Here is a 111,504-nt window from a genome sequence, read left to right as displayed (position 1 = left end):
TCGGCGCAGCGCATGGCCGCCTGGGGCGACGTCGCCCGCCGCATCGCGCATGAGATCAAGAACCCGCTGACGCCGATCCAGCTCTCCGCCGAGCGGCTGAAGCGGCGTTATCTGAAGCAGATCAAGGAAGACCCCGAGACCTTCTCGATGTGCACCGACACGATCGTCCGGCAGGTCGGCGACATCGGGCGCATGGTCGACGAGTTCTCGTCCTTCGCCCGCATGCCGCGGCCGACGGTGAAGGAGGAGGATGCGAAGGAGATGTGCCAGCAGGCGCTTTTCCTGCAACGAAACGGCAATCCCGGGATTCGCTACACGGCGAACCTGCCTGGCCATCCGGTGCCGCTGAATTGTGATCGCCGCCAGGTGTCGCAGGTGCTGACGAACATCCTCAAGAACTCGGCCGAGGCGATCGAGGGCAGGGATGAGAACCCGGACACGCCTTTGCCACAGGGCGAGATCACGCTGAGCCTTCAGGAGGATGGCGCCGGCGTGAAAGTCGTGATCGAGGACAATGGCAAGGGATTGCCGAAGGAGGGGCGCGAGCGCCTGACCGAGCCCTACATGACGACGCGCAGCAAGGGCACGGGCCTGGGACTGGCGATCGTGAAGAAGATCATGGAGGACCATGGCGGGTTCCTGTCGCTGGAGGATCGCGAGGGTGGCGGTGCCCGCATCAGTCTGGTATTCCGGCGAGACGCGAAGGAAATCGCGTCGGCTCGACCTCACGCGACGGCCGCACAATGATCCGCCGTTCCATGCGGGCTGCTTGAAGTGACATGGCCCACGATATTCTGATCGTCGACGACGAACGCGATATCTGCACGTTGATCGCCGGCATTCTCGAGGACGAGGGCCACACCGCGCGGCGTGCCCACAACAGCACCGAAGCGATCGAAGCCGTTCGCCAGCGCCGCCCGGCCCTGGTGATTCTCGACGTCTGGCTGCAGGGCAGCGAGCTCGACGGCTTGCAGATCCTGGAAGTCATCCGCCGCGAGGATCCGCCGATCCCGGTCGTGATGATCAGCGGCCATGGCACGATCGACACGGCCGTGTCGGCGATCAAGAGCGGCGCCTATGATTTTGTCGAGAAGCCCTTCAAGGCCGATCGCCTGCTCCTGGTCGTCGATCGCGCCATCGAGGCGGACAGGCTGAAGCGCGAGAACGTGGCGCTCCGCCGGCGCGCCGGCGGCGAGGTGACCTTCGTCGGCTCCTCCAGCGACGCCGGCAACGTGCGGGCGCAGATCGAGAAGGTGGCGCCGACCGGCAGCCGCGTCCTCATCACCGGCGCCTCCGGCTCTGGCAAGGAGACGGTCGCGCGGCTGATCCACCAGGGGTCGAAGCGCGCCGATGGACCATTCGTCGTCGTCAACTGCTCGACCCTGCCGGCCGAGCGGCTGGAGATCGAACTGTTCGGCACCGACGGTGATACCGAGGCCGAGGCATTGCGGGTGTCAGGCGCCTTCGAAATGGCCCATGGCGGCACGCTGGTGCTCAAGGAAGTGGCGGACCTTCCGCTGGCGCTGCAGGGCCGGCTGGCCCGGGTGCTGCACGAACAGTCCTATGCCCGCGATGGCGGCAAAACCAAGGTCGAGATCGACGTGCGTGTCCTGGCGACGACGGCGCGCGACCTCCAGGAAGAGATCGCCGCCGGCCGGTTCCGCGAGGACCTGTTCCACCGCCTGAACGTCGTCGGCCTGCGCGTGCCGCCGCTCAGCGAGCGCCGCGAAGACATTCCCGAGCTCGCGCTCGACCTGCTGAAGCGCGTCGCCGACGCCACCGGCCTGCCGGCGCGCTCGATCGGCGAGGACACGCAGGCGGCGCTTCAGGGCCACGACTGGCCGGGCAACGTGCGCCAGCTGCGCAACGTCATCGAGCGGCTTCTGATCCTGGCGCCGCCGGGCGGCGCGCCGATCCGCGCGGACGTCCTGCCCAACGACGTGAGCGAGGATGCGCCGTCGGTGCTGCGCTGGGAGAAGGGCGGGGAGATCATGCAGCTGCCCCTTCGCGACGCGCGCGAAGTCTTCGAGCGCGAATACCTGCTCGCGCAGGTGACGCGCTTCGGCGGCAACATTTCACGGACGGCGACCTTCGTCGGCATGGAGCGCTCGGCCTTGCACCGCAAGCTGAAGTCGCTCGGCCTGCACGGCGGGTCGCTCGAGGGTACCGGCGCCGAGCCGCCGGTCTGAGGAGGAGAGGGCGTCATGGCGCGTTATGCCTATGTCAACGGTCGGTACGTCGATCATCGCGAAGCGAGCGTCCATATCGAGGATCGCGGATACCAGCTGGCCGACGGCGTCTACGAGGTCGTGGGCGTACGCGACGGCAAGCTGATCGACGAGAAGCCGCACATTGACCGGCTCGACCGCTCGCTGAAGGAACTGCGGATCGGCTGGCCGGTGTCGCGCAACACCATGGGCTTCATCCTGCGCGAGCTGATGCGGAAGAACCGCCTGCGCGATGGCCTAGTCTACATCCAGGTGACGCGCGGCGTCGCCCGGCGCGATCACGGCTTTCCGACCACGCCGGTGAAGCCCGCCCTGGTGATGACGACCAAGGCCACCAAGCACATCGTGGCCGATGCCGGCCCCGGCGTCGCCGTGAAGAGCATGCCCGACATCCGCTGGGAGCGCTGCGACATCAAGACGGTCGCGCTGCTGCCGAACGTGCTGGCCAAGCAGGCGGCGCGCGAGGCCGGCGCCTACGAGGCCTGGCTGCTCGACGAGAAGGGCTGCGTCACCGAGGGCGCGTCGACCAATGCCTGGATCGTGACCGACGATGGCGAACTGGTGACGCGCCAGACCGACAACGGCATCCTGTCCGGCATCACGCGGCAGACGCTGAAGTCGATCTGCAATTCGCTGCAGCTGAAGTTCGTCGAGCGACCCTTCACCCTGGATGAGGCCAAGAAGGCGAAGGAAGCCTTCATCACCAGCGCCACCTCCTTCGTGACGCCGGTGGTCAAGATCGACGGCGACAAGGTCGGCGACGGCAAGGTCGGCGCCACAGCGAGACGTCTGCGTGAGGAGTATGTCCGCTTCTCGGAGGCGGGCGAGGCGGTTACGTGAGCCTGCCCGAGGGCCTGAAACCGCCCCGCGCCGTCCTGTTCGACTGGGACAACACGCTGGTCAACACCTGGCCGACCATCGTCGAATGCTACCGTGACACCTTCACGGCGCTGGGCTTGGTGCCCTGGACGGCCGCGGAGGTCCAGGACCGTGCCCACGGCTCCCTGCGCGAAGTCTTCCCGACCCTGTTCGGCGAACGTGCGGCCGAGGCGGAGCGGGTGTTCTACGAGACCTTCTTTCGCATCCACCTCGAACGGCTCGAGCCGCTGGCGGGGGCGGACACCTTGCTGGCGCATTGCCACGCCAAGGGCCTGTATGTGGCGATCGTCAGCAACAAGGTGGGCGACAATCTCCGCGCCGAGGTCGCCCATCTCGGCTGGAATCGGTGGATCGCCCGTTCGGTCGGGGCGCGCGACGCCGCCCGCGACAAACCAGCGCCGGACCCCATCTACCTGGCGCTCGACGGCACGGGAATTGCCCCGGACGACAGCGTGTGGATGGTGGGTGACACCCCTGCCGACCTCAAGAGTGCACACGCGGCGGGGTGTCTTCCCGTTCTCGTGGGGGGCGCGGACGAGTTGTCCGGCTCCCTGCTGGAGCATCCGCCGAGACTGCGAGCGCGCAATTGTCATCAGCTGGTGGCATTGCTTTGAGACCAACCTCCCCTATATACGAGGCGAATCGGTAGCGGGGAGAGACCCCGTACCCCCAACCGGCCACCCCCTCGGGCAGCCGGCCGCCCACCAAGAGGCCAACAATATGAGCGAAAAGGCACAGAACGTTCAGGACGTCTTCCTGAACCACCTTCGGAAGAACAAGACTCCGGTCACGATCTTCCTCGTGAACGGCGTCAAGCTGCAGGGCATCGTCACGTGGTTCGACAATTTCTCGGTGCTGCTGCGCCGCGACGGGCATTCGCAGCTTGTCTACAAGCATGCGATCTCGACGATTATGCCGGTCACTCCGGTGCAGCTGTTCGACGGGGACAAAGCCGACGCAGGCTGATTTGATCGACGAATTCGAGCAGGACGACTTCGAAAAGCGCACCCGCAAGCCGCTGGACACCGTGCGGCCCGCCACGGTGGCCGCGGTCCTGTGTCCGTTCGAGCAGCGTCTGCGAGGACGCAGCGAGCGCGACAGCCAAGCCAAGCTCGAAGAGGCGGTGGGGCTTGCCCGTGCGATCGATCTCGACGTGCGGGTGGCACAGGTAGCGCCGTTGCGGCAAGTGACCCCTGCGACCCTCGTGGGCAAGGGTGTCGTTGCGCGCATGGCCGCCGCGGTCGAGGAACTGGGCATCGGCCTGGTCGTGGTCGACGACAAGCTTACGCCGGTCCAGCAGCGCAACCTTGAAAAAGCCTGGCAGACCAAAGTCATCGACCGTACCGGTCTGATCCTAGAAATCTTTGGCGCGCGCGCTCGCACGCATGAGGGACGGCTGCAGGTCGAACTGGCGGCGCTCGACTACCAGCGCGGCCGCCTGGTGCGGTCCTGGACCCATCTCGAGCGGCAGCGCGGCGGCTTCGGCTTCCTGGGCGGTCCAGGCGAATCGCAGATCGAGATCGACCGGCGCCTGATCGGCGAGCGGATAGTCAGGATCAAGCGCGATCTCGAAAGCGTGCGCAAGACGCGCGCCGTCAATCGCGCCGGCCGCAAGAAGGCTCGGCTGCCGACCGTGGCGCTTGTGGGTTACACCAACGCCGGCAAGTCGACGCTGTTCAACCGCATGTCGGGTGCCGAGGTGATGGCCAAGGACCTGCTGTTCGCCACGCTCGACCCGACCATGCGGTCGATCAAGCTGCCCAACGGCAAGTCGTGCGTCCTCTCCGACACGGTCGGCTTCGTTTCGGATCTGCCGACGCACCTGGTCGCTGCCTTCCGCGCGACCCTCGAAGAGGTGATCGAGGCCGACCTGATCGTGCATGTGCGCGACATCTCCCATCCCGATACCGAGCAGCAGCGCGCCGACGTGGAAGAGGTGCTGCGTGAACTCGGCGCGCTGGACGAGGCGGGCGGCCGTCCGTTCATCGAGGCCCTGAACAAGGTCGATGCGCTGCCCGAAGAGATGCGCTCGACCCTCGAGACCCGTACGGCCACCGGTGCCGAGAGGTCGCGGCAATACTCCGTGTCAGCGCTGACGGGAGAGGGGGTTGACCGGCTCCTGAATGCCATCGCCGACCTGCTGGGTGCGGCCGGCGAGGCGCGCGAGGTTTCCGTGCCCTTGGCCGACGGCGCGACCATCGCCTGGCTATACCGGCACGGCGAGGTTCGCAGCCGCCGGGACGAGGGGGACACCGCCTGGCTGACGGTGGCGCTGGATCCTGCCGCGACCGCCCAGTTCGAGCGCCGCCAGCAAGCGCGCTGATACCTCTGCGTTGACACTCCGCGGGCGCCCTTCCTATAAGCGCCCAACATTCTCAGGACGAGGGAAACACCATGGCTTTCAAGCCTTTGCACGATCGAATTCTGCTGAAGCCGGTGGCCGCCGAGACCCGCACCAAGGGCGGACTGATCATCCCCGACACCGCCCAGGAAAAACCCATGCAGGGCAAGGTCGTCGCGGTCGGCAAGGGCCGCCGCCTCGAGGACGGCCGCTTGCAGGAGCTCGGCGTCAAGGTCGGCGATACGGTTCTCTACGGCAAGTGGTCCGGCACCGAGGTCAAGCTCGGCGGCGAGGATCATGTGATCCTGAAGGAAGAGGACCTCTTCGGCGTCGTCGGCTGAGGTCGATGCTCGGTTCCGGCGACTCGGCACGGGTCGTCGAACTCATGCGCGAGACGGCGGCAGCCGAGCTGCTGCCCCGTTTCCGCAATCTTGCCAAAGACGAGGTCCGTCAGAAGCGGCCGGGTGATATCGTCACCGTGGCCGACGTGGCGTCGGAACAGCGGCTGGCCAGCGGGCTGGCGAAGATCCTGCCCGGTGTGCCGGTCGTGGGCGAGGAGGCTGTCGAGAAGGATCCCGGCCTGCTCGATCTCGTCGCCCGGCCGGGCGAGGCCTGCTGGATCGTCGATCCCCTCGACGGCACGGCGAACTTCGCTGCCGGCCGCGATCGTTTCGCGATGATCATCTGTCTGGTGCAGGATGCCGCTGCGGTCGCCGGCTGGATCCTCGATGTGCCGAACGACCGCCTGGCCGTAGCCGAGCGCGGGGCGGGGGTGCGCTTCGATGGCGATCTGGTTCGCGGCAAGCCGGCGGCGGCACTGCTCAACGGCTTCGTAGGCTACAAGATTGCCAAGTCCTTCGATGAGCAACTGAGCCCGGAGCAGCGCGGCCGTCTCGGCACCATCACCACGCTGCGCTGCGCCGGCGCCGAGTATCTGGAGATCCTCGCGGGCCGTGCGAATTTCAGCCTCTACCGCACGACCAAACCCTGGGATCATGCCGCCGGCACGCTGATGATGCGGGAAGCGGGCGGCGGCGCCGTGCAGTTCGGCGCGGCGCCCTACATGCCGGCCCAGCCGCTGAACGCTGGCCTGATCACAGCCTCGACCGAAGAGGCCTTGAGCGAGGCGAAGGCACTGCTCGAAACGTCGCGCATGCCGCTGCTGACACCGAAGCCGTAGCCCTCAGACCTGCCCCTTGGCCTCCTGCCAGAGGGCTTCCATCTCCTCGAGGTTGGCGTCGGAGGGCTTGCGGCCACTCTCGGCAAGGCGGCGCTCGATGTGGCGGAAGCGCTTCTCGAACTTGTCGTTGGTGGCCCGCAGCGCCACCTCCGGGTCGACCTTGCAGTGGCGGGCGAGGTTGGTGACCGCGAACAGGACATCGCCTAGTTCGTCCGCGACCTTGGCCTGCTCGACCTTTCCGGCCTCCAGCTCCGCCCGCAGTTCCTTCAGCTCCTCCTCGATCTTGTCGATGACTGGCCCGAGCGTGGCCCAGTCGAAGCCGACCCGGGCCGCCCGCTTCTGGATCTTCTCGGCTCGCATCAGGGCGGGAAGGGCGCGCGCCACCCCGTCGAGAGCACCAGTCGCGCCCTCGGTGGTGCCCTTTGCAGCCCGTTCGGCCGCCTTGCGCGCCTCCCAGGACACGGTCTGGGCCTCAGCCGTGCGGACATCCATGTCGCCGAAGACGTGCGGGTGGCGGTCGACCATCTTGTCGGCGATGGCGGCCGCGACGTCGTCGAAGGCGAAGGCCTTGGCTTCGCTGGCGATCTGGCTGTGATAGACGACCTGAAGCAGCAGGTCGCCAAGCTCTTCCTTCAGCGCCGGCATGTCGTCGCGCTCGATCGCGTCGGCGACCTCGTAGGCTTCTTCGATCGTGTACGGCGCGATGGTCCGGAAAGTCTGGTCGATGTCCCAGGGGCAACCATGCTGGCGGTCGCGGAGCCAGGCCATGACGGCCAGTAGCCGCGGGAGCGGTTCCTTGGGCAGGGATTCCGGGGTGGGCTTGCCTGAAGTCATGGCGTCGAACTCATTCCCGATTATCGTATAATATATATTATGACAAATATGGATATCATATCAGTATCATATGATTACCAGTCGATATGCATGTTTTGCGTTATAAGAGCCAGGAGCTGCAGGCCGCGACTGGCCTCGCTTGCCGGCATGCCGAGCGTGACCAGGACCGCGACCTTCGGGTTCCTGGGATCCGGAATGATCAGGTCGAAGACGGTCCGCGGCCCGCTATTGTCGGACGGTCCCTTCGGCACGTTCTCGTAGACGATCACGAAGCTCCCGTCCCGGAGCTTGCGGGCCTGGGCCTGCACGCCTGGGCGGCGGGCCTTCATGGAGCCGGCCTTGGTGGCGGCATAGTGCTCGGCATCCCGGACGCCCTCGTAGGCGAAGTCGACGCGCCAGACGATCAGGCGGATGCGTTTGTCGCTCGTGTAGGCGACGCCCCGCTCCCCATCCTCGCTGGCCTGCCAGCCCATGGGCAGCAGCACTTCGACCTTCACCGAATCGAAGCGCAGCCGCACCGCCTGGCTGGCCGGGTCGATGCCGAGGACGCGGGTGAATTTCTGTGTGGTACCGCCGCCGATGCTCTGTTCGCCGCGGGTATAGCTCGCGCCGTTGTCGGGCACGCCGAAGTCTCGAAATGTGAGCCCGCCGGGGTCGAGCCGATTGTTCGTCTGGGCGTGGAGTGCCGCCACCGGGGCCATGAGAACGACCGCCCCGACGGCCGAGAGGAACATCCGGCGTCCGGACTCCTTTCGTTTACGCTCGTGCGTTAGATTAGCATTATCGCATATCCATCTGGAATATAACAATTATTCACCCTAGACGTCGATTTGCAGACCGTCGTGGCAAGGCGTAACGTGAGCCGGTGTCGTCCGGTCGACTTCGGCATAGTCCATATCGACATGCAGGTTCGTCAAGAACGCGCGCCGCGGCCTGAGCCGTTCGATCCATTCCAGGGCGCGATCGAGATGGGCATGAGTCGGATGCGGCCGGTAACGCATCGCATCGACGATCAGCACCTCGACGCCTTCGAGCGCCACAAGCGATTCCTCGGGCAGCATGACGACGTCGTTGGCGTAGCCGACCGCGCCGAAACGGAAGCCCAGCGACGGGATCGTTCCGTGGTCTTGCAGGAAGGGAACGACCGGAAGGCCCGCGGCGTGGAAGGGGCCGGAGATCACCGTGTGGCGGTAGATCGGATTGTAGAAGCCGTTCCCCTCGGCCTGGAAGCAGTAGCCGAAACGCCGGCTGAGCACGCCATAGGTCCGCTCGTCCGACCACGATTCGATCTGGCCGTGGCGCAGCGCGAAGGGTCGCAGATCGTCGATCCCATGGCACTGGTCGGCATGGTCGTGGGTCCAGATCACGGCGTCGATCCGCTCGACCTCGGCGGCGAGAAGCTGACTGCGCACGTCGGGCGAGGTGTCGATCAGCAGGGTCTTGCCTTGGTCCTGCACCAGGATGGAGCAGCGGGTGCGGCGGTTGCGCGGGTCCGACGGATTGGCCGCCCCCCACTCGCCCTTCCCGCCCGGCCCGCCGACGCGGGGAACCCCGGCCGATGTCCCGCAGCCCAGGATCGTCACGCGCACCGGGAACGCTCCGCCTTGGTGAACAGCCGGAAGAAATTGTCGGTCGTCGTGGCCTCCAGCTCCGCCAGGCTAACGCCCTTGAGTTCCGCCACCTTGGCCGCCGTATGGGCGACGAACGCGGGCTCGTTGGTCTTGCCGCGCTTCGGCACCGGCGCCAGGTAGGGCGCGTCGGTCTCGACCAGAAGCCGGTCGAGCGGCACGTCGCGCACGATGACGCGCAGTTCCTCGGCCGCCTTGAAGGTCACGATGCCCGAGATCGAGATGTAGAAGCCGAGCGCCAGCGCGCGTTCGGCCACGGCGCGGCCCGAGCTGAAGCAATGGATCAGGCCGGGGAAGGCGCCCTGCCCGTATTCGTCCTCCAGGATGTCGCCGGTTTCTGTGTCGGCGTTGCGCGTATGGACGATCAGCGGCAGCCCCGTCTGGCGCGATGCGGCGATATGGGCGCGGAAGCTCTCGGCCTGCTCTTCGCGCGGGCTGTGCTCGTAGTAGAAATCGAGCCCCGTCTCGCCGATGCCGACGACCTTGGGATGCCGCGTCGCCTCGATCAGCCGGTCGGGGGTGCGTTGCCCCTCCTCCTTCGCCTCGTGCGGATGAACGCCCACCGAGCACCAGACATTGTCGTGGCGCTCGGCGATCGCCCTCACCCGCTCGAACTGGTCGAGCCGCGTGCCGATCGTCAGCATGCCGGCGACGCCCGCCGTCCGGGCGCGCGCCAGCACGCCCGACTCGTCGGTTGTCAGCTCCGGGAAGTCGAGATGGCAGTGGCTGTCGATCAGCATGTCAGCCGGCGGCCTTCGGCTGCTTCGGGGCCTTGGACTGCTTCGGTGGCTTGGCCGGCGCCGCGGCAAGGGCCGGCTCGACGAAGCGCGGGAACACGCCCTGCGGCGGCGGCAGCGCCGTGCCAGGGATCAGCTCCTCGTCGAAGGCGGCATAGACGCGCTTCTCGGGCGCGACCGCGAGCTGGTCGAGGATCTTCGCCGTCGACTGGGGCATGAATGGCTGCACCAGCAGGGTGACCCGCCGGATCGTCTCGGCCAGGACCCACAGGACCGTGTCGCGCCGCACCGGATCGGTCTTGGCCAGCGCCCACGGTGCCTGCGCATCGACATAGCGGTTGGCGTCGGCAATCACTTCCCAGATGGCGGTCAGCGCCTTGTGGAAGGCCTGCTCGTCGAGCTCGGCCCGCACGATGGGCAGCAGGCCGCGCGCACGCTCGAGCAGCACGGCGTCGGCCTCGATCAACTCACCCTTCGGCGGAACCTTCTCGCCGCAATTCTTGGCGACGATCGACAGGACGCGCTGGCAGAGATTGCCGTAGGCGTTGGCGAGGTCGGCATTCATGCGGCCGATCAGGGCGCGGCGCTGGAAGTCGCCGTCATTGCCGAAGGGCACTTCGCGCAGCAGGAAGTAGCGCACCTGGTCGAGCCCGAAGGTATTCACCAGCTCCACCGGGTCGATCACATTGCCCAGCGACTTCGAGATCTTCTGGCCCTCGTTGGTCCACCAGCCGTGCGCGAAGACACGCTGCGGCGGCGGCAGGCTCGCGGCCATCAGGAAGGCCGGCCAGAACACGCAATGGAAGCGGATGATGTCCTTGCCGACCATGTGCAGGTCGGCTGGCCAGTACTTCCACAGCGGGTTGGTCTGGTCGGGGTAGCCGCACTCGGTGATGTAGTTGGTGAGGGCGTCCAGCCACACGTACATGATGTGCTTCTCGTCGCCCGGCACGGGAATGCCCCACGAGAAGCTGGTGCGCGACACCGAGAGATCCTGCAGGCCGCCCTTCACGAAGCTCAACACCTCGTTGCGCCGGCTGTCGGGGCCAATGAACGAGGGGTTCTTCTCGTAGAACTCGATCAGCCGGTCGGCCCAGGCCGAAAGCCTGAAGAAGTAGGACGGCTCCTCGACCCACTGGACCTCGGCGCCAGTCGAGGTGGCGCGGCGCTTGTTGTCCGGTCCGACCTCGGTTTCGCCCTCGACGAAGTAGGTTTCGTCGCGCACCGAGTACCAGCCGGCGTACTTGCCGAGATAGATGTCGCCCGCCGCGACCAGCTTCTCCCACAGGGCCTGGCAGGCCGCGTAATGGCGCGGCTCGGTCGTGCGGATGAAGTTGTCGGGGCTGTAGTTCATCACGCCGATCAGGTCGCGGAACGACTGGCTCACCTTGTCCGTGAAGGCCTGCGGCGGCAGGCCGGCGGCCGCCGCCGCCGTCTCGATCTTCTGGCCGTGCTCGTCGGTGCCGGTCAGGAAGTGAACGTCGTAGCCATCGAGCCGCTTGAAGCGCGCCAGCACATCGCAGGCGAGCGTCGTGTAGGCGTGCCCGATATGGGGGACGTCGTTGACGTAGTAGATCGGCGTGGTGACGTAATAGGTGCTTTTGCCCGACATGATGACTGAACTCCGAACGGCCGCCCCTTCCGGGGCACGAGACTCAAGCGCGTTCAGTCCCGCATTCGTTCGCAGGGCAGCGAGTCTCCGATGTCGGACCGAGGCAACATGGGCGGTCTTTTCCCATGCCTCCCGCCCTGGATCAAGGCACCGCTCAGCGCGTCGCGGACTGGAGCGCGAGGAAGCTGCCCATGACGGTTTGCTTGCGGTCGAGATTGACGGCGTCGGCCCGTGAAAAGAGCATCGCGACATGCTCCGAGGCCGCCATCCAGCGATCCAGGCTGGCGGCCGCCAGCAGCCTTCCCCGCAGCCCGCTCTCCATCGGCACGACAGGTGCAGCTTCCGTGGCGAGTGCCGCCTGCCGCATCAGCCCTTTCAGCCAGCCGTCGAACAGATAGTTGAGCGCGCGCCAATCGGCATTCGCCTCCTCGCCGCGTTTGGCGAAGCGTTCCGCAAAACCGTGCAGCCGTGGCATGTCGAGGTCGGGAAGGGTCGCCAGCACCTCGACCATCTCGCGATAGAGGTCGAGGCTGCCGGCGCCCGCCAGTTCCAGGGCGCGACCGATGCTGCCTTCGGCGAGACGGGCAAGCGCCCTTCTCTCCTCGTCTTTGGTCTCCGGCGCATAGTCGCCCAGCAGCCTTACGACCGTATCCTCGTCGAGCGGCTGCAGCGGCAGGCGCCGGCAGCGTGAGCGGATGGTCGGCAGCAGGCGGCCCGGCGCATGCGACACGATCAGCAGCACCGCGTTGGGCGGCGGCTCCTCAAGGATCTTCAGCACGGCGTTGGCGCTGTTGCGGTTCATCTCGTCGGCGGAGTCGACGATGGCGACGCGCCATTTTCCCATCGCCGGCGTCATGTGCATGAACTCGCCCAGTCCGCGCACGTCGTCGACCGCGATCTCGGCGCGGATACGGCCGGTGTCGTGGTTTAGCGCGCGGCGGAGGTGGAAGAGATCGGGATGCGAGCGTGCATCGATCAGGTGGCGGCCCGGCGCGTCGGCCGATACGTCGAGCGACTCCGGTCCCCCGCCAAACAATCCACCCTGGTCGTGGCCCGCCAGCAGGAAGCGCGCGAAGCGCCAGGCCAGGGTCGCCTTACCGATGCCTCGCGGGCCCGCCAGCAGCCAGGCATGGTGGAGCCGGCCGCTCTGCTGCGCCGCCAGCATCGTCTGCTCGGCCTGCTCATGGCCGATCAGCCGGTCGTTGCGCCAGGGCGGCGGCCAGCCATAGGGCCATTCGAGCTTCTCCAACTCGGCCGGATCGGACGGCGTCTTGCCCCGGGCCACGGCTCAGGCTCCCAAGTGCCTTGTCACCGCGTCGGCGATCGCCTTCGCAATCTCGTCGATACCGGCGGTGGCATTGATCACGATGCAGCGCGTGGGATCGGCTTCGGCGATGTCAAGGAAACCAGCACGCACGCGCTCGTGGAAGTCGTGCGGTAGAGATTCGTAGCGCGTTTCCGTGCCCCGCCGCGCCGCGGCCCGCTTCAGGCCGATCTCGACCGGCAGGTCGAGGATGAGGGTGAGGTTGGGTCGGAAATCACCCACGGCGATATCGTAGAGCGTGCCCAGCATGGCGCGGTCGGCGCCGTGGCCATAACCCTGATAGGCCATGGTGGAATCGGCGAATCGGTCGGAGACGACCCAGGTGCCGCTCCCGACGGCGGGCAGCACCGTGCTGCGCAGGTGCTCGCGGCGGGCCGCGAAGTGTAACAGCGCCTCGGTAACTCCGTCCCAGCGCTCTGCGGGCCCCTCGACCAGGAGCTTGCGCACCATCTCGGCGCCCGGCGCGCCGCCCGGTTCGCGGGTGGCGATACATCTATGCCCCCGCGCTTCGATCCATTCCTTGAGGCGGGCGACCTGTGTCGACTTGCCCGCCCCTTCTCCGCCCTCCAGCGTGATGAAAAGGCCTCTCGCGCCTTCCGTCACGACAGCCAGCCGAACATGTAATGCTGCACCATCGTGGCAATCCTGCCGAACACGCCCATGCGCGGCACGTCGGCACCCGCTTCCAGCGGATACTCCATCGTCCGGTTGTCGGGCAGTGTGACGACGGCGGTTCCGACTTTCGTGCCCTTGATGATGGGCGCGGCGATCGGCCCATCGAAGCGCGCGACGACGCGCGGCGTCACCGCCTGGCCCGCGGGCATCGTGAGCTGCACGGTCTTCGGGATGACCAGCGGCACCTTGTCCTGTGCGCCGAGCCATACCGGCGCCTCGACCAGCGTGTCGCCGGCGCGGAACACCGTGATGTTGGTCGACTCGCGGAACCCCCATTCCATCAGCCGTGCCGTCTCCTGCGCGCGCTCCGCCATCGACGTGAGCCCGTTGACGACCAGGATGAGGCGGCGTCCGTCGCGCACGGCCGAAGTGGTCTGGCCGTACCCGCCCTCTTCCGTATGGCCCGTCTTGAGTCCGTCGGTGCCCGGCGTGATCTTCAGCAGCCGATTGCGATTCTCCTGCCGGATGTTGTTGTAGGTCCAGTTCGTCTCGGAATAGTACTTGTAGTACTGTGGGTAGTTGTCGATCGTGTGCCAGGCGAGCAAGGCGAGATCGCGCCCGGTCGTGTACTGGCCCTCGGCCGGCCAGCCCGACGCATTCTTGAACACCGTCTTGGTCATGCCGATTTCTTTTGCGCGCTTGTTCATGCGCTCGGCGAAGGCCTCCTCGCTGCCGGCGAGTCCCTCGGCGATGACGACGCATGCATCGTTGCCCGACAGAATGATCATGCCCTTGATCAGGTCCTCGACCGTGGCCTCGCTGCCGAGCTCGAGGAACATGCGCGAGCCGCCCATGTTGCGGGCCTTCTCACTGACCCGGAAGCGCGTGTCGAGCTTCAGCCGGCCTGCAGCCAGCTCGTCGAAGACGATGTAGATCGTCATCATCTTCGCCATCGACGAAGGCGGCATGGGCGTCTCGGCGTCCTTGAAGAGGAGCACCGTCGAGGTCTGCGGATCGACCATGAAGGCGTGGCGCGCCAGCGTGCCGATGCCGACCTGCGAGGGCGGCAGCGATTCGACCTTGGGTGCGGCGGGTTCCTTGGGCGCCGGCTTGGCCGCCGTCGCGGCGGGGGCCCGCGGCTTGGCCGGCGGCTTCTGCTGGGTCGCCGGCTTCTTCGGCGGGTCCTGCTGGGCGTAGGCAACGATCGAGAGGCCGGCGATGCCGGCCGCGGCGAGAAGCGTCGCGAAGACGCGCATCGGGTTATTCAGAGACCACACGGGCATCCCCATAGCCTGAACGCTTGAGCCGGTCGGCGACAATGCCGGCGGCATCGGGAGTGGTATAGGGCCCCAGCCGCACGCGATAAACATCGCGTCCATTGGCCGAGACTTGGGACACTTCCGGATTGCCGTAGCTCCGCACCGCATTGCGCTGGCGCTCGGCATTTTCATGGGTCGAGAAGGCACCGACCTGCACGAAGAAGCCGCTGAGCTGTGACGACGGCGCGGCCGTGCTGGTCGTCGCCGCAAGCGAAGCGATGGTCGGCGGGACGTCGCCGGACGCGGATCTCGGCGCGCCGAACGGAATGTTGCGCGGCGGCGTCGTATACACGGTCTGCGCTGGTGCCGGCGCCGGTGCGGGCGGCGGCGTGTACGAGGCCTGCATGACCGGCGGCGGCGGGGCGGCCACGGGCACCGGCGCCGGGGGCTGTACCGGCGCGGTCGGAGCGGCGCGGCTGCCGCTCGCGAGCTGGGCCACGGCCTGCTGCTGTTCCGCGGGGCCGCCGCCGCTCAGGGCGACGTCCTTCACGGCGAGGCTCTCGGCCTCAAGCTGGTCGATACGGACCCGTGCGGTGCCCTTCCCGACCATGTCGATTTCCTCCGCCGCGGTGCGCGACAGGTCTATGACCCGGCTGCGGGCAAAAGGTCCGCGGTCGTTCACCCGCACCACCGTGCTGCGCCCGTTCTCAAGATTGGTGACCCGCACGATGGCCGGCATTTGCAGGGTGCGATGGGCCGCGGTCCGATCGGCCTGGTCGTAACGCTCACCGTTGGCCGTCGATTTGCCGTGGAAGCCCGGCCCGTACCATGAAGCGGTACCGGTCTCCGTAAGGTTGAAGGTTTCCCGTGGCGTATAGGTCACGCCGTCGATCTTGTAGGGCTGGCCCACCTTGTACGTTCCGCGCTGGGCCACGCTGCTGCCGGGAGTTCCCCCTCCCTTGCTCGACGAACCGCAGGCCGCAAGGCTGGCGGCCAGGGCCGCCATGCCGCAAAGGCGAAGTGTGCCGGAGAGGGGAAATGTCAATTTTACCAACACTAGCGGCATGATGTTAACACTATACATCATGTTGGGCCGCTAGAGGAACGCCTCCGCGGGCATGCTCAGGCAGCAATCCGGTCCGACAGCAGGCCGACTGCAAGAGCAAAGAAATCCGACTGGTTCCAGCGCAGGATCACCTTGAAGTTCTCCGTCGTCTGGTAGGCTGGGCCGCCTGCTCCCGCCGGCCGCACGATGCGGCCACCGCCCCCAGCCTGCGCGCCGGCGGAGACCTCGTTGCCCCAGCGCACGCCCGGCCGCCAGCCGACCTTGCGCAGGTAGTTCACGATCGAGGCGAAGACGTCGAGCTTGTTGGTCCAGATGTCCTTCCGGCCGTCGCCATCGCCGTCCGCGGCATAGGCAAGGAAGCTGGTCGGGATGAACTGGCACTGCCCCATCGCGCCGGCCCATGAGCCCTTCATGGCATGCAGTCCGACATGGCCCTGCGACAGGATCTTGAGCGCGGCGATGAGCTGCTCGCGGAAGAACTTGGCGCGGAAGTTGTTGTGGACCAGCGTCGCCAGCGCCTCGACCACCTCGAAGTCGCCGAGCCGCGTGCCGTAGTTGCTCTCGATGCCCCACAACGCCACCGCGACCTGGGGTGGCAGCCCGGCCGGGCCCGCAAACCGCTCGATCGCGGCGCGGTTCTCGGCCAGCAGCGCGCGGCCGCGCTTGATGCGCTCCTCGGAGACGACCAGCCCCTGGTAGCGCTCCCACGTCATCTTGAATTCGGGCTGGTTCCGCGCCTGCTCCATCACTTTCGGCACTTCACGGATATCGGCCAAGGCAGCGTCGAGCGTCGCGCGATCGACGCCGGCCCGCAGCGCTTCCTGTCGTATGCCGTCCAGCCATGCCGCCGGAAATCTCGCGCCAGATTCCTGGGCGAGGACCGAAAAAGGCGCGACGGCGGCGCCGGCACAGAGCAGTCTGCGAGTGATCATGAGCGTCCCTGGTTATTGGGGCCCTCTAACGGGCGCCAATACCATGTGCCGGTCAATCTTGCAGACACTATGGCGGCTCACTTGCGGCGATGAAGAACCATCCCGCCGTGATGCAACGTATCGATGTCCACGAAGATGCCGTCGGCCATGAAGCCGGTGTCGTCCCAGTATTCGATCCGGGTTCCGCTGACTTCGTATCGCCCGCGATAGGCGCTCTCGCGGATGCCGCGCGCTTCGTCATAGCGATTGCCGGGCAACAGGTTGTGCCGGATGTATCCGTCGGCCGTCACCCACAGGCCGACATAGGGATGGGTCGTCATTTCGGCATGGCCTCCGGTCGCGAGGATGAAGGGGCTGCTGGTGGCGAGCGCCAAGGTCAGGAGGCGTATGGCCCTCATTGCGGCTGCCTTTCATCTCGGCGCTCGGCAAAGAGCTCGGCAAGGGCCTGCGAGGCCGCGACGGGGCCGAGCGTTGCATTCAAGGTCATGGCTCAGCTCCTCATGCGGCCGCTACAGGACGAACGACGATCTCGTTCACGTCGACATCGGCGGGTTGCTCGATGGCGAAGCGGACAGCCCGGGCGATCGCGTCCGGCTTGAGGGCAATCGTGCGATAGATCTTCATCGCTTCGGCGGCGACCGGATCGGTGATGGTGCTGGCCAGCTCGCTTTCGACGACGCCGGGATGGATGCAGGTGACGCGGATCTTGTCGTTCTCCATCCGCAGCCCGTCCGAGATCGCGCGCACCGCATACTTGGTCGCGCAATAGACGGCGGCAGCCGGGAAAACCTGCAGCGCGCCGATCGAGGCGATGTTGACCACGTGTCCCGAGCCGCGCGCTGTCATTTCCGGCAGCACGGCGGCAATGCCGTAGAGCACGCCCTTGATGTTCACGTCGACCATGCGCTCCCACTCCTCGACCTTCATCGCGGCCATGGCGGAGAGCGGCATGAGGCCGGCGTTGTTGACGATGACATCCACCCTCCCCCAGGCCGCACGCGCGGCATTGGCGAAAGCGTCGACGCTCTTTCGGTCGGTGACGTCGAGCGGGCAGACGCGCGCCGTCCCGCCGGCCGCCGTCAACTCGGCGGCGAGTGCCTCCAGATGGCCGACGCGCCGCGCGCCCAGCATCACCTTGGCCCCCGCAGCCGCGAGTTCCCGGACGATGCCGGCGCCAATGCCGCTTGAGGCGCCGGTGACGAGAGCGACTTTATCGAGAGACATGATCGGGTCCTTTTCGTTTGCGAGCGGTGTGCTCGCTCGGAACATGGGCCCAGGCCGTTGTCGTGATAAGACGACAATCCCTTATCGGTCTGGAAAGAATTGCTAACCAATGGATCTCGATCTCAACGCGCTATCCATTTTCGCGCTCGTGGCTGAGGAGCGCAGTTTCAGGGCGGCGGCAGACCGGCTGGGCGTGACCCGCTCGGCCGTCAGCCAGACGATCCAGCGCCTCGAGGCCAGCCTCGGAATCGCTCTGGTCCTGCGCACAACCCGAAGCGTCAGCCTGACCGAGGCCGGCGAGCGGCTGCACGCCGAGATCGCCCCGGCGGTGGCCGAGATGCGCGCCGCCCTCGAGAAGACCGCCGCGCTGCAGGGCCGGCCGCGTGGCCGCTTGCGGCTCGCCGTTTCCTCGATTGCCGAGCGCTTCCTGGCCGGACCGCTTCTGGCGGGTTTCGCTGAAGCCAATCCAGAGGTCGATCTCGACATCACGGTCACCGACCACGCAGTCGACATCGTGGCCGAAGGCTATGACGCCGGCGTTCGCCTGGGGGAAGTGATCGAGCAGGACATGATCGCCGTGCCGGTGGCGGGCGACGAGCGACAACTGGCGGTGTGCGCCCCCTCCTACCGCCGGCGCTTCGGCGTGCCGAACCACCCGGCCGAGCTTCCGTCTCATACCTGCATCGGTTGGCGCCCCTCGCCCAAGGCCGCGCCCTATCGCTGGGAGTTTGCCGAGGGCGACAAGGAGTTCAGTGTCGCCGTCGCCCCCCGGTTTGCCACCAACGACATGGCGTTGATGATCAAGCTCGCGGTCGCCGGCGCCGGCATCACCTTCGGCATGGAGGAGAGCTTTCGCGCGCCGTTCGCGCGCGGAGAACTCGAGCCGATCCTCGAGGATTACTGCCCCAGCTTCGCCGGCTTCTACCTCTACTACCCAAGCCGCCGGAACGTCGCCCCGAAGCTGCGCGTTCTGGTCGACTATGTGCAGCGGCGGAGGTGATTCCCGCCCCCTGACACAAGACCCTCGGCTCCCTATATTCACAGACTTCCGACAGGTGTGATCAGGAGCAGGAAATGCAGACGTACAAGAAGACTCCCGAGGCCGTCGCAAACCTTTCTCCGGAGCAGTTCTACGTGACGCAGCAGAGTGGCACCGAGCGCCCCGGCACCGGCGCCCTGCTCCACAACAAGGAGCCCGGCATCTATGTCGACATCGTCTCGGGCGAGCCTCTTTTCGCCTCGTCCGACAAGTACGAATCGGGATGCGGCTGGCCGAGCTTCACCAAGCCGATCGAGCCGGCGAACGTCGCCGAACTGCAGGACGGCTCGCACGGCATGATGCGCATCGAGGTGCGGTCGAAGCATGGCGACAGCCATCTCGGTCATGTGTTCCCGGACGGCCCGCGCGACCGCGGCGGCCTGCGCTACTGCATCAATTCGGCCTCGCTCCGCTTCGTGCATCGCAAGGACATGGAGGCGGCAGGCTATGGCGCCTATCTAGACCAGGTGGAGGACGTGAAATGAGCCAGGAACGCGCAGTTCTTGCCGGTGGCTGCTTCTGGGGCATGCAGGACCTGATCCGTCGCATGCCCGGTGTCGTGTCGACACGGGTCGGCTACACCGGCGGTCATGTCTCGAATGCGACCTATCGCAACCATGACGGCCATGCCGAGGCGATCGAGATCATCTTCGATCCGGCGAAGTTGAGCTTCCGCACCCTGCTGGAGTTCTTCTTCCAGATCCACGATCCCTCGACGATGAACCGCCAGGGCAACGACCGCGGCACCTCCTACCGCTCGGCGATCTTCTACACGAGCGACGAGCAGCGCCGCGTCGCCGAGGACACGATCGCCGACGTCGACGCCTCCGGCCTGTGGCCCGGCAAGGTCGTCACCGAGGTCACACCCGTCTCCGACTTCTGGGAAGCCGAGCCCGAGCACCAGGATTACCTGGAGCGCATCCCCAACGGCTATACCTGCCACTTCGTGCGGCCCGGCTGGAAGCTGCCGGTCCGCGCAAAGGCCGGTCAGGCCGCCTGAGCCCTCACCTCTCGGGCGTCGTCCTGCCCTGTGGCAGCGGCGACATCGCCTCGAAGACGCCGTCGCGGCGGACCAGCACATGGAACAGCGCCGCCGCGACATGGAGCAGGATCAGCGCAAAGAAGGCGAAGGCCAGCCAGCGGTGCGCGGCCCACAGCAGCGTGTGCAGCGAGTCGGACTGCGGCAGGATCGGCGGCAGCCGGATGCCGCCGAACAGCACCACAGGATAGGCGGCCGCCGACAACATCGCCCAGCCCAGCAGCGGCATGACGATCATCAACCCATAGAGCGCCCAGTGCGAGAGGACGGCGCCGAGCCGCATCAGGGGCGGCAGGTCGGCCGGCAGAGGCGGTGCGCCGAGGGTCACGCGCAGGGCGAGGCGCACGAGCACGAGGGCGAAGAGCGCAACGCCCAGGGTCTTGTGCGTGGCGACCAGGGGGACATAGGTCGGCGCAACGGTGGAGAGCATGCCCACGCCGATGAACAGCATCCCCACGATGCCGGCAGCCATTGCCCAGTGCAGCAGGCGCTGAGCGCCGGAGAAGCGAACATGGGTCATGGTGCGGCTCATGGCTTGGCACTCCCGGCGACCGGCGTGCGGGGATAGTCCTTCGCCTCGGAGGTCCGCAGGTCGTAGGACCGGGCATAGACCGATGAGCGCGCGGCGGGGAACGGATCGTCGGACACGCTGACGCCGCGGGGCAGGGTCGTGGGGTCGAAGTTGATGTCGCGGCACGGACCGTCGGGCTCGGCGATGACCTTGTTCACCACGAGCGTGCCGACTTCGACCGTGCGCCGTCCCTGCGGCCAGGCCTTGGTGGGATCGGCGGTGTTGTCACCGGGTTCCGCGACGGTCACGACCATGGTCCAGCGCTGCGGCGCGCCGGCGACCCTCTGTGCGATCTCCTGCTCGAGATAGTTCGCCCCCTTCTTGGCGAGTTCCTCGGGCGTGATCGGCACCGGCGTCGCTGCCGGCCGCAGCGACCAGCGAACAGCGCGGGTCGTTCCGGTCGCGTCGGTGAACAGGAAGGAGTTGAGGCTGTTGAACGGATCCTCCGCATAGCTCGAGGTCCAGGGTGCGCTCCCGGCCCAGCCGGCGAAAGCCATGAACTCCGGATGGCGGCCGATGAACGCCTTCATGGCCTCCGGCCCCTTGGGCGCCGACTCGAGCAGGTCGTAGAACGCCTGCGGCGTCGAGACCGCGAAGATCGGCGCGTCGATCATGGCGCTGCGCCAGACATCGCCGTCGGGCGTCGTGATCTGCAGTCCCATGCCGCGGACGCGCACGGTCGCATCCGCGGCGTTGGGACTGGGCGTCGCAAGATTGAATCGGCCGAGCACCGGCCAGGCGCCGGCCGTGAAGACCTTCGCCTTCGATAGCGCCACACCGTTGCCGTTAGACTGGAACTCGCCGGTGAAGCAGATGCCCTTGGCATGGTTGCGCCGATGCCCAAGCGCCGGACCGCCGGGCGGCGCCAGCGCTGCCACGAGCCGGGCGGGCGTGAGACGCTCCGGCGATAGCCACCCCGCCGTATAGGCGAACGCGGCCGCACTCCCCGCCACGACCAGGGCGATGACGGCCAGCGGTACGAGAGGGCTGCGAGAGGACGATCGAGACATGGAGAACACCTTTCGGTCGTGGGAGTGGAGTATGGCCGGCGCAACCTGCGCCGCCCTCTCAAGAGCGCGTGAACCTCAGGCACCCGCGATGCGCGCCTCGACGAGATCGACCTCGCGCACGAGCTTGCGTGCCGCCTCGTCGGACAGGTGGCCGCTGCGCGTGAGCTGGAGCAGACGCTCGCGTTCCGCCCGCATGCCGATCAGCTCCAGCTCCCGCTCGAGGACCTCGATGCGACGCGCTAGGTCTCCCTCGGCCCCCGACCGAGAGAGCGCGTCGATGCGCTGGCGATAGGGTGCCATGGCGCGCGTCGCCGCTTCCGCGCCCAGATCCGCGTCGTCGGGGCGGGTCGCTAATCGACCTTGGGCACGGGCGATGGCCGCCAGCGCCGCCTCGCCGGCAGCGACTCGAGCCGCGTCCTCCGCCGCCTCCTCGCCCGGCTCGGCCGCGAAGCCGAGGCGACGCAGCAGGCCCGGCAGGATGAGTGTCGCCGCGACCAGTGAAGCGATGATGACTCCTGCCGCAAGAAACACCGCCAGGTCGCGCGCCGGGAACGAGCTGCCGTCGGCCAGCATGAATGGCAGGGAGAGTACGCCCGCCAGGGTGACGGTGCCGCGGACACCTGCGACCGTGAGCGCCGCGACCAGCCGCCAGCTCGCTTGCCGGCAGAGTGCCACGCGGACCAGCACCCACACCCAGGCGAAGCGCAACGCAGCCACACCGAAAGTGATCGCGGCGACGTAGAAGAGCAGCCAGAAAACCTCGGCATGGCCTGCCTCATGCACCACCTCGGCGGCGCCGCTGGCGATCCGGGGCAATTGCTCGCCCAACAGGATGAAGATGACGCCGCTGGCCCCGAACTGGATGGTCTCCCACACGGCGCTGCGCCGCACGCGGGTCTCCGCAAGCGCCCCACCGCCCTGTTCGACGTGGCTCATGGTGATGCCGGCGGCGACGGCGGCGAGGATCCCCGAGGCGCCTGCCATGTCAGCGAGGAAATAGGCTCCGAAAGGGATCAGCAGGCTGATCAGGATCTGGGCGCCGACATCCTCGCCGTAGCGGCGCGACACCCAGTTCTTCGCCTGCGCCGCCACGATGGTCACCGCGAATCCGGCCGCCAGCCCGCCGACCGCCACCCACACGAAGCTGCCGACGGCGTCGGTCAAAGAGAAGGTGCCGGTCAGCGCGGCGACCACTGCAAAGCGCAGACAAACCAGACCCGACGCATCGTTGAGCAACGCCTCCCCTTCGAGCAGTTGCATCAACCGCTTCGGCACGGGCACACGCGCGGCGATGGCCTTCACCGCGACCGGATCGGTCGGCGAGATCACCGCTGCGAGCGCGAAGGCCACGGCGAGCGGCATGGCGGGAATCATCAAGTGGATCAGCAGCCCCAGCCCGAGCACGGTGAAAACGACGAGACCGAGCGCAAGCGCCAGGATCATTCCCTTGTCCCGCAACAGGCTGGCTTTGGGCAGCCGCCAGCCGTCGAAGAACAGCAGCGGCGGCAGGAACAGCACGAAGAAGACCTGCGGATCCAGCCTGACGCCGAGATTGGCGACCGCGGCGACGAACACGCCGAGCGCGATCTGGACGAGCGGCACGGGCACCGGCAGCGGGAGCATGCGGGCGCAGGCGCCGCTCACCACCACGGCCGACAACAGGATCAGGACGATCTCGAGCGGTGCCATTGGCTCGCCTCCCTCAGGCAGCGCCCGCCGCCGCGCGGACCAGCCGCACGGGGATGCCCTTGTAGGAGGGCGTGAAGCTCATGGGGTCGTGGGCATCCAGCGCCACCAGCGGATTGGTCTCCGGATAATAGGCCGCGCAGCTCCCCTCGGGGAACGCACAGGCCACGAGCTGGTAGCCGCGCACGCGCCGTTCGATGCCGTCGCCGTTCACGGCGACGATGTCGACGCGATCGCCGGGCTCGAACCCGAGCCTTTCGATTTCGGTCGCGCCGAGGAAGACGACGTCGCGCTGGCCATAGACGCCACGATAGCGGTCCGACATCGAATAGAGCGTCGTATTGTATTGGTCATGGCTGCGCACGCTGGTCAGCCACAGCACGTCATTGTCCTTCTGCACCGGGTCTTCCTGGATGCCGTCGTAGATCAGGAAGTTCGCCTTGCCGGATGCGGTGTTCCAGATCCGCTCGCGGGCCGTCGGCACGAGATGGAAGCCGCCCGGCACGCGGATGCGCGCGTTGTAGTCCTTGAAGATCGGGAACACGTCCTCGATCGCGTCGCGAATTAGGTCGTAGTCGCCGACCAGCTCCTCCCACGGCACGACCGACCGGGTGCCGAGCGTCGCCCGGGCGATACCGGCCACGATGGCGGGCTCGCTCTTCAGATGGTCCGAGGCGGGCGCGTTCAGGCCGAGCGAGGCGTGCACCATCGACATCGAATCCTCGACGGTGATGGACTGCGGCCCGGTCGCCTGGACGTCGAGCTCGGTGCGCCCGAGGCAGGGCAGGATCAGCGCCTCGCGGCCGCGCACCAGGTGACTGCGGTTGAGCTTGGTCGAGACATGGACGCTGAGATCGAGCCGGCGGAAGGCGTCGCGCGTCACCTGCCAGTCGGGCATGGCGGCCACGATATTGCCGCCCATGCCGAAGAAGACCCGCACCTCGCCGCGCGCCATCGCCTGCAGCGCCGTGACGACGTTGTGGCCGGGCGCCGATGGCGGCGTGAAGCCGAACCGCTCGCCAAGACGCGCGAGGAAATCGGCCGCCGGGATCTCGGTGATGCCCACCGTGCGGTCGCCCTGCACGTTCGAATGGCCACGCACCGGGCAGAGACCCGCCCCTTCCCGGCCCATGTTGCCTCGGAGCAGGCAGAGGTTGGCCAGCTGCTGCACCGCCTGCGCACCGTGGCGATGCTGCGTGATGCCCATGCCATAGACGACGATGGCGCGCCCGGCCTTCATGTAGGCTCGGGCCGCCTCCTCGATCTCCGAACGGACAAGGCCGGACTGCCGCTCGAGCGACGCCCAGTCCGCCGCCTTCAGGTCGGCGATCAGCGCGTCGATGCCCAGCGTGTGCTCGTGGATGAAATCCCAGTCGAGTACGGCGGCACTGCCTGCGCCCCGTGCGCTTTCGTCGGCCTCGACCAGGACCTTCATCAGGCCCTTGATTGCCGCGACGTCGCCGCCGACCCGCACCTGGTAGAGGCGCGAACTGATCGGTGTCGAGCCGAGCGTCACCATCTCGACCGGATCCTGCGGCGCCTGGAAGCGTTCGAGGGCGCGCTCGCGGAACGGGTTGAACGACATGATGGTCGCGCCGCGCCGCGAGGCGTTGCGCAGGCTGGTCATCATGCGCGGGCTGTTGGTGCCGGGATTCTGGCCGAAGATGAAGATGCACTCGGTCTTGTCGAAATCCTCCAGCAGGACAGTCCCCTTGCCGACACCGATCGAGAGCGGCAGGCCGACGCTGGTCGCCTCGTGACACATGTTCGAGCAGTCGGGGAAATTGTTGGTGCCGAATTCGCGCACGAACAGCTGGTAGAGGAAGGCCGCCTCGTTGGAGGTGCGACCCGAGGTGTAGAACTCGGCCATGTTCGGATCGGGCAACGCCGCCAGGTGCCGGCCGACCGTCGCGAAGGCTTCGTCCCAGCTCACCGGCACATAGCGGCCGCTCGCCGCGTCGTAGGCCATGGGGTGCGTCAGCCGGCCGGCCATCTCGAGCTGGTAGTCGCTCCAGCCCTCGAGCTCCGAAACGGTGTGCTCCGCGAAGAACTCCGGCGTGCAGCGCTCCGCGGTCGATTCCCAGGCGACCGCCTTGCCACCATTCTCGCAGAACTCGAACGAGGAGGTGTGCTTGGGATCGGGCCAGGCGCAGCCCGGGCAGTCGAAGCCCATCGGCTGGTTCATGCGCAGGAGCGTCTTCGATCCCTTGATCGTGATGCCCTGCTCGACGAGATGCTGGCCCAGCGCCTTCAGGGCGCCCCATCCGCCGGCGGGCTGCTTGTAGGGGCGAATGCGCCTGGTCTCGGCCATGGTCCTGCTCCCGATCGGATGTCGTGATCCGATCTTCGCGGAAAAAGCCGCCGCCGACTGCCTATACGAAGGTTTGCCCGCATCAGACGTCCATCTGAATTGGCGGTTTTGCCTCGGTCTCTATCCTCTCGTTCAGCCCCGCAAATGGTGCGTGGCCCGCGATAGGAGACCACGTCATGTCGCCCAGCCCTGGCACCCTGATTCCGCTACGCCGTCCGACGGAGAGCACTCCCGCGCCGGCCCCGGCCGAGGCGCCGCCTCAGGAGAAACTGCTTCGCGACGAGCCGGCCACCGCAGACGAGGCACCTTCGAAGAAGACGCCGCGCGGAGGCTTCACGGGGCGCCGCATGCTGCTCGGCGGCGTCGGCCTCCTGGCCCTGGTCGGCGCGGTCTCGGCGGCCGGGCTCTATTTTGACTACAGCGCTCACTTCGCGACGACCGACGATGCCTTCATCGCGGCGCGACAGTTCGCGGTCGCGCCCAAGGTCCCGGGCTACCTGACGTCGGTCCCGGTCACCGACAACCAGCATGTTGGCACGGGCGACGTGATCGCCCGCATCGACCAGCGCGACTACCGGGTAGCGCTCGCCCAGGCCGAGGCCGCCATCGCCGCCGCGCAGGCGAACATCGCCAACATCGCTGCCCAGATCGAAGTCCAGAAGGCGCAGATCGCCGCCAGCGAGACCCAGGTGAAGCTGAGCGAGGCGCGGCTGGTCTATGCGCAACAACAGGCCGAACGCTACAGCACGCTCACGAAGGAAGGCTGGTCGAGCCATCAGACCGGCGAACTGGCTCTGTCCGAGCTCTACCAGCAGCAAGCGACGGTCTCGAACGCGCAGGCCAACGTTACGGTGGCACACCGCCAGCTGGACGCGCTCGAGGCGCAACGCAACTCGGCATTGGCGAATCTGCAGGAGGTGCAGGCAAAGCACGACCAGGCGGCGCTCAACCTGTCCTACACGACGGTGACGGCGGCGCAGCCGGGGCGGATCGTCCAGCTCGGTGCCGCGGTCGGCGAGTTCGCGCAGGCCGGCACGGCACTCTCCATGTTCGTCCCCGACGAGATCTGGGTCGTTGCCAACTTCAAGGAGACGCAGCTCGACGCGATGCGTCCGGGTCAGCCGGTGAGCTTCCGGATCGACGCCTATCCCGGCCGCGAGATCCACGGCCACGTCGCCAGCGTGCAGCCGGGATCCGGCACCGCCTTTTCGCTGCTGCCCGCCGAAAACGCGACGGGCAACTACGTGAAGATCGTGCAGCGCGTGCCGGTGAAGGTCGTCATCGATCATGCGCCGACCGACGTCGCGCTGGGACCGGGCATGTCCGTGGTCCCCACGGTGCGGACCGACCCGGCGCCGTCCCTCTACGAGCGGCTGCGGAGCTGGCTGTGAGCGCCGCCGACACGGTCAGGGTATCGAACCCCTGGCTGATCGCCGTGGTGGTGGCGATCGCCACCTTCATGGAAGTTCTCGACACCACGATCGCGAACGTGGCCCTGCCCTACATCGCGGGCGGCCTCGGCGTCAGCGAGGATGAAGCGTCCTGGGTGGTGACCACCTACCTGGTCTCAAATGCCATCAGCCTGACGGCCAGCAGCTTCCTGGTCCGCCGGATCGGCCGGCGGCGGTTCTTCATCGCCTGCCTCGCCCTGTTCACCGTCAGCTCGGTGCTGTGCGCCTTCGCCTGGAACCTGCAGGCATTGCTGCTGTTCCGCGTCCTGCAGGGCATTGCCGGCGGCGGCATGGTGCCGGTCTCGCAGTCGATCCTCGTCGATACATTTCCCCCGGCCAAGCGCGGGCAGGCCTTCGCCCTGTTCGGCGTCGCCGTCGTGGTGGCGCCCGTGGTCGGGCCGACGCTCGGCGGATGGCTTTCCGACAACGCCTCCTGGCACTGGTGCTTCCTGATCAACGGGCCGGTGGGCCTGCTGACGATCGTGTCGATCGCCCTGCTGCTGCGCGAGACGCGGGCCCAGGTCGAGGAACGGCAGAGGCTGCGGCGGACCGACGGCGGCTTCGATCTGGTGGGCTTCGCGCTTGTCGCCACGTTCCTCGGCGCGCTCGAGATCGTGTGCGATCGCGGTCTGGAGGACGACTGGTTCGGCTCTGGCTTCATCGTCACCGTGGCTTCCGTCTGCGCACTGGCCTTCGTCCTCATGATCCCGTGGGAGATGACCCGTCGCAATCCGGCGATCGACATCCGGTTGGTGGCAACCCGGCAATTCGGCGCCTGCTTCCTCGTGATGCTGGCGACCGGCGCCATCCTGCTCGCGACAACTCAGTTCCTGCCGCAGCTCGTGCAGCAGGATCTCGGCTACACCGCCACCTGGGCCGGCCTCGTCCTGTCACCCGGGGGCCTCGTCACCATGGCGATGATGTTCATCACCGGGCGCCTGCTGACGAAGATCCAGCCCAAGTACCTGATCGTCGCCGGCGCCTCGATCATCGCGCTCTCGATGTACAATCTGACCGCGATCTACGGCGATGTCGGCTTCTGGTACCTCGCCCACTCGCGCATGCTGCTGGGCGTCGGCCTGCCGCTGATCTTCCTGTCGATCACAGCCGCCTCCTATGAAGGCATCGCGGCGGACAAGGTCGACCAGGCGTCCGCGCTGGTCAACGTCGCCCGCAACATCGGCGGCTCGCTCGGCATCGCTCTCTCGTCCAACGTGCTGGCCCACCGCGAACAGTTCCACCAGAGCCGGCTGGTCGAGCAGTCGGTGCCGTCGAGCGCCGCCTACCAGGAAACGGTGCGCCAGATGGTCGACTACTTCACCAGCCATGGCAGCTCGGCGCTGCAGGCCCAGAAGCAGGCCATCGCCTGGATCGGGCAGCAGGTCGCGACGCAGGCCTCGTTCCTGGCCTTCATCGACGTCTTCTGGACGCTCATGGCGATCTCGCTCTCCGCCGCGGCGCTCGCGCTCACCCTGCGCAAGGTCAAGCTCGGCGGCCACGCCCCGGCGGCCCACTGAGGCAATCATGCGCAAACTGCTCAAGGTCGATCTCGCCCTCGCTTTCGTCATCGTCTGCATCGCGATGACGCTGACTGTCGTCGTGGCCGTCGCCACGTCGGGAGAAACCCACCAGGTGCATCAGACCCACCCGCTTCCAGCCACCAAGGAGTAGAGCCAATGACCACCGTCCAGGATCGCAGAACCGCCGCCCTGCAGACGCGCAGCACCTTCTCCGAAAACGCCGTCAAGGACCTGGCGACGTCGCTCACCGCACTGCTGGCCGACTGTTTCACCCTCTACTTGAAGACCAAGAACTTCCACTGGCACATGTCCGGCCCGCACTTCCGCGACCATCACCTGATGCTCGACGAACAGGCCGACCAGATCTTCGCCATGACCGATCCGATCGCCGAGCGCGCGCGAAAGATCGGCGGCACGACGCTGCGCTCGATCGGCCAGATCGCGCGGCAGCAGCGGCTGCTCGACAACGATGCCGACTTCGTCCCGCCGGGCACGATGCTGGCCGAGCTGCGCGACGACAATCGCCAGCTCACGTCCATCCTGCGCGAGGTCCATGCGCTGTGCGACGAGCATGGCGATGTCGCGACGGCGAGCCTGGTCGAGGTCTGGATCGACGAGACCGAGCGCCGGACCTGGTTCCTGTTCGAGAGCGCCCGCGCGCACGGATAGTCGGGAGGCCCATCGTCCCGAGACCGGCGCATCGCGAAGGGCGGGACGATGGGGCCTTACCGGGTCAGGCGCAGGGCGCGCTCGACGCACTCGATCATGCGGCTGGCATCGAACGGCTTGGTGAGGAAGCCGGCCGCACCCAGCTCCTCCGCCTGTTGGCGCACATAGTCGCGCGGAAACGCGGTGATCAGGATGACCGGCAGCCGCGTGTCCGACGCCACGATGCGCTTCTGCAGTTCGAGGCCGCCCATGCCGGGCATCTGGACGTCGGTCACGACGCAGGAAAAGGCCTCGCTCGCCGGGTGCTCGAGAAAGTCTTCGGCCGAGCAGAAGGCCCGCACGTCGTAACCGGCCGATCTCAGCAGGTTTCGCAGCGCCTCGCGCACCGACTCGTCGTCGTCGACGACGGCGATGCGGAGGGGCGACACGGAGTTCGAAGTGTCAGGTGTGGACGGCATGGCGACGCCACCTTGCGGCAGGCGCGGTGGCGCCGGTAGCCATACGTACGTTTATGAAATTGCAGAAGGCGTGCTAGCCCCGGCTGGCGTGGAGCGACAGTTGCTCGGCCATTCGCACCAGATCGGCGAGTGTGCCGGCTCCCATCTTGCGCATGGCCTGGGCACGGTAGAGCTTCACGGTGATCTCGCTCAAGCCCAACTCGCCGGCGACCTGCTTGTTCATGAGGCCGCGGGTTACGAGGGTCATCACTTCACGCTCGCGCGGCGACAGGCCTTCGAAGCGCGCGCGGACGTCCCTTCCCGCCTCTGCCGTGGCTCGGCGCTGCCGGTCCGCCTCTATCGCCGAGGAGACGGCATCGAGCATGTCCTGGTCGCGGAACGGCTTGGTTAGGAAGTCGACGGCGCCGGCCTTCATGGCGCGCACCGACATCGGTACGTCGCCATGGCCTGTCATGAAGACGATCGGCAGCTCGATGCCCATGCGGGTGAGCTGTCCCTGGAATTCGAGGCCGCTCACGCCCGGCAGGCGGACGTCGAGGACCAGGCAGCCGGGTGCGTCGACCGGAGCCGCCTTCAGGAATTCGGCGGCCGAGCCGAAGAGCCGTGCCTGCAGGCCGACGGAGCGGAAGAGATTGTCGAGCGCCAGACGCAGCTCCTCGTCGTCGTCGACGATGAAAACCACGGGCGTCAACTCTGCGGGCTCAGCCCCGACCGCGGATTGCCGGCGGTTCATGCCGCCCTCCCGCCGACCGGCAGGCAGACGCGAAACGAAGCCCCTCCTTCCGGCCTGTTGGCCGCTTCGATACGGCCGCCATGAGCCTCGACGATCGAGCGCGAGATCGACAGGCCCATGCCCATCCCGTCGCTGCGGGTCGTGAAGAAGGCGTCGAACAGATGGGCAAGGTCGGCTTCTGCAATCCCCGCGCCGGTATCCTCGACTGTCAACACGATGGCATCTCCCAGACTCTCGCTCACTGCGCGTTGCACTCTAACAGAAATCGTGCACCGTTCGGGGGGCACGGCGCCCAGAGCCTGGATGGCGTTCAACAGGAGATTGAGCAGGACCTGCTGGATCTGCACCCGATCGCCGTCAACCGGCGGCAGGCCCGCCGGAAGGTCGGCGGACAACCGGACACCCTGGACGCGCAGCTCCCGTTCGACGAGCTGGACGGTCTCGTCGGCCACCGCCGCGACGTCGAGAAGCGCGTGGGCGGGCGCCGACTTGGCTGACAAGCCCCGCAGGCGCCGGACGACGTCGCTGGCGCGGTGCGCATTCCGCAGCATCGCCTCGATGGACTTCTTCGTCTCGCCCAGGTCCGGCGTGTCACGCCCCAGCCAGCGCAGACCGGCTTCGCCGTTGGCGACGATGGCGGCGAGCGGCTGGTTGACCTCGTGGGCAATCGACGCGGTGAGTTCGCCCATCGTGGCGATACGCGAGAGGTGAGCCAGTTCGCTGCGCGTCCGGTCGAGCCGGTCCTCCGCCGCGCGCTGGGCGGTGATGTCGGTGTTGGTTTCGAGTACGGCGGCAGGCCGGCCATGCGAATCGCGCTGCAGCGCCCAGCGCGAACTGACCGTGACCTGCCTGCCGTCGCGGCAGGTATGGCCGATCTCGCCCTCCCAGCGGCCCTCGCGCTCCAGCTCCTCGAGGATCGCCGGATAGGGCACAGGAAAGGTCTTACTCAGCAGCGCCGCGGCCGGCTGGCCGACAGCCTCGTCGCTGCGCCAGCCATAGAGATCCTCCGCCGCGCGATTCCAGTATCGGATCACGTCGTCGCGGTCGCGCACGAACACCGTGTCGTGCGTAAGGTCGAGTAGATCGGCCTGGTCGCGCAGGGCCGCCACGGCCAGCTGGTTGCGCGCCGCCAGTAGTGCGGTGATGGCGATGGCCGAGAGGCTGACGAAGCAGCGCAGGATAGCTCCGGTATCCGACGTCAGATCGTGGGTCAGAACGAAGCTGGTAATCGTCAGGACGGCGCAGCCCGCGGCAATCGTCAAGATGCCGGTATAGCCGGCAAAATCGACCGCCAGCAGGACGACGGCGACATAGAGCACGGCCACGGCGATATCGAGCGGCGTCAGCGTGTCGACGATGAAGATCGCGACGGCGACGATGGCCGTGAGCACCGGCACGAGGATCTTCGTTCGGGCCGGCGCCGAAACGTAAGGGGACATTCGGGAAGGCCTCCGGAGCGTTGACGCGCATCGTAGCGCCAGCTGCCTCGTCAAACCACCGGGCGAAGAACGCCTCGGTTCCTAGCGTCTTTCCGATGCGGGAAGATCAAACACCCACCTCATCCTGAAGAGCCGCGCCTGCGCGGCGTCTCGAAGGATGGGCAGCAAACGCGGTGCTCGTGCCCATGCTTCGAGACGGCTGCTCCGCAGCCTCCTCAGCATGAGGTTTGGTGGGTTGATTCCAGCTTATTCGGAAAGACCCTAGTCGACCCTGAGGTTGAGGTCCCTGACCATGGCCTGCCACACTAGGAACTGGTCCTTCTGGTACTGTACCGCCTGCTGCCGCGTCGACGGCGTCGGCACGATGCCGTTCTGCAGCAGCTTGGCTCTCACCGATTCCGTTTCCAGGATCTTCACGAGCTCGCGGTTCAGCCGGTCGAGGATCTCGTCCGGCGTCCCTGCCGGCGCCACGGCGCACCACCAGCCGCTCATGTCGGGCGGCGTGGCGAGCCCTTGTTCCGAGAAGGTCGCCACGTCGGGCAGAAGCGAATTGCGCTGGGCGGTCGTCATGCCGACCGCCCGCACCCTGCCGCCCCGGATCATGCCGAGCGAGGCCGGAATATCGGCGACCATGAGCTGCACGTGTCCGCTGACCAAATCAGCGAGGCCCGGGGGCACCGACTTGTAGGGCACATGCGTCACGTCGAGCTGGTAGGCATTCTTGATGTAGCCACCATAGGCGATGCCACCGGTATTGCCGCTCGCGTAGTTGAACTTCCCGGGATTGGCCTTGAGCAGCTCGATCAGCTCGGGCGCCTTCGTGGCCTTGACGTCGTTGTTGACCAGCCAGACGTAGGAAACCGACGCCACCATGGAGATGTAGCTCAGGTCCTTGGCCGGATCGTAGCGGACGCCGCTGGTCAGGCCGGCGGGGCTAGCGACGAGGCCGGAATTGGTCAGCAGCCCGATCGTGTATCCGTCCGGTGGGGAACTCACCACGAGCTCCGTGCCGAGCGTCGTGTTGTTGCCCGGCTTGTTCTCGATGACGATCGGCTGGCCGAGCGCCTGGCCGAGCGGCTCGCCGATGATGCGGGCGAGGATGTCGCTGCCCGAGCCGGCGCCGAAGGGGACGATTAGGCGGATCGGCTTGTTCGGATAGGGTTGTGCCATCGCGGGCGCGGCAAGCACGACGCCGACGGCGGTCGCGAACGCGGTAAGCCGGCGAACCAACTTCATGAGCTTCCTCCCTTGCTTCGCAGCATTTTCTTGTTCGTGGAGTTTCGTGACGACGCTTCCTGCTCCTTTCGGTCGATGACGGATGTCGGATGGTTCAGAACCTGAAGCCGAGGTCGCGGGCGATCAGGTTCTTCTGGATCTCGCTGGTGCCTTCGCCGATCACATAGACCAGCGCATCGCGGTGGATGCGGCCCACCGGATACTCGCGCATGATCCCGGCGCCGCCGTGGACGCGGATCGCCTGCTCGCTCACGGAAACCGCGGTCTCGCTGGCGACCAGTTTCACCCGCGCGGCGGTCGCCGAGTCCAGCGTGCCCTGGTCGACCCTCCAGGCGCCGTAGTAGACGAGCCACCGCGCCGCCTCGATCTGCGCCGACATCTCCGCGAGCTTGTGGCCGATCGCCTGGTAGTCGCCGATCCGCTTGTTGGCGACCAGCCGGTCCCGCGCGTAGGCCGTGGCCGCATCGAAGGCAGCGCGCGCCATGCCCAAGGCGTTGGCCGCGACTCCGACTCTGTTCTCGCTAAGCGAGTCGAGGATCACCGGATAGTTGCCCAGCTGGGCGCCTAGAACGCAGCCGTCCGGCACGAAAACATCATCCATGTGGATCAGCCCAGTCTCGGAGGCGCGGATACCTTCCTTCCTGAGCTTGTCGATCTTCATACCGGCGGCCGGCAGCTCGACGATGAACAGGCTGATCGCGCCGCCGGTCAGCTCGGGCGCGGTCCGCGCCGCGACCAGCAGGAAATCCGCGATCGGCGCATTGGTGATGTAGAGCTTGCTGCCCCTCAGTTTCCAGCCGCCGTCGGCGCGCTCGGCGCGGGTCTTGAGGGCACGGATGTTCGAGCCGCCGTCGGGCTCGCTCAAGGCGAAGCCCGCGATCTTCCGCCCCTGCACGGCGGGCCGGAAGAAGCGCCGGCGCTGCTCTTCCGTGCCGGCCTTCCAGATCGGCCAGATGCCGAGATGGCTATGGGCCGACCAGCTCGAGGCGAATCCCTGGCTCATATAGCTCAGCTCCTCGCGCACGATGCAGTCGCTCACCTTGTCGAGGCCGCTGCCGCCGTCGGCTTCGGGATAGCGCACGCCCAGCAGGCCGAGTTCGCCCCAGCGCGCGAAGACTTCGCGCGGCAGCACTTCGTTCTCCTCCGCCGCCGCCACCAGCTTCTGATGCTCGGTCTGGCACAGGCGCCTGACGGTCTCGCGCACCGCCTCATGCTGTTCGGAAAAGGAGAAATCCATGATCGACGGCTTTTCTTCGTTGTTCGTGATTCTTTCGCCGAATGAACACTGCCAATGAAGGAAATACGGGTCAAACGATTGCTGGCAGCTCCAGGCGGAACTTCACAAACTGCTTGAAGTCCCACAGCCGCGCCGTTCATATCCGCGGCCCGACGTGGCGACGGTCTCCCACGCTAACGACCGATGAGGTTTTTCTTGGTGGTCTCCATCCAGGCGCGCATTGCCGAAGAACTCGGGGTCAAGGAGCAGCAGGTCCAGGCTGCGGTCGAGCTGCTCGACGGCGGAGCCACCGTCCCCTTCATCGCGCGCTACCGCAAGGAGGTCACCGGATCGCTTGACGATGCGCAGCTTCGCACACTCGAGGAGCGACTGGGCTATCTGCGCGAGCTGGAGGCCCGGCGGAAGGTCATCCTCGACTCCGTCCGCGACCAGGGAAAACTCGACGCGAAACTCGAAGCCGCGATCCTGGCCGCCGACAGCAAGAGCCGGCTCGAGGACATCTACCTCCCCTACAAGCCCAAGCGCCGCACCAAGGCGGAGATCGCCAAGGAAGCGGGGCTGGAGGCGCTCGCCGACTTGCTGCTCAAGGATCCGACCGTCGAGCCCGCGGTCCGCGCCGAGCCTTTCGTTTCGGCGGACAAGAACGTCGCCACGGCGGCGGCGGCGCTCGAAGGCGCGCGCGCCATCCTGGTGGAACGCTTCGCCGAGAATGCCGACCTGATCGGCGCGCTGCGCGAGGAGTTCTGGACGAACGGACGCCTCGTTTCCAAGGTGCGTGAGGGCAAGCAGGAAGCCGGCGCCAAGTTCAGCGACTATTTCGATTTCTCCGAGGCCCTCGCCAAGATGCCGTCGCATCGCGTGCTGGCGCTGTGCCGCGGCGAGCGCGAGGAGATCCTCGGCTTGACGGTCGAACCGGACGATCCCGCGACGCGCCCTCCCGCGTCGCAGGCAATCCCCAGCGCCTACGAGCTGCGCATCATGCGGGCCTACGGCATCTCCGACCAGGGACGCCCAGGCGACAAATGGCTGGCCGAGACGGTGCGCTGGGCGTGGCGCACCAAGATCACCATCATGCTGTCGATCGACCTCCGGCTGCGCCTGTGGACGGCCGCCGAGGAGGAAGCGGTGCGGGTGTTCGCCTCCAATCTGCGCGACCTGCTGCTCGCCGCCCCCGCCGGCGCGCGGCCGACGCTCGGGCTCGACCCCGGCTACCGGTCCGGCGTGAAGGTCGCCGTGGTCGACGCCACCGGCAAGGTGGTGGCGACCAGCACGATCTATCCGCACGAGCCGCAGCGCCGCTGGGACGAATCGCTCGCCATCCTGTCGAGGCTGGTGCGTGAGCATAAGGTCGAGTTGGTCGCGATCGGCAACGGCACCGCCTCGCGCGAGACCGACAAGCTGGCGATGGAGCTGCTGAAGGGACTGTCGGAGATCAAGCTGCAGAAGATCGTGGTGTCGGAAGCCGGCGCGTCGGTCTATTCGGCGTCCGCCTATGCCTCGGAGGAACTGCCGGGCCTCGACGTCACCCTGCGCGGCGCCGTGTCGATCGCCCGCCGGCTGCAGGACCCGCTGGCGGAGCTGGTGAAGATCGATCCCAAGTCGATAGGCGTCGGCCAATACCAGCACGATCTCAGCGAGTTCAAGCTGTCCAAGTCGCTGGACGCCGTGGTCGAGGATTGCGTGAACGGCGTGGGCGTGGACCTCAACACCGCCTCGGCGCCATTGCTGGCGCGCGTCTCCGGCATCGGCCAGGGGCTGGCGCAGAGCATCGTCTCCCATCGCGACGCGCACGGCGCGTTCAGGTCCCGCAAGGCCTTGAAGGACGTGCCGCGGCTCGGCCCCAAGGCCTTCGAGCAGTGCGCGGGATTCCTGCGCATCCAGGGGGGCGACGATCCGCTCGACGCCTCGGCCGTGCATCCCGAGTCCTATCCGGTGGTGCACCGGATCATCGCCGCGACAAAAAACAAGATCGACGCCCTGATCGGCAACGCCCCTGCCCTGCGGGCGCTGTCGCCGAAGGAGTTCGTCGACGAGAAGTTCGGCCTGCCGACCGTCACGGACATCCTGCGCGAACTGGAGAAGCCGGGCCGCGATCCTCGGCCGGCCTTCAAGACGGCGGAATTCAAGGCCGGCGTCGAGACACTGAACGACCTCGAGCCGGGCATGGTGCTCGAGGGCGTCGTCACCAATGTCGCCGCCTTCGGGGCCTTCGTCGATGTCGGCGTCCACCAGGACGGGCTGGTGCACGTGTCCGCCATGTCGAACAGCTTCGTGAAGGACCCGCGCGCCGTCGTGAAGCCGGGCGACATCGTCCGCGTGAAGGTCCTGGACGTGGACAAGCCGCGCAAGCGCATTGCCCTGACCTTGCGGCTGGACGACGAGGCCGGCAAACAGCCGGCACGATCCGCCCGCAACGAGGGTGGCGGCGGGGCTTCACGGCGCGATCAGGCCCGCGTGCAGGCCGCCAAGCCCGCCGCTCCGGCCAATGCCATGGCCGATGCGCTGCGGCGGGCCGGCTTTGGGACGCGAAGCAAATAACGTAGAGTGCCCCGGAAACGCCGCCGCAAGGTTACCCTTTGAAAACTGTCTCCTGGCCGATCGTTGCCCTCGCTGCGCTGGCGGTGACAGCCGGCGCCGCAGCCCAGTCCTCCGACGACGATACAGTTCTGCCGCCCGTGCCGAAGCCGCGCTTCACGGTGGTCGACGGCGACACGGTGAAGTTCGGCCCGCAGCTCGTGCGGCTGTTCGGTATCGATGCACCCGAGCGCAGCCAGACCTGCGACGACGGCCAGTGGCGTGCCGGCGCGCTCGCCCGCAAGGCGCTCGAGGAATTCATCGCCGGGCGCCCGGTGAACTGCCGCCTGATCGATACCGAGCGCAAGACCAACCCGCCGGTGGCGCAGTGTTTCGCCGGTGACGACGACCTGCAGGAGAAGATGGTCTCCGCCGGTTGGGCCTGGGCCCTGCCTGCCGTCAGCAAGGACCGCTACGTGCCCGAGGAGCGCGAGGCCATCCAGCGCAAGCTCGGCGTCCACGCCCACAAGTGCATGCCGCCCGCCGAATGGCGCGCCATGATCCGCCGTGAGGCCTTGAGACGCGAACAGGGCGGCTGAATCGCCGGTTAACGGCGGTTATCGATCCGGCGTTCGCGACAGTTCCGACAGCCGGGCGGCCAGCAGGCTTGCGATCATCGCGTTGCCGCGCGCGTTTACGTGGGAGTTGACGTAAAGCGACGCTGCCGCCGGCTCGGCGGCGAATCTCGGATAGGTATCGACGGTCGCCAGCCCCAGGCTCGACGCGCGATCGAGCACTTCCCAGGTCGCGCGGCGTTCGTCGGCCGCGAAGATCCGGTCGAGCCAGACCCGGGGCTGATACTGCGCCACCAGGACGACACGGCATCCGTGCGCCGCCTCCAGCTTGGCCAGGTGCTCGACGAGTCGCAGGCCGATGCCGCTGCCGTGGCCGGCGGGATGCTTCCGGACGTGGTAGCCGAAGAGCTGTTGGAGAGGCGGCGGAAGCTGGATCAGGATTCGCTGTAAACGATGGCGGAGCCACGAGGGCGCAAGCGGCTTTCGCTCGGGCACGGGCACGCCCTGGAGGACGAGTTCGTCCCCCCCAATTGCGAACCAGGGCTTGTCCCGCCCCCACAGGCGACGCATCTCGGTGCGCCGTATGTCATCGGCAATGAAGCCGACGATGATCATCGCCGGCTTATGTCGCTCGGCGAGTTGCTCGGCGCGCAGCACGATCTGGTCGAAGCCGTAGCCCGATACTCCGCCGTTCAGCACCGTGCGGCCGCTCAGCCGTTCGAGCTGTGCCGGCCAGGTATCGCCGTCGCCAATCTCCTCCCCGAACGTGTAGGAATCGCCCACGGCGAGAATTGCCCGATCGATCCCGGCGGCCGCGTCGCCGCCGCTGGACCGGAAGCCGTCGGCATCGATCGACACCGGCCACCCGCCGGCCCCCGCTCCCCGAAAGCCCGGTTTCGGTGCATAGCCCAGCCGATCGTCGTGCATCAGGCAAAAATCGTCTGCCATGAGGAGCAGACTAACAGAGGCGGACGCCATTTGTTGCAATCATGGCGGCACCTAAGTATCTGAACTTTCTGAGCTGGATGGGTGGCCGAGCGGTTTAAGGCACCGGTCTTGAAAACCGGCGTGGGCTCACGCCCACCGTGGGTTCGAATCCCACCCCATCCGCCATTTTGGTCCCACGGCGCTAAGAGTCCTTCCGAATACGATCGACTCACTAACACCAACCTCATGTTGAGGAGCGCTCCACTGGAGCGCGTCTCGAAGCATTGCCACGAGCACCACGTCTATCGCCGATCCTTCGAGACGCGGCCTGCGGCCGCTCCTCAGGATGAGGGGGTGCGGGTCGACTCGAAGCGGAAGAATTCTAGTACTGACGTTGCAGCGGACAAACTGCGTCGCCTTTTCTGTTTGGTGCAAGCTGCGACCATAGGTGCATAGGCCTGGATATTGCGGGCCTTGGTGCGTCCGCAAGTCTGAAGGTCTGTTGCTATCGCGGTTGCGCCAGCACCCAGCGGATTGCCTCCACCACCGCGCCAGGCTTTTCCCCTGGAATGTCGTGACCGCTATCGATCCAGCGGATTTGCGCCGTCGGATAGAGCCGTGCGAAATCGGCCCGCTTGGCCTTGTCGAAAGCCGCAGCCGGGCCGCTGCCGTCATTCCGCGCCAACAGGATGACGGTCGCGATGCGAGCAGATAGCGGCGGCGCCGCCAGCACCTCCGCGCCGGTTTGCGGCAAGGCGTCGAACTCCGGGCGGATCGGCCCGATCCCGCCGGCGAGCGCCATGATGCCCCGGGCAAGGGCGCCGCGATTCGCGAGCGATCCCTCGCCCTCGAACTGAGTGGGATGGGTCGGATCCACAAGGACCAGCCCTACCACCTCCTCGGGATGGAGCCTGGCGTAAAGCTGCATGTAGAGGCCGCCTGCGGAATGGCCGACCAGCACATAGGGCGGCTTCAGGCCCCGCCCCCGAAGGAGCGTGCGCAGTTCCTCCACGATGGCCGCGCCATCCCGCGGCCGCCCGGTCGAAGTGCTGCGTCCAACGCCCGGGCGGTCATAGGCGAAGACGCCATTGGTCCGCGCGACCTCCCGGAATACGGCCGTCCAACTCTCCTTGTGCGCTCCCAGGCCGGCTTCGAACACGACCGTTGGGGCCGGCCCGGGCAGATACGACACCTCGACATTCCCGTCGATGCCACGAGCGGTTTCCGCACCCGGCAAGGTGGCGCAGCCGGCAAGCAGCGACGCCAGGAGAATCAAGCCGGCCGCCAGGGCCGCTCGCCGGTTCGCCCGAGTCACGGGGGACCGGCGTCCGGCACGAACTCGAGAATGTCGCCCGGTTGGCAGGACAGCACCGCGCAGATCTTCGACAGTGTCTCGAAGCGTATGCCGCGCACCTTGCCGGATTTGAGCAAGGAGACGTTCTGCTCGGTGAGGCCGATCCGTTCGGCAAGCTCCTTGGAGCGCATCTTGCGCCTGGCAAGCATCACATCGAGCGTGACGACGATCGTCATCAGAGGATGCTCCGATTGTCCTCGTCGAGGCGGATCCCCTCCCGCATCACGAGCGCAAAGGCGAGCATCAGGAGACCGACAACCAGCGCCGTCACGTCGCCCGAGCTGACGGACAGGACCAGTTGCTGCTGACCCGGCGGGTTGGCGCTGGTCATCAGCAGCCCCACCACGATGCGGACGACGACGCCCGCAAAGGCTGCCGCAATCGCCAGAAGGCCGATGCGCCGCAACACCGACGGGGCTGCCGGATCGAATACGGTCGCGGCCCGGCCGAGCAGCCGGAACAGCGTCCGGGCCGATGCCATCGCGGCAATGAAGATCAGGGCCGGAACGAGGCTGACCAGTCCTGCCGCCGCCAGGGCGGGCGCACTGGGGTCGACGATGACGCCCGGCACTTCGCGGCGCAGCGCGATGGCGAGCGCGTCCGGCACGAGGGCCAGATAGGCGATATAGCCCAGACCCATCGCAACCCCGGCGACGGCCAGCCATTCTGCAGTATGCGTGATGGACCTCAGCCGGCGCCGATCGCCCGGAGGGTGGTTAACGTTGCTTCTGAACATCGGTAACCTCTGTGGAGCGATGTTTTCTTATCGTCTTACATTCATTTATTCAATTAGAATGTTTCCGGACCCCAGCGGCGGCGCAAGTGGACTAAACGAAACAAACGAATCGAAAAGAGCCTCCCCGTCCGCAGGGAGCCCGGTCGGGTCGCAGCCTGGAGACTGCCGGGATCGGTATTTGCGGGTCGTGGGTGATGTCGGCGCGGCCGGCGCAAAGCCGCAGCCCACCGCACCGGTGAACGGCTGGATTTCCGAAGGTCCAGATGGAGGGCTCCCCCGACCCGACGAGCAGTCCGTCGAGTCGGGGGGCTCCGTCAGTTCACGCCGTACTTGGCGAACTCGCCCGAGATGTTCGGCTGGATGCCGCTCGCGGCCGACATGTCGGCGATGCCCGCCGGGCCCTGGCCGTTGCGCGTGCGGGCAAGGCCTCGGCCGTAGAGGGCGCGCGCGCGATCCGGATCGATCTTCAGGGAGGCGTTGTACTGGGCGATCGCCCGGTCGTACTGCTTCCGCTTCAGATAGATCAGCCCGATATTGTCGTGGGCATAGGGATCGTCGGGCACCAGCTTGAGGACCTCGTTGCAGTCGGCGAGAGCGGCGTCGAGATTCCCTCCCGTCACGGCCCGCGTCAGGCATCTGTTGTTCAGTGCCGGCGTCATCTTCGGGTCGAGCTTCAGCGCCTCGTCATAGTCCGCGATCGCCTTGCCGTAGTCACCCTTGTTGAAGTAGGCGATGCCGCGGCTGAGGAACAGGTTGGCGTCGCGAGGCCTCAGTCGGATCGCATTGTTCAGGTCGTCGATCGCGTCGTCGAATTCGCCGAGGTTGCTGTAGAGATTGGCGCGGCTGGCGTAGATGCGCGGATTCTTCACGTCGGTGCGCAACGCCTGGGTGTAGTCCTCGATCGCGCGGCCGGCATCGCCGCGAAAGGCCATGACCTGCGCGCGATAGTACAGTGCAGTGGGATTGCCGGGCGACAGGCGCAGCGCATCTTCGATGTCGGCCAACGCCCGCGGGTAGTCCTTCTTCAGTCCATACGCGAAGCCGCGCTGGATCAGTGCGTTGATGTCGTCCGGGCTGATCTTCAGGGCAGCATCGAAATCCTTGATCGCGTCGTCGACCTTATCCTTGAAGATCAGGGCCATGCCGCGGTTGATGTAGGCCAGCGGCTCCTTCGGATCGATCTCGATCGACGAGGAGTAGTCGGCGATGGCATTGTCGTAGTCGTCGATGCGATGGTACGCTGCGCCGCGCTCGAAATAGGCAAAGGCCATGCCTGGCGCGAGCTTGATGGCGCGGTCGAGGTCCGCAACGGCATCCTTCGTCTTCTCCATCTTGAGATAGGCGGCACCGCGCCCCAGATAGGCACGAGGCTCCTTCTCGTTGATGTCGATCGCCGCCTCGAAGTCCTTCACGGCGGCCTCGTATTCCTGCTTGTCGATCAGGGCCATGCCGCGCTGGTAGTAGGCATTGGCCACCTGGTCGGCGGTCTGGGCCGCCGCAGGATCCTTCTTGCCGTCCTTGTCCTTCTGCGTGAGCCTGAGGATGTCCGACGTCTGCAGGCCGAGCCGAACCGCCTCGGTGAAGTCGACGATGGCGCGGTCGGGATCGTTCCGCTGCCGCCATGTCACGCCGCGGTTGATCAGCGCGTTGACTTCCTTCGGGTTGAGCTTGAGCGCCTGGTCGAAGTCGGCGACCGCCTCTTCGAACTTGCCCTTCTTCGTGTAGTAGACGATGCCGCGATTGACCATCGGGTTCGGATCCTTGGGCGTCAGTTCATGGGCGATCGTGTAGTCCGTGAGCGCGTTGTCGGCGTCGCCGATGCGGTGATAGGCGATGCCACGCTGCATGTGGGCGAAGGCCTGGCCGGGCTGGAGCCTGATGCCTTCCGTGAAGTCGGCGATCGCCTGCTTCAGCTCGTTCTTGTACATGTATGCTGCGCCGCGGCCGACCCAGGGCGATGCATCCCGTGGATTGAGTCGGATCGACTCGCTGAAGTCGGCAATAGCCTTGTCGTAGTCGTTCTTGTCGTACCAGGCGAGGCCGCGCTGGAAATGGACGAAGGCGGCCTGCAGCGCGATCCGGTTGGCCTCCTGCTGCGGCGTCCGGGCAAGCTGGCTAGTGACCGAATCAGGGACATCGGTGAGCGACACCGGCTGGATCTTGTCGGGCAGGATCTTGATCGCCGTCGTGAAGTCCGAAATCGCCTGGTTCACGTCGCCCTTCTTGCGATAGACGATGCCTCGATTGGTCCAGGCGCTGACTTCCTTCGAGTTGATCTTGAGTGCCGCGTTGAAGTCGGCGATTGCGCCCTCGTTGTTGTCCTTGCGCGTGTACAGCACGACGCCGCGGTTGATCAGGGGCAGCGTATCGCGCGGCGCAAGTCGGATCGCGTCACTGTAGTCGATGATCGCCCGGTCGGCCTCGCCGATCGTCTGATGGACGACGCCGCGCTGTATGTAGAGGTGCGGGTTGAGCGGCTGCGTCATGATGGCGTCGTTGTACATGCGGACCGCCGTCCGGAAGTCGGCCTTGGATCGCTTGTCGCTGTCCGGACCGTTCTCCGACAGCCCGCGGTGCAGATAGGCCAGCGCCAGCGCGCCGCCCGAGAGCAGGCCCTTGTTGATGACCTCGGTGCAAGCCGCGACCTTCGTCGGCGCATCGGCGCCCGTTAAGCCATAGCAGACGTCCACCTCCGGCGGATTTCCGCCCTTCCTGTTCGCCTGCTGCTGATTCTTCTGCTGGCCCGGTGGCGGCACGGTCCCCTTTGGCTGGGCCGACGCATTCATAGCGGTCCCGGAACACAGCAAGCCCAGAACGGCGCCGAAGGAAGCACCGCGCGCGACGAGACGCACTGCGGCCCAACGCTCAAAACCCCACATGACCATCCTCTTGCCAGCGCAGACAGCCCCCAAAGCCATTTGCACTCCACAGGCGAAAGTACCCAACGGCGAGACTTTTCAGTCATTTGGAGGGCACTGGCAAGGCCAGCTGCGCCCAAATCCGGCCACAGTTCCCGAGATCTCGGCTTCAGCATCGACGACGCGCAGCGTTTTTGTCACTCTGCCTGCGTCAATCAAGGGAGGAAACCAATAATGACACTGAAGATGCGTCCCATCGGGCGCCGTTCCGTCGTGGGTGGAATCGCAGCCAGCACCCTCGCCGCCCCGGCGATCGTCTCGGCCCAAGGCACCTATCCCAACAAGACGGTGCGCTACATCAACCCGTTCCCGGCCGGTGGCGCGACCGACACGCTATCGCGCATGTTCTGCGCGAAGCTGACCGAGCTGAGCGGCCAGCAATGGATTGTCGAAAACAAGGGTGGTTCGGGCGGCAACGTCGGCATGGACGCTCTCGCCCAGTCGGCACCCGACGGCTACACGCTGGGCCTCGGCGGCATCGCCAGCCACGCCATCTCGCCCACGCTCTACGCCAAGCTGCCATTCAACGCGAAGACCGACTTCACCTTCATCTCGACGATCTGGCAGCTGCCCAACATGCTGGTGGTCAATCTGGACCTGCCGGTAAAGACCGTGCCCGAGCTGATCGAGCTGCTGCGCAAAAACCCGGGCAAATACTCCTACGGGTCCGCCGGGTCGGGCACGACGCTCCACCTCTCGGGCGAGCTCTTCAAGATCATGGCCAAGGTCGACATGGTCCATGTCCCCTATCGCGGCGCCGCTCCTGCCATGCAGGACCTGCTGGCCGGGCAGATCCACATGATCTTCGACAACATTCCCGGTGCGCTCGCGCAGTCGCGTCCCGGCAAGGTGCGGGCGCTCGGCGTCACTTCCGAGAAGCGCAGCCCTGTCGTGCCGGACGTACCGGCCATCGCGGAGACCCTGCCGGCCTTCGACATCAACTCGTGGACTACGCTGACCGGCCCTGCGAAGTTGCCGCCCGAGATCGTCGCGCGGCTGTCGGAACTGTCGAAGAAGGCGCTGGAGAGCGAGGACCTCAAGGCCAAGTTCTTCGACCAGGCCGCACTCGCCATCTGGCGTTCGCCGGCCGACACAGCGGCCTACCGCGATTCCGAGGAGGCCCGACTCGCGCCCATCATCAAGGCCTCGGGCGCGCGCGTCGACTGAGAGGCGTATAGACTGGAGCGCATGAAAACGCTCTCGACCGCCCAAACCGTCGTGTCGATGCTGGAAGTGAACGGCATCGACACCCTCTACTGTCTTCCAGGCGTCCAGAACGATCCGTTCTTCGATGCGCTCTACGACCGGACCAATGCCATCCGGCCGATCCATGCGCGCCACGAACAGGCCTGCGCCTACATGGCGCTCGGCCACGCAATGGCGACGGGCAAGCCCTCGGCCTATGTCGTGGTGCCCGGTCCCGGGTTCCTCAATACCACGGCGGCGCTGGCCACGGCCTACGCCGTGAACGCACCGGTGCTGGCGCTGACGGGCCAGATCCAGCAATCGATGATCGGCCGCAACGTCGGCCTGCTGCACGAGCTGCCCGACCAGCTCGCGATCATGCGCGGTCTCACCAAATGGGCCGACCGCATCCCCTCGCCCGCCGCCGCGCCGGGCCTGGTGAACGAGGCGTTCCGCCGCCTGCTCTCGGGTCGCCGCCGCCCCGTCGCGCTCGAATGCGCCATGGACACTTGGGCAAGGCGCGCGCCGGTCGAGCTGATCGGCAAGGCGGCCGCCGCCGATCCCTGTCCGGTCGACGAGGAGGCCGTCGAACGGGCGGCGAAGCTGCTGGGCGGCGCCGAACGGCCGATGATCGTGGTCGGCGGGGGTGCCCAGGGCGCAGGTGAATATGTGCAACGCATCGCCGAACTGCTCGATGCACCGGTGATGACCGGCCGCATGGGCCAGGGTGTGATCGACGGAAGACATCGCCTCTCGGTCACCGCACCTGCCGGCTACCGCTTCTGGGGCGAGGCCGACGTCGTGCTCGCCGTCGGCACCCGCCTGCAGCCGCAGCAGCAGAACTGGGGCCTCGACGACACGCTGAAGATCATCCGTATCGACGCCGACAGCGAGGAGCTCGACCGCCAGCGCAAGCCCGCGATCGGCATCGTGGGAGATGCTGCCGCGACGCTGAAGGTGCTTGCCGATCGACTGGCCGTGCACAACAGGAAACGCAGCGGCCGCGCCGAACAGGTTGCCGATATCAAGGTCGCCTCCAACGAGAAGATCCACGACCTGCTCGCACCGCAGATCGCCTATCTCGAAGCGATGCGCAAGGCGCTGCCCGAGGACGGCATTCTGGTCGATGAACTGACGCAGATGGGCTATGCGGCGCGCTTCGCCTGGCCGACCTACAGACCGCGCACCTTTCTGTCGCCTGGCTACCAGGGCACCCTGGGCTGGGGCTATGCCACCGCCCTCGGCGCCAAGATCGCCCGTCCCGACGCTGCGGTGCTGTCGATCAGCGGCGACGGGGGCTTCATGTTCACCGCGATGGAGATGGCGACCGCAGCCCAGCACGGGATCGGCGTCGTGGCCGTCGTGTTCAGTGACGGTGCCTTCGGCAATGTGCGCCGCATCCAGCAGCAGTCGTTCAACAATCGCACCATCGCCACGGAGCTGCGAAATCCCGACTTCGTGAAGCTGGCCGAGAGCTTCGGCATCGACGCCATACGTGTCGGCTCGCCGGACGAGCTGGGCAGCGCCATCGCGCGCGGCATCGCCAAGGGCGCGCCTCTCCTGATCGACTGCCCGGTCGGGCAATTCCCCGACCCATGGCCGCTGGTGACCCTGCCGCCGATCCGGCCACGGAAGGTCTAGACGATCCCGCCGTTCGCCCGGATGTCGGCGAGCAGCTTCGTCGCATGCACCTGATCGGCGATGCGCTTCGAGGTGAACCGCGGGTCGAGCGCTGGCGCAACCAGCAGGAGATGCGCCGCCAGGAAATCCGGCAGCGGCGGCGGCTCGGTCTCCTCTTCCGGCATCTCGACTTCGGCCATCGCGAAATAGGTCGAGCCGTCGTCGCGCTTGAAGAAGTCGACGTCCCAGTGATACCGGCCGTCGGTCCACGAGTAGCGGACTTTTACCAGCGTCTCCTTGCGCTGGGTCCACAGGCGCCCGAAGTCGACAGCGCTGAGACCTGTTTCGATCTCGACGACCTGTCCGTCGACCGTGCGCTTGTAGGTGAAGACGTGCGTGACCTCGCCCTGGCCTTCCAGTGAGCGGATCCGTAGTCCTGGTGCATCGAGATAGGCCTGGCGCAGCAGGTGGCGGGCCACGCCTGGCCTGCGGGAGACTTCCTCCTCCAGGTTATTGGCTTCCTCGTTCAGGACAAATTTGCGTTCGTTCTCGATGGGCATGCTAGAATCGTCGTTATGGCTACACAGACAATCGACGACCTGCCGACGCCCGCCCTCATTCTCGACCGGGCGATCCTGCGCCGCAACCTCAAGCGCATGAGCGAGCGCCTGCGTAACGCGGGTGTCATGCTGCGCCCCCACCTCAAGACCGCGAAGTCGGTCGAGATCGGCCGCATGGCCGTCGAGGGCCATGATGGGCGGATCACTGTCTCGACCTTGGCGGAGGCCCGGTATTTCGCTGACGGCGGGTTCAAGGACATCTTGTATGGGGTCGGTATCATACCGTCAAAACTGGGCGCTGTGACGGAGCTGCGCCGGCGCGCCGTCAGTCTGCGCGTCGTCACCGACAATCTCGCCGTGGCCCGGGCCCTCGCGGCGGCGGCGAAGGACGGCGACACCTTCTCGGTATTTATCGAGATCGACAGCGGCGGCGGGCGTGCGGGTCTTCCCTATCCGGCCCTGCCCGGCCTGCTCGACATCGCCCGCGTCCTGCACGAGGCGCCGGGCGTCGATCTCGCCGGCGTGATGACCCATGCCGGCCACTCCTATCATCAGAGCACGCCTGACGGCATCGCGGCCGTCGCCGAGCAGGAACGTCTCGCCATCGTGACCGCCGCCGAGAAGCTGCGGGCGGCCGGCATTCCCTGCCCCATCGTTTCGGGCGGCTCGACGCCGACGGCGATGCATTCGCGCGACTTCACGGGGATCACCGAGATGCGGCCGGGCGTCTATGTCTTCAACGATCTCGACCAGGAATATATCGGCTCCTGCGGCGCAGGAGACATCGCGCTGTCGGTGCTGGCCTCGGTGATCGGCCACTATCCCCATCGCAACCAGTTGCTGGTCGATGCCGGCGCGCTGGCGCTCTCCAAGGATATCAGCGCCCAGGAATTCCAGCCCAAGGTCGGCTACGGCACCATCGCCGATCCGCCCGCTTCCGGCATGGCCGTGATCGAATGCTCGCAGGAACACGGCTTCGTCGCGGCTGACGATCCGTTGCCCTACGGCAACCTGCCCGTCGGCGCACGCGTCCGCATCCTGCCCAACCACGCCTGCATCACCGCCGCCGCCTATGACCGCTACTACGTCGTCGACAGCGACCTCGACGGCGGCAAGTCGGTCGTCGACGTCTACGACCGCATCAACGGGTGGTGAGCATCTATGTCATCCTGAGTGAAGCGAAGGATCGCACATCAGCCAGGGAGTCCGTCGGTCGCCCCGTCAGGTCCTTCGCTTCGCTCAGGACGACAAATCGTTAAAGCGAATTCACCGTGTGGCCGCCGTCGACGGTGATGATGCTGCCCGTCATGAACGCGCCCGCTTCCGACGCGAGCAGCAGCAGCGCGCCGTCGAGATGTTCGGGCTGGCCGATGCGTCGCTGCGGGATGCGGTCGATCAGGCGCTGGCCGCCGGGCGTCTTCCAGAAATCGCTGTTCATCTCGGTCTCGATATAGCCTGGGCAGATCGCGTTGACCCGGATCTGGTGGCGTGCCCACTCCATGGCGAGCGCGCGCGTGAGATGGATGAGTCCCGCTTTCGAGGCATTGTAGGGCGCCACCTGACCGATCGTGCGCAGGCCCAGGATCGAAGCGATGTTGACGATTGAGCCCGGCCGCTTTGCCGAAACCCAGCGCTTGCCGGCGGTCTGCGTCATCAGCCAGGCGCCGCGCAGATTGGTGTCGACGACGGCATCCCAGTCGGCCTCTGGCATGTCGAGCGCCGGCTTCACGATCGAGATGCCGGCGTTGTTGACGAGGATGTCCAGGGGGCCAAGCGCGGCCTCGACCTTGTCATAGGCCGCCGCGATCGACTCCGCCGATTGCACGTCGAGATCGACGGCCACCGCCCTGGCACCTGCCTGCTGCAGTTCCGTCTGCAGGGAGGCAAGCCGGTCGGCACGTCGCGCCGCGATCGCAACCGAAGCGCCCGCTTCCGCGAGTGTGCGAGCGAAGTGAACGCCGAGACCCGACGAGGCACCGGTCACCAGGGCCACTTTGCCGCTAAGGTCGAATCGCTTGGACATGGCGGATGCTCCACTGTTTCATGCCGGCCTTATAGGCGAGCGACCCGTTCGGAGGAAACAGTATGGACCTCGGTCTCAAAGGCAAGCGCGTGATGGTGACCGGCGGCACCAAGAGCATCGGCCGCGCCATCGTCGACACCTTCCTGGCCGAAGGCGCAGTCGTGGCCTTCTGCGCCCGCGATGCGGCTCTGGTGAAGGAGCGCGAGGCGGAATGGCGCTCCAGGCAGGGCCACGCCATCGGCACCGCGCTCGACGTCACGGACATCAGCGCGCTCAAGGCGTGGATCGACGGGTTCGCGGCCGACGGTGGAATCGACCATTTCGTCGCCAATGTCAGTGCGCTCGGCACCGACAACACGGTCGAGGGCTGGCGGAAGGCCATCGAGATCGACCTCGTCGCCACGGTCAACGCCGTGCTGAACGTGCGCCCGCACCTCGAGGTGCGCGGCCAGGGCGCCACGCTCACCATCATCGGTAGCACATCGCTGGTCGAGGTCGCCGGCCCGACCCAGCCCTATCGCTCCGTGAAGGCGGCGCTCGTGCCAATGATCAAGTCGATGGCGATCGAGCTGGCGCCCAAGGGCGTCCGCGCCAACATGGTCTCGCCGGGCACGATCCTCGAAGACGGCAACACCTGGGGTCGTCAGCGCGACGCTGGCACCGAACGCTACAAGCGCTCGCTGGCGCGCAACCCCATGGGCCGGATGGGCACGCCGCAGGAAGTGGCCAGCGCCGTCGTGTTCCTCGCCGGCACACCGGCCTCGTTCATCACCGGCATCAACATGGTGGTCGACGGCGCCATCACCGCTCGGGTGCAGTACTGACTCCTTCCCGTACGCCGTGGCCGCTGGCCGGGCTGTTGGTCGCGGCCGGCATGGTCGCGGCCTTCCAGGTCGGCAAGGCTCCGCCGGCCCTGCCCTCGATCCGCGAGGACCTCGGCGCCACCCTCGAACAGGCCGGCTGGCTGCTGTCGGTTATCAACCTGATGACGGCGCTGGGCGGAATGGCGATCGCGCTGACCGCGGATCGCGTCGGCCATCGGCGGTTGGCGATCTTCGGCACGCTGCTGGCCGGGGCGGCGAGCTGCGCCGGCGCCTTCGCCCCAAACGTCGAGTCGCTGCTGGTCGGCCGCATCTTCGAAGGGCTTGGCTTCATAACCGTCGTCGTCGCCGTACCGACCTTGTTGCTTCGCCTCACGCGGCCCGCCGACCAGCGCCTCGCCATGGCGGTCTGGAGCACGTACATGCCAGCCGGTTCGAGCACCATGATGGTGATCGCTGCGATCGTTCTCCCCGGCACGTCGTGGCGTACCGTGTGGCTGGTCGCCGCCGGCGCGGCTGCGATGATGGCGGCCGCGCTGCTGCTGCGAGCCGTTCCACGACACGAACTCGACCCCTTGCCGGTCGCCCGTCGCCCTGTACTGGCCGAAATGCGGGAAGTCGCCACCAGCGGCGGCCCGCTGGCCATCGCGCTCTGCTTCGGCACCTATGCCTGCTGCTGGTTTGCCATCATCGGCTTCCTGCCGACCTTGCTCATCGAACGGCTGGGCTACTCTACCTCGACGGCCGCGATCGTGACCGCCGCAGTCGCCATCCTGAACGTCACCGGCAATCTGACGGCCGGCTGGCTGCTGCACCGCCGCGTGCCGCGGGTCACGGTGATCGTCGGCGCCACTCTGTCGATGAGCCTGTGCGCCGCCGGCATCTTCGTGAGCGGCGTGCCGGACCTCCTGAGGCTGGCGCTGGCCGGCCTCTACTCGGCGGTGATCGGCGTCGTGCCGGGCGCCTTGTTCACTGCCATTCCCATTCATGCGCCACGCCGCGAGTTGGCCGGCGCCTCGACCGGGCTCCTGATGCAGGGCTCCAATATCGGCGGGCTGCTGGGGCCGCCGATTACCGGCGCGCTGGTGGCGTGGGGTGGCTGGCCCAGCGCCGCCTGGCTGACGACGCTGGCGCTGACCGTTTCGGCGGCGGCCGGCCTCTTCCTGCACTGGCTGGAAAGGCATAAGCTCAGACCATGATCTACGTCGACATCGTCTCCGATACGATCTGCCCTTGGTGCTATATCGGCAAGCGCCGCTTCGAGCGCGCGCTGGCGCAGAGCGGCCGTACCGACGTCGCGGTCGCTTGGCGCCCCTTCCAGCTCAATCCCGACATGCCGGCCGAGGGCATGACGCGTGACGACTATGTCCGCGCTAAGTTCGGTGGCGGCGACCGGCCGCGCCAGATCTACCAGGCGATTGCCGAGAGCGGCCGCGAGGCCGGGATCGACTTCCAGTTCTCGCGCATCAAGCGCACGCCGAACACCGTGTTGTCGCATCGGCTCGTCCACTGGAGCGCCCGGAGCGAGCGTCAGGACGAGGTTGTGGGCGAACTGTTCAAGGCCTATTTCGAGGAGGGTCTGGACATTGGCGACGTCGATACGCTGGTCGAAGTCGCCGTCCGTGCTGGCATCGAGGAAGATCCCGCCCGCCGATTCCTGGCGGGTGACGAAGGCCGCCAGGAGGTCGTCGCTTCCGACGTCTACGCCCGCCGCCTCGGCATCAATGGCGTGCCCTGTTTCATCGTGAACCGCAAATACGCCGTCTCGGGCGCGCAGCCGCCGCCAGCCTTCGTCGAGGTCTTCAACCTCGCCGAACGCGACGCCGCGACGAGCGCCGCGCAGTCTACCGTCTAATCTGCCGGGAGCGCGTCACTCCAGTGGCGCGTCTTCGCTTTGAGCGCCGCCTTGATCGCGCCACTGGAGTGGCGCGCCCCCAACTCATGACCATTTATATGTCGACTACCATATGATATGATGATCAACATATCATGTCTATCAGCGCCACCCGAAAGGCAGCCATTCGGGCCGAGATCGTCGAGCATGCCGCCCGGCTGTTCCGGCTGCGCGGCCATGCCGGGACCAATATCGACGACATCATGCTGGCGGCCGGCCTGACCCGCGGCGCCTTCTATGCACATTTCACCTCGAAGGATGCCCTGTTCGCCGAGATCGTGCGCATGGGACATGGGCTGATGCCCCGGCTGCGCGCAGCCGAGAGACCCGGCCCTGTGCTGGATGCGTATCTCGACCGCGAGGCGCTGGCAGCAAACGCCCAGGGTTGCACCCTCGCCGCCCTCGCCGGCGACGTGGCGCGGTCGCCTCTGGCGGCGCGGCTGGCCTATGCCAATGTGCTCCACGGGGTGATCGCCGAGCTGGCGCGCGGAAAGAAGCGCGCGCTGGATGCCGACGCGACCGCCGTGGCGATCCTGACGGTCGGCGCCGTCATGCTGGCCCGCGCGTCGGGAGATACACGGCTCAGCGACTGGCTGCTGCGCTGCGCCCGGCGCGCTTCCAAGGCGCTGATGAAGCCGAAGAAGACGCCTAAGCAGCGAGCTTCGCCAAAGAAGAAACGATCGACGTCACGCCCGAAAGCCGCTGCCGCTCTTCCTTCCAGACCCTCTGCACGATCACGCGGTGGTCGGGCCTGAGCTTCACCAGCGGCGCGTTCTTCTGGATCCAGCCGATCAGGCGCTCGGGCTTCTCGAACTTGTTGTCGTGGAAGCTGAAAACGACGGCCTTCTCGCCGGCGTCGATCTTCTCGACCTGGGCGGCACGGCACAGCAGCTTGAGCGCCACGGTGTTCAGCAGGAACTCCGCCTCTGCCGGCATGCGGCCGAACCGGTCGACCAGCTCGGCGGCGAAAGAATCGATCTCGGTCTGGCTGGTGAGGCCGCCCAGGCGCCGGTAGAGCCCCATGCGCACCGAGAGATCGGGCACGTATTCCTCGGGGATCAGCACCGGGATGCCGAGATTGATCTGCGGCGACCATTCCGACTTTTCAGCTTCCTGCGAGCGCCCGCGCGCGGCCGCGACCGCCTCCTCCAGGAGCTGCTGGTAGAGTTCGATGCCGACCTCGCGGATATGGCCCGACTGCTCGTCGCCCAGGAGATTGCCGGCGCCGCGGATGTCGAGATCGTGGCTCGCGAGCTGGAAACCCGCGCCCAGCGTGTCGAGCGTCTGCATGACCTCGAGCCGCTTGGCCGCTGTCTCGTTCAGCGCCCGGCCCGGCGGCACCGTTAGATAGGCATAGGCGCGAGTCTTGCCGCGACCGACCCGGCCGCGCAGCTGGTAGAGCTGCGCCAGGCCAAACATGTCGGCGCGATGGATGATCATCGTGTTGGCGTTGCGGATGTCGAGGCCGCTTTCCACGATGTTGGTGGACAGCAGCACGTCGAACTTGCCCTCGACAAAGTCCTGCATCGTGTTCTCGATCGTGGTCGGCGACAGCTTGCCGTGCGCCATGCCGAGCCGGATCTCCGGTACCAGCTCGCGGATTTCTGCCGCGACAGACGCCAGGTCCTCGACCCTCGGGCAGACATAGAAGGTCTGCCCGCCGCGGAACTGTTCGCGCAGCAGTGCCTCGCGGATGGTGACGCCGTCGAACGGCGTAATGAAGGTGCGCACGGCCAGGCGATCGACCGGCGGCGTGGCGATCAGGCTCATGTCACGCACGCCCGTCAGGGCGAGCTGCAGGGTGCGGGGGATCGGCGTCGCGGTCAGCGTCAGCACATGGACATCGGCGCGCAGCTCCTTCAGCCGCTCCTTATGGGCGACCCCGAAATGCTGCTCCTCGTCGACGATCAGCAGGCCGAGATCCTTGAACTCGATGCCCTTGGCCAGCAGCGCATGCGTGCCGCAGATGATGTTGATGGTGCCGTCCTTCAGGCCCTCCTTGGTGGCCTTGGCCTCCTTGGGGGGCACGAGGCGCGACAGGCGGCCGATGTTGAGCGGCATGCCGTGGAAGCGCTCGACGAAGGTGCGGTGATGCTGGCGGGCAAGCAAGGTCGTCGGACCGATCACCGCCACCTGCTTGCCCGACATGGCAGCGACGAAAGCGGCGCGCAGCGCCACCTCGGTCTTGCCGAAGCCGACATCGCCACAAATCAGCCGGTCCATCGGCTTGCCGGACGACAGATCGTCCATGACGTCGGAGATCGCCTGCAACTGGTCGTCCGTCTCGGCGTAGGGGAAGCGCGCGCAGAACTCCTCGTAGAGACCTTCGGGTGGGCTGATGGTCTCGCCCTTGCGAACTGCACGCTCGGCCGCGATCTGGATCAGCCGGTCGGCCATGTCGGCGATTCGCTGCTTGAGCTTCGCCTTGCGCGACTGCCAGGCCACGCCACCCAGCCGGTCGAGGACGGCCCCCTCTTCGCCCGCTCCGTAGCGGCTCAACACGTCGATGTTCTCGACCGGGACGAAGAGCTTGTCGCCGCCGTCGTAGGTGAGGCGCAGGCAGTCGTGGCGCGCGTGATGGATCTCGAGGGTCACCAGGCCCTCGTAGCGCCCGACGCCATGCTCGCGATGGACCACGAGGTCGCCGTCGCTCAGTGCCGACGCCTCGGCGATGAACCGTTCCGACGGGCGCCGCTTCTTGGCTGGCCGCGACAGGCGGTCGCCGAGAATGTCCTCCTCGCCGATCACCTCCAGCCCGTCGAGCACGAAACCATGCTCCAGCGGCCAGATGACGACGGCGACGACGCCGGCCGGCAGGGCCTGCACCATCGCGAAGTCGGCGGCGAGCACCGGTGTGGTGGCGCCATGCTCCTGCAGCAAGTGTTGCAGTCGGGTGGTCGATCCGTCGGTGTAGCCGGCGACGACGATGCGGCGGCCGGCTTCATTGGCCGCCTTCACATGCTCGGCCACCTTGTCGAAAAGGTTGACGCCCTGTGCCGTGCGCGCTTGCGCGAAGCCTTCGTGGCGGCGGCCGCCGAGGTCGATCGTGTTGACCGCGCCGGGCGCCGAATCGAAGGTTGAGAACTGCGCTACAGTGCGGCCATCCAGCAGCCGATCCCATTCCGAGGGCCTGAGGTAGAGCCGGTCAGGCGGCAGTGGCTTGTAGTCCGCGCCGCCGGTCATGCCGCCCTTGGCTCCGGTCTTCTGGCGGGCGTCGTAATAGTCGGCGATCAGCTCGTAGCGCGCGGTGAAGGCTTCAGCCGCTTCCTGGTCGGCGGTCACTAGCGCGCCGGGGCAATAGTCGAGCAGCGTTTCCATATGGTCGTGGAACAGCGGCAGCCAGTGCTCGACACCGACATGGCGCTGACCCGCCGAGACGGATTCGTAGAGCAGGTCCTCGCCCGAGACATTGCCGAACAGCTCGCGATAGCCGCTGCGGAAACGCTCGATGCTCTCGGGCGTCAGCAGGACTTCGCTGACCGGTAGCAACACGACCTCGTCGCGATTGCCGGTCGACCGCTGGCTCATCGGATCGAAGGAGCGGATGGACTCCAGCGTGTCGCCGAACAGGTCGAGGCGCAGCGGCTCTTTGGTGCCCGGCGGGAAGAGATCGAACAGGCCGCCTCGCACAGCGAACTCGCCCGGCTCCATCACCGTTTCGGCGCGGCCGTAGCCGTTCTCGCCCAGGAACCGGGTGAGCCAGTCCACGTCGACCGTCTGGCCCTTGCGCAGGATCGTGGCCGCCTCGGTGTAGAGCTTGCGCGGCGGCACGCGCTGCAGGGCGGCGCCCACGGACGCCAGGATGATCCGTGCCGGTGCGCCGGGATTCTTTGGCGCGGCCAGCCGGCTCAGCGTCTCCAGCCGCTCGGCCACGATGTCGGGGTGCGGCGACATGCGGTCATAGGGCAGGCAATCCCAGGCCGGGAAGACCAGCACCTCGCGGTCGGGGCTGAAGAAGCGCAGCCCGTCCTGCAGGCGCTCCAGCCGTTGCCCGTCGCGTGCCACGTGCAGAATGTCTGCCCCGCCGGTCGCCCGCGCCAGTTCGGCTAGGATCAGCGCATCAGCCCCCTCAGGGAGGCCTGCGATGGTCCATTTGACGGCCTTGCGGGGAATTGCGGCGAGTGAACTGGCGAACGGCAGAGCCACTAGAACCTCACGCGAAACGCCAGCAGCTTGCGAACCACGGGCGAGTCCTGGTCGGCCGGGACTTCCGCCTTGCCGGACACCCAGTCGTAGATGTCGTTGTCGCCAACCGCGAGCAGGCGCTCATAGTCGTCGAGTTCAGCGGCACCGAATTCACCCAGATGGGCGCGAGCGAATTGCCCAAGGAGGATGTCGTTCTCCTTGTTGCCGCGATAGGTGCTGCGGTAGAGCAAACGCTTCCGGCGCGTCTCCAGATCCGTGTCGGTACTCATGTTTTCCCCAGGCCCGGAACAAAAAGGGGCGTAGCATATAGGCGGCGGCGATGGCGAAGTCACGCAGCCCCTGATCAAACCAACCATGCGCCCGCAAGCCCTCACGCCCCTCTTCGCCCACGTCACGTCGCTGCCCGGAATCGGTCCGCGGCTGGGCACGCTTGTGGAAAAACTGGCGGGCCCGCTGGTCGTCGACCTTCTGTGGCATCTGCCCTCTGGGGTGATCGATCGACGTAACGCGCCCGAGGTCGCCCAGGCGCGCAGCGGCGAGGTCGCCACGCTCACCGTCATCGTCGACGAACACATCGTCCCGCACAGCCCGCGCCAGCCCTACAAGGTCTGGTGCAGCGACGAGACCGGTCGGCTCTGCCTCACCTACTTCAACGGCCGCGAGGACTATCTCAAGAAGCTTCTGCCGCCCGGCGAGACGCGCGTGATCAGCGGCAAGGTCGAGATCTACCAGGGCGAGGTGCAGATGACGCACCCCGAGCATGTCGTGCCGCTCGAGGAGCGCGACTCCATCCTGCGGGTCGAGCCGGTCTACGGCCTGACGGCCGGTCTCACCCAGAAGCCGGTGCAGAAGGCCATCGCCGCCGCCGTCGAGCGCGCGCCTGGCCTCACCGAATGGCAGGACGCGGCCTTCCACAAGAAGCAGGGGTGGAGCGATTGGAAGACCGCCCTCGCCCGCGCACATGCGCCCGAGGAGCTGGGCGATCTTTCGCCCGCGCGCCCTGCCCGTGCCCGCCTCGCCTTCGACGAGCTGCTTGCGAGCCAGCTCGCCATCGCGCTGGTGCGCCATCACAACCGCACGCTGGCGGGACACTCGACGAAGGGCGACGGCCGCCTGCGCAAGGCCGCCCTGGCCTCGCTGGGCTTCGAGCTGACGGCCAGTCAGACTCAGGCCATCGCCGAGATCGCTGACGACCTCGGTAAAGAGGAGCGCATGGTGCGGCTGCTACAGGGCGATGTCGGCAGCGGCAAGACGCTGGTGGCGCTGCTTGCCATGCTGATCTGCGTCGAGGCGGGCGCGCAGGCCGCCATGATGGCGCCCACCGAGCTGCTGGCGCGGCAGCATTTCGCGACCATCGCGCCGCTCGCCGAAGCCGCAGGCGTGAAGGTCGCCCTGCTGACCGGCCGCGACGGCCAGCGCGCGAAGAAGCAGACCTTGCAGGGCCTGGCCGACGGTACGATCCAGCTCGTGGTCGGCACGCATGCGCTGGTGCAGGAGGATGTCGAGTTCGCCGACCTCGCCATGGCGGTCGTCGACGAGCAGCACCGGTTCGGCGTGCATCAGCGCATGGCGCTGTCTTCCAAGGGACACGCCGTCGACCTGCTCGTCATGACGGCGACGCCGATCCCGCGCACCCTGATGCTGGCGGCTTATGGCGATCTCGACGTCTCGAAGCTCACGGAGAAGCCCAAAGGTCGGCAGCCGATCGACACGCGGGCATTGCCGTTGGAGCGTATCGGCGAAGTCGCCCAGGGCATTGGCCGCCAGATCGCGAATGGCGCACGCATCTATTGGGTCTGCCCGCTAATCGAGGAATCAGAGGAGATCGATCTCGCCAACGTGACCGAGCGCTTCCAGCTGTTGAGCGACCGATTCCCCGGCAAGGTCGGCTTGCTGCATGGCCGGCTGAAGAGCGCCGAGCGCGAGGCCACGATGGCCGCCTTCGCCGACGGGCGCTTGTCCGTCCTGGTCGCGACGACCGTGATCGAGGTCGGCGTCGACGTCCCCGCGGCGACGGTGATGGTAATCGAACATGCCGAGCGCTTTGGTCTGGCCCAGCTCCACCAGCTGCGTGGCCGGGTCGGTCGCGGCAGCGCCAAGTCGACCTGTCTGCTGCTCTACGCCTTGCCGCTCGGCGAAACGGCCAAAGCGCGGATCGCGATCATGCGCGAGACGGAGGACGGCTTCCGCATCGCCGAGGAAGATCTGAAACTGCGCGGCGCCGGCGAGCTTCTGGGCACCCGCCAGAGCGGCCTGCCCGACATGCGCTTGGCGGACCTTTCGATCCACAACGAGCTGCTGGAGGCTGCCCGCGACGATGCGCGGCTGGTAATCGCCCGCGATCCCGACCTGCAGACCGAGCGCGGCCAAGCCCTCCGTGCGCTCCTCTACCTGTTCCGCCGCGATGATGCGGTCAGGACGCTGCGCGCGGGCTGATCAGCCAAGCTGACTCACATACGTCCGCAACGCGTTGCGAGCCGCCTCGACCTCCTTGTCGGCATCCGCGCGGCGCTTGGCGAGCGCTTCGAGGTTGGTTTCCTGCTTGTCCAGCGTCGCTAGATAGCGCCGCTGGAGATCGCTGTTGGCCGGCACCCGCGCCAGGTTCTCACGCAGCCGCGCCTGCTCCTGCACGATCGCCTGCCGCTCTGCATCGACCTGCGCCACCTTGCGCTGGACGTCCGCGGCTGCCTGCTGGAGCTGCAGCACGCGGGTCAGCGCCTCGCGCGTCTTGGCGTCGAACTCACGGGCCTGAGCATAGACGCGGATCTGCTCGGCGGCGCTCTCGACCAGCCGGATCTCCTGCTGCTGCGTCTGTTCCTGCACCACCTCGAAGGTCTGCGTCTGGTCGCCGCCGGGAAGCTGGAACGGGATGCGGTAGTTGCCCTCGCTCAGCTCGACATCCTTCGACTCGGGCTTGGTCAGGGTCCAGCCCGGCAGTCGGCGCTGGACGACGATGAGCTGCCGCGGCTCCTTGGCCGGGCCGCGCACGCGATAGACCGTCGTCTGCCGCACGACCCGCGACAGGCGCAGCGCGCCGTTGGCGATCGTGCCCGAGGCCACGCGATCGGTCTGCGCAACATCGCGCTCGATGATGACCTTCTCGTCGAGCGCATAGGCCAGCAGGCGCGTCTCGCCGACCGGGAAGCCCGAGAGGCGCGCGTCGCCGACATAGGAGACGTAGCCGCCCCTGTCGCGCTCATAGAGGGTGATGATGCCCGGCGGCAGACCCGATTCGCCGTCGTTGGTCAGGCGGATCGCGGCCAGCGGATTACGCGCGGCGGTGTCGGCCTGGTAGAGCGCGAGCCGCGCCGCGGGCACCTGGCGGTCGACGATCGGGATCGAAAGTGTGCGGCCGTTCTCGACGCTGACGGCGCGCGGGAACTTGAAGATCACTTGTGTGGCAGCGTCGCTCGCCTCGATCTGCTCGGCGGCGGCGGCCATCTCGGCCGGCGGCGCCGGAGGCGGTGGCGGCGGTGCCATCGCGCCGACCGACCGCTCCTGCTGCGCACGATAAGGCGCAGATGCAGGCATCGGCAGCGAAGACTTGGCGCGCTGCTGATCGGCGGCGACGCCGCCGCGATCGATGCCGGGCATCAGTCGGCCGGCGATCTCGACCGGCACTTCGGGGCGCGTCACGTAATAGGCGTTGTAGAGCGCTTGGTGAAAGGCGACCGGCCGGCCGGACACGAGCGTCAGATCGACGTCCTTCCAGTCCTGCCCGCTCATGTTCTCGACGATGGCCCAGCCCTGCAGGCCCGAGCGCGCCGCGGCGGGATCCGCACCCAGAGTGAGCCGGTAGGAGGCCTTCCAGACCGGCGCCTCGACGATGTAGGCGACGCGCACGGTGCGCTTGCCCTGCCCGCGCATGGTGAGGTCGATGGTGCGGGCGTCCTTGGCACGGTTGCCCTGGATGGCGACCAGCGCCTGCCCCACCTTGTCGCGAAGGGCAGCATCGGCGAATTGCAGGTTCTCGGCCTCCTCCAGGATGAACTGCTGCAGCCCGCGGTCGGTGTAGAGCGTGACCCGCGTCCGCTTCACCATGCCCTTGTTGTCGGGCAGCGCGATGCTGTCCTCCTCGACCGACACGATGCGGCCGGAGATCGAGCGGCTGCCGCCCACGGTGACCTGCGCGCCCTTCAGCGTCTGCAGCAGCTCGGCTGGTGAGCCCAGCGAGTTCTGGTCGAACGGCAGGTCCTTGAACGCCTGCGCCAGCGGCTCGCGGCCCGGAAGGCTGAGTCCGCCCACCCCGCCCTTGTCGTCATAGACGACGAGGCTCTTCAGCACGTCGTCCACCTGGCCGAGCGACACGGTGAGCTTCAGCGTGGCGTCGCCATCGACACTCGCCTCGTATTCGAAATAGCCGAGGCCGCCGGACGACAGCATGACCCGCTTCAGCGAGAGGTCCTGGGCGAAGGCGAAACTCGGGAACGCAATCAGGCCCAGCAGGGCCACGACGTTCATCAAAAGGCGCATGGTCTCTCCCGGACGTTGCCCATGCACCGTGCACAGCGACTGTGACGCAAGCGCGGCAGTGGCGAGACGAAAGTACGAGTGCGCTAGGTGTTTACGAAAGCGCGTCCTTCAGGGCTTCCAACGGCAGAAGTACGCACTCTTGGCGCGACTTGTGCGCAGCCACGGGCGCGAAGGCGTCGAATGGCTCATGCGTCTCGCCCGGTTCACGGCCGAGCGCGCGTTCGGCGTCGTGGCGCAGTTCGGCGATGCCGGCGGCGTTGCGACCGACGGCGACCGACGACAGCGCCGAGGCCGAGGCCTGGCACAGGAGACACCCGCGCACCTGGTGGCCGATCTCGGCAATGCGCCCTTCCCCGTCGAGCTTCACGTCGAGGATCACGCGATCACCGCACAGCGGGTTGTCGCGTCGCGCTGTTTTGGTCGGGTTCTCGAGCTTGCCAGCGCCCGTCTTGGCCTTGGCGAGTGCGACGATGCGCTCCTGATAGAGCTGGTCGCTCATCGCAGGGTCTTCGCGGCGTGCGCGACTCCGGCCAGCAGTGCATCGATGTCGCTATTGTCGTTGTACGGCGCCATCGAGACGCGTGTCGTGCCGTCGAGATCGAACCGGTCCATCAGCGGCTGAGCGCAATGATGGCCGGCGCGCACCGCCACGCCGAACGAATCGAGAGTCTGCGCCACGTCGTGCGGATGGACGCCCTCCAGCATGAAGGACACGACCGGATAGCGGTTCTGCAGGCTGGCCGGGCCGAAGAGCTGCGCACCCTCGATCTTCTGCAAGCCATCCATCAGGCGCTGCACCAGTCCCATTTCGTGATCGTGCGCCCCCGACCAGTCGAGGGCCTGCATCCAGGCGCAGGCGGCGCCGAGGCCGATGGCCGGACCGATGGCTGGCGTCCCCGCCTCGAAGCGGCGCGGCGGTGGCGCCCAGGTCGTTTCGGCCAGGGTCACCCGGCCAATCATCGAGCCGCCCCCCATGAACGGCGGCATCGCCTCCATAAGTTCCGACCGGCCCCACAGGGCGCCGATGCCATTGGGCCCGTAGGCCTTGTGACCGGCGAAGGCGTAGAAATCGATGCCGAGCGACGGCAGGTCGAGCGGTCCGTGCGGCGCCCGTTGTGCGCCGTCGAGCATCACCTTCGCGCCGACGGCCCGAGCCGCGTCCACGACCGCCCGCACGTCGAGCAGCGCCCCCGTCACGTTCGAGACGTGCGCCAGCGACACGAGCTTGGTCTTGGGCGTCAGCAGGCGCGGCAATGCAGAAAGATCGATTCGGCCGTCGGTCGTGACCGGCAGCATGTCGAGCTCGACGCCCGAGCGCGAACGCAGCAGTTGCCACGGCACGATGTTGGAATGATGCTCGAGTTCCGACAGCAGGATGCGGTCGCCGGGCTTCAGCAGTGAGCCATAGGAGAAGGCGACGAGGTTGATGGCCGCCGTGCAGCCACCGGTGAAGATGACCTCCATGGTCGACACGCCGAGGAAGGTCGCCACCTGCGCACGCGCAGTCTCGTAGGCCTCGGTGGCACGTTCAGCCAGACGATGGACGCCGCGCAGCACGTTGGCGCGGCCGGTCGTCTCGTAGCGACGCACCGCATCCATGACGGCAAGCGGCGTCTGCGCCGAGGCGCCATTGTCGAGATAGTGGACGGGCAACCCGTCGATGATCTCGGAGAGGATCGGGAACTGGCCGCGGACGGCGGCAACGTCGAAGCTCATGGTTGGTTCTCTTCGCGGGAGCGCGCCCGCCAGGCGGCCAGCGCTTCGGGCGTGTCGATGTCGGTGATCGCCGCTTCGCCCGTCATTTCGACCTCGCAGACCAGATCGGCATGCTCACCGATCAGGTGCTTGGCGCCGCTGTCGCCGGAAAGGTTCGTCATCTCGGCAAAGAAGCGGCGTGCCCACAGGACGGGATTGCCGCGCTTGCCGCCGACGGTCGGCACGCAGATCGAACGTCCTTCGACGGGACTGAAGGCCGCCATCAGGCGGTTGAGCAGCGGCGCCCCGACGCCCGGCATGTCACCGAGTTGGACGATGGCCGCATCCACGTTGCTGCCCAGCTCTCCGATACCGGTCCGAACCGAGGTGCTGAGCCCGTCGGCAAAATCGGGATTGGTGACGAAGCGCACCCTCGCCTTCGGCGGCAGCGCCTTCTCGATCACGGGTCGGATCTCGCCGGCCATATGGCCCAGCACGACGACGACCTCGACCGCCTGCGAGGTCAGCGCTGCCTTCACCGCATGGACCACGAGGGGCGCGCCGTCCGCCTCAGCCAGGAGCTTGTTCGGACCGCCCATGCGGGTCGAACGGCCAGCGGCCAGCACCAGTACCGCAACGCGAGGCGCCTGCTGAGGACCCGCGTCTTCGGCCTCGGTCTCGTCGCGCGGCTGCGGACGGCTGGGGATTTCCGCCAACAATCCACCTGATCCCATGCGCACGATCTCGGCACGGCCGACCGGCAGGCGCGCGGCCAGCCGCTCCAGCACCATGTCGAAACCGTTGTACTTCGGCGACTTGGCGCAGCCCGGCAGGCCCAGCACCGGTTTGCCGTCCAGCTCCGCCGTGAGCAGCAGGTTGCCCGGATCGACCGGCATGCCGAAATGGATGACCGTGCCGCCTGCCGCTTCTATGCCGGCTGGCACCACATCGTGGCGATCGACGATCGCCGAGGCTCCGGCGATCAGGAACAGGTCGCAGCCCTCTGACTTCAGCTCGGCCAGCGCAGTGGCGATCGCCTGGGCGTCGTGAGCGACACGGCGCTCGCCGTTCAGAATGCTGCCGAGAGACGTCAGGCGCTTGGTCGTCGTGCCGACCGCCTTGTCGAGGACCTTGTCCCGCGTGCCCGGCAGCTTCGTCTGGACGAGGCCGGCGCGCATCGCCTGGAATGGCGCCACGGAGATCATCGGCCGGTTCGCCTCCTTGGCGACCGCGACTGCTCGTGCGACCGCGGCGCGTGGTGCGCCATAGGGAATGATCTTCACCGTCGCCACCATCTGGCGCGGTTCGACCCTCGCGAAAGGCGGCAAGGTGGCGACCGTCACCGACTCGTCCAACTCGTTCAGCGCGTCGATCCGCTCCCGGTCGAGCACGGCGAGCCCGGCCTCGCGGGCGAAGTGATTGCAGCGGCCGGTGAAGGGCGCGGTGACATCGATCCCTTCGCCCGCAAGCGCGTGCGCCACCGTCGCGGCCGCTTCGTCCTCGTGCATGTCGTCGGCATCGAGGCGCGCGGCCACGACCGTCGAAACGCCGGCTTCTTTCAGGCGCGCGATATCCTCGTCCGAGAGGACGCGGCCCTTGGAGAAGTTGATCCCGTCAGCACGCCGGCTGTGCGCCAGGATGGCGCCCGCGGCTTCGTCGACCGGTGTCTCGCCGAATCTCACGCCGCGGCGACCTTCGGCGCCGAGAGCGCTTCGAGGCGGCGTGCCCGCACCTCGATGATCTGGCCCAGGATGGAGACGGCGATTTCCGCCGGCGACTTGGCGCCGATGTTGAGGCCCACCGGCCCATGGACACGCGCGAACATCTCCTCGGTGATGCCGACTTCGGCCAGCCGCTCCTTGCGCTTGGCGTGGGTGCGCCGGCTGCCCAGTGCACCGATGTAGAAGACGTTGGATTTCAGCGCCGACTCGAGCGCCGGATCGTCGAGCTTGGGATCATGGGTCAGGGTCACGACGGCAGTCGAGCTGTCGAGCCCCATGGCCTGAAATGCCTCGTCGGCCCAGTCCTGGATGACCTTCACGCCGGGGAAGCGCTGGGTCGTGGCCCAGGCGCCGCGCGGATCGACGACCGTGACGTCGAATTCCAGCATGGCCGCCATCGGCGCCAGCGACTGCGCGATGTGCACGGCGCCGACGATGATCAGCCGCGGCGGAGGCACGTAGACGTTGAGGAAGATCTTGGCGCCGCCAATCTCGACGGTCTCGCTCTTGCCGATATCCATGGCGCGCTGGGCGGCCGCAACGATCTCGGCGTCGCCCGCCAGCTCGCCTTTGGCATCGTCGCGATAGACCAGCGCTTCGGCCGCATCGCCGAGGCGGGTAGCGAGCGTGACGGCCCGCCGCTTGGTGCGCGCATCCTGGAGGGCGGCGAGGGTTTCGGTTTTCATCTGATCAGTTCACCTTCTCGACGAACACCTGGACCTTGCCGCCGCAGGCCAGACCGACGTCCCAGGCCTGCTCGTCGGTGACGCCGAAATCGAGCAGGCGTGGCTTGCCGTCCTTGATAGCGTCCAGCGCCTCCTTGACGACCGCGCCCTCGATGCAGCCGCCGGACACCGACCCCACCATGTTGCCGGCATCGTCGACACCGAGCTGGCTGCCCACGGGGCGCGGCGAGGATCCCCAGGTGACGATGACGGTGGCGATAGCGACGCCCTTGCCCCCGGCCTTCCACTTGCCGACCTGATCGAGAACTTCCAGCGCATCGCTCATGGTCTACTCCTTGCGAAGTTCGGTCTGCCAACCCGCGAGCCGCTTGTCGGCCCCGGCGGTACGGGCGCCCAGCGCCGCGATCAGGCCGGACAGGCTCTCCAGGTTGTGGACGGGCCTGAATTCGTCGACATGCGGCAGCATGGCCTTGTTCCCCTGAGATTTGGGCTCGTAGCCGCCGTACCGCAAGAGTGGGTTCAGCCAGATCATGCGTGAGCAGGACTTATGCAGGCGTTCCATTTCCTCATCCAACCCGCTCGCACCTTCGCGATCGAGCCCGTCTGTGATAAGGAGAACCACCGCGCCCTGCCCCAGCACGCGGCGTGACCACTTGTTGTTGAACTCGTGCAGCGCCTGCCCGATGCGCGTGCCGCCCGACCAGTCCTCGACCTGCGAGGAAGCCTTCTGCAAGGCAATATCGACGTCGCGGTTGCGCAGGGCGCGCGTCACGTTCGACAGGCGCGTGCCGAAGGTGAAGCAGTAGACGCGATCCCGGTCGTTGGTGATGGCGTGCATGAAATGCAGGAACATGCGCGTATAGCGGGCCATCGAGCCTGAGATGTCGCACAGGATGACGAGCGGCGGCGGGCGGCGGCGCGGTTCGCGGCGGGCCAGCTCCGTCAGCCCCTCCGGCCGCATCGCGCGGCGCAGTGAGGCGCGGAAATCAATGCGCGGCCCGCGCCGCGCCGACTGGTAGCGGCGGGTGCGCCGCTCCGGCACCGGCAGGCGCAGACGCGAGATCGCCCGCAGGGCTTCGTCGATCTCTGTCTGGGACATCTGCTCGAAATCCCGGGTCTGCAGCACTTCTCGGTCGGACACGGTGAAGGTCGCCTCCACCTCGACTTCCGGCGGCTCTTCCGACTGCTCCGGCGCCTCTCCCTGCCCGGGCTGCAGTGCTTCCTGGAGACGGCGGCTGAGCTGCTTGCCCTTGTCCTGCTCGGCCGGCACGCCGATCTGCGGCAGCAGCATGTCCATCATCTTCTCGAGCAGGCGCGGATTGCGCCAGTAGACGTGGAATGCCTGGTCAAAGATCTCCCGCTGGTCGCGGCGGTTCACGAACACCGAATGCAGCGTCCAATAGAAGTCATCACGGTTCCGCAGGCCGGCCGCCTCCACCGCCTCGATGGCGCGCAGGATCTGCCCCGGCCCAACCCGCAGCCCCGCCGTGCGCAAGGTCCGCGCGAAATGCACGATGTTGGTCGCAAGCTTGCCGTCACGCGGCTCGCGTCCCGGAAGCCCGGCCGGCGGATCGGGCAGCGTATCCATAGCCGCTCAGCCCAGCGGCTGAGCGGCTATGTCGGACTTTACCTTGCGCAGGATCTCGGCCGCTTCCGAGCCCTGCAGGCGCTGGATGTCGTCCTGGTACTTGAGCAGCACACCCAACGTGTCGTTGATCGTCCGCGGGTCGAGATCGAGCACGTCGAGTTCCGACAGGGCCGTCGACCAGTCGATCGACTCGGCGACGCCCGGCGCTTTGAACAGGTCGAGCTTGCGCAGTTCCTGGACGAAGCCCACGACCTGGCGCGACAGACGCTCGCTCGCTCCCGGCGCCTTGACCTTCAGGATTTCGAGTTCGCGCTTGAGGTCCGGATAGTCGACCCAGTGATAGAAGCAGCGTCGCTTCAGCGCATCGTGGATTTCGCGCGTGCGGTTGGACGTGATGATGACGATCGGCCGCTCCGCCGCCTTCACCGTACCGAGTTCGGGGATCGTCACCTGGAAATCCGACAGGACTTCGAGCAGGTACGCCTCGAACGGCTCGTCGGTACGGTCGAGCTCGTCGATCAGCAGGATCGGCGCGCCGTCGACATGCGGCTGCAGCGCCTCGAGCAGCGGACGGCGGATCAGGAACTTCTCGTCGAAAATATCGGCCGCGAGTTCACCGCGGTTGTGCACGCCCTGTGCTTCGGCGAGACGGATCTCGATCATCTGGCGGGCGTAGTTCCATTCGTACACCGCCGACGCGACGTCGAGGCCCTCATAGCATTGCAGCCGGATCAGCGGCCGCTTCAGGGTTTCGGACAGGACCTTGGCGATCTCGGTTTTGCCGACTCCCGCCTCGCCTTCGCAGAATAGCGGACGGCCCAGCTTGAGGGCGAGATAGAGGACCGTGGCGAGGCTGCGGTCGGCGATGTAGTCGCCGCCCTTCAGCAGCTCAACGGTGGCGTCAATGGACGCCGGAATGGGCGAAGGCATGAAACTCCCGCTAAAACTCGAGGCACCGAAGCGCTCAGTGTAGCGGATGCCCCGGCGCGCCGATATGCTGGGAATTGTACGATAATTCAATGATTTGGGAGAAAGACATGGAACCCGAACCGTTCCGGGGCCGGACCGCGATCGTCACCGGTGGCGCGCGGGGCATAGGCCTCGCCTGCGCCGCGAAGATCACCCAGGGCGGCGGACGGGTCGCCTTGTGGGACCGCGATCCCGAGCGCGCGAAGCAGTCCGCCGCGACCCTGAAGGGTGCGGTGGCCATCGCCGTCGACGTGACCAGCGAGGCGGACGTCGCCCGGGCGCTCGCCGAGACCGAGAAGTTGCTCGCACCGCCGGACATCCTGGTCGCCAGCGCCGGTATCACCGGCCCCAATACGACCGTTGCCAAGTATCCCGTCGATGCCTGGCGTCAGGTGATCGACATCAACCTGACGGGTGTCTTCCTCTGCAACCGGGCGGTGGTCGACGGCATGGTGCAGCGCGGCTGGGGCCGCATCGTCAACATCGCCTCGGTGGCCGGCAAGGAGGGCAATCCCAATGCCTCGGCCTATTCCGCCTCCAAGGCCGCCGTCATCGGCCTCACCAAGTCGCTCGGCAAGGAACTTGCTACGACAGGCGTGCTGGTGAACTGCGTCGCGCCGGCGGTGGTGAAGACGGAACTGTTCAGCCAGATGACCGAGCAACACATCAACTACATGCTGTCCAAGATCCCAATGAACCGCTTCGGCGAAGTCGGGGAAGTGGCCGAGATGGTCGCCTGGCTCGCCTCCTCCCATTGCACCTTCGCGACGGGTGCGGTTTTCGATCTCTCTGGTGGACGGGCTACCTACTGATGTCTCTGCATGAACTCACCTTGACCGAACTCGCGGCTGGTCTCGCGGCCAAACGCTTCTCATCCCGCGAGATCGTCGACTCCCTGCTTGCGCGCATCGAGAAGGCCGACGGCAAACTGCACGCCTTCACCGAGGTCTATGGGAAGGAAGCTCGCGCGATCGCCGACGGCGCCGACGCCGCCCGCGCCTCGGGATTTCCGCTGCCACGCCTGCACGGGCTGCCTGTCGCCTACAAGGATCTCTGCGACATCGCCGGCCGCATAGGCACCGCCGGCTCCAAGATGTGGGAGAAGCGCGTCGCCACCGAGACCTCCAATACCGTGGAGCGCCTGACCGCGGCCGGCATGATCCCGCTCGGCAAGCTGCACATGGTCGAATTTGCCTTCGGCGGCTGGGGCACCAACCCGCTGATGGGCACGCCGTGGAACCCCTGGGACCTCGAAACCCACCGCACACCCGGCGGCTCGTCGAGCGGCACCGGCGTCGCCGTCGCGGCGCGGCTGACGCCCGCGGGCATCGGCAGCGATACCGGCGGCTCGGTGCGCATCCCCTGCGCCTTCAACGGGCTGGTCGGCCTCAAGGTCACGTTCGGTCGCATCAGCCTGCATGGCACGATGCTGTTGTCGTGGACGCTGGACTCTATCGGTCCAATGGCGCGCTCGGTCGAGGATTGCGCCCTCATGCTCAACGCGCTGGCGGGCCCCGATCCGCGCGATCCCACGACTCTCGGCCAGCCGCTCGAGGACTTCACCGCTTCGACCAAGGGCGCCTCGATCAAGGGCATGCGCATCGCCCTGCCGGATGCCTCCTCGTTGCCCGCGTGCCATGCCGACGTGATCCAAGCCTGGCAGGCGTCTGCCCAGAAGCTGGAAGAACTGGGTGCCATCGTCGAGCCGGTGAAGATCCCCGAATGGTACTTCAATCTCGGCGTCGGCGCGGGCTCGATCTCGGCCTCGGAACTGTGGTCCCTCCACCGCGGCTGGATCGAGGACATGAACCAGCCGATCGGTGCCGGCGTGCGTGGCCGCGCGATGGCCGCCAAGGGCTTCGCGCCTGCGCTCTATGCCGAAGAGCTTCGCCGCATGGGTGAGCGCCGTGCGGCGTTCAACGCCTGGATGGCCCCCTACGACGCGCTGCTGACGCCGGCGCTGGCCTCGGGGGCGATCCCGGTCACCGAGGTCGACGAGACCTCGCCCGCCATCTCGCTGATGACCCGCCCCGGCAACTATCTCGGCCTGTGCGGCCTCTCGCTGCCCAGTGGCTTCTCGAACGGCCTGCCGATCGGCATCCAGCTCCTCGGCAAGCCCTACGCCGAGGGCACGGTGCTCAGGATCGGAAAGGCGCTGCAGGACGCAACCGATTTCCACAAGCGGACGCCGGACCTGTCGCCGCTGGGTCTGTAGGGGTTGCCTCACGATGCGCGTCATTGTGAACGCGCTGCTACTGCAAGGAGGGAACATCCTCCTTGCCCGACGCAGTGCCACGCGAAAAGCGTATCCAGACGTCTGGAGCTTCCCTGGTGGGCACGTCGAGCTAGGCGAGACGCTGGAAGAGGCTCTCACCCGTGAGGCGGGCGAAGAGATCGGCATCATGCCACTCGCGTACTTTCCCCTTGGTACGATCGCAGACCCGAATGCGTTCGCCACGTATCACATGTTCGGCGTCACTTCGTGGAAAGGTGAGCCGACAATTCTCGACGACGAGCACACAGAATTGACTTGGTTCGATCTGGCGGAGGCCGCGATCCTCCCGGATCTTGCGCTGGAAGCTTATCGCCCACTGCTGAGAGGCTTGATCTCGGCTGGATGAATCAGCCTTCCAGGCAACAAGGAAGCCCGTCATCTCGACCGGAGCGCGCAGCGCGGAGCGGAGGGATCTTCTCTCCAAAATTTGCCAGCTTTTGGTGGAGAGAAGGTCTCTCCGCTCCGCACCTTCGGTGCTCCAGTCGAGACGACGGGGTGTTCTTGAAGCTCAGTCCCTCTGTGGCATGCCTTGCGGCACGACCGTCTTCACGAGCGACGCATCCAGCGCCTCGTACTCGTGGTAGCGGATCGTGTCGTAGAGCTCCTGGCGGGTCTGCATGCGGTCGATCACGTTCTGGGTGCCACCGTCGCGCTGGATGGCGGCATATACGCCCTCCTGCGCCTTGTTGGCGGCGCGCAGGGCCGAGACCGGCCATATGACCATGCGGTAACCCATCGCCTCGAACTCGGACGCGGTGAAGAACGGCGTGCGGCCGAACTCGGTCATGTTGGCCAGCAGCTTCACGCCGGGCATCGCCTTGGCGAAGGCGCGGAACATGTCGGCATTGACGAGAGCTTCGGGAAAGATCGCGTCGGCGCCGGCTTCGAGATAGAGTCGTGCCCGCGCCACGGCGCCGTCGATGCCTTCGCTCGCCGCCGCATCGGTGCGGGCGACGATCACGAGATTGCGGCGTGCCTTCGCCGCGGCGGCGACCTTGGCCGCCATGTCGTGCGGCGGGGCGAGCTTCTTGTCGTTCAGGTGGCCGCACTTCTTCGGCAGGAGCTGGTCCTCGAGATGGACGGCGGCTGCACCCGCCTCCTCGAAGGCCCTCACCATGTGCATGACGTTCAGCGCCTCGCCATAGCCGGTGTCGCCATCGACCAGCACCGGCAGGCCCGAGGCGCGCGCCACCTGGCGGATGAAGAAGCACACTTCGTCGACCGTGATCACACCCAGATCGGGCAGCCCCATCGACGACGACATGCCCGCGCCCGACAGGTAGAGCGCCTCGAAACCCGCCCGCGCCGCCTGAAGGCCCGCAATGCCATTGTGTGTGCCGGGCATGCGCAGAATCTGCGGCCGTTCGAGCAGTTTTCGGAAGCGGATGCCGGCCGGCTCCGTCGGAAGATCGGCTGCAACGAGGTACGGCATGTTCTCTCCCCTTCAGCTCTTCTGTGGCTTGCGTCCCTGCCAGCCGACCATGAGGCCCGCCCCCACGACCACGGCCGTCCCGAGCCAGGTGTAGAAATCCGGCACCTCGGCGAACATGAGGTAGCCCACGATGACCGAGCCGATCATCTGCGTATAGTTGAACGGCGCCACGAAATTGGCCGAGGCATATGTCATGGCCTTGGCGACGCAGTAGTGGCCCAGCGCGCCCAGCGCCCCCAGCGAGCAGAGCAGCGCCCAGTCGCCCCAGCCGGTCGGCATCTTCCAGTGGAAAGGCAACCAGGCCGACATGAGGATCGCGCCCAGCAGGACGCTGTAGAAGATCGACGTGGCAGGCGCGTCGATGCCCGCAAGCCGCCGGATCAGGATCTGGTACATCGCGTAGCAGACGGCGCTGCCCAACAGCAGCAGCGACTGCCACTGGAACACCGCGCTTCCGGGCCGGATCACGATCAGCACGCCGGCGAAGCCCACGACGACCGCAGCCATCCTGAAAAACGTGATGCGCTCGCCCAGCATGGGCCAGGCCAACAGCACCACGGCGAGTGGCGCCACGAAGGTCACAGCGATCGCTTCGGCCACCGGGATCGACTTCACGGCGGAGAAAAAGAACAGCGTCGACAGCATCATCATCACGGAGCTGACGAACTGCGTGCCGATGCGGCGCGTGCGCAGCAGCCCCAGCCCCATGCGAGGCATGAACACTGCAGCCACCAGCACCAGGTGCATGATGATCCGGAACCAGACGATCTCCTGCGGGTCGTAGGTGGCGGCCAGCAGCTTCACCAGACCGTTCATGATCGGGAACAGCGCGCAGGCCGTGCACATGAAGAGCACGCCCAGCAGCGGCCGTGACGACCGGCTGGGCGCCTGGATCTCGGCCATTCAGGGCCTCAGCGCAGGAAGCGTTCGAGTGAGCCCAGCAGCAGCGTGCCACCCGTCGCGATGACGATCAGCGAGGCGGCGATGGCAGTGAAGCGTCCGATCTCCTGGGAGCGCCCCTCGGCGATGATAAGCCGGTGCGCCACCATCGAGGCCATGCCGATGGCCGCCAGGGTGATCGCCATGCCGAGCGCAATGGCGATGACGCCGACGACTCCTGCCCACAGCACGTCGAGCGCGATCGACAGGAGAATGATGATCAGCGCACCGGCGCAGGGCGCGATGCCGGCCGCCGTCAACAGCAGCCACCCTGCGATCGTACGCTGCGGCGGCTCGTGGTCGTGGTGATGATGGTGGTCGTGATCATGCGCGTGGTCGTGACCGTGGTGATGACCATGATCGTACCCGTGCCCCTGGTCGCCGTGCGGATGCTCATGCAGACGGCCCGTGATGCCGGCCCAAAGCCGCCAGAACCCCACCAGCACGATCAGCGTATAGGAGACGATCTCGACGTTGCGCACCTCGCGCAGCGCACCGAGCAGGCCAACCGTCGACGAGAGCTTCAATGCACCGGCGAGGAGAAGCGCCGCCAGGGTGTGGGTGAAGGCGATCCAGCCGCCGGCGAAGATGCCCTCTATCCAGGCGCGTGGCCGGCTGCTGTCGAGGAAATAGGCCACCACGACGGCCTTGCCGTGCCCCGGGCCCAGCGTGTGCACGACGCCGTAGCCGAAGCATACAGTGACCAGAGTCCAAAGCGCGAGCGAGCCCGTGCCTGACTGCACGTCGCGCAACGACGTCGACAGCACCTGGTTGATGCGGCGCTGGTAGTCGGCCGAATAGCGCGCCAGTTCGGCGACGCCGTCGCTGAACACCAGCGCGGCCCCAAGGGCCACCAGAAGGAGGAGCCCAACCCAGAGGAAGGGCGAGCGCAGTGCGGAAGTCCTTACGGAAGTTGGCATGTCACCACGTCGGCGAAGATGGGATAGCCGCGTACGAACTCGGCTTTGTGGGTCGGATGCTTGCCCAGGGTGCAGCCGGCCGGAACCGAGGCCTTGTCGACCTCGATCCGGATGAAGTCCTCGGGATCGTATGTGACGATCGACACGAGCTTGGACGGCTGGGGCAGCGCGAAGCGCATCACATATACGAGATTGCGCGCGCCCTGCTTGCGCGGCACGCCCGGCGCGTCGGCCCGTTTGTTGGCCGGCATCGGCATGCCGGCATTGTCGCCGGCGTTGCGGTCCCATTCCGGCGGAACAAAGCTCGCCGGATCGTCGATACGCACCGAAAACTGCGGCGCCTTGGGTGGCCGGAAGTCCTTTCCGCCGGTGTTGATCCAGCTCAGGTACCCGTCCTTGCCAAGCTCGGGCATCATCTCGTCAGCGAGCAGCTTGGCCTCGCGGGCGGAAACCTTGCCGTTCTTGTCCTCGTCGATCAGCGGAATCTCGACCTCGCTGGAAAACGGGTCGAAACGCCATTCGATCTCGACATGCGTGTATTTCCCATCCTTGGCGACCATGCGCACGACCTGCTGCACGACGATGTGCGGATGGGCGAGCGCCACAGCCGGCGCGAGCAGCGCCAGGGCGGCCAGGGCCGGGGCGAGCAGCCGCCTCACGTCGGCTCCTGATGCGGTACCGCGCGCGGCTTGCCCTCGTCATCGATCGCCACGAAGACGAAGGTCCCGTGGGTCACCTGGATGTCGGTTTCCTCGTGCCGGCGCTGGACGACGGTCTCGAGCCCGATGGTGATCGACGTCCGGCCGACTTTCACGACTTCCCCATAGATCGACACCATGTCTCCCACCTTGATCGGCTGGACGAAGGTCATGGCCGTGATCGCCACCGTGGCCACCCTGCCCTTCGCCACCCGGGCCGCGAGCGAGCCGCCCGCGATGTCCATCTGGCTCAGCACCCAGCCGCCGAAAATGTCGCCGTTTCCGTTCATGTCAGCGGGCTGCGGAACGGTCCTTACGATGGGATCGCGGCGACTTTCGGACATCAATTCCTCACCGGATGTGGTTGCTTTCACGCGGTTTTGCTACCATACCCATGCCGGACCGGCCACCCAGCGATCCCCTCGCGCGGCCGCGGAAAGACAAGAAGCAGGCATGGCACGAAACGGCGATCTGTTCGATCGGTCTGGCGGCGGCAAGCGCGCCGCGGGGCCGAAGGAAAACTCCTACACGGCGAGTGACATCGAGGTGCTGGAGGGGCTGGAGCCCGTCCGCAAGCGCCCCGGCATGTACATCGGCGGTACCGATGAACGGGCCATGCATCATCTCGTGGCCGAGATCCTCGACAATTCGATGGACGAGGCCGTTGCCGGCCACGCCGACACGATCTGGCTGGAGATGCTGCCGGGCAATTATGTCTCGGTGCGCGACAATGGCCGCGGCATGCCGGTCGATCCGCACCCCAAGTTCAAGAACAAGTCGGCGCTGGAGGTGATCCTCACCACGCTGCACGCCGGTGGCAAATTCAACAGCAAGGTCTACGCCACCTCGGGCGGCCTGCACGGCGTCGGCGCCTCGGTCGTGAACGCGCTCTCGGACGATCTCGTCGTGGAGGTCGCCCGCGACCGCCAGGCCTGGACGCAGAGCTTCTCGCGAGGCCTTCCGGTTTCCAAGCTGAAGCCGGCCGGCCCGGCCCCCAACCGGCGCGGCACGATCGTCACCTTCCATCCCGATCCCGAGATCTTCGGCAAGCAGCAGTTCGTCCCTGAGCGCCTCTACCGCATGGTGCGCTCCAAGGCCTACCTGTTCCGCGGCGTCGAGATCCGCTGGAAGTGCGACAAGTCTCTTCTCAAGACCGGCGGGATTCCCGAGGAAGAGACGTTCCACTTCCCCAACGGCCTGAAGGACTACATCACCTCCGAGATCGGCCAGCGGCCGACGGTCGTGCCGCAGCCCTTCGCTGGCGAGGCCAAAAACGACGGCAACGGCAAGGTCGAGTGGGCCGTCTGGTGGCCGAACGACGAGGAAGGCTTCGTCCGTTCCTACTGCAACACCGTGCCCACCTCCGAGGGCGGCACCCACGAATCGGGCTTCCGCAGCGCGCTGGTGCGCGGCCTCAAGCGCTATGCCGAGTTGACAGGGAATCGCAAGGGCTCGGTCATCACCGCCGACGACGTGATCGACGGCTCCGCTGCCCTCGTCTCGGTCTTCATCGAACAGCCGCAGTTCCAGGGCCAGACGAAGGAAAAGCTGGTCAGCGTCGAGGCGACCAAGATCGTCGAGACGATCGTCGGCGACAATTTCGAGCACTGGCTGATCGGCGACAAGGAAGCCGGCAACGTCCTGCTTGAGCACGTCGTCGCCAAGGCCGAGGAACGGCTGCGGCGCCGTCAGGACCGGGAACAGCAGCGCAAGACCGCAACGCGCAAGCTCCGGCTGCCGGGCAAGCTCGCCGACTGTTCCAGTTCCGCCTCGATCGGCACCGAAATCTTCCTTGTCGAGGGCGATTCGGCCGGTGGCTCCGCCAAGGCGGCGCGCAATCGCGAGACCCAGGCCATCCTGCCGCTGCGTGGCAAGATCCTGAACGTGGCCAGCGCCAGTTCCGAGAAGATGCGCGAGAACCAGGAGATCCAGGACCTCATCCAGGCCCTGGGCTGCGGCGCAGGCGCCCACTACAACGACGACCGCCTGCGCTATGAGCGGGTCATCATCATGACCGACGCCGACGTGGACGGTGCGCACATCGCGTCGCTACTGATGACGTTCTTCTACCGCGAGATGCCGAAGCTGATCGAGAACGGCCATCTGTTCCTGGCCCAGCCGCCGCTCTATCGCATCAGCAAGGGCGGCCGCACCGAGTATGCCCAGGACGATGCCCAGAAGGACGAGCTGGTCCGGACGGTGTTCAACGGCAAGGCCGACATCACCCGCTTCAAGGGTCTGGGCGAAATGCAGTCGGTTCACCTGCGCGAGACGACCATGGACCCGAGCAAGCGCGTGCTGCTGAAGGTCGACGTGCCGTTGATCACGGGTGCAGAGCCGGACGCCCGAGTCGAGGAAATGCGGACCCGGACCCTCGTAGAGGACCTGATGGGCCGCAAGCCTGAGAAGCGCTACGCCTTCATCCAGGAGAACGCCCGGTTCGCCCGCGACCTCGACGTGTGAGGCGGGCGGCTGCGGGATAACGGCGTGCGCGCAGAAATGTGACATTCCAGGAGCCATGCTCCGGGCTTATGATAGTTGGATAATCTGCCGAGGAGTTTCCTCATGCGTTTCAGGTCCAGGATCGTCGCCGCCGTGCTGGCGGTCGCCGCCATTCCGGCAGCTGCCTACGGCGCCGTGATCGGCGGCACCTACTACGCCGTGCAGTACGACTACCGCGAATTCTTCGCCGCCACTGACGGCAAGAACTTCCAGGTCGTGCTCCAGGGAAATCCCTTCCCCGGCACCGACCCGGCGGTCGTTGCACGCGATCTGCTGCCGATGATGCAGGCGGCCAAGCCAATGCCCCGGCTCACCTTCACCTACGAGTCACCGCCGGAGCCGCCGCGGCCGGATTATCGCCTGATCCTGGTCTTCGACCCGGCGAACGACCTCAACAGCGATTCCGTCTGCAAGGGCACGGTGCGCTTCAAGCCCGGCAAGCCCGGAATCTTCAATGTCTATGCCATCTACTGCCGCAACGACATGACGATGTCCGAGACGACCGCCTGGACTGCTGCGAGCGGCCCGACCGATCCGCGCATCGGCGAGCTCTTCCGCGAACTGTTCATGGTCGTCTTCTCCGACTCCCCGTCTCTCCGTCCCAATCAGGGCGGCGGCATGGGCCGCTTCTAGCGGCCGTGGGCGCCAAGCGCTCCACAGGTAACTTCTGCTAACCAGACGGCAATGGCCGTCTGGTATTCTCTCCTCGATCTCGCGCTCTCCCGCCTCGACGCGGAGGCCGCCCATGGTCTCGCCATCCGCGCGCTGAAGACCGGCCTTCTGCCGGGCGACGGGCGGGCCGACGCCGCCTCCCTGACAACGAAAGTCTGGGGACGCACGCTGCCCAATCCGATCGGTCTCGCCGCCGGCTTCGACAAGAACGCCGAGGTCGCCGACGCCATGCTGGCCCAGGGCTTCGGCCTTGTGGAGATCGGCAGCGTCACGCCGAGACCGCAGGAAGGCAATCCGCGTCCCCGCCTGTTCCGGCTGCCCGAGGATCGCGGCGTCATCAATCGCATGGGCTTTCCCGGGCACGGGCTGGAGGCCGCCCGCGCGCGCTTGGCCGCCCGTCCGCGCCGCGGCTTCGTCGGCGTCAACATCGGCGCCAACAAGGACAGCACCGACCGCGCCGCCGACTACGTTACGGGCTGCGTGGCGTTGGCGCCCTATGCCGACTATCTCGTCTGCAACGTCTCCTCGCCCAACACGCCGGGCCTGCGCAACCTGCAGGGCCGAACCGAGCTGGCAGGCCTGCTCAAGCGCGTGCAGGACGCGATCGCTGCCAAGCCCGTGCCGCTGGTGGTCAAGATCGCCCCTGACGCGACCGACGATGACCTAGACGACATCGTCTTCGTCTGCCGCGACCTCAGGCTGGACGGCATCATCATCGGCAACACCACGCTCTCCCGCCCACCCTCGCTGAAGTCGGAGCGCCGCGGAGAGACAGGCGGCCTGTCCGGCGCCCCGCTGACGGCCCTGTCGACCGAGGTGCTGCGCAAGACCGCGCAGCGTGTCGAGCGGCAGTTCCCGCTGATCGGCTGCGGCGGCGTGGGTTCGGGTGCCGACGCCTACGCCAAGATCCGCGCCGGCGCCACGCTGGTGCAGCTCTATTCGGCCATGGTCTATCAGGGGCCGCCGCTGATCCGCCGCATCAAGGATGAACTCGCGGCTTTGCTGGCCCGCGACGGCTTCGCGTCGGTCGGCGATGCGGTCGGGGCCGATATCCGGGGCTGATCCCCGTCGCATCGCGAAAATCTAAACCGCAGACGCGAGGCGGATGAGCCCATACACTCCCGGCCAGGGAGATAAACGCCGTGCCGCTCTGGATACCGATCACCGTCGCTGCCGCTTTGTGCCAGAACATCCGCACGACGATGCAGCAGAAGATTCGCGGCATCCTGAGCGTCGATGGCGCCAACTTCGTACGCTACCTCTACGGCGCCCCGCTGGCGCTCGGCATGCTGGCTTTCCTGGTGTTCGTGACCGGTCGGCACGTGCCGTCGATCTCGCTGCATTTTCTGCTGCTGGTGACCATCGCCGGCGTGGCCCAGATCGTAGCCACCTCGCTGATGATCCACGCCTTCTCGCTCCGCAACTTCGCAGTCGGCACGGTCTATTCCAAGACGGAGACGGTATTCGTGGCCCTCTTCGCGACCTTCATCGCCGGCGAGCCGCTGAAGCTCGGCGCCTGGGCCGGCATCCTGGTCTGCCTGGGCGGCGTCGCCATCCTGAGCGTGCGCGGAAAATTCTCCGACGTGCGTGGCGTGCTGGCCGACCTCACGCACAAGGGGGCGATGTACGGCATCCTGTCGGGCGCGATCTTCGCCATCGCCGCCGGCACGATCCGCGAGGCCTCGAAGCTGCTGCCGGAGGGCGACTTCATGGTGCGCGGCATCACCGTGCTCGCCTGCATGAACACCATCCAGGTCGTCCTGATGGCGCTCTACCTCGCGCGGCGCGATCGTCCGCAACTCTCGAAAGTCTGGTTCAACTGGCGCTCCTCGATCTGGGTCGGCATCTTCAGCGTGCTGGGCTCGGCCGGCTGGGCACTCGCCATGACGCTCGAGAACGCCGCGCTGGTGCGGGCGGTCGGCCAGATCGAGCTGGTCTTCACCTTCATCTCTTCCCGTCTCATCCTCAAGGAACGGCCGTCCCTCGGCGAGTGGATCGGCAGCATCCTTGTAGTGGGCGGCGTCGTCCTCATCCTCGCAACCCGGTGATCCCATGACAGACATGACAAGGCCGCTCGACGGCCTGCGCATCCTCGACTTCTCGACCACCATCGCCGGCCCGCACTGCAGCCGCCTGCTCGCCGACATGGGTGCCGACGTGGTGAAGGTCGAATCGCCGGAAGGCGACCTGATGCGCTCGCGGCCGGTGCAGCGCGACGGCTTCAGCACGATGTTCGGCCAGCTGAATGCAGGCAAGAAGTCGATCGTGCTCGATCTCAAGAAGCCCGAAGCGGTCGCCGCCATCAAGAAGCTGGCCACCACGGTCGACATCCTGGTCGAGAACTACCGGCCTGGCGTCATGAAGCGGCTGGGGCTCGACTATGCCGAACTGTCCAGGGTCAACCCGCGGCTGATCTACTGCGCCATCTCGGGCTACGGTCAGACCGGGCCCGGCGCCGGCCGCCCCGCCTACGCGCCGGTCATCCATGCCTCGACCGGCTACGACATGGCACATCTCTTCTACCAGCAGGGCCGGCAGAGGCCGGACAATTGCGGCATCTTCGTCGCCGACTATGCCAGCGGCGCCTATGCGATGGGCGCCATCCTCGCGGCCGTCCACCAGCGCCATGCCACCGGCAAGGGTCAGATGGTCGACGTGTCGATGTTCGAGACGCTGGTCGGCATGCTGCTGGGCGAGGTCAACCGCGCCCAGTTCGACTTCGAGATGCCCTCGCGGCCGATGTACGGCCCGATCGAAGCCAGCGACGGCTACGTGATGCTGGCTACAGCCAGCGAGAAGACCTTCCAGGACATGGCGACTGCCGCCGGCCGGCGCGACTGGCTGACCGATCCGCGCTTCGAGAAATACCAGGACCGCCGCATGAACTGGGGGCTGCTGGTCGACGAACTCGAGGAGTGGTCGAAGAAGCTGAGCGTCCAGGAGGTCGTGGCGGCGCTGGAGAAGCAGGGCGTCCCCTGCTCGCCCTATGTCACGGTCACCGAGGCCCTTCAGGACCCGCAGGTCGAGCATCGCGGCTCGCTATGCACCATCGAGGATGGTGGCGGCAGCTACAAATCGCCAGCACCGCCCTTCCGCTTCTCCGGCTCCCCGCTGCAGAGCGGTCCCAAGGTCGCCGCGCTCGGTGAAGACACCAAGACCGTGCTGGCACAGGCCGGCCTGACCCCGTCCGAGATCGAGGCCCTCGTAAAATGATCGATCCGCGTACCCCCATCCTGGTCGGCGCCGGCCAGATCACAGATACGGTCGGCAACCCCTCGAGCGACCGCTCGCGGGTCGCCTTCTGCGCCGAGGCCGCCGGCCTGGCACTCGAAGACACGCAGGCCGCCATTGGCGGTCATGCGCTTGGTCATCTGGTCGACGCCATCGCCGTCATGGAGTTCTTCAGCGACATCAGCCCGCGCTTCGCCTCGCCCTACGGCCGCTCGAGCAATCCGCCGCAGAGCGTCGCCAACCGGCTCCACGCCGATCCAAAGCAGCTGCTCTACACGCACTCGGGCGGCAACATGCCCCAGTACCTGGTGAACAAGTTCGCCGAGCAGATCGCCAACGGCGAGACCGAACTGGCGTTGATCTGCGGCGCCGAGCTGCTGCGCAGCACGCAGAACGCGCGACGCGCCAACATGAAGATCGACTGGAACGAGGATCCGGGCGGCGGCGAGCCGGTGCGCATCGGCGATCCCCGCTTCGGCTTCAGCGAGGAGGAAGCGCGCCACGATCTGCGTGCCGCGATCCACTTCTATCCGCTGCTGGAGAACGCCATCCGCGGCGGGCTAAACCGCGACGTCGATAGCCACATGAAGGCGATGGGCCGCCTGTTCGCGCGCCTCGCCGCCGTGGCCAAGGACAACCCTCTGGCCACGCGCCGCGAGGGCTACAGCGCCGAGGCCCTGTCGACGATCTCGCCAGACAATCGCTGGATCTGCTTCCCCTATCCGCGCCTGATGAACGCCAACGCCATCATCGATCAGGCGGCGGCCGTGCTCGTTACCTCGGTCGAGAAGGCCCGCGAATGGGGCATCCCGCAGGAGCGCTGGGTGTTCCTGCACGGCTGCGCCGATGGGACCGACACCTGGGTGGTGTCAGAGCGAGAGAAGCTCGACTCCTCGCCCGCAATCCGCGGCTGCGCCCGCATCGCCCTCGACATGGCCGGCAAGAAAGTCTCGGACATCGATGCCTTCGATCTCTACAGCTGCTTCCCCTCGGCGGTCGAAGTCGCGATGACGGAGATCGGTATCGCCGAGGACGATCCGCGCCCGATCAGTGTGACGGGCGGCCTGCCGTTCTTCGGCGGCCCCGGCAACAACTACGTCACGCATTCGATCGCGGAGATGATGAACGTGGTCCGCGCCAAGCCCGGCTCCTTCGGCATGGTGACGGCCAACGGCAACTACCTCACCAAGCATTCGGCCGGCCTCTACTCGACCGAGCCCACGAAGGGACCGTGGAAGCGCGACGACCCGAAGAAGTTCCAGGCCGAGCTCGACGCGCTTCCGAAGCGCAGAGTCGAAACCAAACCGACGGGCGCCGGCACGATCGAGACCTACTGCGTCACCTACGGCAAGGACGCGCCCGAACGCGGCTACATCCTGGGCCGTCTCGACGGCACCGGCGACCGCTTCGTCGCCATGACCCCTGACGATCCCGCCCTGGTCGGCGACATGCTGACGCGCGAGCAGCTCGGGCGTAAGGTATCGGTCTCCGAAACGGGCGGCCGCAACATCTTCCGCCCTGTCTGAGGCGAGGTGACGATGCCGAACGTCCTGAGCGCGGCACAGGCCGCGGAGTTCCATGAGAAAGGCTTCACCTATGCGCGTGGGCTGTTCTCGCCGGACGAGGTCAAGCTGCTGACCCGAGCCATGGAGGAGGATCCGGCGGTGAGGAACAGCATCCTGGACCGTCGCGATGGCGAGGGCCGCTCGACGCGCATCGCCCTCTGGAACCGGGCCGGCGACAGCGTCTATGGCCTCGCCGCCCGCGTGCGACGCATGGTCGACACGTCGGCGGCGCTGCTGGGCGGGCCGGTCTATCACTACCAGTCGAAGCTCACGGCCAAGGAGCCCGAGGTCGGCGGTGCCTGGGAATGGCATCAGGATTACGGCTACTGGTACTACAACGGCTGTCTGCGGCCCGACATGCTCTCGATCATGATCGGGCTCGACCGCACCAACCGCGAGAATGGCTGCCTGCAGATCGCCACCGGCTCCCACAAGCTCGGACGCATCGACCATACGCCGCTGTCGCCGACCCAGAACGAGGTCGACCCCAGGCGCATGCCGCACATCCTCGAGAAGTGCCCGATCGAGTATTGCGAACTGGAAGCTGGCGACGCGTTGATCTTCCACTGCAACGCGATCCATCGCTCGGATGCCAACCGCTCTCCCAACCGGCGCTGGACCCTGCTGATCTGCTACAATCGGGTCGACAACGACACCTTCACCAGGGTCGACGACCGCTACTACGTACCGCTGGAACCAGTCGACGACGACGCGATCCGTCGCGCGGGCCTGCGCTTCGCGCGCGGCGACGGGCAGGAGCATTTCGCCAGCAAGCCGTACGTCCCGGACCTCCGGAAGGCCTCGTAGCAAACATGCCCGGTCCCAGGCTGATCGAAATCCTGCTGAAGCAGCGCAAGGCCCAGCTCAATGATGGTGCGCCAACCGCCGAGCAGCGCATCGACCGCCTCAACCGCTGCATAGGCCTGCTGGTCGACCGGCGGCGCGACATCGAGGCGGCCCTCACCACCGATTTCGGCGCGCGCTCGCCCACCGTGACTGCCTTCGCCGACGTCGCGAGTTCGATCGGTCCTCTGAAGCACGCGCGCGATCATGTGCGGCACTGGATGAAGACCGAACGGCGCCGAACGACGCCGCGCATCCTCGGGTTCCTCGGCGCGCGTGCCGAGATCCGCTACCAGCCCAAGGGCGTGGTCGGCGTGATCAGTCCGTGGAACTTCCCGGTCAACCTCACCTTCGCACCGCTCGCCGGAGTCCTTGCCGCCGGCAACCGGGCCATGATCAAGCCTTCCGAGACGACGCCGGCTACGTCCGAGCTGCTGAAGCAGATGTTCGCCAGCGCCTTCGACGAGAGCGAGATCGCCGTCGTCACCGGCGGGCCGGAGGTCGGACAAGCCTTTTCATCCCTGCCCTTCGACCACCTCGTCTTCACCGGCGCTACCGCGATCGGCCGACATGTGATGCGAGCGGCGGCGGAGAACCTCGTGCCGGTGACGCTCGAACTCGGCGGCAAGAGTCCGGTCGTGATCGGGCACTCGGCCGACATGTCCGTTGCCGCGGCGCGGATCATGAACGGCAAGACGCTCAACGCGGGCCAGATCTGCCTGGCGCCGGACTATGTTCTGGCGCCGGCCGACCGACTCCCGGATTTCGTGAACGCGGCAAAGGCGTCCGTCGGAAAGATGTTCCCGAGCATCCGTGAGAGCCCGGATTACACCGCCATCGTCACCGACCGCCATTATGCACGGCTGATGGACTATCTCGACGATGCGCGGGCCAAGGGCGCGGAAATCGTCGAGATCAATCCGAGCGCCGAGGATCTGCGTCAGCAACCGCATCGCCGCATCGCGCCGACCCTGATCCTCAATCCGACCGACGAGATGAAGGTCATGCAGGAAGAGATCTTCGGGCCGCTGCTGCCCGTGAAGGCCTATCACGATGTCCAAGATGCGATCGACTACATCAACGCCCACGACCGGCCGCTCGGCCTCTACTATTTCGGCAGCGACGCGGCGGAGCGCGACCGGGTGCTCGACGGCACGACGTCAGGCGGCGTCACGGTGAACGACGTCGTGATGCACGTCGCCCAGGAGGAACTGCCGTTCGGCGGCATAGGCCCGGCCGGCATGGGCGCCTATCACGGCCATGACGGCTTTCGCGAGTTCAGCCATCGCAAGTCGATCTACCACCAGATCAAGTGGGATCTCGCGCCGCTGCGCATGCTGCGCCCGCCCTACGGTGCCGGGCTGGCGAAATACCTAGGAATGCAGATCAAGCGTTGAAGACGAAAGGTCCCTCGCGAGCAAGGGACCTTCATCGTCAGGCCGCCTTGATGTTCGAGCGCTTGATGCGGTCGAGATTGGAGCCCTCGATACGCACCAGCCTCGTCAGACCGTCGCGCTTGGGCGAGTGGACGACACCTACATCGTAGAAGTGACTGTCGCCGGGCTTCAACACGTAGGTCTTCGTGGGCTCGACCAGGCTCGGTTCATCGCCCTCGCCCTTCTTCACGATCCGCCAGTCCGTCATCTCGGTGTCGCCCGTCGCGAGGCCGTAGATCGCCCAGCTGGGACCGTGATCGTGCGGCGCACCGTGGGCGGCCGTCTCATAGACGTGCCCGCAGATGCAGAAGCCCAGTTCCGGATCCTCGTACAGGACCTTGCGCGGACGGCACTGGTCGGCGGTCAGGTGCTTCGCGACGAATTCTTCGTCGAGCAATACCTTCGACACCAGCCTGCAGACTTCCTGCTTCCCCGCGGTTCCCGAATCGGCCTTGAGGGCCTGGCGAATGTCGGCGCTCAACTGCTCCAGAGTATAGGTCATTCCTTGCCTCCATCTGAATATCCATATTCGCACGGTGGATACTGGAGATCACCCCTTCACCGCCGTCGGCAATCGCTCTGCGAGCCAAGCGTGCCCGCTAGACGCCCAACCTCTCCAGCGCCGCGCTGAGACGTGCCCCCGTCTGCTCGGCCTGCGCCCGGCGCTCGCGCTGCTCTTCCACGACCTCTTCCGGCGCGCGTGCGACGAAGGCGGCATTGGCGAGCTTGGCGTCGATCTTGCCGACTTCGTCGGTAAGCTTCTTGATCTCCTTCTGAAGGCGCACGCTCTCAGCCTTGAGGTCGATCACCTCGCCGACCGGCAGGGCGTAGGTCGCCTCGCCGACGACGATCTGCAGCGACGCCTTGGGAGCCGAGGCGGCCGCCTCCACGCCCTCGATGCGGGCGAGCCGCTCTATGGCGGCACGATGGGTCTCCAGCCGCGCCGTCGTCGTGTCGTTGCCGCCGATCACCAGCAGTTTGAGCTTCGCGCCGGCCGGCACGTTCAGCTCGGCGCGGGCCGAGCGGATATCCTGGATCAGCTTCACCAGCCAGCTCATTTCGGCATCGGCTGCCGCATCGATGGCGGTCGGCGCCGGCCAGGGCTGGGCGATCAGCGGTCCGTGCTCGGCGCGATGGCCGAGTTTGTCCCACAGTTCCTCGGTGATGAACGGCATCACCGGGTGCATCAGCTTCACCGTCTCGCGCAGCACGAAGGCGGTGACGGCGCGCGTCTCGTCCTTCTCCAGCCCGTCGGCACCCTGCAGGATCGGCTTGGTGAGCTCGACGTACCAGTCGCAAACAATGCCCCAGACGAATTCGTAGAGCGTGCTGGCCGCCTCGTTCAGCCGAAAGTCGGTGAGCGCCTTGTCGATCGCCTGGTTGGCGCGTGCGAGTTCGCCCAGCATCCATTTGTTGACCGTGAGCTTGGCCGACGCGGGATCGAAGCCTTGCGGCAGCGCCGCGCCGTTCATCTCGGCAAATCGCGTCGCGTTCCAGAGCTTGGTCGCGAAGTTGCGCGCGCCCTCGACACGGGCCGGCGACAGACGCAACCGGCCGGCCTGAGCGGCCGCCAGCGACGTCATGGTGAAGCGCAGCGCGTCGGCCCCATACTTGTCAATCAGCTCCAGGGGGTCGATCACGTTCCCCTTGGATTTCGACATCTTCTGGCCCTTCTCGTCCGTCACCAGCCCGTGCAGGTAGACGGTGCGGAACGGCACCTCCTTCATGAAGTGCATGCCCATCATCATCATGCGGGCGACCCAGAAGAACAGGATGTCCCAGCCGGTGACGAGTGTGCTGGTCGGATAATATTTCGCCAGTTCCGGCGTCTGGTCGGGCCAGCCCAGGGTCGAGAACGGCCAGAGGGCGGAACTGAACCAAGTATCGAGCACGTCGGGATCGCGCTCCAGCGCGACGTCCTTGCCATAGTGCGCCCGTGCCTCCGCCTTCGCCTCCTCCTCGGACAGCGCCACGAAGACCTTCTTGTCCGGGCCGTACCAGGCCGGGATCTGGTGGCCCCACCAGAGCTGCCGCGATACGCACCAGGGTTCGATGTTCTCCATCCAGCGGAAGAAATCCTCGCGCCCGCGTTCAGGCACGAACTTCACCCGGCCGTCGCGCGCCGCCGCCAGCGGCGCCTCGGCCAGCTTCTTCGCGTCGGCGTACCACTGCTCGGTGAGATAGGGCTCGACCGGCACGCCGCCGCGGTCGCCGTACGGCACCGCATGGGTGTGCGGCTCGATCTTCTCGACGAGACCGAGTTCCTCCATCTCGGCGACGACGACCTTGCGCGCCTCGAAGCGGTCGAGGCCGCGATACTTCTCCGGCGCCTTGTCGTTCACCCGCGCGAACTTGTCGAAGATGTTGATGGCCTCGAGATTGTGCCGGCGGCCGACCTCGAAATCGTTGAAGTCGTGCGCCGGCGTGATCTTGACGGCGCCGGAGCCTTTTTCAGGATCCGAATACTCGTCGCCCACGATCGCGATCCGGCGGCCGACCAGCGGCAGCACCGCATGTTTGCCGATCAAGTGCTTCCACTTCGGATCGTCGGGATGCACGGCGATACCGGTATCGCCCAGCATGGTCTCGGGTCGCGTCGTCGCGACGACGATGAATTCGTCCGGGCTGCCCTCGATCGGATACTTGAAGTACCAGAGATGGCCCTTCACTTCGCGCGACTCGACCTCGAGGTCGGAGATCGCGGTCAGCATCTTGGGGTCCCAGTTGACCAGCCGCAGGTCCTTGTAAATCAGGCCCTGCTTGTAGAGTTCGACGAACACCTTGAGCACGGCCCTGGACAGGCCCTCATCCATGGTGAAGCGCTCGCGGCTCCAGTCACAGGAGGCGCCGAGGCGTCGGAGCTGGCTGGTGATCGTGCCGCCGGAATAGGCCTTCCACTCCCAGACCTTGGCGAGAAATTCCTCGCGGTTCAGCAGCTTCTTGTTGGCGTCGTTCCTGGCCGCGCCCTCGACCGCGAGGCCGATGCCTTCCTGCTCGAGGTTGCGCACGACCACCATCTGCGTGGCGATGCCCGCATGGTCAGTGCCGGGCTGCCACAGCACGTCATCACCCTTCATGCGGCGCCAGCGGATCAGAACGTCCTGCAGCGTGTTGTCGAGCGCATGCCCCATGTGAAGGCTGCCCGTGACGTTGGGCGGCGGGATGACGATGCAGTAAGGCTGCTTCGGCGACTCGGGATGGGCGCGGAAGGCGCCCGCGCTTTCCCATTCCGGGTAGCGCCGGGCCTCGATTTCCTTGGGGTCGTAGGTCTTGTCGAGCATGGTCTGGCCTTAAACGAAAAACGCCACGGTTGCGACACCGTGGCGAAAAATGGGGGTGGCGCCTGGCGTCAGCGGCGGGTCAGCCGCGCAATCTCGCGTTCGACGTAGCGTTCGACCATCGGCGGCAGATTGGTGTCCAGCCACTCCTTCAGCATCGGCCTCAGCATCTCCTTGACCAGATCCTCGATGGTCTGGCCGCCGACCGAGGGGCCGGGATTGGTGGCCGCCGGCGGCGGTACGCTGTCCTGCACCGCCTGGTTCAGGCGCGCAAAAGCCGAACTGGCCACGCCCGCAACCCCGGCGCCGACCAGCGTATCGGTCTTGGCGGCGCCAACAGGTGCCGGCGGCGGCACAGCCGGGGCCTCGGTCGACGGTTGCGGCATCTCCGCCGGATTGGCGGACTCGACCGCGCGTAGCGGCGTCGGTTGTTCGTTCAACATGGATTTGGGTTCTTCCACGATCTCGGTAAGCAGGAGGACATCGTCACGCGGGGGTGACGGCGGTGCAGGCGGTATCACGGGCGGGCGCTCTCCCGAATTTGCATGGCGCAGGCTTCCGACCTGCGCCCGGGCCTCGTCGTCCGAGATGATCTTGCGGATGGACGCCAGAATGTCGTCCATCGACGGGTCTTTGTTCTGGCCGGCCTTGCCGTCGCTCATTTGCCGCCGCTCCCCATGGGGGCGGCTCCGGCTACGCCAGCCGGCGAAGTGGACGGCGGGATGATGCCCGTACCGGACTCGCCGCTGCTGCCCCAGCCGATCCAGCGGGAGCCGACATCCTTGTAGTAGCGCTCCTCGTCGTAATACTCGACGGGCAGCGCCAGCGTGCGCGCCGTCAGGCGGCCGATGCCGGCCAACACGCCGTAATAGGCGACCTGAACGTCGTGGCGCGCCTGGATCAGATTGACCTGCGAGTTGAGCAGTTCCTGCTCGGCGTTCAACACGTCGAGCGTGGTGCGCGAACCGACCAGCGCTTCCTGGCGCACGCCGTTCAGCGCGACTTCGTTGGCGCGGACCTGCGATTCGAACGACGTGACCCGAGAGCGCGAGGAGTCGAGTTGGCGCCAGGCACGGATGACGTTCTCGGCCACGGCGCGACGGGCGCTGTCCAGTTCATTGCGGCGCTGCCCGACCAGTTCGCGCGCGGACCGGATGCGCGACCATTCGCTGCCGTTCTGGAAGATCGGAATCGTGGCCTGAAGGCGGACTGCGTAGTTGTAATACCTGTCGTTCGGAACCTGCAGATTGAACTGCTGCTGCAGCGCGCCGACCAAATTGACCTGCGGAAGCAGGTCGCCGACCGCTGAATTGACGCCGTAGTTGGCCGCCGTGATGCGGTGCGCGGCGGTGACCGCCCGCGGGCCGGCATCCATCGCGAGGCCAATCGCCTCCTCCTCCGACGACGGCAGGCCGCCGATCAGGGGGATCTCACCGAGCTTCCCCGGCTTCTTGCCAATGGTCCGCTGGAAAGCGGCTTCGGCGATGCGAACCTGGGTCTCGGCCTGGACGAGGTCCGCCTTGGCCAGTTCCAGGCGGGCCTCGGACTGCGACACGTCGGTTATAGTCAGTTCGCCGACCCGAAAGCGTTCGCGGGTCGCGTCGAGCTGCTGTACCAGCACCCGCACGTTGTTGCGGCGAGCATCGGCGATGCCGATGTTCTGAATGAGGTCGGCATAGGACGTCACCGCCGACAGCAGCACGGTCTGCTCGGTTTCGGCAAGCTGGGCCCGCTGCGCCTGGATGTTCGACTGCGCCTGCTTGGTCTCGGCGATCGTCTTGCCGCCGCGGAAGATCGGCTGGACCATCTGCAGGGTCGTGAACTTGCCGTTCAGCGCATAAAAGGTCGGCGTCGTCCGAACCGAGTAGGAGTCCTGCTCGACCTTGTTGTACTCCACGTTCAGCGTGACACGAGGACGCCAGTTGGCGACCGCCTGCGAAAGGGTTTCGTCGGTCTGGCGAAGGATCGCCCGGCTCGCCAGCAGGTCGGGATTGCTGTTGTAGGTCGTCGACAGGGCTTCGATCAGGCTCTGCGACCAGGCGCTGGAGGCGCCGCCGAGCCCGACCGCCAGGATGCACGCGGCCGCAGTGCGTGCATGCCTCAAACCGGGCCGGATACGCATTGTTCTACCCTCATCTTTCGACGGCACCCTAGCATCAGGCGGAACACTATTGGTAGCCCTCGGCATGGGAAAGGCCCGCGCAGGTCAGAAGGTGAATCGCTCGGGACGGGCGAAGCCCGGCAGCGGCGGGGTACCGGCATCGAAGAGTGGCCTTCCCGACACCACGCCGCCCTGCTTCACGAAGAGATGAGCGACGCCCAGCGCGCCGCTCGGATCGGCAACTACCGTGGCCAGCCGGCCACCCTCCGCGAGCTGGTCTGCAATGGCTTTGGGCACTTCGTGAACCGCGCCCTCGATCAGAACGATGTCATAGGGACCCAACGCCGCGGCCCCGTGCGCCGCCTCGCCCGCCACCTGCTGCACGCCCGTGACCCCGAGGTCGGCGAGCACCTGCCGAGCACCTTCGGCCAGGCCGGCGTCGGCCTCGACGGCAACCACCGACTTGGCCAGCCGCGCCAGGATCGCCGCCCCGTAGCCCCGGCCGGCAGCCACGACCATCGCCTTGTCGTCGCCCTGCGGCTGCAGGACCTGGATCAGACGGGCCAGCACCATCGGCTCCATCATGAAGCGGCCATTGCCCAGCGGCACGTCGTCATCGGCGTAGGCGACCGAGCGCAGTGCCGCCGGGAGGAAGCGCTCCCGCGGCAGCTCCCCGAGCGCCGCCAGCAGGCCGGCATCGTTGACCCGGTTGGGCCGGAGCTGCCCTTCCACCATATTGCGTCGCGCGAGCGCGAAATCCGTCATAGGCTGCCCCCTAGATGTAGCGATGTTATATAGGCGGCAGCGGACGACAGCGTCAAAGGTCTGAGCGTCGCGCCCGGCTTGACCCGCCAGTCACGTCGTGGGAATAGCACCGCGCGCTTTCGTGCGGCCCGGTAGCAAAGCGGCTATGCAGAGGACTGCAAATCCTTCCAGGCCGGTTCGACTCCGGCCCGGGCCTCCACGAATTTGCACAACTGACAGGCCTTGCGTCGCAAGACCGGCTCTGTCAAAAGACCGCGCCTTCGTGGCCGACTGAAACCGCCGACGTGCCGCCGTCGTACCGAGTTTATTCCGGAGTAGCTCAGCGGTAGAGCAGGCGACTGTTAATCGCCTGGCCGTAGGTTCGATTCCTACCTCCGGAGCCAATTGGGGCCGTTCCTGTAAGGGAACGGCCCCTTTTCGCTTGTGGAGTGCAAATCATGCCCTCGATCCCCCTGCCCGGCGAAAAGGCCGAACTGGTCGAACGCACTGTGGCCTTCCAAGGCTATTTCCGCCTCGCACGCTACAGGTTCCGCCACAGCCTCTACCAGGGCGGCATGAGCGGCACCTTCGACCGCGAGGTCTTCGAGCGTGGCCAGGCGGCCGCCGTGCTTCCCTACGATCCGATCCGCGACGAGGTCGTATTGATCCGCCAGTTTCGCGCCGGCACCTTCGCGGCCGGCCGCCATCCCTGGTGCTGGGAGATCGTCGCCGGCATGATCGAGGAAGGCGAGACACCGGAAGGCGTTGCGCAGCGCGAGGCGGTCGAGGAAGCGGCGGTGGAGATCCTAGAGCTCGTGCCCCTCTACAGCCTCGTGCTGAGCCCGGGCGCCTGCTCGGAAACCTGCAACATCTTCCTCGGCCGAATCGAGTCGGCCGGCGTCGGCGGCGTTCACGGGCTAGACACGGAGAACGAGGACATCCTCGTGACGACGATGTCGTTCGCCGACGCCCTGGCGCTGCTCGGCCGCGACGAGATCGACAACTCGGCCGCGGTGATCGCCCTGCAGTGGCTGGCGCTCCATCGCGACGAGTTGCGTAACCGCTGGCGCTGATCGGCCGCCGGCCTATTCGTAAAGATACCCGACCGGCTCGCCCTGTGTGCGCTGGGAACGGGCGGCCGTGCGCGTAATGATCCGGCCGGCCAACCCATCGATCTCGTCGCGCTGCGCTGTCGTCCATCGCCGGAGATTGTCCATGTCTTTCAGGAGGCCCAGTCGGAGGAGCTGGGTGTTCTCACCAAGCCCGACGAGCGTCGCCGCGTTCCTGCCAAAGGTGACCGAGTCTCCGGTCGTGAGTTCGAACCCCTTGCCCGCCGCATCCTTGAGTTCGGCGGTGCCGCGAATGACGCGATAGACCACGACCTCGCCCTTCTCGAGCCCCGTGTCATCGCCAGCGGACAACGCGCTCTTCGGCAACAGGGACTGACCGCGTGGATCGGTGGCGATGATGTGGCCGGTGACGAGATGGCCGCTCGGGGCCTCGATGCCGAGATCGCGGACATGGACGGGCATGACCGACTTCACGCGACCGGCCGGAAGCGGCCGGTAGAGGGCGTCCAGCGCCAGCGGATCCTGGAACCAGAAACCGGCATCCTGCGGGCGATCGTGGAACGGGTGGCTCCAGGCCAGACGTGGCGTTTCGGCCTCCTCGATCTCTTCCGAGTGCACGACGGTCGGATTGGGAAACGTCGTCGGTTCCGTGATGAAGGCTTCGATGAACTTGCCCGAGTAGCCCATCGAAAGCGGATCGGGCACGACCGTCTGCGGCGTCTTGAGGTTCGCGTCCGTCGCAAGTCCGGACCAGCTGTAGGAACTCTGACGGTGCACGATCGCGCTCTGCAGGATCACGGCGCCGGGCCCGACGTAATGCATCAGGCCGTCATAGTCGAAGGTGAACAGCCCGGACGTGACCAGCACGAGCTGGAAGCCGCCGGGGGGCAGATGAAGATGGAAATCGGTCGGGCCGGCATCCGGTCGGTAGACTGGCAGGTTCGTCGCGACTTCCTGCAGCAGGAAGGCTTCGTTGTTTGCGTGGAAGCCGTTGGTCACACGGTTGTAGAGCGCCTGGGGTCGATAGATCGGGTCGTAGGTCGCGTCGCCGTCCCGGTCGATGGCCACGAAGTCCGTGTGGTTCAGACGGATGGGATCGCCGCTCGGATGAACGAGGCTGGCCCAGTTCGAATGGACGGCAGCATGCGCAGTCATGGGAACTTCCAATCTGAGCCCTGCAGGGCGTGCGAGCCCGGTCGGCTCCATGCGAATTCTGGGCCACTTAAGCCGCCAACCGGTATGGTCCGGTTGCGATCCCCCCTGCTCCCTGTCTACGGTCGCGCCGGGGCGGCACAGGGTTAGCAGAGCGAGTAGGTCATGAACGTCCGGTCGGGTTTCATCGATAGCATCGGCAACACGCCGTTGATCAAGTTGCGCGCCGCGTCCGAGGCGACGGGGTGCAGCATCTACGGCAAGGCGGAGTTCCTCAATCCCGGCGGCTCAGTGAAGGACCGCGCCGCGCTCGCGATCGTCGAGGACGCCGAGAAACGGGGAAAGCTCAAGCCCGGCGGTGTCATCGTCGAGGGCACGGCCGGCAATACCGGAATCGGAATCGCGCTGGTCGCCAATGCGCGGGGCTACCGCTCCGTCATCGTGATGCCGGAGACGCAAAGCCAGGAGAAGAAAGACATGCTGCGCCTCTGCGGCGCCGACCTGCGCCTCGTCCCGGCAGCGCCCTATTCCAATCCGAACAACTACGTCCGCTACTCCGGCGCCCTGGCCGAGGAACTGGCCGCCAAGGAACCGAACGGCGCGATCTGGGCCAACCAGTTCGACAATACGGCCAACCGGGACGGCCATTACCGCACGACGGGGCCGGAAATCTGGGCCCAGACCGACGGCAAGGTCGACGGCTTCACCTGCTCTGTCGGCAGCGGCGGCACGCTGGCCGGCATCTCGCGGGCGCTGAAGGAGCGCAATCCCAACATCAAGGTCGCGCTCAGCGACCCCATGGGCTCCGCGCTGTTCAACTGGTACGCCAAGGGCGAACTCAAGGCCGAGGGCAATTCGGTCACGGAGGGCATCGGCCAGGGCCGCGTTACCGCCAATCTCGAGGGCACGCCCATCGACATGGCCTACCAGATCACTGACGAGGAGGCTCTGCCCGTCCTGTTCGATCTGATCGAACATGAGGGTCTCGTGCTGGGCGGCTCGACCGCGATCAACATCGTAGGTGCCATGCGGCTCGCCCGCGACCTGGGGCCCGGCAAGACCGTCGTGACCATCCTCTGCGACGGCGGCAGCCGCTACCAGTCCAAGCTCTTCAATCCGGTTTTCCTGCGCGAGAAGAACCTGCCGCTGCCACGCTGGATGGCATGAGCACGCCGACATGAGCCGGGTCGTCGTCTGCGGAAGCCTCAACATGGACGTCGTCGTGCAGAGCGCGCGGCGGCCTGCGCCCGGTGAGACGATCCTGGGCGCGGAAGTCTCGTTCCTGCCCGGCGGCAAGGGCCTCAACCAGGCCATCGCCTGCGCCCGGCTCGGCGTGCCGACCGCCATGGTCGGCGCCGTCGGCAACGACGCCTTCGCCAACAGCCTGCGCGGATTCCTCGCTGACAACGACGTGGACAGCACGAGCGTCACAGAGGTCGACGGTCCCGCGACCGGCATGGCGCTGATCCAGGTGGCGGAAGGCGACAATTCGATTACCGTCGCCTCGGGCGCCAACATGCACTTCGATGCGTCCATGCTGCACCACGAGCCCCAACACGACGAAGTGTGGGTCGCGCAGTTCGAGACGCCCCTCGCCGCGACCCAGGAAATCCTCGCTCGGGCACGCAACGCCGGCGCGCGCACCGTCCTCAACCTGGCGCCTTTTGCCGACCATGCGGCAGAGCTGATGAAATCGGTGGATGTTGCCGTGCTGAACGAGATCGAGCTGTCGCAGGCGACAGGCGCCTCGCTCGATGCCCGGAGTTCCCAGGAGAGCGTCGTCGCCGCCTGCAATGTCCTGCGGGAACGCGGTGCGCGGGCCGTCATCGCAACCCTGGGCGCACGCGGTGCCATCGTCGTGACGGCAACAGGCGTCGATAACATTCCCGCATTCCAGGCGGAGGTCGTCGATACGACCGGCGCCGGCGATTGTTTCGTCGGTGCCCTCGCATCGCGCCTCGCTGCAGGCATGACGCCCGCAGAAGCCGCGCGCTTCGCCAGCGCCGCCGCCTCCTGCTCGGTCGAACGTCTCGGCGCCGCGCCCGCCATGCCGACGGGCGAGGAAGTTGCGGCGCGTCTGGTGAAAGCCTAAATCCCGATCATGGTCGAAGAACTCTTCAGGCAGGACGCCTATCTCAAGGAAGCCGACGCCACCGTGACCGCCGTCGAGGATCGTGGGGTGCGGCTGGACCGTTCAATCTTCTATCCCACTGGCGGCGGGCAGCCCGGCGACACCGGGACCATGCGCTGGGACGGCGGGGAAGCGAGGATTGTCGATTCCGTGAAGGCCGAAGGCGGAGACGTGCTGCATGTCCTGGCCCCCGATGCGCCACGACCCGGGGTCGGGACGAAGATCCACACCACGCTCGATTGGGAGCGCCGCCACCTGCACATGCGCATGCATACGGCGCTGCATGTGATGTCGGCCGTCATCAAGGGTAATGTCACGGGAGGTCAGGTCGGCGCCGACAAGAGCCGCCTCGACTTCAACCTCGAGGGCGACGTGCCGACGAAGGAATGGATCACGGAAGAGGTCAATAGGCTGATCGCGCTCGACCGGCCGGTCACCCAGCAATGGGTCACCGACGAGGAACTCATGTCCCGGCCCGAACTCGTGAAGACGATGAGCGTTCGGCCGCCGATGGGCACCGGTCGGGTCCGTCTCCTGTCGATCGAAGGCGTCGACCTCCAGGCCTGCGGTGGCACGCACGTCGCCCGTACCGGCGAGATCGGCCGCGTCGAGTGCACCAAGGTCGAGAACAAGGGAAAGATGAACCGGCGCTTCATCATCGCGCTGGCCTAGGAGAAATCACGATGGACTATGCAAGGCCCGACGCCCTCGTCAGCACCGACTGGCTCGCCGCCCGCCTCGATGCGCCGGACGTGCGCGTCGTCGACGGCTCGTTCTACCTGCCGGCGCAGAAACGCGATCCCAAGGCGGAATTCGCGCAGCAGCATATTCCGGGTGCAGTCTTCTTCGACATCGACGAGATCGCCGACACGACCAGCCCGCTGCCGCACATGCTGCCGCCACCGGAGAAGTTTTCGGCCCGCGTCCGCAAGCTCGGCCTGGGCGACGGCAACAAGATCGTGATCTACGACACCACGCCGATGACCGGTGCCTGCCGCGTGTGGTGGATGTTCCGCGCCATGGGCTACAAGGACGTGTCGGTCCTGAACGGCGGCCTGCCGAAATGGATGAGCGAGGGTCGCCCCGTGACCGACGATCCCACGCCGCCGCGCGAGCGCCACTTCACGTCGCGCCTGAACAATGCGCTGGTCCGGTCGGTCGACGACGTGCTGGGGTTGATCGAAAGCAAGCGCGAGCAGATCGTCGATGCCCGCGCCGCCGCCCGCTTCCGCGGCGAGGCGCCCGAGCCGCGCGCCGGCCTGCGCGGCGGCCACATGCCGGGCGCCTTCAACCTCCCCTACAACGAGCTGCTCGATCCCGCGACGGGCACGATGCTGCCCGCCGACAAGCTGGCGGCCCGTATCGCCGCCTCCGGCATCGATCCGTCGAAGAAGGTGACGGCGAGCTGCGGCTCCGGCGTCACCGCCTGTGTCGTGGCGCTCGGCCTCTATCTCACCGGCGCGCCCGAGGCCGCGGTCTATGACGGCTCGTGGACGGAATGGGGCGGCCGCGCCGATACGCCAATCGTCACGGGCCCCTGATCTCCCTTCAACGCCTTGCCATAGTAGAGTCATGACCTCCAAGAAAACCTACACCCGCCCCGACACCGTTCTCGCCGTCTCCGGGCGCGATCCCGACAATAATTTCGGCATCGTCAATCCACCCGTTTATCACGCGTCCACGATCCTCTCGCCGACCATGGACAAGTTCGAGAACCGGATTCCGTTCGAGGGCTTCGGCTACGGCCGCAACGGCACGCCGACCCAGAAGGCGCTGGAAGATGCGGTCGCCGCCATCGAGGGCGCACACCGTTCCATCGCCGTACAGTCGGGCCTCGCCGCCGTCACCGGCGCGATCGTCGGCTTCCTGAAGACCGGCGACCACATGCTGGTGACTGACAATGCCTACGGTCCGGCGCGCCGCTTCGCCAACACGACGCTGAAGGGCTTCGGCGTCGAGACGACCTACTTCGACCCGATGATCGGCGCCGAGGGTATCGCCAAGCTGATGCGGCCGAACACCAAGGTCCTCTATCTCGAGGCGCCGGGCTCGCAGACCTTCGAGGTCCAGGACGTCGACGGCATGGCCGCGGTCGCCAAAAAAGCCGGCGCGACCGTGATGATCGACAATACCTGGGCGACGCCGCTCTACTTCAAGCCGTTCGAGCACGGCTGCGACATCTCCATCCACGCCGGCACCAAGTACATCGTCGGCCATTCCGACGCGATGATGGGCATCATTTCCTGCGCCACGCGCGCGATGTTCGAGACGGCGAAGACCGCCTGCCAGTCGTTCGGCTTCCACGCCGCACCCGACGATTGCTACCTCGCGCTGCGCGGCCTGCGCACCATGGGCGTGCGCCTGCGCCATCACGAGAAGAGCGGCCTCGAGATCGCCCACTGGCTGAAGACCCGGCCCGAGGTCGACAAGGTGCTGCACCCCGCCCTGCCCGACTGCCCCGGCCACGAGAACTGGAAGAAGCAGTTCCAGGGCTCGTCGGGCCTGTTCTCCTTCACCCTGCGTGACGGCATCAAACGCCCCGCCGTGGCCGCGATGCTCGATGGCATGGACATCTTCGGCATGGGCGCGAGCTGGGGCGGCTACGAGAGCCTGATGATCCCCGCGCATCCCGACCAGTACCGCACCGCCGTGCCGTGGCCCGAGGGCAAGCAGCTGCTGCGCGTCCATATCGGCCTGGAAGACGTCGAGGACCTGAAGACCGACCTAGCCGAGGGCTTCGAGCGCCTCAACCGGGCGCATAACGCCTGAAAACCGGTTCGCCGGGGCGCCGCGTCTAGGCGGCGCCCCGGCACTCGCCGCAGATGCCGGTCACTTCCAGGGTCATGTCGCGCGCGGTGAAGCCGCGGCGGGTGGCGCTGGCGGCGATGGCGTCGGACAGGCCGTCGCCCTCGATCTCCTCGGCATTGCCGCACTCGCTGCAGATCAGGAAGAAGCCGCGATGGGCCTCGCCCGGATGGCTGCAGCCGACAAAAGCGTTCATGCGCTCGATGCGGTGGATCAGGCCGTTCTCGATCAGGAAGTCGAGTGCGCGATAGACCGTCGGCGGCGCCGAGCCGAGGTCCTCGTTGCGCAGGCTGTCGAGCAGCGCATAGGCACCGACCGGCTTGTGGCTCGACCAGACGAGCTCTAGAACCCGGCGGCGCAGCGGCGTGAAGCGCAGGTCCTTGGCCGCGCACAGTTTCTCGGCCGCGGCGATCGCGTCCTCGACACAGTGTTCGTGATCGTGGTGCCCCGCGGGCGCCGCTTTGGCCGGTTTCTTCACGGGACTTCCGATTTGCCAACCGAGTAGGCGGCGATTATACGCGCCGTTCCTTCCGGAGGCCAAGGCTCGCCCCTGTGCCCAATGGTGCCCCAATGACGACCCCGACGACCTACCAGCAGCCCGAGATCGACGCCGCCCTCGCCGTCATCAAGTTCGATGCGCAGGGGCTCGTGCCGGCGATCACCCAACAGCACGACACGGGCGAAATCCTGATGATGGCCTGGATGGACCGCGACGCCGTGGCCGAGACGATGCGCACGGGCCGTGCATGCTACTGGTCGCGCTCGCGCAAGGCGCCCTGGCGCAAGGGCGATACGTCCGGGCACATCCAGACACTGGTGGAGCTGCGCATCGATTGCGACGGCGACACCTTGCTGGCGCTCGTCGACCAGACCGGCGTCGCCTGCCACACCGGCCGCCACAACTGCTTCTTCCGCGCCATTCGCGACGGCGTACTGGCGGAGATCGCTCCCATCGAGATCGACATGGACAAGGAAAAGGTTTGAGCACGTTCGCATCGACGCGTCGCGGCTTCCTGCTTTCGGCGTCCCTCCTGCCCTTGGCCGCCTGCGCCACGACGCCCGCGCCCCGGCACACGCTCTCGCCGCGCGGCGACCGTCTGGTCGCGCTGATCCAGAGGACCGGGCGGGACAACATGACGGCGCCCGAGGCCTTCGCGCTGATGGGCATCACCAACCAGGGCCGCGACATTCCGGTGCGCCAGCTCGCGGATGACGGCCCGGACGGCCGCTACGTCGTGAACCTGGTGAACATCCGCAAATACCACGAGTTCGTCTTCCAGCGCCGCCAGGGCGACGTGCTGATCCTGCATTCCGCCGACACCGCCTTCAAGCGGCTGATGAGTGTGCGCTACGCGCGCAACGGCAAGCCCTCGGTCATCACCGACACGGCATTCGCCGAAAGCGATTTCCAGCAGCAGATCGCCTTTTGGTTCGCCCGGATACCTGGCCGATAGTATCGTGACAGCGAGATGACAATCGCTGTCTCCACCCCGACCGCGGCTCGCCGCACCCTCACCGTCTGCGGCGGCGCGCATGCCCTGCACGACGGCTTCACCGACCTGCTGAACGTCCTCTACCCGCTGCTCCAGTCGCAGTTCGGATTGAGCTACGGCGCCATCGGGGCCCTCAAGACCTGTTACTCCGGCGCCATGGCCACCGGCCAGATTCCCTCGGGTCAGCTGGCCGAACGGTTCGGCGGTGTCCGTATCCTCGCCATCGGCACGCTGCTGATTGCCGCCGGCTATTGCCTCGCCGGCCTCAGCGGCTCGCTCTACGGCGTCATTGCCGGGCTGTTGCTCGCAGGGCTGGGCGCCAGCACGCAGCACCCGATCGGCTCCAGCCTGGTCGCGGCCGCCTATCACGGCGCGCGCTCCCGAACCGCGCTCGGCACCTACAATTTCACCGGCGACGTCGGCAAGGTCCTGCTGCCGGCCCTGTTCGCGCTAGTCGCCGCCGCGCTCGGGTGGCAGCAGGCGCTGGTCGTCATGGCCGCGCTCGCCGTCCTCGGCGCCGGGATCATACTCGCCTCGCTGCGGCCCATCGTAACGCACGGCAAGGCCCAACCGTCGAAGGTGGTGGCCGGTCAGGACCGGCCCTGGGCCTACTGGCTGCTCTTCTCGATTCATATCGCCGACGACCTGGTCCGGACCGGCTTCCTGATCTTTCTGCCGTTCCTCCTGCGCAACAAGGGTGCCGACCTGCCGACCATCGGCCTCGGCCTGTCGTTGCTCTTCGCCGGCGGCGCCGCTGGCAAGCTGGTGATGGGCTGGGTCGGCCAGAGGCTCGGCGTCGTGCCCTCGGTGCTGCTCACCGAAGCCGCGACGACGCTGCTCATTCTCGCCGCCCTGCCGCTCTCGCTCGATTTCGCGCTGCTGTTGCTGCCGGTCGTCGGATTGATGCTGAACGGCACCTCTTCGGTCCTCTACGGAACCATCCCCGAATTCGTCAGCCCTGAACGACGCACCAGGGCCTTCGCGGTCTTCTACACCGGTGGCTCCGTCGCCGGCGCAACAGGCCCTCTGCTGTTCGGCCTGTTCGGCGACATGGTGGGGCTCACCACGGCGCTCATCGCCGTCGCCTGCGTCGCGCTCACCACCCTGCCGATGGTCTGGGCGCTGCGGCCGGCATTTCGCTCCTGACGCGGTTTGGCGCCTTCCGTGCTAGGCAAGTTGCAGGAGCACAAGACGGTGGGTGAGCCGAGATGGACTTGCGCCAGTTGCAGACCCTGCTCGTGGTGGCCGAAGTCGGCAGCCTGAAAAAGGCCGCCGAGCGACTGCGCATCGTCGAGACGGCCCTCAGCCGCCAGATCCGCCTTCTCGAAGCGGAGTTCCGCACCCCGCTGTTTCGCCGCCACGGTCGCGGCCTGACTCCGACCGAGGCGGGCCGCCATCTGATCGAGCGCGCGCAGCCCATCCTCGCCTCGCTCGATCAGCTCAAGTCGGAGATGCTGTCGTCGCACGAGGCGATCGCCGGCAAGGTCGCCGTCGGCATTCCCTGGCTTCTGCTCGATACGCTCAGCGCGCGCCTGGCGACCGGCTTCATGCCGCGCCATCCCGCGGTGAACATCCGACTGGTCGGCGGCGTGTCGACACAGCTGCAGTACATGCTGCAGGCCGGCGATCTCGACGTTGCGTTGTTCTTCGACAGGAAAGCGACGCCAGGACCGACCCTGAAACCCTTGTTCTCCGAGCGCCTCCTCCTCGCCGGAGATCGCTCCCGCGACTACCGGCTGGATCGGCCGCTGCCCTTTTCACATCTGGCCGGCGTGTCGCTGGCCCTGCCGGACTCCAGCGAGTCCTTTCGCCAGCATCTGGCGGCACTCGCAAAGGAACGTGGGATAGCCCTCGACGTGCGCTTCGAGGTCGGTGCACTCCAGGCGTTGCGAACGCTGGCTGCCAACGCGTTGGCCCATGTCTTCGTCTCGCTTCATGCGGTCCGGGCCGATCTCGAAAGCGGTAAACTCTCGGCCGCACCGGTGGACGATCCACCTATCGTCCGCACGCTGATGCTCGGTCTCCCCGGCGGTCGCAAGCCGTCGCGCGCGGCGCGGCACCTGGCCGACGTCCTCGGCGAGGAGATCGCCGCCCTGGTCGCCGCCGGCAGCTTCCTGATCGCCGACTGAAGGGCGGGCCAGCCTGCGAATCCTGCGCAGCCTGCCTTATCCCCTTTGCCAACGTCCTGAGACGCCGCGCCCTGTATTGAGGAGGCTCCACACCCGGGAGCTGTCCCATGAACGGCATCGGCCGCCTCTGTGTCTTCCTGCTGGCTCTGATGTTTGCCGCGCCGTCATCGGCTCAATCGGGTTGGCCCGGTGGCCCCATCACCATCGTGGTCCCCTACGCAGCGGGCGGCATCACGGACACTCTCGCCCGGATCATGGCAGAACGACTCTCGGCGCGCCTCGGCGTATCCGTCATCGCCGACAATCGAGCCGGCGCCGGCGGTGTCATCGCCGCCCAGCTCGTCGCCGGCGCCAAGCCCGACGGCCGTACCCTTCTGATGAACAGCAGCGCCATCCTGCCGGTGGCCGCCAACATGAAGGACCTGCGCTTCGATCCGACGAAGGATCTCGCCGCCGTGGCCTTCGTGGCGGGCCTGCCGAGCGTGCTTGTGGTCCATCCCTCCGTGCCGGCGAACGACATGCCGGAATTCCTGGCCTACTTGCGTGCGAATCCCGGCAAGCTGAACTGCGGTATCCTGGGCGAAGGCGGCGGCGATCATCAGGCCTGTCGCGCCCTCGAGAAAGCCGCCGGCAGCAAGATGGAGCATCTCATCTATCGGGGCTTGCCGCCGCTCAACCTCGATCTGCTCGCCGGCGTCATCCAGGTCAACGTCGGCTCGGCGGCCGTGCAGATGCCGCTGGTGCGCGACGGCAAGCTCCGCGTCCTCGCGACGACGATGGCGCATCGCGTACCGGACTTTCCCGATGTGCCCACCCTGCTGGAATCGGGCGTGCCCATCGACGCGCTGGCCATCAACGCGCTCTTCGCCCCGGCCGCGACGCCGCCCGACGTGATCGCCCGCCTCAACGCGGAAGTATCGGCAATCCTCAGCGAGCCGGAGGTACGCCGTCGCATCGAGGCCATGGGCCTGTTGCTCGGCCCACCCGACGCCGAATCGCTGCGCGCCACCTTCCACCGCGACTGGGAGCGCGCGAAGGCCGCCCTGAATCCCTGACGTTCCGGAAAGGAAGAAGACATGACCTACTCCATCGTTGCCTGCTGCCCGCGTACCGGCCAGTACGGCGTGGCCGTCGCCACCTATTCGCCCATGGTCGGAAGTGCCGTGCCACTGGTCGTCGGCGGGCGTGCCGCCGTGGCCTACCAGGTGGTTGCCTCTCCTGTTCACCGGGCCCTGGCCGGCCAGTTGCTTGCAGCGGGGGCGTCGGCCGAAGGCGCGCTGGCGGAACTCGCCACCAAGGATCCCTACTGGCAAAGCCGCCAGGTGACGCTGGTAGACATGTTCGGCGGCGTTGCGGGCTTCACCGGAGCGAACGCCCCGGCGCATTGCGGCCACCGGCTCGGCGAAGGCTTCGCCGTCGCCGGCAACGTCCTCACCGAGACCTGCCTTGACGACACGTGGAAAGAGTTCAGCGCCACCCAGGGCGGTGAACTTTCGCTCGCCGAGCGACTGGTGCGTGCCCTCGAGGCCGGCGCGCGCTCGAACGGGCAGCCGGAAGGACTGACGTCGGCCGCGCTTCTCGTCCACGGTTCCGAGCCCGTGCCGCTTGTGGATCTACGCGTCGACGTCCACGATGCGCCGGTCAAGGAATTACGCCGCATCTGGGAATTCGTCGGCCCGCTGCAGGGTTTCTATCTCCAGCGCAAGACCAACCCCGCGGGATTGCCGCGCTGGTGGCAAAGGCGCATGGAAGTGGTCCCGGGCTGGAAGCCCAATCACTTGGTGAAGGTCGTCCCCCAGCAATAGCCGGAGCGCGCCCTCAGCCGCCGTGCACCGGTCCCATCGGCTTCAGGCGGATGCCCTTGCGCAGGTGCTTGTAGGGCATGTCGACCGGATCGGTGATGTGCGCCCCGGTTGACCGCACGACCAGGATCGTCTCGGCGATCGGCTGGAAGTCGGCGCGGAAATGGACCGTCGATTTCAGCCCAAGGATCGGCACCTTCGACGGCTCGACGCCGACGGCGCGGAACATCTCCTGATCGGCCGCTTGGACCCGCTTGCAGGCGACGACCGCCGACACGCCCGAGGCCTCGTCGGTCAGCAGAGCCATAGGCCCGATCTGGAACTTTGCGCCACCGTAGAACGGGCCGGTGCCGGTAAAGACGCCGTCGCTCAGCCTGACCACGCGCCAGTCGGCCTCGACCGGTTTCTCGCCGCCATAGCCCACGACTGCGCCGATGCCGCGGCGCATGACATTGCCCTCGCCCGTCTCGACGGCAGCCTTCGCCGCGCCTTCGTCGACGATCATGCCGATCACTGCGCCTCTTGCCTTGTGGCGCATCAGGGCCGCCAGCAGGCCGATTGTATCGGACGTGCCGCCGGCGCCGGGATTGTCCTGTACGTCGGCCAGTACGATAGGCTTCGTGGCATTCTTCGAGAGTTCGATGGCCCGCAGCGCGGCCTGGTCCGGATCGAGCAGCTCGCCATCGAACGCCTTCTCCTGGGCCTTCACCGTGGCGGCGAGCTTGTCGGCCGCGGCCTCAACGGCTTCCCTGTCGTGGCCATAGACCACGAGCGCCGGGCCGCACTGGGCGATGTCGGCCGGCGGGAAGCCCGGCGTATGGGTGACGCTGACGATGCCCTGGTTGTGGCTCTTCTCGCCGGCCTCGAGTTCGCCCACCAGATCGAAGATGCCTTTGGCTGGCTCGATGAACGTGCACTGCCAGACCAGCGGGATCAGGAAGTCGAGCTGGCGGTAGGCCCGGTAGACCGGCCGCTTCTCGCGCAGCAGCTTGTCCAGCAGCTCGATCGCGCGGCTGCCGGTCACCGCCATATCGATGTGCGGATAGGTACGGTAGCCAACCAGCGCCGTCGCAAGCCTGGCCATTTCGGGCGTCAGGTTGGCGTGATAGTCGAGGCTGGCCACGATCGGCAGCTCGTCACCCACGTTGGCGCGGATGCGGCGCAGCAGCTCGCCTTCGCCATCCTCCGTGTGCTCGGCGACCATTGCGCCGTGCAGGTCGAGATAGATCGCGTCGAACGGTCCGTGCTTCTCCAGGTCCTCCTCGAACAGCGCCCACATCTTCTCGTAGGCGTCCTCGGTCACATAGGAGGCCGGCGCGGCGGCCGCCCAGGCCAGCGGCACGATCTCGTGGCCGAGCTCAGCCAGCTTCTTCACCGCGCCCGCGATCGGGATGTTGAATCCTTCGACGCCGGCGATCATCTCGGAGCCGCGCAACAGCGGCGGCCAGGCATCAGCGCGCACGAACTCCTCCCAGGTCGCCTGCTGCGGCGCGAACGTGTTCGTCTCGTGCTGAAAACCACCAACCGCAATACGCGCCATTCCAATTCTCCCCGACAAGTAACGATCCGACCGGCCTAGCCTATCATCCTTCGCGCTTCCACACGTGCCTGTGAGGCAGCGATTGCTGATCGTCTGCGTTGTGCCGCCATGCGCAGCATGTCCTGGCCGGCCTTCCTCAAGAATTCCCCGCACGGTCATCTCGTCGTCGCAGTGGCGGTCGACGTGGGCGCCGACGAAATCGGAAGCCGGCGACTTCGCGGGCTTCGCGATCTCCTCCACCGCGCCATCGGCCGTATGGCTTCGTCGAACGGCGGCTTCGCCCTCACCGTTTCGCGGACGGCGGGATACCCGGAAATACTTTGTGGTTTCGAAACACAAGCCGACGCCGATGCCCTCGTCGGACTCGCCAGGGCCCGCCCGACCGATCGTTTTCCCGGTTTCGCCACCCAGCGGGTATTCGATCTCGACACGGCAACGCAGGCCGCGCTCGGTGCAGGCCTGATGAGCGATGGCGAGATCGACCAGCGCTGAACGTTGCACATGGACGCGCAAGTGCCTTTCCGTATTATCCTTGGCGATACCTGACGGCCCGCAGGTATCCGCAAAGCAGCATCTGCGAGTCGCTCAGCCCCCATGCCTCTGTTCGGTTCATCGTTTGCACGGCGCACGATCGCCTTTCTCGCCGCCGGTGTGCTTGCTCTCCTGGCCATCGTCGCCGTTTCGGCCTGGCTGTCCGTCCGCACCGCCCAGCATGCCGAAGAAGCCGAGGTGGAGCGGGATATACGCGCTCTCACGACCAATCTGCTCGCGGCGACAATTGACGCCGAAACCGGTCAGCGCGGCTACCTGCTGACGGGCGAGGCGCGCTACCTCGGCCCGTTCGAGCGCGCGCAGCCGCGGCTGCGCAAAGACCTCGCCACCCTGCGCGAACTTGTCGCCAGCGACCCCGCTCAAGCGGCGGCGGTGAATGAACTGGCCGTTGTCCTCGATGCCAAGATGGCGGAGCTGACAGAGACCATCGAACAGGCCAAGGCCGGGCAGCGGGATGCCGCGATCCAGACCGTATTGTCGGATCGCGGGCGCCTGCTGATGGAAAAGGCGCGGATCCAGCTCGCCAAGCTCATCTCGGATGCGGAAAGGCGCGTCGCCAGCCGTCTCGAGGCCGTCAACGACGGTGCGGAGATCCTTACCTGGGTGACCGCGGCTGGCAGTCTCCTGATCGTCCTGTTTGCGGCCGGCGCCTCCTGGACGGTCATCCAGTACACGCGGCAGCTGCTGGCGGCGAGGATCGAGCTTCAGGCATTGAATGCCGGACTGGAGGAACGCGTGGCCGAGCGCACCGAAGCGCTGACCCGCGCCAATGACGAGATCCAGCGATTCGCCTACATCGTCAGCCACGACCTGCGTTCGCCGCTGGTGAACATCATGGGCTTCACCAGCGAGCTGGAAGCCGCCATGAAGACGGTCGGCCCCTACGTCGCAGGCGATGCCACCTTGGCCGACAAGGCCCGGCAGGCGACCGAAGAGGACATTCCCGAGGCGCTGCGTTTCATCCGCGCGTCGACCGGTAAGATGGACGGGCTGATCAATGCGATCCTCAAGCTTTCGCGCGAGGGCCGGCGGGAATTGCGCCCCGAACCGGTCGATCTCGTGAGCCTGTTCAAGAACGCCGCCGCGAGCGTTCGCCATCAAACAGACGAGGTAGGCGCCGATATCGCGGTACCCTCGTCGGCCCCCGCCCTGGTGAGCGACCGCCTGGCCATGGAGCAGATCATCGGCAACGTCGTGGACAATGCGGTGAAGTATCTGGCGCGTGACCGGCCGGGGCGTATCGTGATCACCACCGGCGAAACGGCGCGGCGCGTGCACATAGACATCACGGACAATGGACGCGGCATCGCCGAGCAGGACCATGAGCGCATCTTCGAGCTGTTCCGGCGGGCGGGTACTCAAGACCGGCCCGGTGAAGGCATCGGCCTGGCCCATGTGCGCGCGCTGGTACGCCGGCTGGGCGGCGATATTACCGTGCAGTCCGAAGTTGGTCGCGGTACGACGTTTCGGATAGATTTGCCGCGAAGGCTCAAACTCATCGAAAACAGGTAGAGACTGCGAATGAACGCCAAGCCCGTTTCCATCGTCATGGTGGAGGACGACGAAGGCCATGCGAGGCTGATCGAGCGCAACATCCGTCGCGCCGGTGTCAACAACGAGATCTTCGCCTTCAAGGACGGGACATCGGCCCTCGCCTATCTGCTCGGCGCGGACGGAACCGGCGTAGAGAACGGCGCACGATCGCTCCTGATCCTGCTCGACCTCAACCTGCCCGACATGACCGGCGTGGACATCCTGGCCAAGGTCAAGTCGAACGCCCACCTGAAGCGGTCGCCGGTGATCGTGCTGACGACGACGGACGACCAGCGTGAGATCAAGCGCTGCTACGACCTCGGCGCCAACGTCTACATCACCAAGCCGGTCAACTACGAAAGCTTCGCGAACGCCATCCAGCAGCTTGGCCTCTTCCTGTCGGTCATGCAGGTCCCGGCCACCGAGTGAGATGGAGCAGGTCCGGATCCTCTACATCGACGATGATGCCGGTATCGGCCGGCTGGTCGAACGCGCGCTCGCGCCGCACGGCATCTCCGTCCGTCATGTCGGTTCCGGCGACGAAGGGCTGGAGCTTCTCGAAAAGGAGAGATTCCATGCGATCGCCCTCGACCATAACCTGACCAACGAGACCGGCCTCGACGTCCTGTCGAAGATCCAGCGTGTCACGGTCGATGTGCCGGTCGTCTACGTGACCGGCTCCGAGGATGCGCGCGTCGCCGTGGCCGCGCTCAAGGCCGGTGCGGCGGACTATGTGTGGAAGGATGTCCAGGGGCATTTCCGCGAGCTTCTGGGCGCTGCCATACGCTCCGCCCTGCAGCAGCAGCGGATGAAGGCCGAAGCCGAGGAAGCGCAGCGCACCATCCGCGAGGAACGCGACCGTGCCGAACTCCTGCTGCACGAAGTCAATCACCGGGTTGCCAACTCGCTCGCTCTGGTGGCCTCCCTAGCCCGCCTGCAGGCCAATGCGGTGCAGGACGAGGCGGCCCGGCACGCCCTGCAGGAAATGCAGGCGCGCATCATGGCCGTCGCCGGCATCCACCGCCGGCTCTACACGTCCTCTGATGTCCGCATCGTCGAACTGGGCTCCTACCTGATGAGCCTGATCGACGAGTTGAGCGCAGCCATCGATGCTGCCGACAAGAAGAACGTGGTGGCGCTCCACGCCGACGCCGACGTCCGCGTGCCCACCGACAAGGCGGTGTCGATCGGCGTGATCGTCACCGAGCTGCTCACCAACGCCTACAAGTACGCCTACCCCGCCGGCATGCGCGGCGAGATCCGGGTGATCCTCCAGAAGATCGGCGACGATACCATCTCGATCGCCGTCGAGGACGATGGTGTCGGCTGGAAAGGTACCGGATCCACGCAGGGCACCGGGCTGGGCACGCGTGTCATCACCGCAATGGCGGCCAACCTCCAGTCCAAGGTCGAGTACGACAGCGGCGTGGAAGGCACGCGCGCCAGTTTCCGCTTCCGCCTCTGACGGCTGGGTCGCGTCGCGCTACCGCTTACCGGTCGCGTCCTCGATGGCCTTGAGCAGGACCGGCCAGTATTCCTCGCCGTGCCCCAGCTCGACGGCCCGCTCCATGACCTCGCGCGCCACGTCGGCGCCCAGGGCCGGAATCTTTGCCTGCTCCGCCATGTCGATGGCGTAGCCCAGGTCCTTCAGGGCGTACTTGGTCGAGAAGGCGCGCTCCGGGAACACTCCCGTCAGCAAGGCCTTCATGCCGTGATTGCGCAGCGCGAACGAATCCGCCGAACCCTTCGTCAGCGTCTCGAACAGGACCTTGCCATCGACTCCGTTCGCGCGGGCGATCGAGAGGCCCTCGGCCAGCGCCACCACGGTCTGGAACAGAATCATGTTGTTCAGGATCTTGACCGTCTGGCCCGCGCCGACATCGCCGCAATGGGTGACCTCGCTCGCCATGTGACGCAGCAGCGGCTCGATACGCTCGAAGGTCGGCACGGTCGCGCCCACCATGATGGAGAGCGTGCCGTCGATCGCGGCCTGTCGCGTGCGTGCGACGGGCGCGTCGGCGAAGGCCGAAGCCTTGCCCTGGAACTCTTCGTAGAGGCGTCGCGCCAGGATGGGCGGCGCGGTGCTGAGGTCGACCACGGTCCAGCCGAGCTTTGCCTTCGAGACCAGGCCGCCGTCGCCCAGGCAAACCTCCTCGACTTCCCTGCCGCTCGGCAGGGAGAGGAAGATCGTGCGGCAGCTCGCAGCGATCTCGTCGACCGAGGCGGTCTTCACGCCGTCGGCCGCCAGCCTGTCCAGAGGCGCCTTGTCGCGATCGGCGGCGAGGACGGTCATGCCGCTCTTGCGCGCGAGATTGCGGCACATGGGCTCGCCCATGGTGCCGACGCCGATGAAGCCGATCATGTTCGTCATGTCAGTCCACTATGAAGAGTTTGGCGCCCGTTTCCGTTCGCGAGCGGTGGCCGAGCGTGTTGTCGGCGACCTGGTAGCTCTGGCCCTGCTTCGTTGTGACGGTGCGGCCGTCCGCCAGTTCGGTCGAGAGCTCACCCTCGAGCACCAGCAGAATATGGCCCTTCTGGCACCAGTGATCCGCAAGGTAGCCCGGCGTGTACTCCACGATCCGCACCCGGATGTTGTTGAAGGTCCGGGTGCGCCAGAACGCCTTGCCGGTTTCGCCCGGATGCTCCGTGCGCTCTACGCTTTCCCAGTCGGTCGTCCCGAAGGGTATTTCAAACATCAGCATGGTTCGCTCTAGCACATTGACCGGCAACGACGGATATACGAAATAGACATCATGATCACTGCAAAAACGGCGAAGCGCCGCCAGAACAAGACCGAGCGCATCGCTCGGGTCGGCAAGCTGGCCCGCGGCAAGTTCGTGGCCCCGGACAAGGTGCCGGAAGTCCTGCGCCGCATCATCGAGCCCGGCGACATCCTGTGCCTCGAAGGCGACAACCAGAAGCAGGCGGACTTTCTCGCTAATCAGCTTGCGACGCTCGGCAAAAAGGACCTGCGTGACATCCACCTGGTGATGTCCTGCATAACGCTGCCGGCCCATATCGAGCTCTTCAAGAAGGGCATGATCAAGCAGGTCGACTTCTGCTACGCCGGTCCGCAGGGCACCGCCGTCGCCGATCTCGTCAAGGCGAAGAAGTTCCCGGTCGGCGCGATCCATACCTACAACGAGCTGTACGCGCGCTACTACATCGACCTCACGCCGCGCGTGGCCCTCATCGCCGCCGCCAAGGCCGATCGCAAGGGCAACCTCTTCCTCGCCGCCAATACCGAGGAGACGCCGGCCATCGTTGAGCCGACCGCATTCTCCGACGGCATCGTGTTCGCGCAGGTCAACGAGATCGTCGACAAGCTGCCGCGCATCGACATTCCGGCTGACCAGGTCGACTTGGTTGTCCAGGCGCCCTACCCGATGCACCTGCAGGCACTGTTCACGCGCGACCCGGCCGCCATCACCGACGTGCAGGTCCTGATGGCGATGGTGGCCCTGCGCGGCATCTACGAGAAGTACGAGGTCCAGTCACTGAACCACGGCGTCGGCTTCAACACCGCCGCCATCGAGCTGCTGCTGCCGACCTATGGCGAACGGCTCGGCCTCAAGGGCAAGATCTGCAAGTACTGGATGGTCAATCCGCTGCCGACCATGATCCCGGCGATCGAATCGGGCTGGGTCGAGAGCGTCTTCGCGGTCGGCGGCGAGGTCGGCATGGAGCGCTACACGGCGGCCCGTTCGGACGTGTTCTTCACTGGACGCGACGGCAGCTTCCACTCCAACCGCGCGATGGGCCAGCTGGCCGGTCACTACGCCATCGACATGTTCATCGGCGCCTCGCTGCAGATCGACATCAACGGCAATTCCTCGACGGTATCGAAGAATCGCATTACGGGCTTCGGCGGCGCGCCCAACATGGGCTGCCAACCGACCGGCCGCCGCCATCCGACCAAGGCCTGGCTCAAGGCCGGCGCGGAGGCCATTCCTGGCCCCGGCTCGCCGCCCGGCCGCAAGCTGGTCGTCCAGATGGTCGAGACCTTCCAGGCCGGCCGCGTGCCGACCTTCGTCGAGGAACTGGACGCCACGGACCCCGGCATCCGCAAGGCGCTCCACGGCGTCACCCCGGTAATGATCTATGGCGACGACGTCACCCACATCGTCACCGAGGAAGGCATCGCCAACCTGGCGGCCTGCCGTTCGGTCGCCGAACGCCAGGCCGCCATCCGTGCCGTCGCGGGCTATACGCCGGTCGGTCTCAAGCGCAAGAAACGCGAGACCGAGGACCTGCGGGCCCGCGGGATCGTGCAGTTGCCCGAGGATGTCGGCGTCCGCCCCTCCGAGGCGAGCCGCAGTCTTCTGGCCACGCAGGACATCAAGGGCCTCGTACGATGGTCCAACGGGCTGTACGACCCGCCCCCGCAGTTCGTCGACTGGTAGGACCGATCATCATGGAAAAGTTCGCCAAGTCATTCCCGTCCAGGCCGCTGCCGTCGAAAACGGCCAAGCCGTGGGCACTCGCCGGCGTCGTCGGCTCGGGCAATCTGGAAGTGCTGATGGAGCGCGGCGGCAAGCCCGCCGACGCGATGGAATGCCACGTCGAGACGTCGATCCCCGGCTACAAGGCCTCGTGGCTCGCGGCCCTGGCCGATTTCGCCCACCACTATCCGGCCGGCGGAACGAAGGTCACGATCAACGACCAGGGCGCCCCGCCCGTTCTCGTCAATCTGCGCCTGCGCCAAGCCTACGATCATCTCACCAAGGGCGACAAATGACCGGCGCACCTCTCTTTCACGAACTGACCGCGCGCCAGCGCATCGCCGCGCTCGCCGATGCCGGCTCCTTCACGGAGCTGCTGCCGCCCCCCGAGCGCCTCACCAGCCCCTATCTGGCTCAGCTCGGGATTCCGGTGTCGTTCGACGACGGCCTGGTGATTGGCCACGCCCGGATCGGCGGCAAGAAGGTTTATCTCGCGGCCCAGGTCGGCCAGTTCGTCGGCGGCGCCGTCGGCGAGATCCACGGCGCCAAGCTCACCGGTCTCTTCAAGGCCGCGGCGCGCGACAAGGTGCCCTGTGTGCTGATCGTCGAGAGTGGCGGCGTGCGCCTGCACGAAGGCTCCTCTGGTGAGATCGCGATCGCCGAGACGATGCGCGCGATCTTCGAATGCCGCGCCCTGAAGGTCCCGACCATCGCCGTCATCGCCACCGACATTGGCGCCTATGGCGGCATCGGCATCCTGTCGACCTGCTGCGACTTCCGCGTCATGACCGAGCATGGGCGCCTCGGCATCTCCGGCCCGATCGTCATCGAGAAGTGGATGGGCAAGAAAGCCTACGATTCGGCAAACCGAGCCCTGGTGTGGAAGACGAGCGGCGGCAAGACCAAGTACCTGCTGGGCGATGCCGACGCGCTGGTACATGACACGGCCGACGCGGTGCGTGATGGCATTTCGCGGTTCCTCGGCAAGTCGAGCGCCGTCAGCCTTGCAGCCGTCAAGGCACGCCAGAAGGAACTGGAGAAGCGGCTGAAGAAGTTCGGCACGACGGCTGATCCCGACGCCGTCTGGCAGGGCATGGGCGTGCGCGACATCGAAGCCGCGTCGCTGGCCTCCGGGCCGGAATTTGCCGCCCTCGCCAAGCGTGGGAAGTAGATCATGAAGAAGCCGACATCAAAAAAGCCGTCCGCCCGCGCCGTCCTGGCGCGCCTGTTCGGCGCGTCCGCCAGGGACATCGCCATCGAGAAGTCCGTGCTGACGGGTTACGCCACGGTCGGCGACGCAAAGGTCTGCGTCATCGGCACCTGCGATGGCACCTACATCGACAATGCGGCAGCACTCCGCCTCGCAGCGCACGTCATCGAGTGTATCGAGCGCGAACCCAAGACGCCGATCGTCATGCTGGTCGACAGCGCCGGCCAGGAGCCCAACCGCGTGGCCGAGATGCTGGGTCTCGCCAGCTACTTCGGCCATCTCCTATCGTGCCTCGAACTGGCACGCCGCAAGGGCCACAAGCTGATCACCGTCGCCACCGGCCAGG

Annotated in this window: 109 protein-coding genes and 3 tRNA genes (2 of these 112 cut by a window edge); 59 read left to right on the top strand and 53 right to left on the bottom strand. The window is 66.7% G+C overall.

Annotated features, from left to right (window positions below; translation table 11 throughout):
* The 8 genes from Q0Q48_RS15575 to Q0Q48_RS15540 all read left to right on the top strand — a co-directional run.
* A protein-coding gene (locus Q0Q48_RS15575) for a PAS domain-containing sensor histidine kinase (protein ID WP_295139435.1) crosses the window boundary here: on the top strand, positions 1–747 show its end. It extends 1,446 nt beyond the left edge of the window; 747 of the gene's 2,193 nt are visible here — the last part of the coding sequence; the start codon falls outside the window, past its left edge; its stop codon occupies positions 745–747.
* 32 nt (positions 748–779) lie between these two features.
* Positions 780–2,189: a sigma-54 dependent transcriptional regulator gene (locus tag Q0Q48_RS15570; RefSeq protein ID WP_295139432.1), complete on the top strand. Its 1,410-nt coding sequence runs from the start codon at positions 780–782 to the stop codon at positions 2,187–2,189.
* A gap of 15 nt (positions 2,190–2,204) precedes the next feature.
* Complete coding sequence (gene dat / locus Q0Q48_RS15565; RefSeq protein ID WP_295139429.1) at positions 2,205–3,068, top strand: D-amino-acid transaminase; 864 nt, start codon at positions 2,205–2,207, stop codon at positions 3,066–3,068.
* A complete protein-coding gene (locus Q0Q48_RS15560; RefSeq protein ID WP_295139427.1) occupies positions 3,065–3,721 on the top strand; it encodes an HAD family hydrolase in 657 nt (218 codons plus the stop codon). The genes dat and Q0Q48_RS15560 overlap by 4 nt, the downstream gene beginning before the upstream one ends.
* A gap of 106 nt (positions 3,722–3,827) precedes the next feature.
* Complete coding sequence (gene hfq / locus Q0Q48_RS15555; protein ID WP_068189217.1) at positions 3,828–4,073, top strand: RNA chaperone Hfq; 246 nt, start codon at positions 3,828–3,830, stop codon at positions 4,071–4,073.
* Between the two features lies 1 nt (position 4,074).
* A complete protein-coding gene (hflX, locus tag Q0Q48_RS15550) occupies positions 4,075–5,430 on the top strand; it encodes a GTPase HflX (RefSeq protein WP_366915289.1) in 1,356 nt (451 codons plus the stop codon).
* A 71-nt stretch (positions 5,431–5,501) separates the two neighbouring features.
* On the top strand, positions 5,502–5,789 hold the full coding sequence (locus Q0Q48_RS15545; RefSeq protein ID WP_295139422.1) for a co-chaperone GroES: 288 nt from the start codon (positions 5,502–5,504) through the stop codon (positions 5,787–5,789).
* A gap of 5 nt (positions 5,790–5,794) precedes the next feature.
* A complete protein-coding gene (locus Q0Q48_RS15540) occupies positions 5,795–6,628 on the top strand; it encodes an inositol monophosphatase (protein WP_295139419.1) in 834 nt (277 codons plus the stop codon).
* Positions 6,629–6,631: 3 nt separating this feature from the next.
* Here the strand turns inward: Q0Q48_RS15540 and mazG are convergent, their stop codons facing one another.
* From mazG to Q0Q48_RS15480, 12 genes are all read right to left on the bottom strand, one after another.
* Positions 6,632–7,462 carry a nucleoside triphosphate pyrophosphohydrolase gene (mazG, locus tag Q0Q48_RS15535; protein WP_295139416.1) on the bottom strand — a complete coding sequence of 277 codons (831 nt, stop codon included), beginning with the start codon at positions 7,460–7,462 and terminating at the stop codon, positions 6,632–6,634.
* A gap of 74 nt (positions 7,463–7,536) precedes the next feature.
* The gene (locus tag Q0Q48_RS15530; RefSeq protein ID WP_295139413.1) at positions 7,537–8,196 is read right to left on the bottom strand and encodes a hypothetical protein; all 660 of its coding nucleotides are present in this window, start codon (positions 8,194–8,196) and stop codon (positions 7,537–7,539) included.
* A gap of 84 nt (positions 8,197–8,280) precedes the next feature.
* On the bottom strand, positions 8,281–9,051 hold the full coding sequence (locus tag Q0Q48_RS15525; protein WP_295139410.1) for an MBL fold metallo-hydrolase: 771 nt from the start codon (positions 9,049–9,051) through the stop codon (positions 8,281–8,283).
* The gene (locus Q0Q48_RS15520) at positions 9,042–9,830 is read right to left on the bottom strand and encodes a TatD family hydrolase (protein ID WP_295139407.1); all 789 of its coding nucleotides are present in this window, start codon (positions 9,828–9,830) and stop codon (positions 9,042–9,044) included. The genes Q0Q48_RS15525 and Q0Q48_RS15520 overlap by 10 nt, the downstream gene beginning before the upstream one ends.
* A gap of 1 nt (position 9,831) precedes the next feature.
* Positions 9,832–11,439, bottom strand: coding sequence for a methionine--tRNA ligase (metG, locus tag Q0Q48_RS15515; RefSeq protein WP_295139404.1), 1,608 nt, complete (start codon positions 11,437–11,439; stop codon positions 9,832–9,834).
* A 154-nt stretch (positions 11,440–11,593) separates the two neighbouring features.
* On the bottom strand, positions 11,594–12,724 hold the full coding sequence (locus tag Q0Q48_RS15510) for a DNA polymerase III subunit delta' (RefSeq protein WP_295139401.1): 1,131 nt from the start codon (positions 12,722–12,724) through the stop codon (positions 11,594–11,596).
* 3 nt (positions 12,725–12,727) lie between these two features.
* A complete protein-coding gene (gene tmk / locus Q0Q48_RS15505; protein ID WP_295139399.1) occupies positions 12,728–13,366 on the bottom strand; it encodes a dTMP kinase in 639 nt (212 codons plus the stop codon).
* Complete coding sequence (locus Q0Q48_RS15500; RefSeq protein ID WP_295139397.1) at positions 13,363–14,655, bottom strand: D-alanyl-D-alanine carboxypeptidase family protein; 1,293 nt, start codon at positions 14,653–14,655, stop codon at positions 13,363–13,365. The genes tmk and Q0Q48_RS15500 overlap by 4 nt, the downstream gene beginning before the upstream one ends.
* Positions 14,639–15,643 carry a septal ring lytic transglycosylase RlpA family protein gene (locus Q0Q48_RS15495; protein ID WP_295139393.1) on the bottom strand — a complete coding sequence of 335 codons (1,005 nt, stop codon included), beginning with the start codon at positions 15,641–15,643 and terminating at the stop codon, positions 14,639–14,641. The genes Q0Q48_RS15500 and Q0Q48_RS15495 overlap by 17 nt, the downstream gene beginning before the upstream one ends.
* 116 nt (positions 15,644–15,759) lie before the next feature.
* Positions 15,760–16,635: a lytic transglycosylase domain-containing protein gene (locus Q0Q48_RS15490; RefSeq protein ID WP_295139391.1), complete on the bottom strand. Its 876-nt coding sequence runs from the start codon at positions 16,633–16,635 to the stop codon at positions 15,760–15,762.
* A gap of 77 nt (positions 16,636–16,712) precedes the next feature.
* On the bottom strand, positions 16,713–17,033 hold the full coding sequence (locus Q0Q48_RS15485) for an Atu4866 domain-containing protein (RefSeq protein WP_295139388.1): 321 nt from the start codon (positions 17,031–17,033) through the stop codon (positions 16,713–16,715).
* Positions 17,034–17,133: 100 nt separating this feature from the next.
* On the bottom strand, positions 17,134–17,859 hold the full coding sequence (locus tag Q0Q48_RS15480; RefSeq protein ID WP_295139384.1) for an SDR family oxidoreductase: 726 nt from the start codon (positions 17,857–17,859) through the stop codon (positions 17,134–17,136).
* Between the two features lie 109 nt (positions 17,860–17,968).
* Between Q0Q48_RS15480 and Q0Q48_RS15475 the strand changes: the two genes are divergently transcribed.
* From Q0Q48_RS15475 to msrA, 3 genes are all read left to right on the top strand, one after another.
* A complete protein-coding gene (locus tag Q0Q48_RS15475; RefSeq protein WP_295139381.1) occupies positions 17,969–18,859 on the top strand; it encodes a LysR family transcriptional regulator in 891 nt (296 codons plus the stop codon).
* A 74-nt stretch (positions 18,860–18,933) separates the two neighbouring features.
* Positions 18,934–19,383: a peptide-methionine (R)-S-oxide reductase MsrB gene (gene msrB, locus Q0Q48_RS15470; protein WP_295139376.1), complete on the top strand. Its 450-nt coding sequence runs from the start codon at positions 18,934–18,936 to the stop codon at positions 19,381–19,383.
* Positions 19,380–19,898, top strand: coding sequence for a peptide-methionine (S)-S-oxide reductase MsrA (msrA, locus tag Q0Q48_RS15465; protein WP_295139373.1), 519 nt, complete (start codon positions 19,380–19,382; stop codon positions 19,896–19,898). The genes msrB and msrA overlap by 4 nt, the downstream gene beginning before the upstream one ends.
* A gap of 4 nt (positions 19,899–19,902) precedes the next feature.
* Here the strand turns inward: msrA and Q0Q48_RS15460 are convergent, their stop codons facing one another.
* The 4 genes from Q0Q48_RS15460 to Q0Q48_RS15445 form a co-directional block, all read right to left on the bottom strand.
* On the bottom strand, positions 19,903–20,469 hold the full coding sequence (locus tag Q0Q48_RS15460; RefSeq protein ID WP_295139371.1) for a cytochrome b: 567 nt from the start codon (positions 20,467–20,469) through the stop codon (positions 19,903–19,905).
* Positions 20,466–21,518: a catalase family peroxidase gene (locus Q0Q48_RS15455; protein ID WP_295139369.1), complete on the bottom strand. Its 1,053-nt coding sequence runs from the start codon at positions 21,516–21,518 to the stop codon at positions 20,466–20,468. Before Q0Q48_RS15455 ends, Q0Q48_RS15460 begins: the two co-directional genes overlap by 4 nt.
* A gap of 75 nt (positions 21,519–21,593) precedes the next feature.
* Entirely contained in the window at positions 21,594–23,207 is a 1,614-nt protein-coding gene (locus tag Q0Q48_RS15450; protein WP_295139366.1) for a Na+/H+ antiporter, read from the bottom strand.
* 13 nt (positions 23,208–23,220) lie between these two features.
* On the bottom strand, positions 23,221–25,515 hold the full coding sequence (locus Q0Q48_RS15445) for an FdhF/YdeP family oxidoreductase (protein WP_295139363.1): 2,295 nt from the start codon (positions 25,513–25,515) through the stop codon (positions 23,221–23,223).
* Between the two features lie 176 nt (positions 25,516–25,691).
* Here Q0Q48_RS15445 and Q0Q48_RS15440 point away from each other — a divergent pair, with 176 nt between their 5' ends.
* From Q0Q48_RS15440 to Q0Q48_RS15425, 4 genes are read left to right on the top strand one after another with little or no spacing between them, the layout of a single operon-like run.
* Positions 25,692–26,906, top strand: coding sequence for an HlyD family secretion protein (locus Q0Q48_RS15440; protein WP_295139360.1), 1,215 nt, complete (start codon positions 25,692–25,694; stop codon positions 26,904–26,906).
* Positions 26,903–28,483, top strand: coding sequence for a DHA2 family efflux MFS transporter permease subunit (locus tag Q0Q48_RS15435; RefSeq protein WP_295139358.1), 1,581 nt, complete (start codon positions 26,903–26,905; stop codon positions 28,481–28,483). Before Q0Q48_RS15440 ends, Q0Q48_RS15435 begins: the two co-directional genes overlap by 4 nt.
* A 7-nt stretch (positions 28,484–28,490) precedes the next feature.
* On the top strand, positions 28,491–28,637 hold the full coding sequence (locus Q0Q48_RS15430; RefSeq protein WP_295139356.1) for a hypothetical protein: 147 nt from the start codon (positions 28,491–28,493) through the stop codon (positions 28,635–28,637).
* A 5-nt stretch (positions 28,638–28,642) separates the two neighbouring features.
* Positions 28,643–29,155 carry a DNA starvation/stationary phase protection protein gene (locus tag Q0Q48_RS15425; protein WP_295139353.1) on the top strand — a complete coding sequence of 171 codons (513 nt, stop codon included), beginning with the start codon at positions 28,643–28,645 and terminating at the stop codon, positions 29,153–29,155.
* A gap of 56 nt (positions 29,156–29,211) precedes the next feature.
* Here the strand turns inward: Q0Q48_RS15425 and Q0Q48_RS15420 are convergent, their stop codons facing one another.
* From Q0Q48_RS15420 to Q0Q48_RS15400, 5 genes are all read right to left on the bottom strand, one after another.
* The gene (locus tag Q0Q48_RS15420) at positions 29,212–29,613 is read right to left on the bottom strand and encodes a response regulator (RefSeq protein WP_295139350.1); all 402 of its coding nucleotides are present in this window, start codon (positions 29,611–29,613) and stop codon (positions 29,212–29,214) included.
* Positions 29,614–29,686: 73 nt separating this feature from the next.
* Positions 29,687–30,346: a response regulator transcription factor gene (locus Q0Q48_RS15415; protein ID WP_295139347.1), complete on the bottom strand. Its 660-nt coding sequence runs from the start codon at positions 30,344–30,346 to the stop codon at positions 29,687–29,689.
* A complete protein-coding gene (locus Q0Q48_RS15410; protein WP_295139344.1) occupies positions 30,343–31,785 on the bottom strand; it encodes an ATP-binding protein in 1,443 nt (480 codons plus the stop codon). Before Q0Q48_RS15410 ends, Q0Q48_RS15415 begins: the two co-directional genes overlap by 4 nt.
* Positions 31,786–32,046: 261 nt before the next feature.
* Positions 32,047–33,021: a tripartite tricarboxylate transporter substrate binding protein gene (locus Q0Q48_RS15405; RefSeq protein ID WP_295139341.1), complete on the bottom strand. Its 975-nt coding sequence runs from the start codon at positions 33,019–33,021 to the stop codon at positions 32,047–32,049.
* Positions 33,022–33,115: 94 nt separating this feature from the next.
* Positions 33,116–34,258, bottom strand: a complete 1,143-nt coding sequence (locus Q0Q48_RS15400) for an acyl-CoA dehydrogenase family protein (protein WP_295139338.1) — start codon at positions 34,256–34,258, stop codon at positions 33,116–33,118.
* Between the two features lie 198 nt (positions 34,259–34,456).
* On the opposite strand from Q0Q48_RS15400, the gene Q0Q48_RS15395 reads away from it, so the two are divergent.
* Both Q0Q48_RS15395 and Q0Q48_RS15390 read left to right on the top strand, forming a co-directional pair.
* Positions 34,457–36,796 (top strand): Tex family protein, encoded by a 2,340-nt coding sequence (locus Q0Q48_RS15395; RefSeq protein ID WP_295139465.1) that lies wholly within the window; start codon positions 34,457–34,459, stop codon positions 36,794–36,796.
* Positions 36,797–36,834: 38 nt separating this feature from the next.
* Positions 36,835–37,371 carry a thermonuclease family protein gene (locus Q0Q48_RS15390; protein ID WP_295139335.1) on the top strand — a complete coding sequence of 179 codons (537 nt, stop codon included), beginning with the start codon at positions 36,835–36,837 and terminating at the stop codon, positions 37,369–37,371.
* A gap of 18 nt (positions 37,372–37,389) precedes the next feature.
* Here the strand turns inward: Q0Q48_RS15390 and Q0Q48_RS15385 are convergent, their stop codons facing one another.
* Positions 37,390–38,295 (bottom strand): GDSL-type esterase/lipase family protein, encoded by a 906-nt coding sequence (locus Q0Q48_RS15385; protein WP_295139332.1) that lies wholly within the window; start codon positions 38,293–38,295, stop codon positions 37,390–37,392.
* A gap of 75 nt (positions 38,296–38,370) precedes the next feature.
* Here Q0Q48_RS15385 and Q0Q48_RS15380 point away from each other — a divergent pair.
* Positions 38,371–38,460, top strand: a tRNA-Ser gene (locus tag Q0Q48_RS15380).
* Between the two features lie 319 nt (positions 38,461–38,779).
* Here Q0Q48_RS15380 and Q0Q48_RS15375 read toward each other — a convergent pair.
* From Q0Q48_RS15375 to Q0Q48_RS15360, 4 genes are all read right to left on the bottom strand, one after another.
* On the bottom strand, positions 38,780–39,550 hold the full coding sequence (locus tag Q0Q48_RS15375; RefSeq protein ID WP_295139331.1) for an alpha/beta hydrolase: 771 nt from the start codon (positions 39,548–39,550) through the stop codon (positions 38,780–38,782).
* 35 nt (positions 39,551–39,585) lie between these two features.
* Entirely contained in the window at positions 39,586–39,804 is a 219-nt protein-coding gene (locus Q0Q48_RS15370; RefSeq protein ID WP_295139329.1) for a helix-turn-helix transcriptional regulator, read from the bottom strand.
* A complete protein-coding gene (locus Q0Q48_RS15365) occupies positions 39,804–40,268 on the bottom strand; it encodes a DUF2975 domain-containing protein (RefSeq protein ID WP_295139326.1) in 465 nt (154 codons plus the stop codon). Before Q0Q48_RS15365 ends, Q0Q48_RS15370 begins: the two co-directional genes overlap by 1 nt.
* 410 nt (positions 40,269–40,678) lie before the next feature.
* Positions 40,679–43,150 carry a tetratricopeptide repeat protein gene (locus Q0Q48_RS15360; RefSeq protein ID WP_295139323.1) on the bottom strand — a complete coding sequence of 824 codons (2,472 nt, stop codon included), beginning with the start codon at positions 43,148–43,150 and terminating at the stop codon, positions 40,679–40,681.
* 306 nt (positions 43,151–43,456) lie between these two features.
* Between Q0Q48_RS15360 and Q0Q48_RS15355 the strand changes: the two genes are divergently transcribed.
* Entirely contained in the window at positions 43,457–44,449 is a 993-nt protein-coding gene (locus Q0Q48_RS15355) for a tripartite tricarboxylate transporter substrate binding protein (protein ID WP_295139320.1), read from the top strand.
* Positions 44,450–44,470: 21 nt separating this feature from the next.
* Entirely contained in the window at positions 44,471–46,108 is a 1,638-nt protein-coding gene (locus tag Q0Q48_RS15350) for a thiamine pyrophosphate-dependent enzyme (RefSeq protein ID WP_295139316.1), read from the top strand.
* Here Q0Q48_RS15350 and Q0Q48_RS15345 read toward each other — a convergent pair.
* Positions 46,105–46,647 (bottom strand): CYTH domain-containing protein, encoded by a 543-nt coding sequence (locus tag Q0Q48_RS15345; protein WP_295139313.1) that lies wholly within the window; start codon positions 46,645–46,647, stop codon positions 46,105–46,107. The genes Q0Q48_RS15350 and Q0Q48_RS15345 overlap by 4 nt on opposite strands.
* Before the next feature lie 15 nt (positions 46,648–46,662).
* Between Q0Q48_RS15345 and Q0Q48_RS15340 the strand changes: the two genes are divergently transcribed.
* Entirely contained in the window at positions 46,663–47,802 is a 1,140-nt protein-coding gene (locus Q0Q48_RS15340; protein ID WP_295139310.1) for an alanine racemase, read from the top strand.
* A gap of 100 nt (positions 47,803–47,902) precedes the next feature.
* Here Q0Q48_RS15340 and Q0Q48_RS15335 read toward each other — a convergent pair whose 3' ends face one another.
* Positions 47,903–48,670 (bottom strand): glucose 1-dehydrogenase, encoded by a 768-nt coding sequence (locus Q0Q48_RS15335; RefSeq protein WP_295139308.1) that lies wholly within the window; start codon positions 48,668–48,670, stop codon positions 47,903–47,905.
* 62 nt (positions 48,671–48,732) lie between these two features.
* Between Q0Q48_RS15335 and Q0Q48_RS15330 the strand changes: the two genes are divergently transcribed.
* The 4 genes from Q0Q48_RS15330 (at position 48,733) to Q0Q48_RS15315 (ending at position 52,140) form a co-directional block, all read left to right on the top strand.
* Positions 48,733–49,494: an SDR family oxidoreductase gene (locus Q0Q48_RS15330; RefSeq protein WP_295139306.1), complete on the top strand. Its 762-nt coding sequence runs from the start codon at positions 48,733–48,735 to the stop codon at positions 49,492–49,494.
* Positions 49,495–49,544: 50 nt separating this feature from the next.
* Positions 49,545–50,690 (top strand): CynX/NimT family MFS transporter, encoded by a 1,146-nt coding sequence (locus Q0Q48_RS15325; RefSeq protein ID WP_295139303.1) that lies wholly within the window; start codon positions 49,545–49,547, stop codon positions 50,688–50,690.
* Positions 50,687–51,346 carry a DsbA family oxidoreductase gene (locus Q0Q48_RS15320; protein WP_295139300.1) on the top strand — a complete coding sequence of 220 codons (660 nt, stop codon included), beginning with the start codon at positions 50,687–50,689 and terminating at the stop codon, positions 51,344–51,346. The genes Q0Q48_RS15325 and Q0Q48_RS15320 overlap by 4 nt, the downstream gene beginning before the upstream one ends.
* A 134-nt stretch (positions 51,347–51,480) precedes the next feature.
* The gene (locus Q0Q48_RS15315) at positions 51,481–52,140 is read left to right on the top strand and encodes a TetR/AcrR family transcriptional regulator (protein WP_295139297.1); all 660 of its coding nucleotides are present in this window, start codon (positions 51,481–51,483) and stop codon (positions 52,138–52,140) included.
* On the opposite strand, the gene mfd is transcribed toward Q0Q48_RS15315, so the two are convergent.
* Positions 52,034–55,531, bottom strand: coding sequence for a transcription-repair coupling factor (gene mfd, locus Q0Q48_RS15310; RefSeq protein ID WP_295139295.1), 3,498 nt, complete (start codon positions 55,529–55,531; stop codon positions 52,034–52,036). The two genes, Q0Q48_RS15315 and mfd, sit on opposite strands and share 107 nt — an antisense overlap.
* On the bottom strand, positions 55,531–55,800 hold the full coding sequence (locus Q0Q48_RS15305) for a succinate dehydrogenase assembly factor 2 (protein ID WP_295139293.1): 270 nt from the start codon (positions 55,798–55,800) through the stop codon (positions 55,531–55,533). Before Q0Q48_RS15305 ends, mfd begins: the two co-directional genes overlap by 1 nt.
* An 85-nt stretch (positions 55,801–55,885) precedes the next feature.
* On the opposite strand from Q0Q48_RS15305, the gene recG reads away from it, so the two are divergent.
* Positions 55,886–57,967, top strand: coding sequence for an ATP-dependent DNA helicase RecG (gene recG / locus Q0Q48_RS15300; RefSeq protein WP_295139290.1), 2,082 nt, complete (start codon positions 55,886–55,888; stop codon positions 57,965–57,967).
* Here recG and Q0Q48_RS15295 read toward each other — a convergent pair whose 3' ends face one another.
* From Q0Q48_RS15295 to Q0Q48_RS15260, 8 genes are all read right to left on the bottom strand, one after another.
* The gene (locus Q0Q48_RS15295; RefSeq protein ID WP_295139287.1) at positions 57,968–60,004 is read right to left on the bottom strand and encodes a DUF4139 domain-containing protein; all 2,037 of its coding nucleotides are present in this window, start codon (positions 60,002–60,004) and stop codon (positions 57,968–57,970) included.
* 91 nt (positions 60,005–60,095) lie between these two features.
* Entirely contained in the window at positions 60,096–60,503 is a 408-nt protein-coding gene (locus Q0Q48_RS15290) for an iron-sulfur cluster assembly scaffold protein (protein WP_295139284.1), read from the bottom strand.
* Positions 60,500–61,720, bottom strand: coding sequence for a SufS family cysteine desulfurase (locus tag Q0Q48_RS15285; RefSeq protein ID WP_295139281.1), 1,221 nt, complete (start codon positions 61,718–61,720; stop codon positions 60,500–60,502). Before Q0Q48_RS15285 ends, Q0Q48_RS15290 begins: the two co-directional genes overlap by 4 nt.
* Positions 61,717–63,381 carry a molybdopterin-binding/glycosyltransferase family 2 protein gene (locus Q0Q48_RS15280; protein ID WP_295139278.1) on the bottom strand — a complete coding sequence of 555 codons (1,665 nt, stop codon included), beginning with the start codon at positions 63,379–63,381 and terminating at the stop codon, positions 61,717–61,719. The genes Q0Q48_RS15285 and Q0Q48_RS15280 overlap by 4 nt, the downstream gene beginning before the upstream one ends.
* Complete coding sequence (locus Q0Q48_RS15275; protein ID WP_295139276.1) at positions 63,378–64,106, bottom strand: XdhC family protein; 729 nt, start codon at positions 64,104–64,106, stop codon at positions 63,378–63,380. The genes Q0Q48_RS15280 and Q0Q48_RS15275 overlap by 4 nt, the downstream gene beginning before the upstream one ends.
* Before the next feature lie 4 nt (positions 64,107–64,110).
* A complete protein-coding gene (locus tag Q0Q48_RS15270) occupies positions 64,111–64,431 on the bottom strand; it encodes an XdhC family protein (RefSeq protein ID WP_295139273.1) in 321 nt (106 codons plus the stop codon).
* A gap of 3 nt (positions 64,432–64,434) precedes the next feature.
* The gene (locus Q0Q48_RS15265) at positions 64,435–65,694 is read right to left on the bottom strand and encodes a VWA domain-containing protein (RefSeq protein ID WP_295139269.1); all 1,260 of its coding nucleotides are present in this window, start codon (positions 65,692–65,694) and stop codon (positions 64,435–64,437) included.
* A 6-nt stretch (positions 65,695–65,700) separates the two neighbouring features.
* On the bottom strand, positions 65,701–66,624 hold the full coding sequence (locus tag Q0Q48_RS15260; protein WP_295139266.1) for a MoxR family ATPase: 924 nt from the start codon (positions 66,622–66,624) through the stop codon (positions 65,701–65,703).
* A 107-nt stretch (positions 66,625–66,731) separates the two neighbouring features.
* Between Q0Q48_RS15260 and Q0Q48_RS15255 the strand changes: the two genes are divergently transcribed.
* Genes Q0Q48_RS15255 through Q0Q48_RS15245 form a run of 3 tightly spaced genes read left to right on the top strand, consistent with a single transcriptional unit; the run spans position 66,732 to position 69,284 of the window.
* Positions 66,732–67,475, top strand: coding sequence for an SDR family NAD(P)-dependent oxidoreductase (locus Q0Q48_RS15255; protein ID WP_295139263.1), 744 nt, complete (start codon positions 66,732–66,734; stop codon positions 67,473–67,475).
* Positions 67,475–68,878: an amidase gene (locus Q0Q48_RS15250; protein WP_295139260.1), complete on the top strand. Its 1,404-nt coding sequence runs from the start codon at positions 67,475–67,477 to the stop codon at positions 68,876–68,878. Before Q0Q48_RS15255 ends, Q0Q48_RS15250 begins: the two co-directional genes overlap by 1 nt.
* A gap of 13 nt (positions 68,879–68,891) precedes the next feature.
* The gene (locus Q0Q48_RS15245) at positions 68,892–69,284 is read left to right on the top strand and encodes an NUDIX domain-containing protein (protein ID WP_295139258.1); all 393 of its coding nucleotides are present in this window, start codon (positions 68,892–68,894) and stop codon (positions 69,282–69,284) included.
* Between the two features lie 162 nt (positions 69,285–69,446).
* Here the strand turns inward: Q0Q48_RS15245 and prpB are convergent, their stop codons facing one another.
* From prpB to Q0Q48_RS15220, 5 genes are read right to left on the bottom strand one after another with little or no spacing between them, the layout of a single operon-like run.
* Positions 69,447–70,370 carry a methylisocitrate lyase gene (gene prpB / locus Q0Q48_RS15240; protein WP_295139255.1) on the bottom strand — a complete coding sequence of 308 codons (924 nt, stop codon included), beginning with the start codon at positions 70,368–70,370 and terminating at the stop codon, positions 69,447–69,449.
* A 12-nt stretch (positions 70,371–70,382) separates the two neighbouring features.
* Entirely contained in the window at positions 70,383–71,273 is an 891-nt protein-coding gene (locus Q0Q48_RS15235) for a DMT family transporter (RefSeq protein ID WP_295139251.1), read from the bottom strand.
* 8 nt (positions 71,274–71,281) lie between these two features.
* A complete protein-coding gene (locus Q0Q48_RS15230) occupies positions 71,282–72,163 on the bottom strand; it encodes a hypothetical protein (RefSeq protein WP_295139248.1) in 882 nt (293 codons plus the stop codon).
* Positions 72,164–72,213: 50 nt separating this feature from the next.
* Entirely contained in the window at positions 72,214–72,888 is a 675-nt protein-coding gene (locus Q0Q48_RS15225) for a DUF1007 family protein (RefSeq protein ID WP_295139247.1), read from the bottom strand.
* Entirely contained in the window at positions 72,885–73,271 is a 387-nt protein-coding gene (locus Q0Q48_RS15220; RefSeq protein WP_295139245.1) for an acyl-CoA thioesterase, read from the bottom strand. The genes Q0Q48_RS15225 and Q0Q48_RS15220 overlap by 4 nt, the downstream gene beginning before the upstream one ends.
* Before the next feature lie 109 nt (positions 73,272–73,380).
* Between Q0Q48_RS15220 and parE the strand changes: the two genes are divergently transcribed.
* From parE to Q0Q48_RS15180, 8 genes are all read left to right on the top strand, one after another.
* Positions 73,381–75,390, top strand: coding sequence for a DNA topoisomerase IV subunit B (parE, locus tag Q0Q48_RS15215; RefSeq protein WP_295139242.1), 2,010 nt, complete (start codon positions 73,381–73,383; stop codon positions 75,388–75,390).
* A 102-nt stretch (positions 75,391–75,492) separates the two neighbouring features.
* The gene (locus Q0Q48_RS15210) at positions 75,493–76,062 is read left to right on the top strand and encodes a hypothetical protein (protein WP_295139239.1); all 570 of its coding nucleotides are present in this window, start codon (positions 75,493–75,495) and stop codon (positions 76,060–76,062) included.
* A 51-nt stretch (positions 76,063–76,113) separates the two neighbouring features.
* Positions 76,114–77,163: a quinone-dependent dihydroorotate dehydrogenase gene (locus Q0Q48_RS15205; RefSeq protein WP_295139237.1), complete on the top strand. Its 1,050-nt coding sequence runs from the start codon at positions 76,114–76,116 to the stop codon at positions 77,161–77,163.
* 80 nt (positions 77,164–77,243) lie between these two features.
* Positions 77,244–78,149: a DMT family transporter gene (locus Q0Q48_RS15200; protein WP_295139235.1), complete on the top strand. Its 906-nt coding sequence runs from the start codon at positions 77,244–77,246 to the stop codon at positions 78,147–78,149.
* A gap of 13 nt (positions 78,150–78,162) precedes the next feature.
* The gene (locus tag Q0Q48_RS15195; protein ID WP_295139232.1) at positions 78,163–79,314 is read left to right on the top strand and encodes a CaiB/BaiF CoA-transferase family protein; all 1,152 of its coding nucleotides are present in this window, start codon (positions 78,163–78,165) and stop codon (positions 79,312–79,314) included.
* The gene (locus Q0Q48_RS15190; protein ID WP_295139228.1) at positions 79,311–80,858 is read left to right on the top strand and encodes an acetyl-CoA acetyltransferase; all 1,548 of its coding nucleotides are present in this window, start codon (positions 79,311–79,313) and stop codon (positions 80,856–80,858) included. Before Q0Q48_RS15195 ends, Q0Q48_RS15190 begins: the two co-directional genes overlap by 4 nt.
* A gap of 12 nt (positions 80,859–80,870) precedes the next feature.
* Positions 80,871–81,704 carry a phytanoyl-CoA dioxygenase family protein gene (locus Q0Q48_RS15185; protein WP_295139226.1) on the top strand — a complete coding sequence of 278 codons (834 nt, stop codon included), beginning with the start codon at positions 80,871–80,873 and terminating at the stop codon, positions 81,702–81,704.
* Between the two features lie 5 nt (positions 81,705–81,709).
* Entirely contained in the window at positions 81,710–83,137 is a 1,428-nt protein-coding gene (locus Q0Q48_RS15180; protein ID WP_295139223.1) for a coniferyl aldehyde dehydrogenase, read from the top strand.
* A gap of 37 nt (positions 83,138–83,174) precedes the next feature.
* Here the strand turns inward: Q0Q48_RS15180 and Q0Q48_RS15175 are convergent, their stop codons facing one another.
* From Q0Q48_RS15175 to Q0Q48_RS15155, 5 genes are all read right to left on the bottom strand, one after another.
* Complete coding sequence (locus Q0Q48_RS15175) at positions 83,175–83,678, bottom strand: hypothetical protein (protein WP_295139220.1); 504 nt, start codon at positions 83,676–83,678, stop codon at positions 83,175–83,177.
* Positions 83,679–83,775: 97 nt separating this feature from the next.
* On the bottom strand, positions 83,776–86,457 hold the full coding sequence (locus Q0Q48_RS15170; protein ID WP_295139217.1) for a valine--tRNA ligase: 2,682 nt from the start codon (positions 86,455–86,457) through the stop codon (positions 83,776–83,778).
* Positions 86,458–86,525: 68 nt separating this feature from the next.
* A complete protein-coding gene (locus Q0Q48_RS15165; RefSeq protein WP_295139214.1) occupies positions 86,526–87,116 on the bottom strand; it encodes a DUF2497 domain-containing protein in 591 nt (196 codons plus the stop codon).
* On the bottom strand, positions 87,113–88,576 hold the full coding sequence (locus Q0Q48_RS15160) for a TolC family outer membrane protein (protein ID WP_295139211.1): 1,464 nt from the start codon (positions 88,574–88,576) through the stop codon (positions 87,113–87,115). Before Q0Q48_RS15160 ends, Q0Q48_RS15165 begins: the two co-directional genes overlap by 4 nt.
* An 84-nt stretch (positions 88,577–88,660) precedes the next feature.
* On the bottom strand, positions 88,661–89,320 hold the full coding sequence (locus Q0Q48_RS15155; RefSeq protein WP_295139207.1) for a protein-L-isoaspartate O-methyltransferase: 660 nt from the start codon (positions 89,318–89,320) through the stop codon (positions 88,661–88,663).
* Positions 89,321–89,445: 125 nt separating this feature from the next.
* Between Q0Q48_RS15155 and Q0Q48_RS15150 the strand changes: the two genes are divergently transcribed.
* The 3 genes from Q0Q48_RS15150 (at position 89,446) to Q0Q48_RS15140 (ending at position 90,372) form a co-directional block, all read left to right on the top strand.
* A tRNA-Cys gene (locus Q0Q48_RS15150) sits at positions 89,446–89,519 on the top strand.
* 109 nt (positions 89,520–89,628) lie between these two features.
* A tRNA-Asn gene (locus tag Q0Q48_RS15145) sits at positions 89,629–89,703 on the top strand.
* Positions 89,704–89,757: 54 nt separating this feature from the next.
* Positions 89,758–90,372, top strand: a complete 615-nt coding sequence (locus tag Q0Q48_RS15140) for an NUDIX domain-containing protein (protein ID WP_295139204.1) — start codon at positions 89,758–89,760, stop codon at positions 90,370–90,372.
* 12 nt (positions 90,373–90,384) lie between these two features.
* Here Q0Q48_RS15140 and Q0Q48_RS15135 read toward each other — a convergent pair whose 3' ends face one another.
* Complete coding sequence (locus Q0Q48_RS15135) at positions 90,385–91,524, bottom strand: hypothetical protein (protein ID WP_295139202.1); 1,140 nt, start codon at positions 91,522–91,524, stop codon at positions 90,385–90,387.
* Positions 91,525–91,686: 162 nt separating this feature from the next.
* On the opposite strand from Q0Q48_RS15135, the gene Q0Q48_RS15130 reads away from it, so the two are divergent.
* Genes Q0Q48_RS15130 through metC form a run of 5 tightly spaced genes read left to right on the top strand, consistent with a single transcriptional unit; the run spans position 91,687 to position 96,421 of the window.
* Positions 91,687–92,688: a cysteine synthase A gene (locus tag Q0Q48_RS15130; RefSeq protein WP_295139198.1), complete on the top strand. Its 1,002-nt coding sequence runs from the start codon at positions 91,687–91,689 to the stop codon at positions 92,686–92,688.
* Between the two features lie 10 nt (positions 92,689–92,698).
* Entirely contained in the window at positions 92,699–93,613 is a 915-nt protein-coding gene (locus tag Q0Q48_RS15125; RefSeq protein ID WP_295139195.1) for a ribokinase, read from the top strand.
* 9 nt (positions 93,614–93,622) lie between these two features.
* On the top strand, positions 93,623–94,324 hold the full coding sequence (locus Q0Q48_RS15120) for an alanyl-tRNA editing protein (protein WP_295139194.1): 702 nt from the start codon (positions 93,623–93,625) through the stop codon (positions 94,322–94,324).
* An 11-nt stretch (positions 94,325–94,335) separates the two neighbouring features.
* Positions 94,336–95,193 carry a 3-mercaptopyruvate sulfurtransferase gene (gene sseA / locus Q0Q48_RS15115; protein ID WP_295139190.1) on the top strand — a complete coding sequence of 286 codons (858 nt, stop codon included), beginning with the start codon at positions 94,336–94,338 and terminating at the stop codon, positions 95,191–95,193.
* Positions 95,194–95,224: 31 nt separating this feature from the next.
* Positions 95,225–96,421 carry a cystathionine beta-lyase gene (gene metC, locus Q0Q48_RS15110; RefSeq protein WP_295139187.1) on the top strand — a complete coding sequence of 399 codons (1,197 nt, stop codon included), beginning with the start codon at positions 95,225–95,227 and terminating at the stop codon, positions 96,419–96,421.
* Between the two features lie 25 nt (positions 96,422–96,446).
* Here the strand turns inward: metC and Q0Q48_RS15105 are convergent, their stop codons facing one another.
* Positions 96,447–96,935: a Fur family transcriptional regulator gene (locus Q0Q48_RS15105; RefSeq protein WP_295139184.1), complete on the bottom strand. Its 489-nt coding sequence runs from the start codon at positions 96,933–96,935 to the stop codon at positions 96,447–96,449.
* 92 nt (positions 96,936–97,027) lie between these two features.
* Between Q0Q48_RS15105 and hisI the strand changes: the two genes are divergently transcribed.
* The 6 genes from hisI to Q0Q48_RS15075 all read left to right on the top strand — a co-directional run bounded on the left by hisI (position 97,028) and on the right by Q0Q48_RS15075 (position 101,884).
* Positions 97,028–97,441, top strand: coding sequence for a phosphoribosyl-AMP cyclohydrolase (gene hisI, locus Q0Q48_RS15100; protein ID WP_295139181.1), 414 nt, complete (start codon positions 97,028–97,030; stop codon positions 97,439–97,441).
* Entirely contained in the window at positions 97,438–97,911 is a 474-nt protein-coding gene (locus Q0Q48_RS15095; protein ID WP_295139178.1) for a hypothetical protein, read from the top strand. Before hisI ends, Q0Q48_RS15095 begins: the two co-directional genes overlap by 4 nt.
* A gap of 15 nt (positions 97,912–97,926) precedes the next feature.
* On the top strand, positions 97,927–99,096 hold the full coding sequence (locus Q0Q48_RS15090) for an MFS transporter (RefSeq protein ID WP_295139176.1): 1,170 nt from the start codon (positions 97,927–97,929) through the stop codon (positions 99,094–99,096).
* A gap of 62 nt (positions 99,097–99,158) precedes the next feature.
* Positions 99,159–100,079, top strand: coding sequence for a LysR family transcriptional regulator (locus Q0Q48_RS15085; protein WP_295139173.1), 921 nt, complete (start codon positions 99,159–99,161; stop codon positions 100,077–100,079).
* Between the two features lie 107 nt (positions 100,080–100,186).
* Positions 100,187–101,134, top strand: a complete 948-nt coding sequence (locus Q0Q48_RS15080) for a tripartite tricarboxylate transporter substrate binding protein (RefSeq protein WP_295139170.1) — start codon at positions 100,187–100,189, stop codon at positions 101,132–101,134.
* A 21-nt stretch (positions 101,135–101,155) separates the two neighbouring features.
* On the top strand, positions 101,156–101,884 hold the full coding sequence (locus Q0Q48_RS15075) for a DUF1028 domain-containing protein (protein ID WP_295139168.1): 729 nt from the start codon (positions 101,156–101,158) through the stop codon (positions 101,882–101,884).
* 13 nt (positions 101,885–101,897) lie between these two features.
* On the opposite strand, the gene Q0Q48_RS15070 is transcribed toward Q0Q48_RS15075, so the two are convergent.
* Complete coding sequence (locus Q0Q48_RS15070; protein WP_295139165.1) at positions 101,898–103,421, bottom strand: M81 family metallopeptidase; 1,524 nt, start codon at positions 103,419–103,421, stop codon at positions 101,898–101,900.
* Between the two features lie 171 nt (positions 103,422–103,592).
* On the opposite strand from Q0Q48_RS15070, the gene Q0Q48_RS15065 reads away from it, so the two are divergent.
* The 4 genes from Q0Q48_RS15065 (at position 103,593) to Q0Q48_RS15050 (ending at position 106,971) form a co-directional block, all read left to right on the top strand.
* On the top strand, positions 103,593–103,913 hold the full coding sequence (locus tag Q0Q48_RS15065; RefSeq protein ID WP_295139162.1) for a hypothetical protein: 321 nt from the start codon (positions 103,593–103,595) through the stop codon (positions 103,911–103,913).
* Positions 103,914–104,015: 102 nt separating this feature from the next.
* Positions 104,016–105,485: a CHASE3 domain-containing protein gene (locus Q0Q48_RS15060; RefSeq protein WP_295139159.1), complete on the top strand. Its 1,470-nt coding sequence runs from the start codon at positions 104,016–104,018 to the stop codon at positions 105,483–105,485.
* Positions 105,486–105,494: 9 nt separating this feature from the next.
* On the top strand, positions 105,495–105,935 hold the full coding sequence (locus tag Q0Q48_RS15055; protein ID WP_295139156.1) for a response regulator: 441 nt from the start codon (positions 105,495–105,497) through the stop codon (positions 105,933–105,935).
* 1 nt (position 105,936) lies between these two features.
* Positions 105,937–106,971, top strand: a complete 1,035-nt coding sequence (locus Q0Q48_RS15050) for a histidine kinase dimerization/phosphoacceptor domain -containing protein (protein ID WP_295139154.1) — start codon at positions 105,937–105,939, stop codon at positions 106,969–106,971.
* An 18-nt stretch (positions 106,972–106,989) separates the two neighbouring features.
* Here the strand turns inward: Q0Q48_RS15050 and Q0Q48_RS15045 are convergent, their stop codons facing one another.
* Together Q0Q48_RS15045 and Q0Q48_RS15040 are read right to left on the bottom strand one after the other, a co-directional pair.
* Positions 106,990–107,877 (bottom strand): NAD(P)-dependent oxidoreductase, encoded by an 888-nt coding sequence (locus Q0Q48_RS15045; RefSeq protein WP_295139151.1) that lies wholly within the window; start codon positions 107,875–107,877, stop codon positions 106,990–106,992.
* Position 107,878: 1 nt separating this feature from the next.
* Complete coding sequence (locus Q0Q48_RS15040; RefSeq protein WP_295139149.1) at positions 107,879–108,208, bottom strand: DHCW motif cupin fold protein; 330 nt, start codon at positions 108,206–108,208, stop codon at positions 107,879–107,881.
* Between the two features lie 51 nt (positions 108,209–108,259).
* On the opposite strand from Q0Q48_RS15040, the gene mdcA reads away from it, so the two are divergent.
* The 4 genes in view from mdcA to Q0Q48_RS15020 are tightly spaced (at most 11 nt apart) and all read left to right on the top strand, a layout consistent with a single transcriptional unit that may run on beyond the window.
* On the top strand, positions 108,260–109,909 hold the full coding sequence (mdcA, locus tag Q0Q48_RS15035) for a malonate decarboxylase subunit alpha (protein ID WP_295139147.1): 1,650 nt from the start codon (positions 108,260–108,262) through the stop codon (positions 109,907–109,909).
* Positions 109,910–109,920: 11 nt separating this feature from the next.
* Entirely contained in the window at positions 109,921–110,244 is a 324-nt protein-coding gene (mdcC, locus tag Q0Q48_RS15030; RefSeq protein WP_295139145.1) for a malonate decarboxylase acyl carrier protein, read from the top strand.
* The gene (locus Q0Q48_RS15025) at positions 110,241–111,119 is read left to right on the top strand and encodes a biotin-independent malonate decarboxylase subunit beta (protein WP_295139143.1); all 879 of its coding nucleotides are present in this window, start codon (positions 110,241–110,243) and stop codon (positions 111,117–111,119) included. Before mdcC ends, Q0Q48_RS15025 begins: the two co-directional genes overlap by 4 nt.
* A gap of 3 nt (positions 111,120–111,122) precedes the next feature.
* Positions 111,123–111,504, top strand: partial view of a biotin-independent malonate decarboxylase subunit gamma gene (locus tag Q0Q48_RS15020; protein ID WP_295139140.1) — the 5' portion only. It continues 359 nt past the right edge of the window; 382 of the gene's 741 nt are visible here — the first part of the coding sequence; it begins with the start codon at positions 111,123–111,125; its stop codon lies beyond the right edge, outside the window.

It is taken from the genome of uncultured Reyranella sp. (assembly GCF_945957355.1).
Lineage (GTDB): Bacteria > Pseudomonadota > Alphaproteobacteria > Reyranellales > Reyranellaceae > Reyranella.
The sequence above is the reverse complement of the archived record's forward strand: the minus strand, read 5'-3'. Positions and strand labels throughout refer to the sequence as shown.

Excerpts from the sequence above, each read along its gene's own strand:
- Q0Q48_RS15340 (WP_295139310.1), top strand. The coding sequence starts at position 46,663 with ATGGCTACACAGACAATCGACGACCTGCCGACGCCCGCCCTCATTCTC.
- metC (WP_295139187.1), top strand. The coding sequence starts at position 95,225 with ATGACCTCCAAGAAAACCTACACCCGCCCCGACACCGTTCTCGCCGTC.
- Q0Q48_RS15315 (WP_295139297.1), top strand. The coding sequence starts at position 51,481 with ATGTCTATCAGCGCCACCCGAAAGGCAGCCATTCGGGCCGAGATCGTC.
- Q0Q48_RS15270 (WP_295139273.1), bottom strand. The coding sequence starts at position 64,431 with ATGAGCGATGCGCTGGAAGTTCTCGATCAGGTCGGCAAGTGGAAGGCC.
- Q0Q48_RS15430 (WP_295139356.1), top strand. The coding sequence starts at position 28,491 with ATGCGCAAACTGCTCAAGGTCGATCTCGCCCTCGCTTTCGTCATCGTC.
- Q0Q48_RS15235 (WP_295139251.1), bottom strand. The coding sequence starts at position 71,273 with ATGGCCGAGATCCAGGCGCCCAGCCGGTCGTCACGGCCGCTGCTGGGC.
- Q0Q48_RS15290 (WP_295139284.1), bottom strand. The coding sequence starts at position 60,503 with ATGAGCGACCAGCTCTATCAGGAGCGCATCGTCGCACTCGCCAAGGCC.
- mazG (WP_295139416.1), bottom strand. The coding sequence starts at position 7,462 with ATGACTTCAGGCAAGCCCACCCCGGAATCCCTGCCCAAGGAACCGCTC.
- msrB (WP_295139376.1), top strand. The coding sequence starts at position 18,934 with ATGCAGACGTACAAGAAGACTCCCGAGGCCGTCGCAAACCTTTCTCCG.
- Q0Q48_RS15195 (WP_295139232.1), top strand. The coding sequence starts at position 78,163 with ATGACAAGGCCGCTCGACGGCCTGCGCATCCTCGACTTCTCGACCACC.
- Q0Q48_RS15220 (WP_295139245.1), bottom strand. The coding sequence starts at position 73,271 with ATGTCCGAAAGTCGCCGCGATCCCATCGTAAGGACCGTTCCGCAGCCC.
- Q0Q48_RS15360 (WP_295139323.1), bottom strand. The coding sequence starts at position 43,150 with ATGAATGCGTCGGCCCAGCCAAAGGGGACCGTGCCGCCACCGGGCCAG.
- Q0Q48_RS15445 (WP_295139363.1), bottom strand. The coding sequence starts at position 25,515 with ATGGCCGAGACCAGGCGCATTCGCCCCTACAAGCAGCCCGCCGGCGGA.
- Q0Q48_RS15490 (WP_295139391.1), bottom strand. The coding sequence starts at position 16,635 with ATGATCACTCGCAGACTGCTCTGTGCCGGCGCCGCCGTCGCGCCTTTT.
- Q0Q48_RS15455 (WP_295139369.1), bottom strand. The coding sequence starts at position 21,518 with ATGTCTCGATCGTCCTCTCGCAGCCCTCTCGTACCGCTGGCCGTCATC.
- Q0Q48_RS15085 (WP_295139173.1), top strand. The coding sequence starts at position 99,159 with ATGGACTTGCGCCAGTTGCAGACCCTGCTCGTGGTGGCCGAAGTCGGC.
- Q0Q48_RS15040 (WP_295139149.1), bottom strand. The coding sequence starts at position 108,208 with ATGCTGATGTTTGAAATACCCTTCGGGACGACCGACTGGGAAAGCGTA.
- Q0Q48_RS15060 (WP_295139159.1), top strand. The coding sequence starts at position 104,016 with ATGCCTCTGTTCGGTTCATCGTTTGCACGGCGCACGATCGCCTTTCTC.
- hisI (WP_295139181.1), top strand. The coding sequence starts at position 97,028 with ATGACGACCCCGACGACCTACCAGCAGCCCGAGATCGACGCCGCCCTC.
- Q0Q48_RS15140 (WP_295139204.1), top strand. The coding sequence starts at position 89,758 with ATGCCCTCGATCCCCCTGCCCGGCGAAAAGGCCGAACTGGTCGAACGC.
- Q0Q48_RS15425 (WP_295139353.1), top strand. The coding sequence starts at position 28,643 with ATGACCACCGTCCAGGATCGCAGAACCGCCGCCCTGCAGACGCGCAGC.
- Q0Q48_RS15070 (WP_295139165.1), bottom strand. The coding sequence starts at position 103,421 with ATGGCGCGTATTGCGGTTGGTGGTTTTCAGCACGAGACGAACACGTTC.
- Q0Q48_RS15385 (WP_295139332.1), bottom strand. The coding sequence starts at position 38,295 with ATGGCAGACGATTTTTGCCTGATGCACGACGATCGGCTGGGCTATGCA.
- Q0Q48_RS15130 (WP_295139198.1), top strand. The coding sequence starts at position 91,687 with ATGAACGTCCGGTCGGGTTTCATCGATAGCATCGGCAACACGCCGTTG.
- Q0Q48_RS15420 (WP_295139350.1), bottom strand. The coding sequence starts at position 29,613 with ATGCCGTCCACACCTGACACTTCGAACTCCGTGTCGCCCCTCCGCATC.
- Q0Q48_RS15485 (WP_295139388.1), bottom strand. The coding sequence starts at position 17,033 with ATGAGGGCCATACGCCTCCTGACCTTGGCGCTCGCCACCAGCAGCCCC.
- metG (WP_295139404.1), bottom strand. The coding sequence starts at position 11,439 with ATGTCGGGCAAAAGCACCTATTACGTCACCACGCCGATCTACTACGTC.
- Q0Q48_RS15330 (WP_295139306.1), top strand. The coding sequence starts at position 48,733 with ATGGACCTCGGTCTCAAAGGCAAGCGCGTGATGGTGACCGGCGGCACC.
- Q0Q48_RS15410 (WP_295139344.1), bottom strand. The coding sequence starts at position 31,785 with ATGTCCCCTTACGTTTCGGCGCCGGCCCGAACGAAGATCCTCGTGCCG.
- Q0Q48_RS15370 (WP_295139329.1), bottom strand. The coding sequence starts at position 39,804 with ATGACGATCGTCGTCACGCTCGATGTGATGCTTGCCAGGCGCAAGATG.
- Q0Q48_RS15175 (WP_295139220.1), bottom strand. The coding sequence starts at position 83,678 with ATGACCTATACTCTGGAGCAGTTGAGCGCCGACATTCGCCAGGCCCTC.
- Q0Q48_RS15055 (WP_295139156.1), top strand. The coding sequence starts at position 105,495 with ATGAACGCCAAGCCCGTTTCCATCGTCATGGTGGAGGACGACGAAGGC.
- Q0Q48_RS15415 (WP_295139347.1), bottom strand. The coding sequence starts at position 30,346 with ATGAACCGCCGGCAATCCGCGGTCGGGGCTGAGCCCGCAGAGTTGACG.
- Q0Q48_RS15325 (WP_295139303.1), top strand. The coding sequence starts at position 49,545 with ATGGTCGCGGCCTTCCAGGTCGGCAAGGCTCCGCCGGCCCTGCCCTCG.
- Q0Q48_RS15190 (WP_295139228.1), top strand. The coding sequence starts at position 79,311 with ATGATCGATCCGCGTACCCCCATCCTGGTCGGCGCCGGCCAGATCACA.
- Q0Q48_RS15165 (WP_295139214.1), bottom strand. The coding sequence starts at position 87,116 with ATGAGCGACGGCAAGGCCGGCCAGAACAAAGACCCGTCGATGGACGAC.
- Q0Q48_RS15355 (WP_295139320.1), top strand. The coding sequence starts at position 43,457 with ATGACACTGAAGATGCGTCCCATCGGGCGCCGTTCCGTCGTGGGTGGA.
- Q0Q48_RS15120 (WP_295139194.1), top strand. The coding sequence starts at position 93,623 with ATGGTCGAAGAACTCTTCAGGCAGGACGCCTATCTCAAGGAAGCCGAC.
- Q0Q48_RS15025 (WP_295139143.1), top strand. The coding sequence starts at position 110,241 with ATGACCGGCGCACCTCTCTTTCACGAACTGACCGCGCGCCAGCGCATC.
- dat (WP_295139429.1), top strand. The coding sequence starts at position 2,205 with ATGGCGCGTTATGCCTATGTCAACGGTCGGTACGTCGATCATCGCGAA.
- Q0Q48_RS15345 (WP_295139313.1), bottom strand. The coding sequence starts at position 46,647 with ATGCCCATCGAGAACGAACGCAAATTTGTCCTGAACGAGGAAGCCAAT.
- Q0Q48_RS15205 (WP_295139237.1), top strand. The coding sequence starts at position 76,114 with ATGGCCGTCTGGTATTCTCTCCTCGATCTCGCGCTCTCCCGCCTCGAC.
- Q0Q48_RS15520 (WP_295139407.1), bottom strand. The coding sequence starts at position 9,830 with ATGCTGATCGACAGCCACTGCCATCTCGACTTCCCGGAGCTGACAACC.
- msrA (WP_295139373.1), top strand. The coding sequence starts at position 19,380 with ATGAGCCAGGAACGCGCAGTTCTTGCCGGTGGCTGCTTCTGGGGCATG.
- Q0Q48_RS15050 (WP_295139154.1), top strand. The coding sequence starts at position 105,937 with ATGGAGCAGGTCCGGATCCTCTACATCGACGATGATGCCGGTATCGGC.
- Q0Q48_RS15080 (WP_295139170.1), top strand. The coding sequence starts at position 100,187 with ATGAACGGCATCGGCCGCCTCTGTGTCTTCCTGCTGGCTCTGATGTTT.
- Q0Q48_RS15335 (WP_295139308.1), bottom strand. The coding sequence starts at position 48,670 with ATGTCCAAGCGATTCGACCTTAGCGGCAAAGTGGCCCTGGTGACCGGT.
- Q0Q48_RS15090 (WP_295139176.1), top strand. The coding sequence starts at position 97,927 with ATGACAATCGCTGTCTCCACCCCGACCGCGGCTCGCCGCACCCTCACC.
- sseA (WP_295139190.1), top strand. The coding sequence starts at position 94,336 with ATGGACTATGCAAGGCCCGACGCCCTCGTCAGCACCGACTGGCTCGCC.
- Q0Q48_RS15260 (WP_295139266.1), bottom strand. The coding sequence starts at position 66,624 with ATGCCTTCGCCCATTCCGGCGTCCATTGACGCCACCGTTGAGCTGCTG.
- mdcA (WP_295139147.1), top strand. The coding sequence starts at position 108,260 with ATGATCACTGCAAAAACGGCGAAGCGCCGCCAGAACAAGACCGAGCGC.
- Q0Q48_RS15545 (WP_295139422.1), top strand. The coding sequence starts at position 5,502 with ATGGCTTTCAAGCCTTTGCACGATCGAATTCTGCTGAAGCCGGTGGCC.
- Q0Q48_RS15495 (WP_295139393.1), bottom strand. The coding sequence starts at position 15,643 with ATGGCGGCCCTGGCCGCCAGCCTTGCGGCCTGCGGTTCGTCGAGCAAG.
- Q0Q48_RS15255 (WP_295139263.1), top strand. The coding sequence starts at position 66,732 with ATGGAACCCGAACCGTTCCGGGGCCGGACCGCGATCGTCACCGGTGGC.
- Q0Q48_RS15250 (WP_295139260.1), top strand. The coding sequence starts at position 67,475 with ATGTCTCTGCATGAACTCACCTTGACCGAACTCGCGGCTGGTCTCGCG.
- Q0Q48_RS15530 (WP_295139413.1), bottom strand. The coding sequence starts at position 8,196 with ATGTTCCTCTCGGCCGTCGGGGCGGTCGTTCTCATGGCCCCGGTGGCG.
- prpB (WP_295139255.1), bottom strand. The coding sequence starts at position 70,370 with ATGCCGTACCTCGTTGCAGCCGATCTTCCGACGGAGCCGGCCGGCATC.
- Q0Q48_RS15320 (WP_295139300.1), top strand. The coding sequence starts at position 50,687 with ATGATCTACGTCGACATCGTCTCCGATACGATCTGCCCTTGGTGCTAT.
- Q0Q48_RS15365 (WP_295139326.1), bottom strand. The coding sequence starts at position 40,268 with ATGGGTCTGGGCTATATCGCCTATCTGGCCCTCGTGCCGGACGCGCTC.
- Q0Q48_RS15245 (WP_295139258.1), top strand. The coding sequence starts at position 68,892 with ATGCGCGTCATTGTGAACGCGCTGCTACTGCAAGGAGGGAACATCCTC.
- Q0Q48_RS15265 (WP_295139269.1), bottom strand. The coding sequence starts at position 65,694 with ATGGATACGCTGCCCGATCCGCCGGCCGGGCTTCCGGGACGCGAGCCG.
- mdcC (WP_295139145.1), top strand. The coding sequence starts at position 109,921 with ATGGAAAAGTTCGCCAAGTCATTCCCGTCCAGGCCGCTGCCGTCGAAA.
- Q0Q48_RS15540 (WP_295139419.1), top strand. The coding sequence starts at position 5,795 with ATGCTCGGTTCCGGCGACTCGGCACGGGTCGTCGAACTCATGCGCGAG.
- Q0Q48_RS15210 (WP_295139239.1), top strand. The coding sequence starts at position 75,493 with ATGCGTTTCAGGTCCAGGATCGTCGCCGCCGTGCTGGCGGTCGCCGCC.
- Q0Q48_RS15570 (WP_295139432.1), top strand. The coding sequence starts at position 780 with ATGGCCCACGATATTCTGATCGTCGACGACGAACGCGATATCTGCACG.
- hfq (WP_068189217.1), top strand. The coding sequence starts at position 3,828 with ATGAGCGAAAAGGCACAGAACGTTCAGGACGTCTTCCTGAACCACCTT.
- Q0Q48_RS15180 (WP_295139223.1), top strand. The coding sequence starts at position 81,710 with ATGCCCGGTCCCAGGCTGATCGAAATCCTGCTGAAGCAGCGCAAGGCC.
- Q0Q48_RS15405 (WP_295139341.1), bottom strand. The coding sequence starts at position 33,021 with ATGAAGTTGGTTCGCCGGCTTACCGCGTTCGCGACCGCCGTCGGCGTC.
- Q0Q48_RS15350 (WP_295139316.1), top strand. The coding sequence starts at position 44,471 with ATGAAAACGCTCTCGACCGCCCAAACCGTCGTGTCGATGCTGGAAGTG.
- Q0Q48_RS15305 (WP_295139293.1), bottom strand. The coding sequence starts at position 55,800 with ATGAGTACCGACACGGATCTGGAGACGCGCCGGAAGCGTTTGCTCTAC.
- Q0Q48_RS15475 (WP_295139381.1), top strand. The coding sequence starts at position 17,969 with ATGGATCTCGATCTCAACGCGCTATCCATTTTCGCGCTCGTGGCTGAG.
- Q0Q48_RS15075 (WP_295139168.1), top strand. The coding sequence starts at position 101,156 with ATGACCTACTCCATCGTTGCCTGCTGCCCGCGTACCGGCCAGTACGGC.
- Q0Q48_RS15185 (WP_295139226.1), top strand. The coding sequence starts at position 80,871 with ATGCCGAACGTCCTGAGCGCGGCACAGGCCGCGGAGTTCCATGAGAAA.
- Q0Q48_RS15135 (WP_295139202.1), bottom strand. The coding sequence starts at position 91,524 with ATGACTGCGCATGCTGCCGTCCATTCGAACTGGGCCAGCCTCGTTCAT.
- Q0Q48_RS15450 (WP_295139366.1), bottom strand. The coding sequence starts at position 23,207 with ATGGCACCGCTCGAGATCGTCCTGATCCTGTTGTCGGCCGTGGTGGTG.
- Q0Q48_RS15400 (WP_295139338.1), bottom strand. The coding sequence starts at position 34,258 with ATGGATTTCTCCTTTTCCGAACAGCATGAGGCGGTGCGCGAGACCGTC.
- Q0Q48_RS15155 (WP_295139207.1), bottom strand. The coding sequence starts at position 89,320 with ATGACGGATTTCGCGCTCGCGCGACGCAATATGGTGGAAGGGCAGCTC.
- Q0Q48_RS15125 (WP_295139195.1), top strand. The coding sequence starts at position 92,699 with ATGAGCCGGGTCGTCGTCTGCGGAAGCCTCAACATGGACGTCGTCGTG.
- Q0Q48_RS15440 (WP_295139360.1), top strand. The coding sequence starts at position 25,692 with ATGTCGCCCAGCCCTGGCACCCTGATTCCGCTACGCCGTCCGACGGAG.
- parE (WP_295139242.1), top strand. The coding sequence starts at position 73,381 with ATGGCACGAAACGGCGATCTGTTCGATCGGTCTGGCGGCGGCAAGCGC.
- Q0Q48_RS15160 (WP_295139211.1), bottom strand. The coding sequence starts at position 88,576 with ATGCGTATCCGGCCCGGTTTGAGGCATGCACGCACTGCGGCCGCGTGC.
- Q0Q48_RS15295 (WP_295139287.1), bottom strand. The coding sequence starts at position 60,004 with ATGCGCCTTTTGATGAACGTCGTGGCCCTGCTGGGCCTGATTGCGTTC.
- Q0Q48_RS15275 (WP_295139276.1), bottom strand. The coding sequence starts at position 64,106 with ATGAAAACCGAAACCCTCGCCGCCCTCCAGGATGCGCGCACCAAGCGG.
- Q0Q48_RS15480 (WP_295139384.1), bottom strand. The coding sequence starts at position 17,859 with ATGTCTCTCGATAAAGTCGCTCTCGTCACCGGCGCCTCAAGCGGCATT.
- recG (WP_295139290.1), top strand. The coding sequence starts at position 55,886 with ATGCGCCCGCAAGCCCTCACGCCCCTCTTCGCCCACGTCACGTCGCTG.
- Q0Q48_RS15045 (WP_295139151.1), bottom strand. The coding sequence starts at position 107,877 with ATGACGAACATGATCGGCTTCATCGGCGTCGGCACCATGGGCGAGCCC.
- Q0Q48_RS15170 (WP_295139217.1), bottom strand. The coding sequence starts at position 86,457 with ATGCTCGACAAGACCTACGACCCCAAGGAAATCGAGGCCCGGCGCTAC.
- Q0Q48_RS15285 (WP_295139281.1), bottom strand. The coding sequence starts at position 61,720 with ATGAGCTTCGACGTTGCCGCCGTCCGCGGCCAGTTCCCGATCCTCTCC.
- Q0Q48_RS15460 (WP_295139371.1), bottom strand. The coding sequence starts at position 20,469 with ATGAGCCGCACCATGACCCATGTTCGCTTCTCCGGCGCTCAGCGCCTG.